Below are 114,242 nucleotides of genomic sequence, written 5' to 3'. Positions count from 1 at the left end.
GATTGATTCTACATCGTATTGACCTCAGTTATAACCTCCCTGAGAAAACACACGACCTACACACCACACTTAAGGTTCCCCTACACAATTCCACCACAAAATCAGGGAACCGTAGTAGTACACCTTTGGTGGTAAAACACTTGAAAACCTCAGTAAATACGGGGAAATCAACCCCCATATCTGCCGCCTATTCTACAGTGATGGGGTTTTCCTGTGGGTCTGAATTTGTAACCCTCTACAACTTTCCCACATCAACCTTCATCCTTTTTATATAAAGTGATAGATTACTTTTATTCCAATCCTTGTTGGTTGGAGTTCTGTAACCATCCTTATTTAGTTGATTACTAATTTGGTTCAAAGTTAAGGATTTTTCAACTCTGAGTTCTGAGATGAGTTTATTGAGTTTATCCCTATCTTCCTTACTCTTCTTGGGTTTATAGGATGTATTTACTTTGATTTTTACCGATGAGGTATTCTTTCCATCTTCTATTTTATAGATTCTTTTTCCTTTATCATCTAACCCTTTCTGAGTTAATTCATCCTCTACGATTGGATACTTGAACTCAAAATCTAACTTATGAGATTTCTCTTTCGAGAGATATTTTACATCAATCTTATGAAGATACTGATTTAAGAATTGTTTCTTTTTCTCCATAGTGTAACCATGAACACTATCGATTTCTAAAAACATCTTGTTCAACCAATCTATCCACTCTGTTGAGTTCTTATACATCCAAAGTTCATCTTCTAACCTTTTGATTTCTTGATTCACCTCCACAATTAGTTTGGAGATTTTTTCAATCATTTTTCTTCCTTTTGGTTTTTCTATACTATTGGTTAGAATCTGAACTTCTAAATCAATAACATTATCCTCATAACCCTTTAAGATTTTCTTTTTCTCCTTAATGTATTTTACTCTCCTATCAGATTCCTTTTTAAGATTCTTTACCTCATCAAACTTTGGATTCAAATTCTTAATCTTAAAATCCTCTCTTACTCTTTTTGATTCCTTAATTACGGAGATTAAATGTTCAACAACTTGTGTATCGGTATCTTCGATAATTAAACTCTTTTTAAGAGAACAATTAAGGTGTTTATTCCCCCACTTAGAAGGGTTTTTCCATTTGTATTCCACACTTCTACAAGTGTATAAATCATTACCATTTCTACTCTTACCATTCTTGATTGATAACTTGATTCCACAACTCTTACAGAATAGTAATCCATCTAAAAGGGAGATGTTTTTCTTTTCTACATTTCTATGTTTCAGATTCTCTAATAATCTTATTTGAACCTTATCCCAAAGTTTGGTTGGAATTATCTGTGGGGTTTTCAACATGATTGTATCAACCACTTTTGGTTTTCCATTAACCATTTCTCTCCACTCCCATTTCTGAACTCCTTTATAGAGTGGGTTACCTAACATCTTCTGAATCGTTCCCGTATTCCAACCATCCTTACTTCTCTTAGGTTGAAAATTAGTTTTAGTGTCCATGTATAGTTTGATATCCATAGTGGATTTCCCTTCACTATACATTTTATAGATGGTATTCAGAACCTTCTTTTCTTCGTTGTTTGGAATTAGTTTTTTATTCTTTACATCATAACCGAATGGTTTAGTTCCACCAATAAATGTGTTACCATTTTTTAATGAGTTTCTCTTACCCATTACACTTCTCATTCTTCGGATTTGATTATCGTATTGGGAAATCAGAGATAAAATATTCATGTTCAGATTATCCAATGGATTATCTAAATCATATGGTTTTGGAGATACACCAACATATATCTTAACTCCATGTTCAATGAGTATTTTATATATACTCATCCAACTTTGAGTATTCCTTCCCAATCTATCTGAATTGAATACCCAAATGTTCTTTATAGTTCCTTTTTGAACCTCATCTAAAAGTTCAACCAACTTAACTCTCTCGTTAATTTCAACCTTAAATGAACTCTGAGAACCTTCATTGAAGATGATAGGTTTCAAACCTAACTTTTTACTCATCTCCAACCCTTGTTTTCTTTGAATATCTAAACCACCACCTTCATTTTGTTGTTGGTCGGTTGATACTCTTAATAAGATTCCAATGTTTTCTTTTTTCATAGGGGTTACATTTTCAGGATTGTTTTACTCAAAGGTAAGTAAATTATTATATCCCCTATGTTTCATCGTGTAACTTAGATACAACTCGGAGGGAGTTTGAGAAATTTTAATTATATCATAAAATGAAAAAAATTACTCCCTCCTTATTGTATCACGACTCAAATTATGAGAAAACTGAAATTATGATTGAGTGAATTCTTTCATATCTAATTCTCTTTTCATCTCCGTATCCTTAATCTTATCGTATTCGATTACTTTCTTTTTCAGAAGGAATCCCATTACTGAAACAGAATCTACTAATCTCTTGTTCTTCCACTTCGTTCCTTTGATTTTTCCATCTCTGAGATATTGGAATATGGTTCTTCTACTCACTCCCAACTCATCGGAACAATCATCCACAGATAACCATCTGTAAGATTCGATACCTTCTAATTTTTCTTCAAATCGGTTCTTCATTACATTATCATCTTTTTAAGGTTCTTCACTTCACCGATTATATAATGTTGATGGTGGGGGTGTAATTTTAGATAGTTGTTCCATGTGATTCCCCACTTGTTCTTATCAATATCACAAACTTTCATCAAATGATTCCCACCACCATCATAAACTGAGATTTGTTTCCCCTCATCAACAAACCCAATCAATCTTTTTCCACTACCACTTCCAACCCATTTAAAAGGAACTACTGAGTTCATTTTCTTATTGATTGAATCTAACTTCTGATTTAATCCTAATGAGTAGGATGGTAGATACCTCTTCCATTCATTGTATCGTTGAAGGAGGTTGGTTATTTCTCCATAACCCATATCCGTATTCTCTTTCAGAGTTTTAATTAACTTATCTCTTTCGTTGATGTTTGGTATCCAACTTCTTTCCATCATGTGGTTTAACACCAATACATCGGTGTATTTCATTATTCCTTTGATACCACTTTCTTTCAGAGTTTGGATTAACCCATCAACTTCGTATTCTTTTACTTCTTCCATAATATTGTTCTTATTGTTTCCGAGTGTGTAATGTTCTTTCACACTTCTACATATAAATATTAGAGAGTTTTATTTTTTTTTTGTAATTTTATAATATGGACAATAAATTATTTGGAGTTTTATTTTTCGGTTTTTTAATGGTTTTAGTTTTTGGAATAAACTATTTTACCCAACGAGTAGATTTAGATAAAGTTTCTCAACATAAGAAAAATAAATACCTCACTTTGTTTTGGTATTTCTATGGTGTTTTTTATCTCTTTTATGGATTAAGTGACATCTTTTTTGAAGGAGATTTTTTGTTTGGTACAATATGGGTAGTCATTTCCATAACAATTCTAATCTTGAACTATAAGGGTAAAGTTTTCTCTAACCCCTCCAAATAAGTACTTTTCATCATTTAACTTTGGAGATTTGGTGTAAGAATCTTACACTTCTTTTAAGTTCCCACTACTTCACACTTATAGTTCAACACCCAATCTCGATATGGAAATATACTCGTTCGAGGATATGAGGGTAAAAAAACTCTATTTACAAGAAACTAAGGGGGTGGGAAGTAGGTGTCCGTTTTCCCAATATAATATACGATTTTTATCTGTAAAAACCTAATAAACACGGGGATTCCCCTCTGATTTGTTACCCTTTAATTCTTAATAAAAAAGATAACCCCAAATACCCCAAAATACTTGTATATATCACAAAATTGTTGTATATTAAGATTGTAATAAAAAGGGAAACACTATGGGATTAAAAATCAAGTATAATAGAACCTCAACGATCCAACAAGAAGGGGAAAGATTCAAGTTAGATAAGGATAATTACGATTTAACTCTCTTTGATAAGGGTGTGAGTGGTAAAATACCATTCTCTGAAAGAGAAAAGGGAAGAGAACTCACTCAATTGGTTCAGAATGGTGAAGTTGATGAGGTTGTTGTGGAGGAACTCTCTCGTTTGGGTAGAAATACCATTGATACACTTACTACTCTTAAATTCTTTGAAGAGAATGGAGTTAATGTGGTTGTAAAGAGTATGGGTAATCTTCAATCAATGGTTAGTGGGAAGAAGAATCCTATTTGGAACTTAATTACATCAGTAATGAGTTCTCTTTATGAATTGGAAAGAGAGAACATCTTAGAGAGAACTGAGATGGGAAGAAAGATGTATGTAATGAATGGTGGGAAACTTGGAAGGAAGATTGGAACTACTGAGAGTAGAAATGATTTCTTAAAGAAAGATAGAACTCAGAAGATTATCTCTCTTTTAGAAAAAGGGAAATCAGTTCGTGATATCAGTAGTAGGTTGGGAGTATCTCCAAAAACAATTGTTAAGGTTAGAAAATATGTTATCAATGAGTAATAAAGTTCAGTTTAGTTTTTTAGGTATGGATTTCAATGTAAGAGGATATACTTCTTCTTATGATGGAGTTGATGAAATCATTGTTGGATGTGTTGGTGGTGGTCAAATGGTGAAACAATACATCAAACAGAAATACCCAAACCATGATTTCAAGGTGTGGGTTAAATCTGAGAAGTATAGTGGAGGTTCTTCACTAAGAATCAATCTTTCAGAGAGAGATGGTAGTGATGTTCCTACTGAGATATACGAGGATGTAAAATCTTTTGGAAATACTCTTCAATTAGGAAACTTCAATGGAATGATTGATAAGTATGAACTCGATAAGGAGGATAGATTCACTAATGATGGAATCAAGGTGAATTTCTACACTTCTTATGTTTTCACTTATAACGAACCACCATTTGGTTCTAAGGAATTCGAAATGATTAACGAGTTAGAATTAGTATGAGTATAAGTAAAAAAAGAAAGAAAGAACTCAGAGAAATCTACGAGAAGAAAATCGGTGGAGAGTGGGTGAAGTGGGTGGAGAACCAACCCACCTACACACCCTTCGAGTGGGTAGAGTATATGAGTGAAAATAAGAATTAACCTATCAAAATTCTCTCTGAGAATTTGGTAGTTTAAGAAGAAAAGATAAACCACCTCAACACTTATTTACAGAGTGTTTGTGAGTGGTTTATTTAGTTTAGGATATCAAACCTTCTTATTGATTCTGATTGTTTCTTATGAGTTCTCTATCCCCATAAATCATTTAATACACCATCTTTAACCATACTCAAATTAAAGATGTAATCATTGTGTAAGAAAGTTTCCTCAAGAGGTTTTAATGTGGTTTTCCAACCTTCTCCATCAGTTATCCAAATAAACTCTACACCATTATTACTACAAAATTCATAAAGAGATTTATATTCTCCACAAGTAGATTTTAATTTAGAACCTCCACCGGAATAAAAATTGGTTTCTATCCAATAAAGTTTATTGTTTTTATGTACAACGAAATCGGGTCTTCTTGAAGATTTATCTACCGGTAAATCCACACCCCACTTTTCTTTTACACTTGTTGGTGAACCTTGTGTTGTATATGTTGATTCATCTAATCCATAAACTTTTTGAAGTAAATCATCAACCAAATCTTCCATGATAGTTCCACCTCTGTTCTTTCTTCCATTTGTATCCAATCCAACCTCAACACCAAAAGTGTAATCTTTAATGTTTGTTAAACCCCCATCTATAATTAGTTTCTTTAATCCACTCTTTTCAAAAAATAATACATAGTTTTCTAAATCATTAGAAAACAAATTAGGATTACCAAAATCAAATTCTCTAAACTTAAAATCAGGTAATACACTACTATCTAAAACGTTAATTTTTTTATCCCTTACACCTAATAAAGTTGGGAATACTTTTATTACTTCTGGATACTTTTGAAGTATAAACCTAAGTTCATTATCGAAATTTTTTGAACCACATAAAGAATTCAAAATATTGAGTTCAATTTTATATTGATTTACATTGTTAAACACTTTATCCCAATTGATAAAGTATTCCCATGTTCTATTATTTAAAAGAATTGTTTCCACTAAATAATTAAACACTTCGTTTGGTGTGTTCAATTGGTGTTTGTTATAAAAGTTTATTTGTTTCATTGGTTTAATATTTCATCTCCAATAACTAAAAATTCGGGTATTTTACCCCTCTTATTGGATTTACTATTTATGTTCCTACTACAATAAACTTCAACTACATTGAATTCATTGTAGATTTCTTTAATAAATGGAGATGATGAGTTGGATAGAATTACATTTACCCCTTTGTCATTCAGTTTCTTAAAATAATCTCTTAACCTAATTTGTTCTTTTCTTCCAAAAGAACCACTATATGATGTAAAAGATGAGGTTTCATTCAGAGGGTGATAAGGTGGGTCAAAATAAACTAAATCACCCTTTTCTATTTCTTCAATATTATCAAATTGAGTGTTTCTTATGTTCTCTATTTTTGGTAGAAGAGAAGATAGTTTGTGGAGATTTTCTTCATCAACTATTCTTGGGTTTTTATAATTTCCTTTAGGAACATTGAACAATCCTTTACTATTAACCCTATATAAACCATTAAAACAAGTTCTGTTGAGAAGTATTAAAGATGAGGAACGTACTACTCCTTCATATCTTTCAACTTGATTTTTATCTCTATCTATTCCATTAAACCTATCTCTAATGTGGTAATAATCATACTTATAATAATCCTTCTCTAATTCTTTACAATATTTGATTATTTCATTCGGTGAGGATTTGATGTTTTTATACATCTCAATCAAATCTGTATTTACATCATTGATAATAGAGGTTTCTTTTAATTCAACACCAAAGGTTTTTAGTATATCAAAATACACAGAACCACCTCCAAAAAAAGGTTCTATGTATTTGTTTGGTTTAAGATTTTTATAATATTCTCGTATATCGGGTATTAGTTCTCTCTTACCTCCAACCCATTTTAGAATAGGTTTAACTTCTATATCACCAAACAAATCAAACATCTAATTTTAATTTATTGGTTTCACTCTCTATCCTCTTTTTAGTTAAATTGAAATACTCCTTTTCCAATTCAATTCCAATGTATTTTCTGTTGTTTCTTAAACTTACCACACCAGTAGTTCCACTTCCATTAAACATATCCAAAACAACATCTTCCTCTTGAGTAGAAGAAAGAATCATTCGTTCAATAATTTCTTCTGGTTTTTGAGTTGGGTGTTTCCCAAACTCTTTTTCAACTTTCTTCGGTCTCCCTATTATCCAAACATCCTTCATTTGTTTTCCACCATTTACTTCTTTCATTAAACCATAATCAAAAAAGTGTTTAGATTTTTTCCCTTTTCTAACCCATAGAATAGTTTCTGTTGAATGAGTAAAGAATCTACAAGATAAATTTGGGGGTGGTGATGTTTTTACCCAAGTTATGTTATTCAGAATTCTGAAATCTTCAATACTATCAATGATTGAACCTATTGTATATATGTTGTGGTATGTTCCACTCACCCATAAAGTTCCACCTTCTTTAAGAACTCTATAACTTTCTTCAATCCATTGTAAATTGAAATTATATACTTCATCGAACCCCTTTCTTTTATCCCACTTACCTTTATTTACAGAAACCATTTTACCACTTTTACAAGTGATACCATCATTTGAAAGAAAGTATGGAGGGTCGGTGATTATACAATCGACAGAGTTATCTTCAATCTTAGGTAATACCTTAAAACAATCGTCATTATATAGTTTGATATTTTCTTTTTCCACTCCGTAAAAATAGTTTTTTAAAAACGGAGTTCACAATAAAAAAACTATAATCTGTTTAATTGATATAGTTTGTTCTGTGAACCCTCTCTATACAGAAATACCCCCACCAATATTTGTGAGGGTAATTCCTAATTTTTTTAATCCATTGGAAAGGAGTTAAGGGATAAACCTTTCTCTTCTCTTTCTAATTGTTTCTTAACCTCTTCATTTTGTTTTTCGAGTTCTATACATTCCAATTCATTTTCCATATCTATTTTCATTTTATCTGAAATAGATTTAAGAACTCTTTTCTGATAATCTAAAACTTGTGGATTTACTTTATATTCACCTTCAAATTTGGTTCTCCATTCATTATTGATGAAAATCTTTGTTTCATCATTCATAGTTTTCAAAACCCAATACTTGGGAATGTATCTTTCATCCAATTCCCCATCTTCATTGGAGTGAGATGATGGAATCATAATGTTATCTCTTTCATCTTTATAAGGGTAATTAAACTCTTCTTGAAAATACTCTAACATATCATCTGATTGTTTCCAATACTTACTACTAATTCCATATAAGAGGGGTTCAATAGTTATTTTAATGTAATCAGTTTTGGAATGATATTTTATTGGAAATGAATCATTCCATTGAGAGTTATCATCTTTTAGTTCATTGGTTTGGTATTCTAACACATTCCAACATAGAAAATCATCTAATTTCAACTCACCGAATTCTGATACATTGTTCATTTGGTTTTTTACAATCGTGTAGAACAAATCCTCATTCATGTATTGTTCGGTTAATTCACTCACCTTTTTAGGTAGTTTGAGGAATTTATCCACCACCTTAATAACAGATTTTTGTTCTCCTTGTTCATATTCACAGATTGTATAAATCTCTCTTTTACCTTCATCCATTTCCCATTTTACTGAGAATCCATTTTTAATTCCATCAACATAATTGTAAGATGTGATTGTTCCATAATGGTTGTGTTTTAACACCCCATTAAACAATCCATTTTTAATTTTTCCTTTCCATTCACGATATTCAAAATCACCATGAAGAGTATTATTTACAAAATTTACTTTTACAACTCCATCTGACCCATCCACATCCAAGGATTCAAAATATCTACGAATAAACCCATCTAATTGGTTGTTTTTAAGATTGTATTTTTTCTGATAGGAAGAATAAATAAGTTTCTTGAATTCTGTTTCCTTAATCAACCATTCACCAACTTTTTTATTATCTAAATACTCACCCTTCACATTGTATTTTGTGTTTGAGTATAAACCATTCTTCTTACCATTTTTATATGTGGTGGTTTCGGTTTCTTTTTTCCAATCATGTTTGTAGTAGGTAATACATTCACCATCTTTAACTCCATTTTTGTAAGAAATAGAACTTATAGTTCTATCACCCCATTTATTCTTTTCTTTAACAACACCATTGTAAGGTTCTAAATCACATTTTTCATAAGGAACATACTTTCCATTTTTTAGTTCCATTCTACTTTTAATTATTCCGTAATCCTTTTGTGAAACAACTCTGTATAGTTTTCCTCCCTTGGAATAAAGAACATAGATTGATGAAATATTTTCTTCATCATCAGTATTAACCTCTAATAGGATTTTGGGGAAGATTTCACTTAACAAATTATAATCATCATACCAACGATTATTTTGTGATTTAATATCCATTATATCATCCATTAAGGATTGTTCTTTTACAATTGGAATAAACCATGTTCTTGAATGGGAGGTTTCATTTTTGAATCCTTTTAGAAAACACTTTTCAAAGTGTTCATTCATAACCACATCAAATGGTTTTTGATTTTGAGGTTGGTTATTATTCTTTACCAATCCTCCGTTTTTAATTTCTGATTTTTTCATAAATAATTTGTGTTTTATACCCACTCGGTTTTAGTTAAAATTTGGTTTCTTTATCAAGGTGAAACCTCAACCTTATTACCTATACAAGAAAGTGAATTAAGTGTGGTGGTATCAGATGTATATTTGGTTTATACCACCACTTTATCTTTGTTCAAATTTTTTTATTTCCTCTTCTTCCAAATAATTGATTAAATCTTTATCGTTCTTGATTATCATCTCATAATATCCAATCTCTTTTTCAAACTCTTCATCTTCTTCATCACCACATAATTGTGAGGTTAGATTATCAATCATTTCTTCATACTCTAAAATTTCTTCTTTTAATTCTTTAATTGTTTTACTCATAATCTTAAATTTTAATTCTGATTCCGTTAATCGAGGTGGAATCTTAACCTCATTATTACATACCCAATATACGATTGTATGTATGGTGGTATTTACCTATATTTGAGTGATACCACCACAAATAAATTTGTAAATGAAGAGAAAGAAAGATTATAAAAGTAGAGGTGAGAAGTTCTTCTTAGAATACCTCCCACAAGAAGTGTTTGATTCACTTAAACCAAAGGAAAGAGAGGATTACAAAAAGTATCGAGATAACCATCGATATATGTTCAATGGTAAGAATCAGATTAAACAATGGGAGGAAGAAATATCCAAACTGAGAAAGAAAATCAAGGATAAAAAATCACAGATAAATGGTGATGGTGAGTATAGTGGATGGAAGGAAAAAATGATGATAGGATATCAAGGTGTAGAAAAGTATTCTAAGGATTTTCAGTTTAATATTTCCATTGGTTTTCAAACTCGAACTCCCAAGATTCTGAAAAATCAAAAGGATTTAGAAGAAGGAAAAAGAGGTAGGAAAAAGGATATGAGAGAACAAACCCATTTCAAGGGGAAACTCATAAAACCATCATCGAGGATGGTAATTAGATTAACAAGAACTAAGGATGTTCATAAGAACTTTCATGGTGGAAGTGAAGAGGATGTAAGAATGATGATTGGAAATCTTTACAAAGAAGATTGGAGTAAAGAACCATTAGATATTCTGAAAGATGAGGTTAGAATCCTTTATTCAACTTATACTCGATATCATGTGTTTCATTCAAATTGGAAAGAGTTCATGTTAGGGAAACATTCTTTATCCAATGTAATTGAATGGAGTAAAAAGATGGGTGATAAAAGATACGATTGGTAATAACCTCAACATCAAAAAAGAAAGGGTTATTCAATTAAGAACAACCCTCAGAGTGATAGTTAAGATAGTTTAATTACAAGAATGATTTCTCCCATTTCACCAAATCATCTTTATATACATATTTGTGTTGGGATGAGATTTCCAACATAGGGAAATCCTTAAATTTTTTCCAATTTTTAAGTGTTCTTTCAGTTACACCATACAAGTTTTTTAATTCATCTACTGAATATCTGATTTCATACATAATAGTTCCTTTTAGGTATTAGTTTATTTATATTCTTCTTGTAACCACTCTTCGAATCCTATCTCTCTTTTACCATCTGTGAAGATTATATCATCACAATTAGTTCCTTCTTTTTGAACCCACTTTGGTGGGGTAGATTTATCTTTTTTGATATAGTAATTTTTCTTCTTCTTGAACATCATATATAAATATATACTTCTAAGATTTTCCTATCATTTCTGAACGATTTAGAACTGATATTCCATTCTTTTCAGATGTTTTCCTATCTCCTATTCATATCAAATGAACGAGAGATTACATCCATAAAATCATCCAATTCCTCATCGTTTAGAGTTCTGAATAATTTTCTACGAAGATTATCTACGAGTTTTCTACCTTCTTCATATCCTCTCGAAACATTTACATTTCGGAGTTCATCTAAATCTTCATCTTCTTCATCGTAGTATCCCATCTCTTCTAAGATTTCATCTAAATCAATCTCATCTTCCATCTCTGAATTCAATTCATCGATGAGTTCTTGTAAATCGATTTCATCATCTTCATCTTCTAAATCCTCAATACTATCATTCTGTTTGTGGAATGTTTGTAATATTCTTGATGTTGGTGATACTCGATTATGGTATTTGGTTGGTTCAACCATTGATACCGATTCAGTAAGAGGTTGAGATAACTTTTTTAATCTATCTCTTAATTGATTTCCTTTTAATTGAGTTGTTCTTATCATAGTTTCTTTTTCCCTTTCTGTTTTCATTTTTTAGAGAGGTTGTTCCTCTTTCATATAAGTATCTGTGATACTCTTCTTCATCTAATTCTACATTCTTGAAGAAGTATCCTTCCCTTTCAATACTTGGGTTATAATCATTCCTATTTGAGTAGAGGAAATTTCCATCTGAATCAAATACCCAACTGGAAGAGTTATCATAGTATGATTCCATAGTTCTTAGTTAAATAGTTTAGTATTATTTCACAGAAGGATACACCACACCCTTAGGTGTGGAGGTTGTATTCTTTCACATCGGAAGAACACCACATGAGTATTCACACTATTCCTCACGAATCCATTCTACCTTCATTCTACCGAATGGATATCACCCCCTCCGTTTCAGTATCCCAACTGAGGTGGATTAGAACCGATTTAAGAGAAGATTTTCACTATGGTAAGGGTGTAGTTCAAAAACCCACAGATACTCATCTAATCCATTCTGAATGAGTTTAACGAAGTGGGGTTATCAATCCCAAATCAACCTCATCTGTATATAAGTATTACAGAAATTGAAAAACGATAAAAAAGATGGAAAAAAGTTGAAATGGATATTAGTTCAGAACCTCGATTATAGGTTGGGAAACCTCAACGATATCCTCTCTGTTGATTCGTTCTTCTCTAATCTTACCTTTCTTGTATATTGAATGAACATGATTGTTTTTAAACACACTCCCACGAGGTGTTTTCAATCCTTCTTCGTTGAAGATTTGAGATATCTTTCTATACCCAATAGGGGTTACACTTTTATCTTTATACTCACAAATCCGATTGTATAAATACTCTTGATATTCAGAGTAATTTGAATCCCATAATTTGGTAGTAGTTATTGATATTGAGAATGTTACAAGTAGTGTTCGAGGGTTACAATTTCCGACCCATAACCTCACTCCACCGTTACTGATTTTGCTAAATTTCTTGGCTGATCTACGTTTTTATCTAGCATTACAGCTATATGATAAGAAAGTAATTGCAATGGTATTGTAGTTAACAGAGGTGTTAACGCTTCTTCTGTATCAGGAATTTCAATAACGTGGTCTGCAATCTCTTTTACTGTAACGTCTCCTTCTGTAACAATTGCGATAATTTTACCACTTCTTGATTTAATTTCTTGAATATTACTCACCACTTTTTCGTAATGCCCTTTATTTGTTGCTATTACAAATATTGGCATGTTTTCATCAATTAAAGCAATAGGACCGTGTTTCATTTCTGCCGCAGGATATCCTTCAGCATGGATATAAGAAATTTCCTTAAGCTTTAACGCTCCTTCTAATGCAACAGGAAAGTTAAATCCCCTTCCTAGGTATAAACAGTTTTTTGCATCCTTATATACTGAAGCAATTTCTTTTACTTTATTATCTATTTGTAAAAGCTTTTCCACTTTTGATGGAATTAACTGCATCTTTTGCAAATACATATGGAAAGCAGAGTTGGAAAGTGTTCCTTTTGCTTTGGCTAATTTTAAAGCAATTAACGATAGTACTGTTATTTGTGTTGTAAATGCTTTAGTAGAAGCAACTCCAATCTCAGGCCCTGCATGAGTATAAGCACCTGCGTGTGTTTCTCTTGCAATAGAAGATCCTACAACATTACATACCCCAAAAACAAAAGCTCCTTTAGATTTTGCTAATTTAATAGCAGCTAAAGTATCAGCTGTTTCACCAGATTGAGAAATAGCAATTACGACATCTTTAGGTGTAATAATAGGGTTTCTATATCTAAACTCAGAAGCATATTCTACTTCAACTGGAACTCTAGCCATGTCTTCAAACAAATATTCTCCAACAAGACCAGCGTGCCAAGAAGTACCACAAGCGACAATAATAATTCTATCGGCGTTCATAAACTTCTCGATATTATCATCTACTCCGGCCATCTTAATAATTCCTTCATCAGCTAACATTCTTCCTCTGTAGGTATCAATAATTGCCTTTGGTTGTTCATGAATTTCTTTTAGCATGAAGTGATCATATCCTCCTTTTTCAATTTGCTCTAAACTTAGTTGAAGTTCTTGAATATTCGCATCAACTAAAGAATCATCCATGATTTTTCTAACTTTTACTTCTTTCCCTAGTTTGATGATTGCCATCTCTTCATCTTCTAAATAAATGGCGTCTTTAGTAAATTCAATAAAAGGGGAGGCATCAGAAGCAACAAAAAATTCGCCAAGGTCTTTGCCAACACCAATAGCAATTGGACTTCCTAATCTTGCAACAATAATTTCGTTGGGTTTAGTTTTATCAAAAACTGCAATTGCATAGGCCCCTATTACTTGAGTAAGTGCTATTTGAACTGCTTTTCCCAACTTACATCCTTCTTGTTTTTTGACTTCTTCAATTAGGTTTACAAGAACTTCAGTGTCGGTATCACTCTGAAAAGTGTAACCTCTTGTGATAAGTTCTTTTTTTATTGTATCATAATTTTCTATGATTCCGTTATGAACTATGACAAGATCTCCTGATTCAGAAAAGTGTGGGTGAGAATTTATATCATTTGGCACTCCATGAGTAGCCCAACGTGTATGACCCATTCCTATATTCCCTTCTTGTCTATACGTTTCTTTATTTGTGATTTCTTCTAAATCTGATACTTTTCCTTTAGTTTTTGACAGATGCATTTGATCTCCATCAAACATCATAACTCCGGCACTATCATATCCTCTATATTCTAGTCTTTTCAGACCGTTTATAACAATAGGATAGGCTTTTCTATGGCCAATATAACCTGTTATTCCACACATAGCTTATTTAAATATTGGTTAGTTATTTTGTTGAGTCTTCTTTGAATATGATATCTTCAAAGTGGCTCTTCTCGTTCCATTAATTGGTTGTTGATCATAAAGCATCACTGCTTTAGGATTCCAATTATATGTTGGAATTATCGTATCTACTGGATTTACCGGTAAATCTGATGGGTTAATTACTTTTAATCCTAACAAAGGTAAGTAATCTATATCTCCTGAAACTAGTTCTGAAATATAATCAGTTATCTTAAATGTATATTTATCTGGTCGTTTATCGCTATCTAAACTTAGATCACCACTTACAGCATCTTCACCTTCTGTAACATAATCTAAAACTTGACTTGGATTAGGCTCATTGTTATTTACTCCGTCTTTGTAGACAAATAATCTAAAAGGAGTAGCGATTGTATCAAATCTAACAATGTTTTGGTTTACATACAATGTTAGTGTAGCATCATTAATCAACCATTCTTTTGTTCTTAAGGCTTCTAATTGGTCTGCAATTCCATTGTTGTCATTATCATCTCCTAAAACTTTAATCTGCGCCATGGTACCAGCGGCTCCTTGTATAGGGAAATTTCCAAATTGAGGAGCATTTCCAGCAGTCATCTTATACTGATTGTTTCTAACACCATCTAAAAGGTAACTGTCGGATTTTTTTATTGTATCTATCACTGTAGTTCCAGACTTTAATACTGTATTTGTGTAAAATATTTGTATTGCTGGCCTAAGGTTTGGATTGTTAAAATTAAAAGAAACCAAGGATCCATCATTTCCTTCTGCTTGAATTTTTATCCCTCTAAAGTAGTTGTTAAAGGCATCTTGAGACGAAAAGTTATCTGTCTCATATTGGTCAAAGAACCATTGCTTAATGAGCTCTTTCTTTAATGGAATGCTTAAGAAAGGAACGTTGTTACTAAGTGTAAACGTTTCTGTTTCGTAAGGAATACCATTGCTTAGCTTTCTAATAACAGTTTGCACTGTATCTGTAGCCATAGGAACAAGTGGTGCATCAGCAAAAACATTCATTTGTGTTGGATCCAAATCATACGTTTCATCTGATTGAAAACTGTTTTGTTGCGATGGATCTTGAGGATCTAATGTATTTAAGAAAGAGTTAAGTCTATAAACATTTAATTGAGACGGTACTCCCACATTTCCAATAATTGAATCAAGTCTATATTCCGTTAATCCGTTTTCTATCCCTATAGCACTTGCTTGATAAGGTAGTGTTAAAAACACGGTGTCTATCGTAGTTACAACAGTAGTATCTGCACCATATTCATTATCAACAAGTGTTAAATCATTTGTGATTTGAAGTTGAGAAATAATAGATGCTTCTATTTTCTCATAATCACTATTGTTATATACTCCTAATAAGTATTGCCCTAAAACGCCCCCGATTTCAATTCCGTCAGCACGAACTCTTTCAATATCTTTACCAGATATTTCAATTTGTATTAGGGTATCTCCAGTGGTAAATTCACTATTGGTTACAATAGAAGTTCCTATATCAGTAAAATCTTCTTCACATGAGATAATAATACTAAGGAAAAATGCCATTACGCTTACGTAAAGAAATGGTCTTGTATATTTTTTTAACATAACTACTCTAAATTATTCTTGAGAAACTACTTCTCTATAAAAGTTTAAGTAAGGTTCAAATGAGTCTTCACTCTGATATGAAAGAACTGGTAATTGATTGTCATTAATTGTTTCTGTTAACTCCTTTGGAAGTGTTTCGCTTCCCAAGACAATTGCATCTGAGTTATCTACAGCACTTTTAATGATGTTAGTGTAGTTGGGTTTTTCTAGTATGTTGATTTTTGAATCTGAGATTTTATCAAATTTTACTTTTTCAGCTAGCTCCTCGTTTAACGTTCCTTCAAAATCTTTATTATAAACAGAAGTCACTATTTTACTTTCAGCAAATAATGGTTCTTCGCTATAATATTCTTTCAAATAAAGCGGCAATAATGATGCCATCCAACCATGAACATGAATGATATCTGGAGCCCAGTTTAATTTTTTAACAGTTTCTACAACTCCTTTGGCAAAAAAGATAGCTCTTTCATCATTATCAGAGAACAATTGGTCATCTTCATCTGTAAAAATTGCTTTTCTTTTAAAGTACTCATCGTTATCAATAAAGTAGACTTGCATTCTTTCTTTTGGAATTGAAGCAACTTTAATAATCAGCGGCATATCCATATCATTGATTATCAAGTTCATTCCAGACAGTCTAATTACCTCATGTAATTGATGTCTTCTTTCATTAATTACTCCAAAACGAGGCATAAAAATCCTAGTTTGAACGCCGTTTCCGTGAGCTTTTTTTGCAACATTAAATGCAGTAGATGCTATTTCTGTTTCTGGTAAGTAAGGAACAACCTCCGAAGAAACATATAATATTCTCTTATCTTTCATTAAACCTAAGGCTTTATATAAGTTTGCAAAACTACGAATTATTATGCAAAATCCATGTTAAAATGCTAAGTTTGCAGTGATTTACAGCAATACATCATGAAGGTTTTTAAAACCAAGAAAGATCTAAAAACATATTTTAGCAATCTTATTCCCAAGAAAAGTAAAATAGGATTTGTTCCTACAATGGGAGCTTTACACAAGGGTCACCTTTCTTTAATTAGAACTTCATTAAAAGAAAACAGCGTTACTGTTGCTAGTATTTTTGTAAACCCCACTCAGTTTGACAAAAAAGAAGATCTTGAAAAATACCCCAGAACAACAGAGCGAGATTTACAATTATTAAAGGACGTAGGTTGCCATGTTGTTTTCCTTCCTTCAGTTGAAGAAATCTACAATCAAAACGTTTCTTCAGAAAGGTTTGACTTTGATGGCTTAGAAAACGAAATGGAAGGAAAATTTAGAGGTGGACATTTTGATGGTGTGGGAACTATTGTAAAAACTCTTTTTGAGATCGTTTCTCCAAATAACGCTTATTTTGGAGAAAAAGATTTTCAACAACTACAGATCATTAAAAAGATGGTTGTTAAAAACCACATGAATGTTCATGTTATTGGATGTCCAATTTACCGTGAAACAAATGGCCTAGCAATGAGTTCAAGAAATGAACGCTTGTCTATTGAGCAAAGAAAAGAAGCTTCAATTATTTACTCTACCTTACTAGAAGTAAAAGAAAAAATAAAGGTGTTTTCTGTAAAAGAAGTTAACAATTGGGTAATTTCTCATTTTAAAAAACATCCATTATTTGAATTAGAATACTTTACAATTGCTGATGAAGAAACACTAAAAAATGTTTCTGAAATTTCTCCAGATAAAAAGTATAGAGCCTTTATTGCTGTTTATGCAGATTCTATTCGATTGATTGACAATCTATCTCTAAATAATTAACATCTTTTTTGAACTCATTATTCTCTTTTAAAATTTAAAAAAGTAGTACTTTTGCCCCATGTTAGTACAAGTAGTGAAATCTAAAATCCACCGAGTTAAAGTAACAGGTGCAGATTTAAATTATATTGGAAGCATTACCATTGATGAAGATTTAATGGATGCTGCAAATATTATTGAAGGAGAACGTGTACAAGTAGTCAATAATGACAATGGGGAAAGACTAGAAACCTATGTAATTCCTGGCCCTAGAGCAAGTGGCGAAATCACATTAAACGGAGCTGCCGCAAGACGTGTTGCTGTTGGGGATGTGCTGATACTAATTACATATGCCTTTATGGATATAGAAAAGGCTAAAACATTTAAACCCGCACTCGTTTTTCCTAACGAAGCTACCAATACCTTAACTTAATTTTGAATCCAATTATAAAAAAAGCATTACAAATTATTATTCCCTTTGGCTTTGGAGGGTTCTTAGTCTGGTATTCACTTTCAGACATTGATTTGAATAAATTATTAGACGATTTTAAAAATGCAAATTACTGGTGGATTGGATTAAGTTTACTATTTGGGATATTAAGTCATATTTCGAGAGCATACAGATGGAGTTTTATGCTTGAGCCTATGGGATACAACCCTAAGCTTACCAATAATGTTTTAGCAGTTTTAGTTGGTTACCTGGTAAACTACACTATTCCTAGAGCAGGTGAAGCTTCTAGAGCTATTGTGTTAACAAATTACGAGAAGATTCCTTTTGAAAAAAGCTTTGGAACTATTGTAGCTGAGAGAATTGCTGATCTTTTAATGCTTTTCGTGATAATTATTATCACTCTGTTTCTTCAGTTTGATTTCATTTGGGAGTTGCTAACTAAAAACTTCGATCCTATAAAAATTGGAGTTATTATAGGCGGATTACTTATTGCTTTTACATTCTTTGTTTTTTATATCAAAAAAGCAAAATCTGGTATCGGATTAAAAATCAAGAACTTTGCTTCTGGACTTATTGAGGGAATGATGAGCATTTTTAAGATGAAGAAAAAATGGTCTTTTATTTTCCATACTGTTTTCATCTGGATAATGTACATTCTTATGTTTTGGGTGGTTACTTTTTCTATTGAAGGATTATCGGTTCCTTTAGGTGCCATTTTAGTTGGATTTATAGCCGGAGCTTTTAGTATTGCTGTCACTCCAGGAGGAATAGGCTCTTATCCCCTTTCTGTTGCTGCTGCCTTTGTTTTGTTTGGTGTTGCAGAAGGACCTAGTGAATCTTTTGGTTGGATTATGTGGAGTTCGCAAACAGCTATGGTAATTTTCTTTGGAGGTCTTTCATTTTTAGCTCTTCCCATTTACAACAAACAAAAGTAATTTTCTTTTCTTTGTGAAAACCTTTTTTTAATGGCTAAGGCTAAAACTACTTTTTTTTGTCAAAATTGTGGTACTCAACATGCAAAATGGATGGGTCAATGCAACACGTGTAATGAATGGAATACAATTGTTGAGGAAGTTATTCAAAAGGAAGTAGCTAGAGAGTGGAAACAGTCTACTACAGCTAAATCTGTTTCTAAGCCTTTAAAAATTGATCAAATTGAACTGAATCCTGAGGAAAGAATCTCAACCAACAACAATGAATTAGATACTGTTTTGGGAGGTGGTTTTGTAAAAGGTTCTGTAAATCTTTTAGGTGGTGAACCAGGTATTGGGAAATCTACTTTATCCTTGCAAATTGCTTTAGCTATAGATCAGAAAGTTCTTTATGTTTCGGGAGAAGAAAGTCAGTCTCAAATAAAAATGAGAGCTGAAAGACTTCATGGAAAATCTTCAGAATGTCTTGTTTTAACAGAAACAAATACTCAAAATATTTTTAAACACATTGAGGAAATAGAACCCGAAATTTTAGTAATAGACTCTATACAAACTCTTCATACAAATTCTATTGAGGCATCACCAGGAAGTATTTCTCAAATAAGAGAAACAGCCGCTGAATTAATCAAATACGCTAAAGAAACCTCAACCCCAGTTTTATTAATTGGGCATATTAATAAAGAAGGGCAAATTGCTGGGCCTAAAATTCTAGAGCATATGGTAGATGTAGTTTTACAGTTTGAAGGAGATAGAAACCATACATATCGAATTTTACGTTCTCAAAAGAACAGGTTTGGATCTACTGCAGAATTGGGAATTTATGAAATGTTATCTGATGGTTTACGTGAGGTTTCTAACCCTTCTGAAATCTTAATTTCTAAAAAAGATGCCGATTTGAGCGGCACTGCAATTGCTTGTACCCTAGAAGGCATTCGTCCTTTGATGATTGAAATTCAAGCTTTAGTTAGTTCTGCAGTTTATGGAACTCCTCAAAGAACTACCACAGGTTACAACTTGAAACGATTGCATATGCTTTTGGCTGTTTTGGAAAAAAGAGCTGGATTTAAATTAGGCGCCAAAGATGTTTTTTTAAATGTCACAGGTGGAATTTCTGTAGATGACCCTGCAATTGACCTAGCTGTAGTGGCATCTATCTTATCTTCAAATAAAGATATTGCCATATCTCCTGATGTTTGTTTCGCTGCCGAAATTGGTTTGGCAGGAGAAATTAGACCTGTTTCAAAAATAGATCAACGAATTACCGAAGCTAAAAAGCTTGGCTATAAAACATTTGTTACTTCAAAATACAATAAGATTACTACTAAAAATGAAGGTATAAAACTTATTTTAGTGGGAAAAATAGATGAAGTCTTTGCAACTTTATTTGCTTAAAGTTCTCCAATTTCAGACCATAAAAAAAGCCGAGCGAATGCTCGGCTTTTTTTATTTTTATAAGACTTCTTATTTCTTATTAGCCTCTTTAATATATTTTTCTAAAGCCATTGTCATAGAAGGTGTCTCTGGTGTTGGTGCGGTAATATTGCACTTCAATCCAGCTTCAGTTGCAGCTCTTACAGTTGAGTTTCCAAAAACTGCTATTCTAGTATTGTTTTGTTTGAAGTCTGGGAAGTTCTTAAACAAAGAATCTATTCCAGATGGACTAAAGAATACTAAAATGTCGTAAAACACATCTTCTAAATCAGACAAATCGCTTACAACAGTCTTGTATAAGATTGCTCTTTTCCAGTTTACACCTAACGCTTCTAATTCAGCAGGGATTAAAGGTTTAAGCTTATCTGAAGATGGTAATAAGAATTTTTCATCTTTGTGCTTCTTTATAAGTTTAGATAACTCAGGAAAAGTTCTATTTCCAACATAAATCTTACGCTTTCTGTATACTACATATTTTTGCAAGTAATAAGCAACTGCTTCAGACTGACAAAAATACTTCATTGTATCAGGTACTTTAAAACGCATTTCTTCCGCAATTCTAAAGAAGTGGTCTACAGCATTTCTACTTGTTAAAATAATTGCTGTGAATTGAGACAAATCTATTTTTTGAACTCTAACTTCTTTAGAGGTCACCCCTTCTACGTGAATAAAAGATCTAAAATCAATCTTCACTTTTTGTTTCTCAGACAGCTCGAAATACGGGGATGTTTCTGTCTTGGGAGCTGGTTGAGAAACCAATATAGTTTTCACTTTCATAATCTACTTCTTCTTTATTTAAAATATCAATTTAAACAAAATCAATAGCGGTGCTATTTCGAAGCTGCAAATGTACAAAATAAAATAAAACAACTCTTTAATTATCAGGTTTTTGTTATTTGCCAAAATTAAAACGAATCTTATGGCAAATAATAAAATGACACCTGATAAAAGGAGATTAATACTCCTAAGTCCATAGAAATAGAATACATTTAAAAAGAATAGCCCTATAGAAATGGAATACAAATAGCTCCTTTTGTATAAAAAGAAATATCCTAAAAGCTCTTTAATCGCCAAAAGTTTCATTAAAACTGACTCTAAAAAAACCCTTCCCAACATATAAATCAGAACATATGATGAGATTTTGGTGTATTCTAAAAAGTTATACTGAACATTTTTTTGATAATGTATTAGCAAAAAATAAAGCGTAAGAGATAAGCTTAAAAATGAAAAAACCACAAATGCAGTTTCGAATAAAGAAAAGGTTGCTTTTTTTTCTTGAGATTTAATTTCAATAAATCCTTTGTTGAAGATAGACAATGCATAGCCTTTTGTTTTTTCTGCATTAAAAAGCTTTAATAAAAACATGAGTATTAAAGAGAACACAAATAATAGGGTTACCCAATTGTTAGATAGTAATTCTCTTTCTACAGCTTGCATTTTCTTATTTCTCTAAAACTCGTCCTTCTAGTTTGTTTGTAAACTTTTCATTGTCAACAATCACTTTTCCATTAATGACACTATAAATTAATCCCTCAGAAAACTGAAACGAATCTATATAGTTTGCCTTGTCTTTAAAGTTTTGCGGGTCAAAAATAATAATATCTGCAAAGAAACCTTCTTTTAATTTTCCACGATTTTTAATCTTAAAAATCTCAGCGGTTTTAGCACTACTATTATTGATAAATGTTACAATGTCAATTTGTTTTTCTTCCTTAACATATTTATGATACTTTCTAGGAAATGATCCATACTTTCTTGGGTGTCCTGTGTTTCCATCGGAACCTGTTACTACCCAAGATTGCTTCATAAAAATGGCGATATCTTTTTGATTCATATTAAAAGAAGCAACTCGTATATAACCTGTTTGCAGCGTTTCAAAAACAGCTTCTTCTGGAGACACTTTAAGCATTTCAGAAACTTCAAGAATATTTTTCCCTACGTATTTAGGTTCTTCTGATTTAACTATCAATAGTTTGTCGGGGCCGCCTCTTCGTTTGATATTCTTCTTTGTCTCTTCTAAAATTCGTTTTTTCAAATTAGGATTCTTGTATCTTATAAAAAGTGAATCTTTTCCGCCGCTTTCTGCCCAGCGAGGTACTACTGCAGATTTCAATCCTGTTGCTGATGCATCATATGGATATTGGTTGGCTGAAACTTGAATACCTTTCTTATGAGATTCTTCAATCATTTTGACAATTTTTTCACTTTCATTCCAAACATCAACGCCAAGGCATTTAATATGTGAAATATGAATGGGTAGCTTGGCTTCTTCTCCAATTTTAATCGCTTCTTCAACAGCTTTAATAAGTCCTACTGTATAAGAACTTTCATCTCGTAAATGTGTGTCGTAAATTCCGTCGTTAGCCGCTATAATTTTTGCCAAAGAGATAACTTCTTCAGTATTTGAATAACTTCCCGGTGAATAGAAAAGACCCGTAGACATTCCAAAAGCACCATCTTCCATTTCTTTTTGCATTAAGTCTTGCATTTTCTTAATCTCTTCATTGGTGGCTTTTCTGTCTACTTTACCAATCACCTCTTCTCGTATAGTACCATGGCCAACCAACTGAACGACATTGGTTCCTATACCATGCTTTTTATAGAGATTAGAGTATTTTGATATGGGATAAAAACTATCACCGTCATTCCCTACAACCACAGTTGTAATTCCTTGAAATACAAAAGGCTTGTTGTGAGATTTTTCTGGATCTTTTAATTCTCTGTCTGCATGAGTATGAGGATCTATAAATCCCGGACTTACAATCAATCCTTGGGCATCTATCATTCTTTTAGCGTCAATCTGAACTTGTTTGTCATTTCCAACAAAAACAATTTTATCGTCTTTAATTGCTATCGAATGTTTTGAGCTAGTTTTATCAAAACCATTATAAACGGTACCGTTTACAATTAAAATATCTGCCTCAATATTTTTTTTAGAACATGAGCTAATTATTATCAGTAGCAGAAGTGATATAAAAGATTTTAGTTTCATTTATTGATGTCTGACTTATTCAATATTTTCATCATTTCTTCTGCAGTAACTTTTCCTACTACTTTTATTTGATCTCTTGGAGTTGCGTCTCCTATTTCATAAGTAATCCCAACCGCTTTTTGACCATATAAAAACCATCCTTTTGATACTGGTTTTGTACTATTTCCTGGAGCTTCGTTTACTTTATAGTTTGGAATTGAAGCTTCTAGCGCAACAAACCAATCATCTATAAAATTTGGAAAAGTTGTAGTTTCTCTTTCTTTGTTTGTGTAAAAAATATCGTACCAAGTAGAATGGAAATCTAGCCCTAAAACAATTTTACTTTTGTTTTCTTTTGCTTCACTTGTTATCAATTTAACAATTTGTCGAATCTCTGGTTGATTGTATTTAGACCAATCTCTATTGGTGTCTACTCCTCCAGCATTATGTCTCCAATGTCCTAAGTCTACTCCATCTGGATTTACTATTGGAAAGGCCAAAACTCTATACTTGTTTAAAAACTCGTTTGTTAACTCATTTTCTTCCAAGATGGTTTTTAAAAACTCTTGAAAAGCAAAAAACCCAGTGACTTCTGGCGGATGCTGCCTTGTTAATAATACAATAATGGGCTTTTCTTTTTTCTCTCCTTTGTAAATATCTAGCACAGGTAAATTTCTTCCTAATGTTGATTTCCCAGCACTTTTTAAATGAACATCATTCTTGTTTTCTATCGCTTTCTTATACCATTTTTCAGTATCCTTGGAGGTAACTACTTCCTGAGCAGCGACCAAAGTAGTATCGTTAGAAATAGGTAACTTAACCGTAACAATCTTGTCTTTCTCATACACGAAATTACTATCGAGTTTTACCCAAGAAGAACCATTTGTTTTCAGTTTTGGTGTATATCTATGGTTAAATTCTTCAGGATAATCAAACTGGATATAAATATCTTTAGGTTCTTTAGACCAAATTTTAAATGCGTAATAAGCACTATTGTTGATGGGCGTGTTCTCAGGTTTTATATAGGCTTTAATTGTACTATCGTTAAGTTGTTCAAAACCATTTAATCTTGCTCCGTCAAATTTGTTTGATGCAAAAACTCCTAAGCTTTCAATGGTATACACCTTCTTAACTTGTTCAACAAGTTTTTTGTTTGTGGTATCAACTGGTGTTTTGAAAGGCACTTCTTTAACCCGATCGCAAGCAGCAACTGATAGTATTAATGCAAAAATGGCTAAACTGGACTTTTTTATTAGACGCTTCATAGTTGGTTAGAAATTTAACTCTAAATATAGAGTTTTATTCATTACTAAATTCATTTACTTGACTTTTGGTCTCTATTTAATAGTATAGAAAAAGCTCTTTTTAACAGATTCTATTAACACAATATTAGTAATAAAATAATGTATATTTGCTGCTATACTTTCGCCTTTTATGTCAGATGTATTAGTTATTATTCCTACTTATAATGAGAAAGAAAATATTGAGCTCATTATCAATGCTGTTTTCGACCAAGAAAAAGATTTTCACGTTTTAGTAGTAGATGATAATTCTCCTGATGGAACTGCTCAGATTGTAAAATCGCTTATGCAACAATACCCTAACAGCCTTTTTATTGAAGAACGATCTGGTAAGAACGGTTTAGGAACTGCTTATATTCACGGATTTAAATGGGCTTTGGCTAAAGGATATAAGTACATCATTGAAATGGATGCTGATTTTTCGCATAATCCTAAAGATTTAATTCGATTATACAACGCGTGTTCTATAGACGGCGCTGATGTTTCTGTTGGATCTAGGTATTCTCAAGGAGTAAATGTGGTTAATTGGCCTATGAAGAGAGTGTTGCTTTCTTATTTTGCGTCAAAATATGTGCGTTTTATTACTGGAATTCCTGTTCATGATACAACTGCTGGATTTGTTTGTTATAAAAAGAAAGTATTAGAAACCATCCAATTGGATAAAATTCGATTTGTTGGATATGCTTTTCAAATTGAAATGAAATTCAAGTCTTGGAAACATAAATTTACTATTAAAGAAGTCTCTGTAGTTTTTACAGACAGAACAAAAGGAGAATCAAAAATGAGTGGAGGAATTGTTTATGAAGCTCTTTTTGGTGTGATAAAAATGCGATTAAAAGGATTGCGATGAATTCGTACTTGATAAAAAATGCCAAAATAGTTAATGAGGGCAATACAATTAATGGTGATGTACTTATTAGCAATGGAATTATACAAAAAATTGGAGCTTCTATTGAAGACCTTTCTGTAAAAAACATAGATGCTAACGGAAGTTATTTAATTCCTGGACTTATTGATGATCAAGTTCATTTTAGAGAACCTGGTTTAACACATAAAGCAAATATTGCCACAGAAAGTAGAGCTGCTGTTGCAGGAGGAATTACTACGTTTATAGAAATGCCTAACACTGTTCCGCAAGCCACAACTCAAAAATTATTACAAGACAAATTTGATGTTGCGGAGAAAACTTCTTACGCTAACTATTCGTTTATGTTTGGAGGAACAAACAACAACTTAGAGGAACTCTTAAAAACAGATCCTAAAACAGTGGCTGGAATTAAGTTATTCTTAGGCTCATCAACAGGGAATATGCTGATTGACGACCCTGAGGTTCTAGAAAAAATCTTTACTTCTACAAAACTTATTATTTCCGTTCATTGTGAAGATGAGGCCACTATTAGAAACAATACCGATCATTATAAATCTATCTACGGAGATGATATTCCTATTGAACTGCATCCTACTATCCGCAGTGAAGAGGCTTGTTATTTATCTTCTTCAAGAGCTATAGAATTGGCTAAAAAAACAGGAGCAAGATTGCATGTTTTTCATTTATCTACAGCAAAAGAAACTGAGCTGTTTAGAAATGATATTCCTTTAGAGGAAAAACAAATAACTGCTGAGGTTTGTGTACATCACCTTTGGTTTTCTGATGAAGATTACAAAGAAAAAGGCACTCATATTAAGTGGAACCCTGCTGTAAAAAAAGCATCAGATCGAGAAGGTTTGTGGAAAGCTCTTTTGGATGATCGATTGGACATTATTGCTACAGATCATGCGCCTCATACAATAGAAGAAAAAGCAAATTCTTATACCAAAGCACCAAGCGGTGGCCCTTTAGTACAACATGCTTTACTCGCTCTGTCTGAAAAGGTAAAAGAAGGTGTTTTATCTATAGAAAAATTGGTGGAAAAAGCTTGTCATAATCCAGCTAAAATCTTTCAAATAGAAAAAAGAGGTTTTATCAAAGAAGGGTATTATGCAGATCTAGTTTTGCTAGATGATAACAGACCTCAAACCGTTTCTAAGGAAAATATTTTATATAAATGTGGATGGTCTCCGTTTGAAGGAACTACTTTTTCTTCTAGCGTTACGCATACATTTGTCAATGGCGTTTTGATGTATAATGAAGGGGTTTTCAACGATGATATAAAAGGAAAACGAATTACTTTTAACAGATAAAATGAAAAAGGTTTTTGGAATCTTAATGACGATGGTTTTTTTCTTGTCTTGCACAAGTAACACTATCTATGAAAAGCCAAAAGACCTGATTCCGAAAGACTCTATGATACTGTTGTTAAAAGACTTATACATTGCTAATGCTGCAAGATCTAATAAAAACAACAATCTGCAACGAAAGGTTAATTACACTCCTTTAGTGTATCAAAAATATGGGATTGACAGTTCCCGTTTTCAGCGTAGTAATTTTTATTATACTTCTAAAATTGATGTGTACGAACCCATGCTAAAAAGTGTGGTTGCTTCTTTAGAAGAAGATCGATCTGTATATGCTGAAATCAAAAAAAGGAGAGATTCTATTAAACAAGATTCTATTAAAAAGTCTCGAAAAAAGTTGTTGAAAATGATTCCTGAAAAAGACGTAATTCAGCAACCAAAAAGTAAAAACTAAATCGCTATTGTCTTAAGAATATTGTTTGCAAATTCTACCAATAGCCATATCTATCTCTTCAAAATTAAAGTTGATTGCTTTTTTAATTTTTTCAGAACTATAATATGTTTTATCGTTAAGCGATCTTGCAGAACTTTTACTCATTCTTGATTTTCTAATTCCTAATTTAGAAATAAGCCATTCTACTCTCCAAAATATTTCTGCTTGCCAAGGTTTTACCAAATAACTAGGGCGTTTTTTTTCAAAACTATCAGCGATACAGAACAGTACTTCTTTAAAACTTTTGTTTTCTGAAACTAGAATAAATCGTTGGTTCTTTACATCGCTTTCCATCAAACCAATCATTGCTTTCACTACATCTTGATTGCTTACAAATCCAGAAACTCCGTTCGAATAAAATTTGAACCCATTAAAAACATTAGAAAACAATTCTCCTGATCCAGCATTCCAAAATCCGCTTCCTAAAATTACTCCTGGGTTTACAATTACAACATCTACACCTTCTTGACTGGCGCGCCAAACTTCCATTTCTGCGCCATACTTTGTAATTGCATAACCATGATTGTTCTCGTTCCCATTCCATTCGTTTTCTTCGTCTGTAATTTCTTTTTTAGGATCATCGCCAATAGCAGCAATAGAGCTTACATAGCATAGTTTTTGAACTCCTGAATCAATAGATAGATTTGCAACAATTGCAGTACCGTGAATGTTAATTTTTCTCATTTCTATATAATCTTCTGGATTAAAAGAAACAAGAGCTGCACAATGATATACATGTGTAATTCCTTCAAACAAAGGAATCATAGAAGGAACATCTGTGATGTCGGCTTTTCGCCAATCAATTTTAGAAAAACATTCATCGACTTGAGAAGTGTAATAGGAGAATACTTTTTTAACAGCTTCAAACTTTTGTTCTGTTCTATAAATAGCTCTAATTGCATCATTTTTTTGACTTAAATGATACAACAAATGAGCGCCAACCATTCCTGTTCCTCCTGTAACTAAAATCATGATACGAAGTTAGTTTATTTACACTAGAAATGTATCTTTGCTTTTTAATAAAAGAAGACGATGATAAATTTTGTTGAAGAACTGAAATGGCGTGGATTATTACATGATATCATGCCTGAGACTGAAGAATATTTATTAGAAAATAAAACGGCAGGTTATATTGGGTTTGATCCTACAGCCGATTCTTTACACATTGGTAGTTTAGTTCAGATTTTAATCTTAAAGCATTTCCAAAGAGCGGGTCATAAACCTATTGCTTTGGTAGGAGGTGCTACAGGAATGGTAGGTGATCCTTCTGGAAAATCTGCTGAAAGAAATTTATTAGATGAAGAAACTCTTTTAAAGAATGTTGAGGGAGTAAAAGGTCAATTAGCTCGTTTTTTAGATTTTGATGATGCTTCTGAAAACCCTGCTGAATTGGTGAACAATTATGATTGGATGAAAGATATTTCATTAATCGATTTTGTTCGTGATACAGGAAAGCATATCACCGTTAATTATATGATGGCTAAAGATTCTGTAAAAAAACGTTTGGGATCAGAATCCAAAGAAGGAATGAGCTTTACAGAATTTACTTATCAATTATTTCAAGGTTATGATTTCTATCATTTGTATAAAGAAATGAATTGTAAGATTCAAATGGGTGGTTCTGATCAGTGGGGAAATATTACTACAGGAACAGAGCTTATTCGTAGAAAAGCTCAAGGAAAAGCTTATGCTATTACAGTTCCTTTGGTAACGAAAGCAGACGGAACGAAATTTGGGAAGACTGAGGGTGGAAATGTTTGGCTGGATGCGAAGAGAACTTCTCCTTATAAATTTTATCAGTACTGGCTGAACTCTTCGGATGAAGATTCTGAGAAATATATCAAGATCTTTACTTTTTTAGATAGAGAAACCATTGATGCATTGATTACAGAGCACAAAGAAGCTCCACATTTACGTTTGTTGCAAAAGAAAATTGGTGAAGAAGTAACAGTCATGACTCATGGACAGGAAGCGTATGAGAATGCAATCAAAGCTTCTAATATTTTGTTTGGAAAATCTACTGCCGACGATTTAAAATCTTTGGATGAGCAAACTTTTTTAGATGTGTTTGATGGAGTTCCTCAAGCAAGTGTTTCGCAAGAAGATATTGATAATGGTTTGGACATGATTGGAGCTTTGGCGGCTAAGACTGGCTTCTTAAAGTCGAATGGTGATGCACGAAGGGCTTTGAAAGAAAACTCCATTTCAGTAAACAAAGAAAAGGTACAAGAAGATTTTAAAATTACTTCTGAAAACCTAATTGCCAACAAATATGTTTTGTTGCAAAGAGGGAAGAAAAATTATTTTTTAATAAAAGTAGAATAAAAAACCAGCTTTAAAGCTGGTTTTTTTATTGATTCAAAATCAACTTTTGTCCTACTCGTAAAACGCTGTTTCTTCTAATAGAATTTGTTTTACATAAGCTGGCAATAGAAACATTGTATTTATAAGAAATCTTAGACAGTGTATCTCCTCTTTTTACCACATAAATTTTGTTTTGAATTTTTTCACTTTCTTTGGCTTCTTGATAGGTTGTACAAATTTCTCCTTTTGTTTTCCTTTTAGAACTATGAAGATATGGAGTTGTCCATTTTTCTGTAACCCAGATTTCTTTTCCTCTAACCGAATTTTCTTTATTGAATTGAAATAAGTATTCTGGATTTATGTAAACTCCTCTGTAACGAGCAACTAAATGTAAATGACTTCCTCTTGCATTTCCTGTTCTCCCGCCTTTTCCTATAACTTGTCCTTTTTTGACTATCTGATTTGGTTTTACCAATTGTTTAGATAAGTGTGAGTATATTGTTTCTAATCCGTTGTCATGTCTTATAACAACTGTTTGACCATGGCCTAAAACGTATTTCACATATCTAACTTTTCCATCAAACATTGCCATTACTTTATCTCCGGTGATTAAATCGATGTCAATTCCTCTGTGAGGTTTTCCTCTTCTCCAACCGTAACGAGAAGTAATTACTTTTTTTCTTTTAATTGGTGAGGCATAAACAGTATCTTCAAAAGTGATTTTAAAAGGGTATTTGTGAATCACTTTTTTAAAAGGATCAAAAGTTTTTGTAGTCCAATGATCAGACATCATTGCCTCTTTTATGCTATCTGCTATTTTAAAGTTTAGTTCTTTTTTTGAAAGTTGAAACTCATCTAAAGTAAAAAGTGAGTCATTTTTTAAATCTATAATTTTTTCAATTTGACTATAGCTTTGATAGCTTACAAAAAGGAATAGGCTTATAAAAAATCGTTTCATGATTGTTAATTGACTTTAATAAATTTATATAAGGGGTAAATAACTTATTATTCTATATGATCTAATGGGTCTATACGTTTCCCTTTCTTTATCAACTCGAAATGTAAATGAGAACCACTAGAAAAACCAGTATTTCCTACATAGCCAATAACATCTCCTTTTTTGACTTGTCGTTTTTCTTGGGTGTTGAATCCTTGTAAATGAGCATACCTAGTTTCGTAACCATTGGTATGTTTTATAACGATTAAATTTCCCCATTGTTTTTTCTTCGCTGCTATAAGAATAAAACCATCTTCCGAAGCTAATACTGGAACTCCTTCTTCTGCTTTTATATCTATTCCACTATGAACTTTTTTAACATTAAGCACTGGATGTTTTCTGCTTTTTCCAAAAAATGATGAGATATCATCTCTAGAACCATTTTTCACAGGAAATAGTAAAGTAATCTTTTCGCTTGTTTCTAAAACTTCTGTTGGAGCTGTTAATTTTATTTCTTTTTGGTCTGCTTTTGAAAAAGCAAAAAATAAGAAGGCAAAAATGGGTGCTAGAAAGAAATACTTTAATCCTGATAACTTATTTGATTGTGTTTTGGTCATCATTTCTACTCTTTTTTTAAGAATTGGATGATTAAAATAGTTACATAAAGGTTCTTGTTTCTTTCCTGTTAAACTCTGCAATAACAATTGCATATATTCTAAAGGTTGCACTTCTTTTTTAAGTAGTTTAGAATCTACTTGGAACTCATGAGTTGACTTTAATGAGTTTTTAAAGTTATACATCAATGGATTGAACCAAAAGAAAGCAGCGTATATTTCTGTGATAATAATATCAAATGAGTGTTTTAATTGAGCATGTATTTTTTCGTGCTTTACTATGATTGGATTGATGTCTTCTAATGTTCCTTTTGGAATAAAAATCCAACCGAAAAAAGAAAACACTTCCGCGGTTTCTACTTCAATAAAATGATATCTTTCTTTACGTTGTTTTTGAGATGTGTTCTTTAAAATCCACAGATTTCTGATTGTAGCAATGCTTCTAAAAAGTAAAAGAAAAACAATAAAAAAATATATAGTGGCTCCTATTTCCCAATAATTGATAGAAGCGCTCTGACTAACTTCTATAATGGCTGGAACTTCAACAATTGAACTTAAAGTAAGTTCTTCCATAAATGGAATTTCTTCTGATATCCTAAATGTATTTGGAAGTAAATAATTGCTAAAAGGTAATAGTAAAGAAAGAGGAAGCAAGGCTATAAGCAACAAGCGATTTATTGCATGAAATGTGAGTTTGCTTAAAACTAATTTGTAGACAACAAAAAGTACTGTAAAAACTATTGTCGCCTTAATTAAATACATGAAAAGCTCAGTCATTTTTTTCTTTTAGTGTGTTTATTTTTTCTTCAATCATCTGTTTTATTTTCTCTAACTCAGTTACATTCATGTCTTCATGATCTGTAAAAAAGGAAGTGAATTTACTTACAGAACCATTAAAAAAACTTCCAATTACCTGTTTCATATGTCTTTGAAAATAAACATCCTTTGAAACCGCTGGAGAATATTGTCTTACCTTTCCATAAGTTTCAAAATTCAAGTATTTTTTTCGTACCAATACTCTAACAACTGTAGAAATGGTGGTGTATGCAGGTTTAGGTTCTGGAAACTGATCTACAATATCTTTGAGAAAAGCTTTCTCTAACTTCCAAACATATTGCATTACTTGTTCTTCTGCTTTTGTTAACTCATTCATGGGGCAAATATACATATTTTTCTTTTACGACTATATTTATAGTCATAAAACTATTTTTATAGTTATGTAAGTGAGGTAAATTAGTTAAAACTAACGGTCTTTGGTACGATACATAAACTTATGTCCGCTCCAATCTTTATCTACAGCAGCAACTTTTACATCAACCAATCCATGGTCTAAGCCATACTTCATAACATCAAACTTGTTGATTTCTGAAACAATTTTTGACGTTTTTTTAGGCCAGCTAATCCATAAACTTCCATTCTTTTTTAGCGTAGGTTTAGCAAGATGAAATGCTTGAGATAGTTCTTCTTCTGTAGTTGCAAAAATGTGAATAAAGTCTATCGTTTTTATCCCTTGATTAGAGTTAGAGAGAACTACTCCTTTAGGAAATTCATGGAAAAAATCAATGTAGTTTTTAGGTGAATTATATACTTGAATTAAGAAGTTCTCTTTAATTCCCAGTTTTTTTGCTAAAGGCGTTCCAGAATATCCAGCGGTACTCATTGGTGTGTTTTATCAATAAATATAGCCATTGTTTTCATTGGTTTATAATTTCTCTTTTTAGGTATTGCCAAAAAAAGCCGAAATACTATTTCGGCTTTTATATAACTCCATCATTTATAAGCTCCCCCGAACTTACTTCCCTCTATTTTTTCTTTGTGATTTTTTTCCAATTTTTATCAGCCTTTGTCTTTAACTCATCTGCACCTTCTTTAGTCCAAAGGTCTAATGTGTTTGTATTTCCTCTATTGTAAAACAAATAAAGTTTGCCTTCTCTAATTTCAAAGGTTTCTGGATTTATTGAGACTTTGCTTCCTTTAACTCCCATTGCATAAGCACAAAAACCTCCGTATTGAGGAAGGTATTGCATTGGGTTTTGTTTAAACTTTTTACGATTTTCCTCTGAAGAAAAATAGAAGTTTACCCCATCGTATTCTGTAGAAATTTCCTTACTGCCTTGTTTTGCTTCATTATTAAAATAAGCCACAACATCATATCCTCTAGCAACTGCTCCTTTTTTAACGAAATAATTCTTTTGAGCAAAAATTGATGTAGAAAAAGTTATAAATAACAGTAAGATGATTTTTTTCATTATTCACGATTTAATTCATGTGAATAGTCGAAAAGAAAAAATTTAATTACAATTTGTTGAAAAATATTTTTAGACAACCATCAAATTACAGCCTCTAATATCAGAATGATCAAAGCGTCCAAGCACTTCAAAAGTATTGTCAATTCTAACTTTTCCTAAATCTTGTGTAGCTATAAAAGAGCAAGAATTATAATTCGCTAAATCAATCACATTAAGTCCTCCTGTGTTCTCATTTTCTAAAATAGTAAGAGCATCTTCAGTATCTCTAGTCAACATTCTCATCCATGGTGGGCATGCAAATATTCCTTCTCCTTTTGAATAAGCCTGACTTAGTAATTCGGTCATACCGTATTCAGAATGAATTGCAGAAACACCATACCCTTTTTTTAAGATTTGATGTAATTCTAAGCGCGTCATTTCTTTGCGCCTTCCTTTCATTCCTCCAGTTTCCATGATTATAGTGTTCTCTAAAGTAAACGATTCTTTCTCAAGTAAATCTAACAATGCAAATGTGACTCCTACCAATAAAACTTTCTCTCCTTTTTTATTCAAGGTTTTTAATTTCTCCGAAAGCTCGGCGGTATTGTCTAAATAGAATCCGCTTGCGGATTTTTCTGATTTTTTGATGAGGTCACTCATCATGTATATTAATGAAGATCCTTCTCTTTCTAAATAGTTAGGCAGCAATGCTAGTACAGTATAATTTTTAATATCTCCATAAAAGTATTCGAATGCTTTTAAGTAACTTTTTTGATACCAAGAAATATCAGTAACCATATGCTTGCTAGTACTACTTCCTGTGGTTCCAGAACTTGTAAAAACCTCTTGTGTTTGCTCTTTAGAAGATATTATCTTGTGGGTTTTAAAAAACTGAATTGGCAAAAAGGGAATTTCTTTTATTTCTTTTACATCACTAGGGTGTATATAAAGAAGATCGCAAAAAGAACGATACACAGAATTGTTTTCAAACTGATGCTTAAAAACTTCCAATGCACATTCTTCAAAAGAAGTGAAATTTGAAATCGAAAAGATTTGTTTTTGCATTGATGCAAAAATATAATTATTTGACGCAACCTTTTTAGTTTTCTTGTATCTAATAATAAAAACAACACATGAAACGACTTTTGTTTTTCTTTGTGATTTGCTCTTCTGTAGTTTTTAATTCTTGCAGTGTGAATAACGATACTTTTTTACAGGTTGCTTGTGGCAATCCAGTTGTTATAGACAACGCTGCTTTTGCTTCAACCGTTGTTGCAAACTATACAATCAAAGGAGTTTCTATTTCAGAAAATTGTTTAACCATTACAATTACTTCAAGTGGTTGTAGTGGTAATACTTGGGAGGCATCTCTTGTAGATTCTGGAGAACAAACTAATGGCTTACCACCTCAACGATTTTTAAAACTTGTGTTAACAAATAATGAATCATGTCTTTCTGTATTTGAACGAAGTTTTACATTCGATATAAGTAGTATAAGGTCTCAACAATCAGAAGTTATTCTACTTAACATAAGAGGTTGGGATAGTCAAATTGTGTTAAATTAATAATAGAAATAAAGATTAAAATTAAATTATAAAGTAACTTGTAACATAAAAATCACGCCTAAACATCAAGTCTTTAGAGGAAATAATAGAACAGTGCTGTAAACAAGAGATTTCGGCACAATCAGAGATTTATAAAAGGTTCTCGAAAAAGCTATTTGCCTTGTGTTTAAAATACTCTAGAGATTATCAAGATGCAGAAGACGTTTTGCAAGATAGCTTCATCATAATTTTTAATAAAATCAATCAGTATAAAAGAAAAGGTTCTTTTGAAGGTTGGATAAAGCGTATTACCATTAATGTGGCTTTGCAAAAATATCGTCAAAAAACACGATTAGAAGTTGTTAGAAGTGATGCTGTTTCAAATGAAGTTTATGTTGATGTTGAAGAAGATATTGAAACGGATTTCTTACTAAACTTAGTTCAACAGTTACCTGATAGATATCGATTGGTGTTTAACTTATATGTGTTAGATCGTTTTTCTCACAAAGAGATTGCTGAAATGTTGGAAATTTCTGAAGGAACGTCTAAATCTAACCTTTCTCGCGCTCGAGCAATTTTGCAAGAGAAAGTAATTGCGTATCAAAAAAAACAAGAAGAAGCGTAAAATGGGAAACAAAAAAAATATAGATCATCTTTTTCAAGAGAAACTAGAACATCTTGAACAATCTCCAAGCGCTGATGTTTGGCTTCAAATTCAGGATAAACTTGAAAAAAAGAAAAAAAGACGATTCCCTATATGGTGGATGTATAGTGGAGCGGCTATTCTTGTTATTGGTTTTCTCGTGTTTCCTTTGTTTAAGAAACAAAAGGAAGATCCTTTTCGTAAAGAACCTGGTATTGTTGTTTCTCCAAAAGAGGATCCTTCAAAAACATCTCCTCTAAAAGAAAAAAAATCTCCAGCAACAGAAAAAGACATTATTTCTGTTCCAAAACAAAAACAAGAAGAACTTGTTATTGCAAAAAAATCAACCCTAGAAATACCTAAGGAAAAAATATATACAAATACCACCGTACAAGAAAGAGAAAAACAGAAAACCGAGGTGAAACTGTCCGCCCTTCTTTCTTTCCCTGCTAAAGAATTTAATGCAATGTCTTTTACAGTACAAGCTCTTAATTCAAATGTAGAAGCAAAAAAAGAACCACCATTAAAAAGTTTGTTTGATGTGGTTCAACAAGAAGATTCTATTGCAGAGGAAAGTTTACCGAGTAAAAGATGGGCGGTTTTACCATCGTATGGATACACAAAAGCAGCATCGTTTTCGAATGCTTCTGCTATTGATAGTCGTTTTCAAAACAATCAAATAAACGGAAAGGCTAATTCTGCTATTGGAATTAGAGTTTCTTATGAAGTTTCAAAAAAATGGTCTGTTAGATCTGGTGTTTATACGCAACAGATGAGTTATAACACAGAAGATGTTGGTATTGTTTCTGGAATTACTTCTAGCAACTTGAGAAATGTGAATCATAGCGGTGTAATTCAAGTTTCAACTTCTGGCGGAAATGGACTTTTTATAGGTTCTTCTTCGGACGCACAAAATATTGCAGGTATTGTGAACTCTTCTACATTGCTCAGTGATGATGCTGTTATACAACAGACTTATGGTTATACTGAAGTTCCTTTAGAACTAACTTATTATTTAAAAAAGAAAAAAGAATTTTCGTTAGGACTTATCTCTGGTTTTAGTACACTTTTCTTGAACACTAATGAAATTCATTTAAGAGCCTCTGAGTTTAGATCTAATCTTGGAGAAGCAAACAACCTGAACTCTATCAATTTTAGTGCAAATTTCGGACTAGACTTTGACTATGCTATTAACAAACAATTGTTTTTGAACCTGAATCCAATGTTTAAAGTTCATTTAAACACATTCTCTAGAAATAGTAATGGTTTTCAACCTTACTTTTTAGGGGTTTACACAGGTGTTAAATATCAATTTTAAAAAATGTTTATTATGAAAAAAATTATTCTTGCATTTGCCTTTTTATCTTTTGTTTCTTGTAACATAGATAACACTGATGACTTCCAAACTCATTTAATTGCAATTGATGAAGCTGTTACTCCATCTAGTTTAACCTTTGGAACGACTGTTCAAATTACGGTAAAGTACACTCTGCCAAATGGTTGTTATCGTTTTTATGAATTGTTTTATAACCCTCAAGGAAATACTCGCACAGTTGCCGTTAGAGCTTTACAAGATTTAAATGCTGTATGTACACAAGCTACTATAGAAGAAGAGTATACGTTTCCTCTAACAGTTACGCAAACACAAGATTATGTTTTTAGATTCTGGAAAGGAACAGATAATGATGGGCAGGATATCTTTGAAGAAGTAATAATTCCAGTAAACTAATTTGTTATACTTTTCCATTAAACGTAGGGAAAATCAATTCGATCCTGTTATATATATACCCCTTAATGCTAAAAAATTATTATGACTATTAAACAAACTACTTATCGGACTTTAATAGGTGTGAAAGAGATTGTTGATTTTCCAAAAAAACAATACGCTCAGTGGATTGTATATTTAGATAATAAGCCTAAATATCATATCAATTGTTTTGATCAAAAGGCAGAATCAAATATCATTTTAAATGGCTTGGTTTTATCTGCTCAAAAAGCTATTGAAGACATACTTAGAGACATCAACAAAAGACAAAGAATCAATTTGTCTATTAAAAGAGCTCCTCTAATACAAATTCCTATTAAAACAGAAATTAAAGATTTAGAGCTGAAGCCCTTACCAATACAATGGCTTAATTAAGTATTTATTCTTTGTAAATTTTTATCTCCATATCGCCTTTCGAATTCATGGAAGCGCGATACATACCTGCTGTGTTAAATTCAAACACCATATTACCGTTTCTATCAACAGCTATAATTCCTCCTGTTCCTCCTAATTTGGTAAGTTTATTCTGAATCACTTCTTGGGCAGCTTCCTTTAAAGACATTCCTTTATAATCCATTAAAGCCGAGATATCATGCGCAACCATCGCTCTAATAAAATATTCTCCCCAACCAGTTGATGACACTCCGCAAGTAGCATTGTTTGCATAAGTTCCCGCTCCAATAATTGGTGCATCTCCAATACGATTCCATCTTTTGTTAGTCATTCCTCCAGTAGAAGTTCCTGCCACTATATTTCCATACTTATCCAATGCAACACAACCCACTGTTCCAAACTTACTGTCTTTAATATCTTCATCATAAAAAGATTGTTTCTCATCATGATCTAGTTCTGTTTTTTCTTTGTCTTTAATCCTTTGTAAGGATTTAAATCTTCTTTTCGTGTAGAAATAACTTGGATCAACAATTTCTAATCCTTGTTCTTTTGCAAACTGTGAAGCTCCAGCTCCAGCCAACATCACATGAGGTGAGTTTGTCATGACTAGTTTCGCCGCCGATATTGGATTTCTCACATCCTTAACTCCAGCAATAGCTCCTGCATTTAAAGTTTTACCATCCATAATAGAGGCATCCATTTCATTGGCTTCGTCATGAGTAAATACTGCTCCTTTACCAGCATTAAACAACGGAGAGTCTTCCATAATATGAATAGCTTCTTCTACAGCCTGCATGCTTGTTCCTCCGTTTTGAAGAATCTCATATCCTTTTTTTATTGATTCTTCTAACTTTGCCTTATAGGCAGCTTCCTTTTCAGGTGTCATGTTCTTTTTAAGAATTGTTCCCGCACCTCCATGTATAACAATCGCAAATTCATTCACTTGTTTTTGCTCTTCTTTTTGAGGGGTTTCTTTGCATGCATAAAATGAAAATAGCACAGCAACAACTATAGAAAATCTTTTCATGGTTAATGGATTTAAATCTCCCCTAAATTACAAAACTTTATTTGTACTTTTGGCACCACAAATCAAATCAAAAAAGAAACGAAAATGACAGATTTCGGAATTCAAGAAGCCTTAGAAAAATTAGGAGTTAAAGAAGTGAACGAAGGTTCATCTACTGGATCTAAATGGTTTTCTAATGGAGATATTATAGAAAGTTATTCGCCAGTTGACGGAAAGCTTGTTGGTAAGGTAAAAACTACAACCAATAAAGATTACGAATCGGTAATGACCGCAGCAACTTCAGCATTTAAAACATGGAGGACGATGCCAGCTCCACAACGTGGAGAAATTGTACGCCAGTTTGGTGAAAAATTACGTGAGTTAAAAGAACCTCTTGGGAAATTAGTCTCTTATGAAATGGGAAAAAGTTACCAAGAAGGTTTAGGAGAGGTGCAAGAAATGATTGATATCTGTGATTTTGCAGTTGGTTTATCTCGTCAATTACATGGATTAACAATGCATTCTGAACGACCAGGTCATAGAATGTATGAACAATATCATCCTTTAGGAGTCGTAGGAATCATTTCAGCTTTTAATTTCCCTGTAGCTGTTTGGGCATGGAATACTGCTCTAGCTTGGATATGTGGAGATGTTTGTGTTTGGAAACCAAGTGAAAAAACACCTATTTGCGGTGTTGCTTGTCAGAATATCATCGCTGAAGTTTTAAAGGAAAATAATTTACCTGAAGGAATCTCTTGTTTAATTCAAGGAGATTATAAAGTAGGTGAAATGATGACTACAGACAAACGTGTTCCGTTGGTATCTGCAACAGGTTCTACTAGAATGGGTAAAATAGTTGCTAAGACTGTAGGTGAACGTTTAGGAAAATCTTTACTAGAATTAGGTGGAAACAATGCCATTATTGTAACTCCGGATGCTGATATTAAAATGACAGTGATTGGAGCTGTATTTGGTGCCGTAGGAACAGCAGGACAACGTTGTACCTCTACCAGAAGGTTGATTATTCACGATTCTATTTACGATAAAGTAAAAGATGCAATTGTAAAAGCTTATGGGCAACTTAAAATAGGAAACCCTTTAGATGAAAGCAATCATGTAGGTCCGTTAATTGATACGGATGCTGTAGACATGTACAAAGCAGCTTTAGAGAAAGTAGTAGCTGAAGGAGGAAACATTGTTGTAGAAGGAGGAGTATTATCTGGTGAAGGTTATGAAAGTGGTTGTTATGTAAAACCTGCCATTGCTGAAGCTGGAAACTTTTACGAGATTGTTCAACACGAAACTTTTGCTCCTGTATTGTATTTATTAAAATACTCTGGAGATGTTGAAAATGCAATCGAAATTCAAAATGGTGTGGCACAAGGATTGTCCTCGGCAATTATGACCAATAACTTACGTGAAGCAGAGCGTTTCTTATCACATGCTGGATCTGATTGTGGAATTGCCAATGTAAATATTGGAACTTCAGGAGCCGAAATTGGCGGAGCCTTTGGTGGAGAAAAAGAAACTGGTGGTGGACGCGAGTCTGGTTCAGATGCTTGGAAAGTATATATGAGGCGTCAAACCAATACGATTAATTATACTACAGATTTACCTTTAGCACAAGGGATTAAGTTTGATTTATAAAAAGTAATTCACTTTTTTAAATATATAGAAACCCACTTCAATGAAGTGGGTTTTTTGTATCTTGGAGTTGTCTGGTGAGACAATCTGAAAAACAAAATAAGCATGAAAAAACACCCATTAATTATCGTTTTTATTTCTGTCCTATTCTCTTGTACGCCCGTCCAAAAAGAGAATGGTAAGTTTAAAAACAAAGAAGGGCGGTTTAAAATTTCTTTTCCCTCTCAACCAATACTTTCTGAAAAGTCTGGCGAAACAGAATATGGTAAATTAACAAATTTCTCATTCAAATCAGTATCTAAAAATGACGACAACCTTTCTTATCAGTTGAGTTATTTAGATTACCCATTAAGTTTTACTGATACTTTAACAGTTGATCATATATACGCTTTATTTAACGGAGCTCAAAACACAAATATAAATTCTAAAACGGCTGAACTGATAGGGGTTTTTAATCATAAAATACTTGGTTATACTGGAAGAGAATTCAGGTGGAAAGACACTGAGACAAAAAATTTGATTCGCATTCGGTTCTATCTGGTTAAAAACAGAATGTATATTCTAACTGTGAGAACAGAAGAAAAAAACAATTTTAATGTTGGTATCAATCAATTTTTTGATTCATTTGAGCTTATAAATACTGAGTCTATAGCTAACGCAGATGCTTCTGATGTATTAAGTGATGAGATATTTACTATTTCTTTTCCTAAAGAACCTGAAAATAGAGAATTAGAAACTCCAACTGATTATGGAACTGCTAAAACTAAGGCTAAATCTTACCAACCTAAATTAAAAAATGATGATAATTTAATTTATGTCAGCGCCATTCAGAACTATTCAAAAGATATTACGAAAACAGAAGGTTTCAATCTAGAAAAGTACTATTCAAATAAAATTCAAGGCACAATTATAGCTAGACAATCAGCCCTTATCAGTAAAAAGAAAATTATAAAAAACGGTATTGAAGGTGTTGAAATGAAAGAGAGTTTCAGAAATGGTCAAATAGTTATAAAAACATGGATGTTTCTAAAAGGAAACTTGCATATCTCTATACAGGTTATGACAATTCCAAAGAACGATGGGAATAAAGCGATGAATGACTTTTTTAATTCATTCTTCTTCATTAAAGATTAAGAGAATAAAACCAAGACTACTTTTCACAATTCAACAAACTTTAGCGATGGTTCAACAGAAAGTTATTTTAAAAACTCTCTAAAAGTTTCATCTTTAACCTTCAATTAAGAAACCTTTGTCTTATTTTAAGGCTTTGAAATATCCGGTTGAATGAATTTTAAACAATATGCTTGTTAATAAAGAGAAACGTATACAATATCTAGGATTTAACGATTTTTGGTTTTCGGTCATCGGTGTACTCATTTTAAGTTTTACGGCAGCCTATGTGCTTAATGATTCTTCAAATCTCTCACTTATTGAGGCTATCTTAACACTAGTAGCATCCTCCTTTTTTTCTGCTTGTAATTGGTTTATCAACAGAGCAGTCTTAATTCGTTTGCGAAAAAAATATCCTGCCTTGAAAGACAGTTTTACACGCATTTTCCTTCTTTTCTTGGTTATTACAGTTACAATTTTGGTAATCGATTTTATCGGTGTTCATTTATTTTCTTTACTATCAGATAGTGTCGAGTATCATTTTCAAGAAAGAATCCGATCATTGGTTATTACCATTCTTCTCACCATTATGATTATGGCCATCTACGAAGCCATTTACTTTTTTGTACAACTCAAAAAATCTATACGAGATGAAGAGCAAGCAAAACAAGCCATTGTTCAAGCACAATTAGACGCACTTAGAAATCAAGCCCAACCACATTTTTTCTTCAACACACTGAACACATTACGAGATATCATTGATCAAAACCCAAAAGAAGATGCAAAGCAGTTTGTAGACAAACTGGCAGATATCTATCGATTTCTATTAGAGTCTGGAAATGCAAACCTAATTGCACTTAAAGACGAATTAAAATTTGCTAAAGCTTATATTCATATACAATCAGAACGTTTCGGAGAGAATCTAAAATTGCACTGGAACCTTCCTAAGGATTCACTAGATGCAATGGTGGTACCGATGAGTTTGCAATTGCTCATAGAAAATGCAATCAAACACAATGTCATTTCAAAGTCGAAACCTTTAGAAGTTACCATATCTATTCAAGATGATTACATCGTGGTTATGAATCCTATTCAGAAAAAATCAACCCAACTTCCCTCCACAAAAGTTGGGCTCCAGAATATCAAAAAACGCTACGCTTTGATGTCAGATAGATCTATTGCAATATCGAATGATGAGAACCTCTTTTCTGTTTCTCTTCCCTTATTAACAATGACCAATTTAAAAGGAAACTCATGAAGATTTTAATTATTGAAGATGAAACTCGTGCGGCAAATCAATTGCAGCTTATGCTAAAAGCTTGCGGTTTTGATTTCGAATTATTAGACGTCATTGATTCAGTTGAAGATTCAGTGTTATGGTTTCAAAAAAATAGTGCTCCAGATTTGGTCTTTATGGACATTCAACTCGCCGATGGATTGAGCTTTGAGATCTTTCAAAAAACTAACGTACAAGCACCAATTATTTTTACAACTGCTTTTGATCAATATGCCATTCAAGCCTTCAAAGTAAACAGTGTTGATTATCTGCTAAAACCCATTCAAAAAGAAGATTTAGAAAAGGCAATCGATAAGTTTATGAAGTCCACCAAACCTGCGATGGATGCTTCTTTGTTGCAACAATTGCTTAGCGACTTGCAAGTAGCACCTAAAAGAGAAGGCTTATTGGTAAAAGAAGGAAACGGCTTTGTGCAAGTTAAAGTTTCCGATTTACTTTACTGCTACTCTGAAGATAGTATCACTTTTGGTGTTACGCTCAATAAACGCTTTATTATCCAAGAGACTTTAGACGAGTTTTTCAGTACGTTGGACCCACTTACATTCTTCAAAATCAATCGCGGTCAGGTTGTTGCAAAAGCCGCCATTCAGAAAATAGACCCTTACTTCAACCACCGAATTAAACTTTCTATTGCCAATCCCAGAGATCAAGAATTTATTGTGAGCCGACCAAAAACAGGTGATTTTAAGAACTGGATGAATAAATAACATCCTTTGTTACAATTCAACCTTCTCAAACGATAGTTCAAAAGAAACAACTGTCTAGACAGGTAGATTAGATTGATATTGCCCCATATTAATTTAATACCTAGAAAAATGAAACTTACTAGACACATAACTTTCGTATCCATTTTATTCCTATTTCTTGTATTTTCAAATGGGCAGTTTTCTATTTCTGTTGCCATTTGGATTGCCACTGTCATGCTTCTTTTTGCCGTTCGAAGACTCAAGCGATGGCAAGGTTTCTTATTTGCTTTTTTAAGTATAGGATTAAGCTATTATATCGGTTTTGATGTTGTTCCTTTTATTCCAGTTTCGGCATCCATTGTGCTTGCTGCTATTTTTGCTTTGTTTGCTGCATTACCCTATCTCATTGATTCCTTTTTTTCAAAAAAGAGAAGTTCTTTTCTTAGTACATTAATCTTTCCTACTGCGGCTGTTCTCATAGAATATACATATCATCAATTGAATGCTTATGGAACTTGGGGACATCTGGCATATACACAACAATCACAAACCATGTTGTTACAATCTATTTCTGTATTTGGATTGGGGTATATTACCTTTCTTATTACTTGGTTTGCTTCTGTAAGCAATTGGGTATACACACAAAGACATAAATGGAAAAGTGTAAAAAAGGGCGTGTTTGTATACAGTATTGTTTTGGGAATAACGCTACTTTATGGAAGTTATCGGGTGCAGTTTAAACCCGATACAGAAACTGTTCGTATAGCTTCTATTTCTGCACTTGATAGTCTTAATGTTGGAGTAGATATTCAGGGACTAAACAATCCCGAAACTGCGAATGAAGTTAAATTGAAAACCAGAAAAAATACCTCAAGATTAAATAACTATTTGTTTGACAAAAGTATTGCAGAGGCACAAGCTGGCGCAAAATTCGTTTTTTGGGCAGAAGGCAATGCTGTCATCCTAAAAGAAGATGAACAAGAGCTTTATAAAAAAGCCAGTCAGATAGCTGTTGATCAAAACATTTATTTAGGTGTAGGTCTTGCCGTAGTAGACCCTACAAATAGCAAATTCCTTGAAAACAAATTTGTTGTATTTGGTCCGAAAGGCAGAAAAGTGATTGATTATTGGAAAGGGATTTCTGTTCCTGGTGCCGAAGCTCCTATCAGCAATAATAAACCCGTTGGTATACAAAAAGTAGTAACTCCTTATGGAACGGTTGCTGCGGTTATCTGTTTTGATCTAGATTTCCCTAACTATATAAAAGGTGTTAAAGGAGCTGACATCCTTTTAGCGCCAAGTAATGATTGGCAAGATATTGACCCTATTCATACAGATATGAGTCGATTTAGAGCGATAGAACAAGGAGTTAATTTTATTAGACAAACTAGTCATGGTTTATCAGTAGGAACAGACTATACTGGAAGAGTAATCAGTGAAATGGATCATTTTACCGATCAAAATAAAGTACTGATTACACACTTGCCAACCAAAGGAACAAAAACCATTTATTCGATTATCGGAGATTTATTTATTATACTATGCTTGCTCATGTTTTTAACGATTGTCATAATCCTAAAAAGGAAAAAATCAGTTAATCAATAGAAATATTGAATAACGAAAAAAGTAAAACTACTTCACCTTGTACTTTAAGATGAAGTGGTTTTTTCGTATCTTAGTTTACACTATGTAATCCTAAGAAAACCTCAGAAAAATGGGACGAATACATCTATTTGAATTTGAAGATCAAAAATGGTTTCCAAGTTTTTTGCGAAACTATGGTACCGATTTTCTACAGTTTTTATCTAACAAAACTAAAATGTATAAACCCATTGTTCCTGTGTTAAAAAAAGCGCTAGAAAAAAGCAATACGACCCAAGTTATTGACCTAGGTTCTGGAGGTGGCGGCGGACTAATTTGGTTGAACTCTGAATTGATTAAAGATATTCCAGATTTAAGAATAACTCTCACAGATTTTTACCCCAATCTTTCTGCTTTCAAATACACAAAAAAACAAGCAAAAAACTTTGAGTTTGTAGAAACATCTGTTGATGCTAGAAATGTGCCGCCAGAATTAAAAGGTTTGAGAACTCAGTTTTTATCCTTACATCATTTTAAACCCAACGATGCAAAACTAATATTGCAAAACGCAATTGATACAGGAAATTCAATAGCCGTTTTTGAAGCTCAGGAAAGAAGTATTCATAGCATCATAGCTATGCTATTTTCTCCCATTAGCGTATTGCTAACCACTCCTTTTATTAGACCCTTTAAATTTGGTCGTATTCTTTTTACATATTTAATTCCTATAGTCCCTTTATTTGTTTTGTGGGACGGAATTGTTTCTTCGCTACGAACTTATTCAGTTAAAGAAATGAATACTTTGGTTGAAAGCTTAAACGAAACAGAAAAATATGATTGGAAAATTAATAAAGTAAAATCTGGACCTAGCGTTGTTCTATATTTATTAGGAACCAAAAAAGAATAATGTTTATTAAAGAAAAAAATTTATTGTTATTTTTTGCAAATATGACGAACGGTCATTATATTTGCGTTTATGAAACGAAAAATCTTTAGAGAAGATATCTTAAACGCAGGACAAGAACTTATGTTTTTGAATGGCTATAATGCAACGGGTATCAAACAGATTACAGATCATGTTCAGATTCCTAAAGGTTCTTTTTATAATCATTTTGAAAACAAAGAATCCTTCGCTCTTGAAGTTCTAAAAATTTATTGTGAGCGTGGAATTTCTAATCATAGACGTGCTTTATTAACCGATACTTCTATCTCTCCTGTAAAGAGAATTAAAGATATGTACACTAGGTTAATAGGATTTTATGTAGAAAAAGGAGATTTTGATAGAGGTTGTATGATGAGTAATTTTTCTGCTGAGATGGCAGATATTAGTAAACCTTTTAGAGATCTTTTAGAAGAAGAATTTTTAGAAATTCAATCTATTATTACTAGTGTTTTGGAAGAAGCTAAGCAAAAGGGGGAGCTTTCAAAAGATACTGATACGGATAGTACAGCTTCTTTTATCTTAAATAGTTGGCATGGTGCTTTGGTTAGAATGAAAGCCGCCGCCACTAATAAACCTCTTAAAGATTTTCAAAATTTAATTTTTAACAAGATTCTTATCTAATATTTTTTTAATCAAAATATGACGAACGGTCATTATATTTTTAATTTAAATTTTTTAACATGAACACTAAAAAAGAAACACTCATGAAAAAACCTACTCCTCTAAGAATACTTTTCATCTTAAACTTATTGCTCGTTATTATTTGCTTTGTTTTTTATGGTTTTGCACAATCTAAAGGTAATGTTGCAGGAGTTCCTGCTAGCAGTATTTTATATACAGCAATAGCTTATACTCTTCTATTTATTGGTTTAATAACTTCTATAAAAAGTTTCAGTTTACTAGGCGTTAGAATTGTTGTTCTTTTAGTTTTTGCCGTTTCTACACCAACATTAGCTTTTATAGGAATGGTCATTTCAATAATATCCTTTATTCTAACTTTCAATAGAAAGGTTCAAGCTTATTTAAATCAATAATCATGACCAAAAGAGATTTTACAACAAAAAACTTTCTTCTTGTAGCAGCAAATGGAGGTCTAGGAAGAGAAACAGCAAAGCATTTAATTAATGATGGTGCAACTAAGATTACTCTGGCTGGTAGAACTCTTTCAAAAATTGAGGAAGCAAAAAGATATCTCAAAAAAACTACAACTCAAAACCCATTACTAGAGCTTAAAACTGCTGGAGGGTTTGATATGTTAGATCCAAAAAAAATTGAAACCGCTATAAATAATTTAGAGACTAAAAACCCTTTCGACATTGTTTTTCTATGCGCTGGAGGTGTATTCTTTACCAATGATTATCAAACAAAAAAATGGAATCAAAAAGAGATTGAAAAAACCGTATTTCAAAATGTTTTTGGCGCTCATTTAACAATAAAAGCTTTAAAGCAACAAAATTTATTATCTCCTAATGCTCTGGTCGTTTTTGCGGGAGGTGAAGGTGCTAGAGGAATTCCTGGAATGATAGCGTCGCCTGAGTTTCGTTCAAAAAGTGAACTTAGAGAGTATATTTTCAAAACAAAAGAAACGCAAGCCAAATACAATCCAATGAATGCAATTGGTGTTTCTAAATTATTTGGTGCTCTTTGGGTATCAAAAATTGCCTCTTTAGACAATTCTATTGATGCGATTTGGTTTACCCCTGGTTTAACTTCGGGAACAAATGGACTTTCAGGAATGACTCCATTAAAAAGATGGTTTATGAAACATCTCGTTTTTGGTTTTATGAACCTAATCGGAAAAGCACAAAGCCCATCAAAAGGGGGGAGAAAATTTGCCGATTGTTTAGAAGGTAAAATAGGTGCTAATGGAGATTTGCTTGGAGCTCCTAAAGGACAAACTTTAGGGAGACTTGTAGATCAAAAACCTATGAATCCAGCATTTACAAATAATGATCTCATTGATGAGTTTTGGCTCATTACTGAAGAACTTTTCGGTAAATTTTAATTTTAAACCCCGCTAAATAGTGGGGTTTTGTATTTTTTTGTTTAAGAGTCTTCTTCAATTTACTCTCTTTTTTGTAACAAATCTACTATCTTGTACACATATAAGTTGAAATTGCATTAAAACATACTTACATGGGACTTTTTGACAAAATTCGCGGAGAATTTATTGATATTATCGAATGGACAGATCAATCCAGCGATACGCTTGTTCATCGTTTTGAGCGTTATCAGAATGAAATAAAAAATGGAGCAAAACTAACAGTGCGCGAAGGACAAGTTGCTGTATTTATCAACGAAGGACAAATCGCAGATGTGTTTACACCTGGAATGTATACTTTAACCACGCAAAACTTACCTATTCTTTCTACTTTAAAAGGTTGGAAATATGGTTTTGATAGTCCGTTTAAAGCTGAAGTTTATTTTGTAAGTACACGGAATATTACAGATCAAAAATGGGGAACTCGAAACCCTGTAATTTTAAATGATCTACGCTTTGGAATGCTAGAAGTTCGAGCTTTTGGTACTTATGTAATCAAAATAAAAGACGCTCCTGTTTTTATTAAAGAAATTGTAGGAACTGATGGTCATTTTACAACTGATAAGATTTCTGAGCAGCTAAAGAGTATGATTGTTACCCGATTTACCGATGCTATTGGGGAGGCTAAACTGCCTATCGAAAACTACGCGTCAAACGCCAATGAAATTTCGGAATATGTGCATGGTGTTATTGGGCCAGAATTTGAAGGCTATGGTATTGAACTTACTAAATTCTTAATCGAAAATGTTTCGATGCCAGAAGAAATTAAGAAAGAAGTCTTCGAATTAAGTAGACTAAATGCTATTGATCTTAAAAAATTAGCTCAATTAAAAGCAGCAAAAGCTTTAGAAAAAGCTGCTGAAAATGATAGCGGAACTGCCGGTGCAGGAATGGGAATGGGAATGGGATTTGCCATGGCTAATCAAATGGGACAAGCTTTTACAGGCCAGCAAAGTGGTGGAGCGACTCCTCCTCCAATTCCTTCTTCAGGAACCACCTTTTTTGTTGCTATTGAAGGAAAGCAAGCGGGTCCATTTGATTTAAACGTGTTAAAGCAGATGGCTCAAAAAAATGAAATTACTCGTGAGTCACTGGTATGGAAGGAAGGAATGTCTAACTGGTTAGCTGCTGGTGAAGTATCTGAATTGAATTCGCTATTTGGAAGTGTTCCGCCTCCAATTCCTAAATAAGAATGGAAGAAAATCTAGAAAAAGAAATAGAGGTTGGTAAGTTTGCTTGTACCAACTGTGGGAGCGACCTTAAATATAAGCCAGGAACACATTCTTTAGCTTGTGAACATTGTGGAACTACTAACGAAATTCCTGAAATAGACAGTGATTTTGAGGAGCTAGACTTCCATCAATATTTAGCGGATAAATCTAACTCTGAAGAGACATTTACCGAGCGTTTTGTAAAGTGTCATAGTTGCGGAGCAACTTCGTCGCTGGAATCACATATTACCTCTGCAAGTTGTCCTTATTGTTCTACCGCTTTGGTTATTGATGAGTCTAAGCAAGAAACCATTATAAAACCGAAAGCATTGTTGCCTTTTCATATAGACAAAGTCACAGCCAAAGGTCTCTTTAAAAAATGGGTGTCTAAACTTTGGTTTGCCCCAAACGATCTTAAAAAAGCTTCTTTAAGTTTTGATCACTTTAAAGGAATTTACATTCCTTATTGGACTTATGATACAGATACATTTACAAAGTATGTTGGACAACGTGGAATTCATTATTATGTAACTGAAAGCTATACCACTACTGAAAATGGAAAGTCTGTAACAAGAACCAGACAGGTACAACGCACACGTTGGTATCCAGCTTCAGGAAGTGTAAACAAGTTTTTTGATGATGTCTTGGTTACTGCCAACCAATCATTGTCTCGTAAATATATTTACAAGCTTGAGCCATGGGATTTAGAAAATTTAATTCCCTTTGAGAAAAGTTATTTAAGCGGTTTTATTACTGAGAAATATCAGATAGATCTTGAGCAAGGTTTTGATGTTGCTAAAGATATCATGGATCCAAGAATTCGTTCTTTAATTAGAAGAGATATAGGGGGAGATGTGCAACGTATTATCTCTATGAAAACCAATTATGATGAAATTACTTTTAAACATTTACTACTTCCTGTATATGTAAGTGCTTATCGATATAAAGACAAACTTTATCAGTTTCTGGTGAATGGAAGAACTGGAGAGATTCAAGGGCAACGTCCGTATAGTTGGGTAAAAATTACCTTAGCTGTACTTTTAGGATTAGGAATTGTTGCTTTGGTTATTTTCTTAGCGAAAGGTTCGTAAACTTCACTAACTTTATCAAAAAACTCTCATGAACCAGATTGACTTTGCTTCTAGAATTCACATAACTGATAACTATGTGTTTATGGATGGTGGGTCTTTATCATTAACTTGTAAGGATAAGAATGGACTAAAGTTTAATATTGACTTTATTCAACGTGTTTTTTGGGAAATATATTCTTGGGATAAGATTCCTGGTAGAATTTATCTTAATAATGTCATTGTAGAACAGAGATCTGAAGAAGAAAAAAAGATTTTACATTCGTTAGAAAACCCTATTTATTTGTGTGGTACTGATTTCGAAGAATGTCTTAAAGAGAGTATCAAGTATGTGAAATCTGATAAATATCTTTCAGATGTTCAAAAAATAGTTATAAAAACTAATAGGGAATAATGTAAAGCTTGAGGGTTTTTATTCTAATCAGTATGAATCCAAAAATCAATAAAACTTTTCATTCTCTTGTAAGTTATATTGAATGTCTTTAAGAGCTATACTTCACTTTTCGTAACACACGCATTGCTTCTTTATACTTTACATATGTAGTTTTGTCTTCGATATTCTTGATGTAATCCTTTGCTTTACGCAATTGGTCTCCCGCATCTAAAAATCCATGTAAAAAACAAATCAGATAATTGGTTGGCAACCGAAGAACGTCTTCATGTTCTAAAACAGATAGTGGTGTATTCTTTTCTATTTTACTAATAATTGCATTGTTGTTTTCATAAATATGTTGAATTCTAACATCGTCAAACTTCGGAGCTTTAAAAAGAAATTCTGAGACAATATCATGTTTCCCATTATCCTTAAAGTTGATGATGGTTTTTTCTAAAGGATAACGTTTTTCTTGTTTGTCTATACCTAATAAAATGTACTCGGTAATGATAAATGAGTTTTTATTATAGCTAATTTGCACATCATCTAGCGAAGAAAAAAAGAGACGTACTTGCTCATTGATTAGTTCTATATCTACTCTGCTGTAAAACTCTTCGCCATTAACTTCTTTTTTCTCTCCAGCCCAACACAAAACAAATTGTTCATTAAAAACCTTGTATTGAGGATTGTATTCAGGTTTGTGGCTACTAAAAAAATCGAAAACTCCATCTAAAGTTAGCTCGATATTATTTCTTGCATTTTTTTCAATGGCTTCAACAATCGATTTATTGGTATTTCGAAGTTCGAAATTTTTTGAGGCTGGCATCGAATTGCTTCCTCTTCTATAGAAGATGCTTTCCTTACGGTATTTCCAAGCACTTTTTAACAAAGAGGTTACTTTGTTATTTGCATGAATGGTAACCAACCCTATTACTTTATGACGAGGTAATCTTGGAAAGGGAACGTTTTCATATTCAATTTTTGGAGGGTTCTTTAAGTAAGCATTGATTAGGTTTTGGATTTTACTATCGTCATAGAAATCAACACCCATGATTTTATTTTCTTCATCTTCTATTCCAATAACGATGTAGGAATTGTTTTCTGGATTAGAGTTTGAGAGTGCGCAAACATGCTTTAAAAATTTGGCTTTTCCTTCTTTACTTCCTAAAGAAAGCTTCAACTTTTTATCATAAAAACTGTTCTCGCCTGTATGGCTCAGAAGGTTTTTAATTAAAAGTCGTTTGTTAATCATCTTTGGGTTAAATTTCTTTTCCTGTGCAAGTGATAAAAGCTATTATATTTATTTTAAGCATTATTTTTATTCACCATGGTGGCAGTAGCTTGAGCTGTTGGAAAAACTACTAAGTCTTCTATGTTTACATGGTAAGGCCTTGTAATTACAAATTGAATAATGTCTGCAATATCTTCAGCTTGTAAAGCTTTGTATCCTTGATATACTTTTTTAGCTCTGGCTGTATCTCCTTTAAAACGAACGTCTGAGAATTCGGTTTCAACCAATCCTGGGTGTATGGCGCTTACTCGAATATTGTATTGGTTTAAGTCGATTCTCATCCCCTTATTAATCGCATTTACGGCATATTTAGAAGCACAATACACGTTTCCTCCTGGGTAGACTTCTTTTCCTGCGGTAGAACCAATGTTTACTATAAAACCGCTATTTCTCTCAATCATCTGAGGAATAATCGCTTTAGAAACATACAATAGACCTTTTACATTAATATCCATCATTGCGTCCCAATCCTCTGTGTTTCCTTCTTGAATGGAATCTAAACCGTGTGCGTTTCCGGCATTATTGATAAGTACATCTATTTGTTGGAACTCTTTGGATAAACTTTTAATCGACTCATCAACCGAACTCTTATCTCTTACATCAAATTGTAAGGTGGTTACATCTGTAACACTTTCTAATAGTTTTTGCAGTCGCTCTAATCGATTCTTTCTTCTTCCGCAGAGAATTAATCGAAATTGATGTTGAGCAAGCAATTTGGCTGTTGCCATACCTATTCCAGAAGTAGCTCCAGTAATAAATACAGTTTGTTTCATGGATGATGTTTTGCTTTTAAAGATAGCTGATTTTACTCACATTTATGTGATGATTACTTGAATTTAAGGCATGAAAAAACCGCTCTACTTCTAGAGCGGTTCCCTTTTAATTGGTTATTGAGAATAACCAACCAAAAATCAACTAACCAAACTTTATTTTTAGATGAACATCTTTTTATTTGACGTTCTTTCTTTCTTTTGTTTTTCTTATAATCTTAGTACGTTTTCTACCGTTGTTCCTTACAGTTGATTTCGCTTTTTCTCCGTTCTTCAAGAATTGAATAAATCCTCTTCCGGTGAAATCATATGTTGTTTCAGAGCTTAGGTGATATAGTCGTACTAATTGATCATTTATAACGCTTAATTCGAACTCATCTATATCTCCGCCGTCATAATTAAGTGTTAAAATTTTCAGGTTCTCATGACCTTGAACATCAAAGACTTCATAACTACCTGTGAAATCCCATAAAATATTACCAATATTCGTGCCAAATTGGTCGTGAGAAGAGTAAAACGTTGTGTTGTTTTCAGGCGTAAATTGTAAATAATGTTCGTCATCAAATGCATTTGCGGCTCCTGTTGCGCTAATGTTTGTTCTTTCCCAAGCATCGTACTCTTGTAAGAAATATTCTATGTTCTCGTAAAACAACCTATCATAGTCGAAATTACCTCTTTGATATCCAACTAAAATGTAAGCTACATTGTGAAATGAATCATAAATTTCTATTTCATTTGTAGATAATTGCGTTACTGTAAAATCGTGTCTTCCATCTACATCATGAAATGTTTCTAAAGTTGTTCCGAATGTACTGTAATCTCCTACAACAATTCCCAATCCGTTTCCAGTAAAACCAATTCCTGCAATATTGTTATTTGCGTACATGTTTCCATTAAAAAACGATAAGGTGAATGCTCGAGTAACAAAAGGAACTTCTCCAGTTCCAGTAGTTCTATGAATATCTACATACCATAGGTCGTAACTAGACATTAACTCATTTAATGTAATTGAATCGTCAACTACATCTTCAAAAATAACAGAGCATGAACTAAAAAGTGCTCCGGTAAAAATGGTAACTAATAGTAATTTTATGGCTCTCATAAGCATTTGGTTTTGGTTATACTAGTAAGTTTCCAAATTGCGTGCCAAAAAATAAAAGCACTTCTTAGAGAAGTGCTTTTTATATGATTATCAGATAGTTACCTATGGATAAAAATCTGTTTTTGTTTGTTTGATGTTTTTTACTTTATAGAACTTTACCTTTCCTTTATGAGTATAAGAAATAATAGCTTCATCATCTTTCAATTCATAAGGAAATGTCGTTTCCTCTGGTAATTTGTTGTTTACTTCCTTCTTGGGATCTTCTTCTAAAACCAAATCATTCCCTCTAGGTTTTGATGTGTTGATATGACCTACCAAATAAACTTTTCCTTCTTTTTTATACGCATCTATTTTGCCTTCTTTTTTATGGAAATATATTTTGTCGAATGTAACATCTTCGTTTGTGTCGTAAGCTATAATTACTCTTATTCCACTCGCGCCAGGTTGTCCTCCAACCCAATTGTTATAGGTAGCTCCAGTAATTTTAAATGGCGGTTTTTTATCCAATTTTGCCGATTTACAGGTCATTAAGCCTATAAACATAAAAAGATAGATTGCTGATTTCATAATTCTTTGTTTAGTTTGATTAAGTCCAAGAGTTGTGCCAAGATAAAAAATAATTCTTTTTAACTCTTGTAATTCTCTTAGTCTTTTGACACGTTTTTCCTGCTTTAGTCACTTTAAATTACACTCATAAAAAAAGCGAACCGTTTGGTTCGCTTTTTTATTAAAATAATATGTTTCTTAATTATTCAATGCTTCTGCCTTTTTAATAATCTGACTTCGCTTTGCTTTGTCTAATTATTAAGAGCTTCAGCTCCACCAACAATTTCTAAGATCTCGTTGGTAATTGCAGCTTGACGTGCTTTGTTGTATGTTAATAACAAATCGTCTCTTAGTTCTTTTGCATTATCTGTTGCTTTGTGCATTGCAGTCATACGTGCTCCGTGTTCTGCTGCAAAACTATCTCTAACAGCTTTGAACAACTGAGTTTTTAATGACTTAGGAATCAACTCTAATACAATCTCTTCCTTAGAAGGCTCAAAGATGTAATCCAAATTAGTGTTTACTTCTCCTTCTACTGGTTTGATTGGTAAAAATTGTTCTACTTGTGGAATTTGAGTTGCTGCATTTTTGAATCTATTGTAAATAATATCGATCTTGTCATAAGATCCGTCTACATATAAATCCATTGCTTTTTGAGCAATTCCAGCTACATTGTCAAAGGTTAGATCATCAAAAACGTCATTTCTGTTTTCTAACACATTGTATGTTTTTGATAAAATATCGTTTCCTTTTTTACCAATGGTTAACAAATCTACGTCAACTCCTTGGTAATTGTCTTCAATATTTTTGATGGTTTCTTTAATTACAGATGAATTAAATCCTCCACACAAACCTCTATTTGACGTTACAACAATAACCAATGCTTTAGAAACTTCTCTTTGCTTAGAGAAAGCTCCTCCTACATCACTATCAAGTGTTGCGCTTAAGCTTTGTAACAGTTCAGTCAATTTAGATGAATAAGGTCTCATTGCAGTAATTGCATCTTGAGCCTTTTTCAACTTTGCAGCAGATACCATTTTCATGGCACTGGTAATCTGCATGGTAGAACCAATTGAAGTAATTCTGTTACGTATTTCTTTTAAATTCGCCATTGAAATGGGTCTTTAATGATTAAGCAAATTTTGCAGAGATCTCTTTTGCAGCACTTTCTAATGTAGAAATTGCTTCATCAGTTAATTTTCCTGATTTTAAAGTGTCTAAAATATCTCTATGTTTTGCGTTTAAGTAATCGATATAATCTCTTTCGAATTCTTTTACTTTGTTTACAGGAACGTTTCTTAATAAGTTCTTAGATCCTGCATAGATAATTGCTACTTGGTCTTCTACTGTAAACGGATCGTTTTGAGCTTGCTTTAAGATCTCTACGTTACGTTTTCCTTTTTCAATTACATTCATTGTAGCAGCATCTAAATCAGATCCAAACTTAGCGAAAGCCTCAAGCTCACGATATTGCGCTTGATCTAATTTTAATGTTCCTGATACTTTTTTCATTGATTTAATCTGTGCAGATCCTCCTACACGAGATACAGAAATACCTACGTTAATTGCTGGACGAACTCCTGAGTTGAATAAGTCAGACTCTAAGAAGATTTGCCCATCAGTAATAGAAATTACGTTTGTAGGAATATATGCAGATACGTCTCCTGCTTGTGTTTCAATAATTGGTAATGCTGTTAGAGACCCTCCTCCTTTTACTTTACCTTTTAATGAATCTGGTACGTCATTCATTTGAGCAGCAATAGCATCATCATTAATTACTTTTGCAGCACGCTCTAATAATCTTGAGTGTAAGTAGAATACATCTCCTGGATAAGCCTCACGTCCTGGAGGTCTTCTTAATAATAAAGATACCTCACGGTATGCTACCGCTTGTTTTGATAAATCATCATAAATAATTAATGCTGGTCTACCTGTGTCTCTAAAGTATTCTCCAATAGCAGCTCCTGCAAATGGTGCATATACTTGCATTGGTGCAGGGTCAGATGCGTTTGCAGCTACGATTGTTGTATATGCTAATGCTCCTCTTTCTTCTAACATGTTTGCAATAGCTGCAACTGTAGAAGCTTTTTGACCAATAGCAACATAGATACAGTATACTGGTTCTCCTGCATCATAAAATTCTTTTTGGTTTAAGATGGTATCTAAAGCAACTGTAGATTTTCCTGTTTGACGGTCTCCAATGATTAACTCACGTTGACCTCTTCCTACTGGAATCATCGCATCAATAGATTTGATTCCTGTTTGTAATGGTTCAGTTACAGGCTCACGATAGATAACTCCTGGTGCTTTACGCTCTAAAGGCATTTCGAAAGTTTCTCCTTCAATAGGCCCTTTCCCATCGATTGGGCTTCCTAGTGTATCTACTACACGTCCAACGATTCCTTCTCCAGCTCTTAATGAAGCAATTCTTTCAGTACGTTTTACTGTTGATCCTTCTTTTACAGAAGTTGACGCTCCTAATAATACAACTCCGGCATTATCTTCTTCTAAGTTTAATACGATTCCTTCTAATCCGTTATCGAATTCAACTAATTCACCGTATTGTACATTAGATAAACCATACACACGAGCAATACCGTCTCCTACTTGTAAAACAGTACCTACTTCATTTAACGTAGCTTTCGCTTCGAAATTTGTTAATTGTTGCTTTAAAATTGCTGATACTTCAGCGGGTTTAATTGCTGCCATCTTTTCTAATTTGATGTATAATTAAATTTTTGGAATGTAATCGCTGTGATCAAATTCCTTCCTTAATTCATTTAAATAATTTGAGATACTTGCATCGTACTGCACGTCTCCCACACGTAAAACAAATCCACCTAAAATGTCTGGATTTACAATATTTTCTAAACTTGCCTTGTTTCCTGTAATTTCTACAATCTTAGCCATTACTTGCTTTTCTATAGCTGCAGTTAATGGTACAGCAGTAGTAACTTTGGCAATATCGATGCTTTTTAGATGGTCGTAAATAATGGTGTATTGTTTAGCAACCGTTTCTAAAATGCTTAAACGCTTATTTTCTTCTAACAAAAGAAACAATCCAGTTGTAATGTTTGTTACTTTGCCTTCAAAAACAGCTTTTAAAACGTTCTTTTTATCTTCAGCTTTTATTACTGGACTTTTAAGCATTACATCTAACTCATCGTTCTCTGCAATCGTAGCGGCAACTAATGCCATATCCTTGTTTACATCAGACTCTTTGTTAGATTCTTTTGCAAGGTTTAAAATTGCTTTTGCGTAACGTAATGCAGCTTTTGTTCCTTTCATACTAAGATTACTTTAACGTAACATCTTGTAATAAACCTTCAACTAATTTTAGTTGATCGTCTTTAGATGCTAATTCTTTTTTCACTACAGTTTCTGCAATTCCAATAGACAATTCAGCAACCTGATTTTTTAATTCAGACAATGCAGCTTGCTTTTCTTGCTCTATAGATGCTTGTGCATTTTCAATTAACTTAGCTGCTACTTCTTTCGCTTCATCTTTTGCATCAGAGATCATTTTGTCTTTAATCTCACGAGCTTCTTTCATTAACGCATCTCTTTCTGCTCTTGCCTCTTTCAACAATTGCTCATTGTTTGCCTGTAAGTTTTCCATTTCTTTCTTTGCTTCTTCAGCAGAATCTAGAGCACTTTTAATACCTTCTTCTCTTTCATTTAGAGCTTTAGTAATTGGCTTCCATGCATACTTTACCATTAAAAATATAAGTATGAGAAATAATATTGTTTGCTTAACAAACAAGTCTAATGAGAAATTTTCTAGTAATTGTTCCATATCTTTTATTATAAACCTTTAAATAATAATCATTTCCCACAACCAACCGTTGCAGGAAATGATTTTTCAGAAATTACTTTCCTAAGAAAATCGCTGCAAATGCAAGACCTTCTAATAATGCTGCGATAATAATCATCGCGGTTTGGATTTTTCCATAAGAATCTGGTTGACGTGCAATACCTTCCATTGCTCCTTTACCAATTTGTCCTAGTCCAATTCCAGCTCCGATAACGATTAATCCGGCTCCAATTAAATTATACATAGTTTTTGATTTATAATTAAACTTTTCTTTTAATGATGTTCTGCTTCTTCAACAGCCATACCTATAAACAATGCAGACAACATTGTAAATATATATGCCTGAAGAAATGCTACTAGCACTTCAATTAATGTTATAAAAAGTGATAGTATTAATGATAATATGGTAGAACCATAAATTGTCAACTCTTTTTGCATTGTCATTCCAATAGCTATTAAACTCATAACTACAATATGACCGGCTGTAATATTAGCAAACAAACGAACCATTAGTGAAAATGGTTTGATAAGTAGTGTACCTGCTAATTCTATTATTGCTAAAATTGGTCTTAACAAGTAAGGAACCCCAGGCATCCAAAGTTGATGAGACCAAAAGTGTTTGTTACTTGAGGCCATATAAACCACAAAGGTTAAAATTGCTAAAACAGCTGTAATAGCCAACTGCCCAGTTACATTAAAACCAAATGGTGTAAGTCCCATTAGATTAGACAACCAAATAAAGAAAAACACTGTCATTAAGTACCCTGTAAATTTATTATACTTTGGGCCAATATTTGGTTTAGCAATTTCATCTCTAACATACAACACCAATGGTTCTAAAACCCTCCCGAACCCTGTAGGTATTTGCTTCGTTTTATATTGCTTTGCAAGACCTCTAAACATAATGAACATTAACAGGCCGAAGACTAAAATTCCAAAAACGCTTTTTGTGATAGACAAGTCTATTGGTTTAGATGCATTTATTGGATGGTGTTCTTCATCAAAAACAACTGAAGTAGCCCCCTCATTAAGTTCATAAATTTTTCCATGAAATTTAACAAAACTGCTTTCTCCTTTTTTAACTACAACTTTTCCTTGATCATCGTGATGAAATTCGGAAGACATAAAAGCTGTAAAACCATTCTTTCCCCATAACATAACTGGTAGAGGAAAACCTACATGGTGTTCCTTGTCATCAGAGAAATATGAAAATAAATGAAAATCATGCGAGTCTTTTACGTGATGTTTAATGTAATCACTAATCTCTTCAGGTGTATTTACCGGATTTACCTTTTGTTCGTCATGAGATTGTTTCTTATCCCCTGAAGCAAAAGTCACTTGAGAAGTGAAAAAAATAAGACTTAGAGTGATAGTTAATTTAAATACTAGTTTAATTTTTTTGTGATTCATTTTAATCCTAGTTGAGGTGTCTTAATTTCGGCGCAAATATAGTTAATATTTTCTGTGTAAAAACACCTTATTCTACATTTTTTGCAGCATTAGAATTATTTAAAAGTCTACTAACAAAAAGTGTTTCGAAAAACAAAGTTAAAAATATGACAATCAGCACATTAAGTAGTTCTTTTGTTGAATTAAAATTTTGGCCAAAAAATTGTCTTTTGAAAAAAACAATAAAGAAAATTATTTTAAGAGGAACGCTAAACAGATATAAAAAGCCTAATCGGTGTTTAAACTTAGTGTTTCCATGCAAAAAAACGAGAGAAAAACACACAATTACAGTAAAGCTTGCTAAATAGATATAATTTAATTTTAAAAACTTTGCGAATGGAATAGAAAAAGTGAAAAGCTTAATATGAATTTGGTATATCAAAAACATACCTGCAGCAAATGATAATATATAAATCAAGAATTTTTTATTCATTTCTTATTAAATCGATTAACTCGATAAATAATTAAGGACATTGCTAAAAAAACACCAATTAATGTTACTAAATTTTCAAGGTACGACTTTTGAAATTTGGTGTCTAAATATTGTCCTAGAAGGTTGCTTAAAAAAATAATAACCCCCATCTCAACACCAATTCCAAAAAATGACGCAAAGTTTTTAAGCTGTTTTTTCTGAGAGGGTTCTTTCTTGTTGCTCATGTTGATTCAGTTCTTTTACAGTTCCTTTCATCGCACATGTAGCATTAAATGTAGCTCCAGGTTCTACAGATAACTTTCCGATGATTACTTCTCCAGAAATGTTTGCCGAAGCTTTGATAGTTAACACTTCTTGAACCAGCAACTCTCCAGAAAATTTTCCTTCAATATCTGCATTGGTAGATTCTACTTTTCCTTTGATGAATCCTTCTGCTCCAATAATAACCCTTCCGTTGGTCTTTAAGTTTCCTTCTAAGGTTCCATCAATTCTGAAATCTCCTTCTGAGCTAATATCTCCTACAATCGAAGTGTTTTTTGCGACAACATTTCTTTCCATCACTTTCGGTTTTTTGGTTTTTTCTTTACTACTAAACATGGGGGATTATTGTTTTAGTCTTTTTATTAATTCTAATGCTTTCTTTCCTTGTTCTGTTTGCGGATAGTCTACCGCAACTTTTTCAAGGGCTGCAATATAAGATTCTTTTTTTTGATATTTTCCTATGGCATAGGCTTTTAGAAGATAAAACCTAGGAATTAAAGTAGATTCTTCTATGGTTGGCAACATCTCTGTGATAAAACAAACCGTTTCTTCAAAAGATTCGTCTTTGTAAAGATTATAGGCAATTGAGTATAAATCTGAGATTTCATCAACCTCTTCTTCTTTTGCTAATTCTTTTTCTGGATTTAAAATAATCTTAGCAAAAGGTGTGTCTGCATAATCGTTTAAAACTACATTTTTATAAGTTTCAGCCTTAGAATCTCCTTCTTTTAAATAGATTTGATATAGATGGTAATTTGCAGGTAAAATGAGTTCTTTATCTGGCTTTGATTGTAGTAGTCGCTCAAGGTTTGATATTGCTTTAGGAGTGTTTTTGAACTGTTCTTTATATATCAACCCTAACTCGAAAAGAGCTTTGTTTCTATCGTAAACCAAGGAGTCTATTTCTTTTTGTTCTGAAGGAATTGACTTAAGGTAGGTAGAAATCTCATATCTCGCTATTTTTTGACTGATAACTACATCGTCTTTTTCATTTTCTTTTTTACTGATTTTTTCAGACCATCTCCAATTATCTTCTAACGCTCTTGTTCCCCAAACTCTTTCAAATTCTCCTTTTCCAAATCCTAGTGATTGAACATTATAGAAATACCATTTTCCTTTGCTCTTTTGAGCTTGAGTTCCTCCAAAAGCATTTCCGAAAGAAATAGCATTTAATTTTTTTTGAGCCTCTTCTTCATCTTTCTTTTTAATCTTATCGATATAACTCTGGAAATATTTTTTTCTTTCTTCTTCAGGCATAGCTACAAATGATAAAATACTATCATTGATTTTCAGTACTTCTTCATACTTTCTTAGCGAAGCTAAGTTTTTAGCTTTCCTCTCTATCTTTTTTATTCGAAGCGTTTGTTTGTCTTTGGCAGTTATAAGAACACTATCATAATAAGAACTTGCAGTTACATAGTCTAACTCAGAGAAATAAAGATCTGCTAATTTCTCATAACTAAACGTCTTTTGCTTTGCGGTTCCATTTTTAGCTCTTAAGGAGTAGTTGTAATTTTGTTTTGCTCTTACAATACTATCTCTTCCTTCTTCAAGAGCAGCGACTTGATAGTACAAAGCATCTAAATAAGGGCGATTGTCTCTATTTCTTATTAGTTTTTTAAATCTTTCTAATAACGCAACCGTTGAAGAATCTGACGTTGAGTTTTTTGCCAGTTCAATATTGGCGTGTATTCTATATTTATACGGTGCTTTTTTAAAGTTGACTAGGTTTTCAAAAACCAATGTTGCAGAATCTTTGTTCTTTTCTATAGTATACAGCTGACCTAAAACATACATGTTTCTTGCTCGCTGTACCTTGTTTTTAGAAGTGTTTGTAGCCAACCAAAGATGTTCTTTTACTCTATGAATGCTATCCATCTTCATATAAGCCATTGCTAACGCTGTATGTGCTTCCTCTTGAATTAGTTCTGGAAGTTCTTGCTGTCTTAAAAGAATCTTTAACGTTTCAATAGCTAGCTCCACATTATCAATTCTAATATTGGCCTTGGCCCTCCAAATCTTCGTCTCATTAATCAGGCTAGCTTTTGGATAATTAGCAATGATATAGTTGAATGCCTCTATCGCAGGAATGAATCGTTCTGTATAATATCTAGATTTTCCAAGTAATAAATACGCATCATCAATTTGTTTATTTTTCTCTCTTCCTCGAATATTCATCGAGTGTTTTTGAATGGCTTTTACCGCTTTTTCTTCTGCTTTCTCAAAAGGTGATGCTGAGCTGTTGTTATTGTTTTTTATCGGTGCTCCTGGAGCACCAGGTCCGCTAAAACCAGAATTGAACTTTGGAGCTGCAACAACATTTCCTTTAAACTTGATAGGTTCTATAGGAAGTAATTGCCAATAGTCATCCTCATAGCTAGAGTTGATGCCATCTATTCCTTGCTGAAAAGCAACTTTCCCATTATAGAGAACATTGTATTTGGTAGTTACAGAATGGAAACTTCTGTTTAAAAAAGCATCCTTTCTTGTACTACAGGAAACTACTAAAAACACAAGTCCTAAAAATCCTATTTTTTGAATATTCTTCATTAAAAGCAAAAAACTCTTATTTACAACAGTTTCAGCATGAAAATATTGCAAATAAGAGCGTAAAAATAGGAATAAAACTTAGATTTATTTCTCTATACAGAAAAATAGCTCTCTAACTCTTTGAGTGTTTCTTCCGAAGTTTGAATATCTTTTACAACAATTCCTTTGTCTAACACCACAATTCTTTCACAAACTTCCGTTACATGACTCAAATCGTGACTAGATACTAAAACTGTTATTTCTCGGTCTTCAGTTAAGGTTTTTAATATTTTTTTCAATCGGATTTGCGTAGTTGGATCTAGATTTGCAAAAGGCTCATCTAAAATCACAACTTGAGGGTTTCCCATCATAGCAGCAACAATTCCTGCTTTCTTCTGGTTTCCTTTACTGAGGTCTCTTAAGTACTTTTTCTTTCCAATAATTTCTCCGTTAAAGAATTCGTCGAATTGAGAAAGAAAGGAGTTCACATCTGCCTTATTCATTCCTCTTAGGTCTCCAATAAAATCAAAATATTCTTCAGGTGTTAAATAACCAATTAAAAAAGTTTCGTCTATAAATGACCCTGTAAAATTCTTCCATTCTTCACTTTCATTTACTACAACATTGTTGTTTGTAATTTTTCCTGTTGTGGGTCTAATTAAATCCAACAGCAAATTAAAGTACGTTGTTTTTCCCGCCCCATTATTTCCAACCAATCCAAAACTTTGCCCTTTAGGAATATCTAAAGAGTCGATGTTAAGCACTTCGGCTTGTCCGTATTTTTTTGATATCTGTTTTGTTTCTATCATGATGTTTTCTTTAAAGTCTGTATTGTTTATGATTTTTTTCCAAAAGCGTGAATGGCAGCATACTTATCTTGAATATATTTCGCCTCAATCAAGCCCATGAAGTAGTTTTTGAAGATAATTGTAATTATACCTACAGCAGCTATTGCAATTATTCCAGCGTTAAAACTGATTAAAGAGCTAAATACCCAGAACAATAACATTGGTAATCCTAGAATAGGAAGAATGATGATAAATTGTGTAGCACTGGTTCCTTGATAGTTGGCGAAAGCACTTTTCTCTAAATCAATTCGCTTTCTGTTAAACGACCCTGCATACAATAAGAACAATGAATTAAAACCAATATTAAAAATTGCTCCTGCGGTAATCATTAAAAACTTATCGATACCAAAGTAGATATATGGAACGCTTAAAATATATAGTACGGCAGTCATGACCACCATTAAATACCATTTAGATTCTAAAAACAATCTGTATTTAATATTCTGGCTCATTAACATTTTATAATAAGAACTATCCCAAGCCGGAATAAACTGCCCAAAGTTCAAAGCAAACCCTCCTGTTGTAAAAACTGAAGCAAAGACTAGAAATGCTGGCATTTTCTCTTCATAAACTTCTTGTGTAAAAAATATCAATGCATAAGCCACAAAGAAAAAAGACATTAAGAATACTGTTTTAGGTCTTTTATTTCTCCAAATTAAGCGAATGTCGTTCTTAAGAAAAGGAGCTACATTTCCAAAACGGTTTGCCCAAGACAAGTCTTTAGAATTCGCTTCTTTAGTTTTTGCAGAAACAACATCGTCTAAGTATACACGATTAACCAATTGCTTGAAGTTCAAATAATAGAAAACTATTAGCAAGGGGATTCCTATGAGAGATAATATTGGTTGATCATATATCGTTTGAAATATCTGCTTACTATAAATTGTTACATCAAAAATTTCAAATCTCTGTAATAAAGCTAAGCCCCCCACAACGAGAACCGCCGACCAAAAAGCAAGGTTGTTCTTATTAATTAAGAAATTAATAAAGTTTATTGATTGAACAATTAAAAACATTGCTAAGAACCACCCCAATGCTCCATTTGTATCATATCCTTTTCGTATTAATTGTACCGTAAATGGAATGTAAAAAAACAATGGCATGATATTGTAAAATGTCATCGCTGATTTACTCAATACAAAATGGACTAGTTTCGATTTCTTAATTGGTAAAACTAACATCGGTTTGATGTTCATAATTGGAAGCTTTTGCATCAGGTACCTAAAAATCAGGTCCATTGCAATAGCATATAAAAGATACGAATTCACTAATTGAAAAGGGTCTTCTTTTGGAAATAACTCTTCAATAATTTTGAATGAAAACGTTCCTAACAACAGAAGATAAGTTAACATCATAAGAGCAAAAAAGCCCATGATTATCTTTAAGGCAATTCCCGTTTGCCAATATGATGAACGGAAATATTGTTTCCATTCTAGGCGAATAAAATGTGCAATCATTGAGTGGTTAAATTAGTTTGAATAACAATTAGTTACCAATTTACCATTTTTGTTACAACAAATCTTCTTTTTTTAACAAACAAAAAAAGCCGAGTAAAACTCGGCTTCTCTTATTCTTCAACTTTAAGTACTTGTTGTATAATTTCTTTGAGGTTTTGTTTTGGTAAAGCTCCTGTTGCCATCTGAGGCTGCTCATCCATAGGAATAAACAACATCGATGGAATACTACGGATTGCAAATGCAGCAGCCAACTCTTGTTCTTTTTCTGTGTCTACTTTATAAATATTAATCTTGTCACCATATTCTTCACTTAACTCTTCTAAAATAGGCGCAATCATTTTGCATGGTCCACACCAATCTGCATAAAAATCTATAATCGCAGGAACTTTCCCTTCGAAAGTCCATTCTTTGTTTTTTTCATAATTGAAGACCTTTTCTAAAAAGGTTTGCTTCGTTAATAACTCTGTCATACTTTCTTTCCTTGTATTGTGCGAAGTTAGACGTTTTTTACTCAGGAAAATTACATCCTGAAATGAATGTGAATTTCAACCAATTTTATTTTTTGTAAATTGAAGTCCTAACTAATTATTAACTAACACTTTACACTATGAATTCAATCGCAATGATTGCTCGTTACCTTTTAGGTTTAGCGATGTTAGTCTTTGGAGCTAACAAATTTTTTCATTTTATGCCTAACCCTGATCTTCCTGAAGCCGCTGGGGCTTTTATGGGAGCTTTAGGAGGAAGTGGCTACATATTTCCAACATTGGGAGTTGTTTACATTTTAGCTGGATTACTTTTAGTTATCAATCGAGCTGTGCCTTTTGCTCTAATTATTTTAGTTCCAGTTTCTTTCAATATTGTGGCTTTTCATTTAAAGTATGCACCTGAAGGAATTTTATTTGCCGCAATAGTAGCGGTGCTGAACTTATTCTTAATTTACACCAATTGGGATCGATTTAAATCGCTCTTTGAGTAAAAAATAAACGTTAAATTCTGTTAAAACCTCCTGTTTATGTAACATAGGAGGTTTTTTTTATACTAATTTAGAAGCCAATTAATTACGTACACAATGAAAAGATTAATCGTTCCTGTTCTTTGCGCTGTTACTATATTTACTGCGTGTAAAGAAGAATCTAATAAAAGAGAGATTGCTGTGAGCTATCCAGAAACTACTAAAAAACCAGTTGTTGACACGTATTTTGGCACCGAAGTAGTAGATAACTATCGTTGGCTAGAAGACGACCAAAGTAAAGAAACAGAAGCTTGGGTAAAAACAGAAAATGAAGTGACTTTTGATTACTTGAGTCAAATCCCTTATCGCGAACAACTAAAAGATCGCTTATCGGAACTATGGAATTATGAAAAAATCACCTCTCCTTTTGTTGAAGGCGATTATACGTATTACTATAAAAATGATGGGTTACAAAATCAATATGTAGTTTATAGAAAAAAAGGAGACAATGGAAAAGAAGAGGTCTTTTTAGACCCAAATACTTTTTCTGAAGACGGCACAACCTCTTTAAGCGGATTGTCTTTTTCTAAAAATGGTAAAACCGCTGCTTATTCTATCTCTGAAGGAGGTAGCGATTGGAGAAAAATCATCGTTATTGATGTTGAAAGTAAAAAGATTAAAGAAGATACTTTAGTAGATGTAAAATTCTCTGGAATCAGTTGGAAAGAAAATGATGGCTTCTATTATTCTAGTTACGATAAGCCAAAAGGAAGTGAGCTTTCTGCGAAAACAGATCAACATAAACTGTATTATCATAAACTTGGCACTTCTCAAAAAGATGACAAAGTTATTTTTGGAGGAACAGCCGCTCAAAAGCACCGATATGTTTTTGCTTACTTAACAGAAGACAATCGATATCTGGTTATTCAAGCACAAACTTCCACGTCAGGAAATAAGCTATTTATTAAAGACCTAACAAAGAAAAACAGTAAATTAATTACAGTTGTAGGTAACTTTGATAGCGATACATACGTCATAGATAATAAAGGTAGTTTATTGTATTTAGTAACCAACTTAAATGCTCCTAATCAGAAAATTGTGACAGTAGACGCAAACAACCCTACTCCAGAAAACTGGAAAGATTTTATTGCTGAAACCGAACATGTATTAAGTCCTTCTACAGGAGGAGGTTATTTCTTTGCTGAATATATGGTAGATGCTGTTTCTAAAGTTTTACAATACGATTTTGATGGTAAACTTATAAGAGAAATCAAACTTCCAGGGGTTGGAAATGCTGGAGGATTTGGCGGAAAAAAAGACGCAACTGTAGATTACTTCTCTTTTACCAATTACAATACGCCCTCAAGCATTTATAAATTTAATATTAAAACTGGCGAATCTGAATTGTACTGGAAACCTTCTATTGATTTTAATCCAAATGATTATGAGAGTAAACAAGTGTTTTACACTTCTAAAGATGGAACCAAGGTTCCGATGATTATCACTCATAAAAAAGGTGTTGAACTTAATGGGAAAAACCCAACTATTTTATATGGTTATGGTGGTTTTAATATTAGCTTGAATCCTAGCTTTAGTATTACAAATGCTGTTTGGATGGAACAAGGAGGAATATACGCTGTGCCTAATTTACGTGGTGGAGGTGAATACGGAAAGAAATGGCATGTAGCTGGGACTCAAATGCAAAAACAAAATGTGTTTGACGATTTTATTGCCGCTGCTGAGTATTTAATTGAAAAAAAATACACTTCTTCAGATTATTTGGCTATTCGAGGAGGTTCTAATGGCGGCTTGTTAGTTGGGGCTACAATGACTCAGAGACCAGATTTGATGCGTGTTGCATTACCAGCAGTGGGAGTGTTAGACATGCTTCGTTATCACACGTTTACAGCTGGAGCTGGATGGGCTTATGATTATGGAACGGCAGAGCAAAGCAAAGAAATGTTTGAATACTTAAAAGGATATTCGCCTGTACATAATGTAAAAGAAGGTGTAGAGTATCCTGCCACAATGGTAACTACAGGAGATCATGATGATCGTGTAGTGCCTGCTCATAGCTTTAAATTTGCAGCTGAATTACAAGACAAACAAACAGGAAATAATCCTGTATTGATTCGAATAGAAACCAATGCTGGACATGGCGCGGGAACTCCCGTAGCAAAAACAATTGAACAATATTCCGATATTTTCGGATTCACCCTTTTTAATATGGGCTTTGATAAATTACCAAACCCACCTAAATCAAAAATCAAATCATAAATAAAAACCAACAGAAATGAATTCAATTAGAAAAACCCTACTTTTTTCTGCCTTAACAGCTCTTGTTTTTGTAGCGTGCGAGCCAGAAAAAAAAGAAAGTGTAGGAATTGTCTTAGAAAACATGGACACAAGTGTTCGCCCTAATGACGATTTCTTCCGATACGTAAACGGTCGTTGGCTAGACAGCACAAAAATTCCTGATGATCAAACTTCATGGGGAGGTTTCAACAAACTTAGAAAAGAAACAAACGCTGATGTTTTAAATATCCTTGCTGATGCAATAGAAAAAGATGATTTTCCTAAATTAAAAGATGCTGATGGAAACTTAAAGCCGTCAGATCAACAAAAAGCGGTATACTATTACCAGTCTATTATGGATACCGTTGCAAGAAATGAACAAGGAATTGATCCTGTAAAACCTTTCTTAGAAAAAATTGATGAGGTAAAAAACCTAAAAGACTTAGAAGAGTTTTTAATCAACCTTACTCCTTATGGAGGTGCTGGTTTCTTCGGTTTTCAAGTTTTTAACGACTTAAAAAATAGTAATATAAATGCTGGTTATATTTTCCCTGGAGGATTAGGATTAACAAGAGATTACTATGTTGATCAGGATGAAGACACTAAGGAGAAAAGAAGAAAATACGAAGCTCATATTGCAAGAATGTTGCAAGAATTTGGTAGCGATGAAGCATCTGCAAAGAAAGATGCAGCTAAAATTTTAGCGTTCGAAACTAGCTTAGCTACTCCTCAGTTAACTAAAGAAGAGCAAAGGGATGTTCGTAAGTTATACAACCCTATGAATCTTGATGAGTTATCAAAATTAGTTCCAACTATTGACTGGAAGAAATATTTTAACAGCATTGGTGTTAGTGATATAGATAAGGTAATTGTTACGCAGCCTAAATACTTGAAGGCGATGAATGATATCATGAACAGCAGCTCAATTAACGACATTAAGTTATACTTACGTTGGACTTTAATTAATACTGCTGCTGGAATCTTGACAACAGATCTTGAAAAAGCAAATTGGGAATTCTATGCCAGAGACCTTAGAGGAGCTAAAAAACAACGCCCAAGAGATGAAAGAGCCTTAGGAAATGTAAATGGAGCAATTGGTGAAGCTTTAGGTAAATTATATGTTGACGCAAAATTCCCTCCAGAAGCTAAGAAAAAAGCTGAGGAAATGATTGATAATGTATTGTTAGGTTTCGAAAAAAGAATCAATGCCTTACCATGGATGAGTGAAGAAACTAAGAAAAAGGCTTTAGAAAAGCTAAGCAAAATTACAGTGAAAATTGCATATCCTGACAAATGGAAAGATTATTCTGCTTTAGACATTAAAGGTGTTAAAGAAGGAGGTACTTACTTTGAAAACTCTATCAATGTTGCCAAGTGGGGATTCCAAGAAAACATTGCTAAAATGGGTAAAGAAGTAGACAGAACTGAATGGGGAATGTCTCCTCAAACTGTAAACGCTTACTTTAATCCTGTAAATAATGAGATTGTTTTCCCTGCCGCTATTTTACAACCTCCGTTCTACGATTATAGAGCTGATGAAGCTGTAAATTATGGTGGAATTGGAGCGGTAATTGGTCATGAAATCTCTCATAGCTTTGATGATTCTGGATCTCGTTTTGATGGTGACGGAAACTTAAACAATTGGTGGACTGAAGATGATTTAAAGAAATTTACTGCTTTAGGTGAAAAATTATCAAATCAATACAGTGAATACACAGTGATTGATGATGTGAAAATCAATGGAAAATTTACCTTAGGTGAAAACATTGGTGATTTAGGGGGAATTAAAGCTGCTTATGAAGGGCTGCAAATCTTTTACGAGAAAAATGGAAGACCAGAGCCTATTGACGGGTTCACTGCAGAGCAACGTTTCTTTATGTCTTGGGGAACAATTTGGAGAACCAAGTCACGTCCTGAGGCGTTAAAGAATCAAGTAAAAACAGACCCTCATTCACCAGGAATGTTTAGAGCTTTCGTTCCTTTATTAAATGTTGACGCTTTTTATGAAGCTTTCAATATTGTAGAAGGAGATAAAATGTATATCAAACCAGAAGAAAGAGTTGCCATTTGGTAATCTTTTAATCTGTAAATTTACACCGCGAATTATTTTAAATAGTTCGCGGTTTTTTTATGCTACAAGTCAATAATATATCCTTTCGTTATCATAGTGATAGTGGTAAAGAGGTTTTAAAAAATCTTTCTTTCAAGCTAGCTTCTGGAGAACATTTATGTGTAATGGGAGAAAGTGGAAGTGGAAAATCTACTCTGTTAAAAGCTATTTATGGATTGTTAGACTTAGATAAGGGCACTCTTTTTTGGAAAGAGAAACAAATTTTAGGACCTGCTTTTCACTTGGTTCCTGGAATGGATTTTTTTAAATATGTAGCTCAAGATTTTGACCTCATGCCTTTTACATCAGTAGAAGAAAACATTGCAAAATTCTTACCTCGTTCTCACCCAGAAGGTTCCAAGAAAAGAACTTTAGAATTGTTAGAAGTGATAGAAATGAAGTCTTTTGCCAAACAAAAAGTAAAAGATTTGAGTGGAGGTCAACAACAACGAGTAGCTATTGCTAGGGCTTTGGCTAAAGAACCTGAATTAATTTTGTTGGACGAGCCTTTTAGTCAAATCGATAATTTTAAGAAGAATTCCTTAAGAAGAAAACTATTTTCATACTTAAAGGAGAAGAACATTTCCTGTATTGTAGCTACGCATGATGGAAATGATGCTTTGTCCTTTGCCGACAAAATGATTGTAATTAAAGATCACCGGATTCTAGCGCTTGGATCGCCTAAAGAATTATATCAGAAACCTAAAGAGCATTATATTGCTGCTTTATTTGATGATGTAAATGAGATTGTAATTGATGGTAAAAAACAACTTTTTTATCCTCATCAGATTAAGATTGTAGAGGTTTCTGATGACAAAGCTGTGGTAAAGAATTCTTATTACAAAGGTTTTTATTGGTTGATTGAGGTTGACTATAAGGGTCAAATAATTTTTGTTCAGAATCAAGAGACATTAGTGTCAGGAAATTTGGTGAATCTCGATTTTTTTTCCGTTCCAAATTAGCGCCTCTCCTTCTTTCTTTCCTAACAAGAGTTTTCCGATTGGTGAGGAAGGCGAAATAGTAAAAAACACGCCTTGATTCACTTTTAATTGCCCTGCGCTTATGCTTAAAAAGTAGCTTCCTAAATTGGTTGTAACAATTGTTCCTAAACTTGCAATAGAAGATTTTTTGGATGGGTCTATTTTAGCTAGAATCTCTTTCATTTGTTGAACCGAAGCTAATTGTTGCCCTGCTTTTTCCATTTCCAATTGCAACATAGCTCTACCGGTTTCATGTTTGTCTCCTGCAGAACTTTTGGTTTCTGAACTCAACGCCTTCTGATGCGATTGTATTGTTTTTTCAATTGTAGCCAAACGTTGCTGAACATAATCAATACATTGTTGGTAAAGCTGTTGTTTAAGGTTCATTTTTAGTCTATTAAATCTGCTAGTTCTTTTCCTACCAAAGAGCCTATAGCAACTCCCATTCCTCCTAATCGGATTCCGCAAAAAGTGTTGTTAGTTATCTGTTTTACAATTGCTTTCTTTTGATTTCCAACACCCATAATTCCACTCCATCTATGTTCTATTTCAAACTTGTTGTTTGGGAGAATTACCTCTCTTAATAATTGTTCTAGCTTTTCTTGAATCAATTGAGTTTGACCAAATGTTGTTGTTTCTTCTGTTATAAAATCTAGATTTCTACCACCTCCAAATAAAATTCTGTTATTAATATTTCTGAAATAATAATATCCTTCTTCTAAGTGAAATGTTCCTTTTATGTGCAATTTATCAATAGGTTTTGTTACCAATACTTGAGCCCTAGCTGGTTTGATGTCTTCCTGAATAAGTTGCTTTGAAAAACCATTGGTAGCTAGCAATAATTTCTTAGTTATAACTTCTCCTTTATTCGTTTTAAGAGCAACTTTTTTGTTGATGTCTGTATAAGTTTCAACCGCTACATTATTTAGAATCTTAATTCCTAAGTTTCGCGCTTTTTTGAGGAGTTCAATCATCATTTTTCCGGTATCAATCTGACCTTCAAACTCATTTACTATATAGTTCGGAACTATATTTCGAAACCTAAATTTGTTTTCTGTTGATGTGTAAACTTCTTCTTGGAAGATCGGAAAGAGAAGTTTGTTTAGTCTAGGGATTTCATCTTTGCACGTTTCAAAAAAAGTCTTGTCTTGAAAAAGTTCATATCCTTTGTGATGCTGGTAATCAATCTTTTCATCACCCAACATTTTTCGAAGTAATTCTAATCCCTTCCACCGCTTTTGAACCAATTGAACAACTTCTTCTTCAGAATGGGTTTTTAAATCACTCAGCAGCTCTGATACACTACCAAAGCAGGCGAAGCCTGCATTTTTTGTGCTGGCTCCTTGAGGTAACAAACCTTTCTCTAAAATTAAAACCTTCGATGTAGGAAACTTCTCTTTTAATTGAATAGCACAGTTCAAACCTACAATGCCGCTTCCTACGATAACAAAATCATTGTCTGCAAACCATTCTTTATATTCCCAATAACTATAATTCATGAAAGATATTTTTCAAAACAATTGCTGTTTTCTACCCCTATATATTGCCCGTAATTCGCAGTTTTTTGATATCCAGATTTATAATAAAAACGCACCGCTTCTACTTGGCGACTTCCTGTTTCTAATATGCAGCATTTAAAACCTAATTCTCTTGCCCAATCTTCAAGTCCTGTTAAAATCTGTGTTGCTGCTCCAGTGCCTCTTTGATCCGGTTGAACATACATTCGTTTTACCTCAGCCGAATCTGCGTCAAACTTTTTAATTGCTCCACAACCAATGGCTTTGCTTCCTGAGTATAAAACAATTGCATGATGAATGTTTTCTAATCCATTAAATTGATTGTAAAACCCATGATCTTCTCCATCTGTAACTTTTAAATAAGCATCCAGCTCTGCTACTAAATTGACAAAGTCACTGTCTGTTTTATCTGTTCTTTTGATTGTATACATTAAAAGTCAAATTTTAATTGCACCCAAACAGGTTCTTTTTTTTCTGTGTCTAAATTACCAAAAGAAATTCCTAACAAACGAACAGAATCTTTTAATTTCTCTTGATATAGCAGCTCTTTAACAATGGGCATAAATTCTTCTTTTAGCTGAATAAATTCTTGAATGGTTTTACTTCGAGTTTGCTGTGTAAAATCGCTATACTTTATTTTCAAAGTGATCGTTTTTCCTTTGGTGTTAGATTTCACCATTCTGCGTTCGAGTTCTTCTCCTATTTTGGTCAGTTTCTCAAGCATAAAAACTTCAGAAGAAATGTTTTCAAAAAAAGTTCTCTCAGCAGCAATGGACTTACGAATCCTATTAGGCTTTACTTTGCTATGATGAATTCCTCTTACAATGTTGTAATAGAAGCTTCCTGATTTCCCAAAGAGTTGTGTTAATTCTTCTTGAGATTTCTTTTTCAGGTCCATTCCAGTAAAGATTCCTAGATTGTGCATTTTAGCGGCTGTTACTTTACCAACTCCATAAAATTTATTAACGGGCAGTTCTTCTAAAAAAGGAATCATTTCCTCGGGTGAAATTGTTTTTTGTCCATTGGGTTTGTTGATGTCTGATGCAACTTTTGCAATAAATTTATTAACTGATATCCCTGCTGAAGCCCTTAACTCTAACTCTTCCCATATTCGCTGTCGTATTTCTTGAGCGATCATACTTGCAGAAGGATTTCCTTTCTTGTTTTCAGTAACATCTAAATACGCTTCATCAAGAGATAATGGTTCAACCAAATCTGTGTAATCGTAGAAAATTTCTCGAACTTTGGTAGATATTTCTTTGTATCGTTCATATCGAGGTCTTACAAAGATTATATGTGGACATTTTTGTTTTGCCAGCAAACCGCTCATCGCAGATTTTACACCAAATTTCCTTGCTTCATAGCTTGCTGCAGAGACCACTCCTCTTTTTTCGCTTCCTCCAACTGCCACTGGCTTTCCTCTTAGATCTGGATTGTCTAATTGCTCTACGGAAGCATAAAAAGCATCCATATCTACATGAATAATCTTACGATATTGAGGATTTTCTGACACTCAATAAAACTACAAAACTTTCTTCTTATGAAAGAATATCTATAAAGCTGAAAATAGCGATGAGAGCGAGTACACATCCAAGGATAAAATCCATTTGATTTGCTAATTTTAGCATCTTTGTTTCTAATTTTTTAGCCAAGCTTGCATAGATTAATAATAACACTAATACTCCTAGAGAAGATCCTATTACAAAACAAAAATTATTAATTGGATTAAATTCATACCATCCTGCCATAGCTAATGAACTTGTGCTTCCAAAGTAGAATGGAATGGCAAACATGTTTAAAAAGGAGAGTAATAACCCTAAAGAGAATCCTTTTATTTTCCTTTCTTTTGGTTGACTCTTTTTCGATTGCGCAGCTTTATAAAAGAAGTAAATAGACAAACCTAAAAACACAAAGGATCCTATTTGTTGTAGCGTGAACAAATAAGCAGGGTTGCTCATTAACTTTTTAGAAAAAGCAATAGCTAAATACGATTGTCCTAGAATAATAAAAGACGCTCCAAAAGCAAAAGAAACCGCTGTTTTTCTGTTCTCTTTTAAGCTTATTTTGATAATTGTCATGCTCAACATACTTGGGAATAGAAATCCCAAAAGGGATATAACGAACCCTAAAACAAAATGAAAAACAATTTCCATATAACGCTTTTGTTTGCTTGATAAAAACCAATTACAAAAATGCTCATTTTTCACAAATAAAAAAGGCGTCTTTAAAAGACGCCTTTTATTTATGATTAAAATGCTGTTTTATACAACTCCTTGAGCTAGCATAGCATCAGCAACTTTTACAAATCCAGCAATGTTTGCTCCTCTAACATAGTCGATAGACCCGTCTTCATTAGAACCATACTTAGCACATGCAGTATGTATGTCTGCCATAATTTGCTTTAGTTTAGCATCTACTTCTTCTCTTGTCCAGTTGTAACGTAATGAGTTTTGACTCATTTCTAAACCAGATACAGCAACTCCTCCTGCATTTGATGCTTTTCCTGGAGCAAATAAAACTCCTCCTTTATGAAATGCTTCAATTGCTTCTGGTGTAGATGGCATATTTGCTCCTTCACTAACACACTTACATCCGTTAGCTATTAATGCTTTTGCAGCTTCTCCATCCAATTCGTTTTGAGTAGCACATGGTAATGCAATATCACATTTTACATTCCATGGTTTTTCTCCTTTTACGAATTTAGCATTTGGATATTTCTCAACATATTCATGTATACGACCTCTTCTTACATTTTTAAGATCCATTATGAATTCTAATTTTTCAGTATTAATACCTTCTTCATCATAGATATGTCCTGATGAATCTGACATTGTTACTACTTTAGCTCCTAACTCGATTGCTTTTTCAGCGGCAAACTGAGCTACGTTTCCAGAACCAGAGATGGTTACTATTTTTCCATCAAAAGAGTCGTTTTGTGTTGCCAACATATTTTGAGCGAAATATACATTTCCGTATCCTGTTGCTTCTGGTCTAATTAAAGAACCTCCCCAAGAAGCTCCTTTACCAGTTAACACTCCTGTAAACTCATTTCTTAACTTCTTGTACATTCCAAACATGAATCCAATTTCTCTTCCTCCAACTCCAATATCTCCTGCAGGAACGTCTGTGTTTGGTCCAATATGTCTAAATAATTCGCTCATGAAAGCATGGCAAAAACGCATGATTTCATTGTCTGACTTTCCTTTAGGATCAAAATCAGAACCTCCTTTTCCTCCACCCATTGGCAATGTGGTAAGAGAGTTTTTAAACACTTGTTCGAAGGCTAAAAACTTAAGGATGCTTAAGTTTACACTTGGATGAAAACGCAATCCTCCTTTGTAAGGTCCAATTGCCGAATTCATCTCAATTCTATATCCTCTATTTACTTGAATCTCTCCAGAATCATCTACCCAGTTTACTCTAAATGAAATTACTCTTTCTGGTTCTACCATTCTTAAAAGAATGTTTTTCCCGTAGTAAATTTCTTTAGAAGCGATATAAGGAATTACTGTTTCTGCAACCTCTTGTACAGCTTGTAAAAATTCTGGCTCGTGGTGATTTCTCTGTTTCACCAACTCCATAAAAGCATTGATTTTTGCTTCCATTGATTTATTATAATTTAAAGGTTTGTTTGTTTTTAAGTGGCAAAGATATAGAAATTCATATATCTAGTTGCTATTTTTTTTCTTTTGTTATCGCTCTTAATGCCTCATTTCAAACGTTTTCGCTTTCATTGTAGGATTCTTCTTTTTTCAGTGACCATATGTTTTGAAAAAATGTAACTTTGCCCTTTGATTATTGAAGTACAATCATGCTGGATAAAGTAAAAGAACTTTTAGGGGAAGTAAGCGCTTTTCAATCGGCTTCAAAAGAAGAGGTTGAAGCGTTCAGAATTAAGTATTTAGGAAGTAAAGGTTTGTTGAAAAACCTTTTTGCTGAATTCAAAAATGTTGATGCCGAACTACGAAAAGATTTTGGTCAGGCGTTAAACAATTTGAAAAAGGCCGCTGAACAAAAAGTAGCTTCCTTGAATGAAGCATTAGAGAATGCTCAAGAAGAAACAGGGGTTTACGGTGACTTAACTCGTCCTGCTGAACCAATTCAACTAGGTTCTCGTCATCCTATTTCTTTGGTAAAAAATCAAATTATTGATGTTTTTAACAGAATTGGCTTTACGGTATCTGAAGGTCCTGAGGTTGAAGACGACTGGCATAATTTTACTGCTTTAAATCTCCCTGAATATCATCCCGCTAGAGATATGCAGGATACTTTTTTTATTGAAAAATCTCAAGATGTTGCTAAAGACACTTTGTTAAGAACTCACACTTCTTCAGTACAGGTTCGTTATATGGAAAACAACAAGCCTCCTATTAGAACTATTTCTCCAGGTAGAGTTTTTAGAAATGAGGATATTTCTGCTCGTTCGCATTGTATCTTTCATCAGGTTGAAGGTTTGTATATAGATACTGATGTTTCTTTTGCCGATTTAAAACAAACGCTTCTTTATTTTACTAAAGAAATGTTTGGAAAATCAAAGATTCGCCTTCGTCCTTCTTATTTCCCGTTTACTGAGCCAAGTGCAGAGGTAGATATTTATTGGGGATTAGAAACGGAAACCGACTATAGAATTACCAAAGGAACAGGTTGGTTAGAGATCATGGGTTGTGGTATGGTAGATCCTAATGTCTTGGAAAATTGCAATATAGATTCTTCTACTTATAGTGGTTATGCTTTTGGAATGGGAATAGAACGGATTGCTATGTTATTATATCAAATTCCTGACATTCGCATGTTCTACGAAAATGATGTGCGTTTCTTAGAGCAATTCAAATCTGTTTTATAAGTTTTGAAAAAAGACATTCAAATTCCCTCAGTTTCTGGGGTTCAAGTAGCTGCCGTTTTAGAATACAACGACATTTATAAAACTGATGATTGGAATATCTATATCATCAATGAAAAAAATGTTGATTTAGAAATGGTTGTAATCGTTTCCAAAGGTTTTGATGAGAAAGATCAAACTTCTATAATGCGAAAAAAAGTTGATGTTTTGCCCGCCAACTCTTTTGCTAAAATAGAGATGATTCAACCTGAACTTTTTAAACTAAATAATCAATTTCAAGTTTCTTTCTTCTCAGAAAACACCTTATTTGACAAGACTTTTTTGTTTCCTAAAAACAGTATCAAAGAAGGTAGTATTAGAATGATTTCTTCTCTAAACAAAAGAGGGGTTTTAGCTCGTTAATTATTTGTTTCCTGGTTTTGTCGAGAAAAATACCGTGTTCAACGATTTTTTTTCTTTTCCTTCGAGTTGTTCTTTGCTTTGACCCAGAATAATTAAATTTAAAGCATTATGAAAAATCGAAGTTTTATCCTTTTATTAAGCGTTGTATTGTTTAGCTCTTGTTTTGTAAAATCGTTGCATCCTTTTTACACTAAAGAAACCGTTTCTTACAATGAGAATTTGATAGGAACATGGGAAGATAATCAAGGAGCTGTTTGGGAGATTATTCCTTTTAAAAACGAGTTTTTTAAAGAGCATTCTAAGAGTGAGCAAGTTAACGATATGAAAATTGAGACTACTGTAAAAATAAATAAGCCTGAAAAAGAAGAAGATATTGAAGACTACGAACTCTACAATGAGTATAAAAACGGGTACTATATTAAAAGAACCAAAAAAGGAAAAGAGGCTGCTTTCTTTGCAAATCCGTTTAAAATAAAGGGTCAGTACTTTTTAGATTTTACTCCCTTAATGGTAGACATAAATGCAGAATCCCTTATAGAAAATCATTTAGTTAGTACACATTCTTTGGTAAAGTTTGATGTTGCAGAAGACAAAAGTGTGCAATTAAGCTGGCTAGATGAAAGTCGTTTAAAAGAGCTTTTTAAAGAAAAGAAAATCAAAATTGAACATGAAAAAACAGGGGTTGATAAAAGCGGTATTTTATTAACTGCAAAACCTGAAGAGTTACAAAAATTTATCAAGAAGTATATGGCTTCTAAAAATCAAGATAAGTGGAAATCTGATACTAAATTCACATTAACAAAAACAAATGCAAAACCTTAGTTTTCATTTCAATCAAAAGAACAGCCGCAACGCATTGGTTTTTAACCTTGCTTTGTGGCTAGTTTCTTATTTTGTGTTGTTATTCTTTTTTGCGGAAAGTTTTTCTCCTCAAAAGATCGATTATATCTATACAGGAGCTTTTGTGTTTACTATTATTATTCCTGTTATTATAAATCTTTATGTGTTAATTCCGTTCCTGTTAAGCAAGGAACGATACCTGCTTTTTTTCTTACTCTTTTTAGCTAACCTGCTTCTTTTTACAGAGACAAACAAGTGGTTTTTTAACTCTTATATTGATGTTATTTTTCCAGATTATTATTTTGTTTCCTATCATTCCAACACAACGTTATTTATTATTTTTTCTGTGTTCTTGGTAGGAACCACTCTAGTAAAACTTGCAAGCGATTGGTTTCAATTAAATAAGGTGAAAAACGAGTTGTTACGAAATGAAAATATTGAAATTCAAAACAGGCTTACTTCTTTAAAGTCTCAGATCAATCCTCATTTTTTGTTCAATTCTTTAAATGTGTTGTACTCGCTTTCTTTGGAAGAAAAAGAAGAAACCTCTTCTGCAATTCTACAACTATCACATATTCTTAGATATGTTCTTTATGAAACTGCCGACAGAAAAATATCATTAAAAAAAGAGGTTGAATTGATTCAAAAATACCTCGAATTTCAAAAATATCGTTATCACGATTCTGCAAATGTTTCATTTGAAACGGATATTCAAGATCTCGAATTTCTTCTGTATCCGATGTTGTTATTGCCTTTGATAGAGAATAGTTTTAAACATGGAATAAAAGGTGAGGTAAAAAACACATTCATCAACATAAAGCTTACTCAAAATAGAGGTGATTTTTATTTTTATATAGAAAATAATATCTCTGACGGCACTGCCGTTTCTGATGATCAATATTCTGGATTAGGGCTTCAAAATATTCAACAAAATTTAGCTTTGGTATATCCTAATTCTCATTCATTTGAAATTACTGAGTCAGAAAAATCTTTTGCTGTTTCTTTAAAAATTAGTACCCATGAAGATTAACTGTTTGATTATTGATGATGAGCCTTCATCTCAAATCGTTCTGAAAAATCACTTAAAAAAAGTTGATTTTCTAAACCTATCTGGAATATGTAACAATGCCGTTGAAGCACTTTCTTTTTTATCTCAAGAAAGTGTAGATCTCATTTTTCTAGATATCAACATGCCAAAAATTTCTGGTCTTTCATTTTATAAATCTTTACGGAACCCTCCAGCTGTAATCTTTACAACTGCTTATTCTGAATATGCTGTTGAAGCTTTTGATGTAAGTGCTGTAGACTATTTGTTGAAGCCCTTTTCTTTTGAACGTTTTTTAAGTGCCGTGAATAAGGTTGTGACTTTGATTCAGTCTAAAGAACCTGAAAAACAAGCATCAGAAACTATTTTAATTAAAGCCGATAAGAAGCTTCATAAAATTGACGTGAATTCTATCTTCTGTATTGAAGCTTTTGGCGATTATGTGAAAATTCATCTTGAGGATCGATTTCTTCTCACCAACAACACGTTTAAGAAGATTCTCTCGCTTCTTCCTTCACGTTTTATTCAGGTTCACAAGTCGTTTGCTGTGCAATTGAGCAAAGCAACAACAATAGAAGGTAATCAGGTTGTAGTAAATGGTCAAAAAATCCCTCTCGGAGAGAAATATCGTTCCGGTTTTTTACAGAAGTTTAAAAACGAATAACTATTATTTTGATTTCATGTCCATTAAAATGGCAAATGTTTGATTGATGTCTTCTTCTTTAACAACAATCGTCATTTCATTTGTTGTAGAAATAACCTCTTGTAATGGAATATCTGCCCAAGCCAATTGTTTTAGAATGAAATAGTAAATTCCAGATTGTTCTAAGTTTTCTTTCGGAAGCTTGATGGTAATAGATGCTAAATTCTGCACGCTATTAATCATTCTTTCTTCTTTGAAAAACTCTTCTACATAGGATTGTAAACTTTCGCTGATTACAATGTTTGTTTCAAAAATACCTTGAGATACGGTAATAAAATAATCGTTGCTTTCAGCTGCCTTGTTTAAAATTCTAGCAATTTGTTTCAGAAGTGAGTTCGTGTTTTTAAACGTGTAGTCACTTAGATCAGAGCGAACAATAAAGTCACCAAGTGCTAGTGTAAATTTTCGAATGTTTTTACGAATTCTAAGTTCACTAGCTGGTGATAATCTATTAATTGCCATCATTACAGCACCAACTTTTACTTCTTTCTGAAGCAGTTTGGAAACATCAGGTAAAATGATTCTTGCTAAAGAAGAAACATTGATTAATTTTTCATTTAACGCCTCTTCTATAAATGGCGTTTTTCTTATGGTTCTTTCTACCGCTTCTTGAATAGTTTTCATGTTGTTTAATTTATAACACTGTGTTATATTTTGTAAAAATATATAATAAAATTGTACTTCTTTAGCCCTTGTTTTTCTTTTGTCTAAAATTTAACATTTATGGTGGTCATGAAGTTTGGAGGAACTTCTGTAGGAAGTTCAGAAAGTATTCAGCAAGTAGTTGAGATAATCAATCAAGAGCAAGGGCAAAAAATTGTTGTTTTGTCTGCGTTTTCTGGGGTTACAAATTTATTGGTTCAATTAAACAATCAGTATCAAGAGGGTAATCAAGACGTCTTACAAACTCTACAACAATTAGAGTCTCGCTGTTTTGAAGTTGTCAACCCATTGTTTCAAACAGCTACCTTTCTTCAGGTGGCCCAAAATTTTGTTCGCCTTAAAATAGAAGAAATCAAAACTCTAGTTCAACAAGCTTATCAAGAATCACATACTAAAACAATAATCGCTCAAGGAGAAATTATTTCTACTCATATTTTTCAATTCTTTTTGCAAGAAAAAAAGATTGAAAGCTCCTTGATTTCTGCTTTAGATTTTATGGTTTTGGATAAAAACCAAGAACCAGATACGCTGCTTATTTCAAAAAACATTCAGTCTATTCTTAAAAAAGAAGAAAAATCGATTTTTATCACTCAAGGTTTTATTTGTAGAGATTTTTTTGGAAACATTTCAAATTTAGATCGTGGAGGAAGCGATTATTCGGCCTCTTTAATTGGAGCTGCTGTAAGCGCAGAACAAATTCAAATTTGGACAGATATCGACGGTATGCACAACAATGATCCTCGTTATGTAGAAAACACATTTTCTATAAAGGAAGTTTCTTTTGATGAAGCTGCTGAGCTAGCTTATTTTGGTGCTAAAATATTGCATCCTCAAAGTTTGATTCCTGCAAAAAACAACAACATTCCTGTTTTACTTAAAAACACATTCAGTCCAGCACAAAAAGGAACCCTTATTAAGAATTCAACTGTTAATGATGGGGTTACTTCTGTGGCAGCTAAGGATGGAATTACTGCCATTAAAATAAAATCGTATCGAATGTTATTGGCTTATGGGTTTTTGAAAAAGGTTTTTGAGGTTTTTGAAACTTACCAAACCCCAATTGACATGATTACCACTTCTGAGGTTGCGGTTTCTTTAACTATTGACAACAATGAGTATTTGTCTGAAATTGTAGAAAACCTACAAGAATTTGGAACTGTTGAGGTTGATAAAAACTTAAGCATTGTTTGTGTTGCTGGAGATTTTTCTCAAAACAAAGAAGGTATTAGTGCTCAAGTTTTTAACGCTTTAAAAACCATTCCTATACGAATGATTTCTTATGGTGGTAGTAATTACAATGTTTCATTATTGGTAAAAACAGCTCATAAAGTAGAGGCGCTAAATGCATTAAATGCACAGCTTTTTAAACATCAACTTGCTGCTCTTGAAGCTTAATTAAGTTTTGTAGTTAGTTTTTCGAACACTTTTTTAGCTTCTTTTCCTCCATACAAAACACTATAAACGGCATCAATAATTGGTGTTCTTGCTCCTTTTTCTTGGTTAAGTAGATAAGCACTTTTTGTGGCGTAATATCCTTCTGCAACCATGCTCATTTCAAACATGGCAGATTTTACGGTGTATCCTTTTCCTATCATGTTTCCAAACATTCTGTTTCTACTAAAGGTAGAATATCCGGTTACTAAAAGATCTCCTAAATAAGCAGAGTTGTTGATGTTTCGTTTCATTTTATGAACCTTTTTGATAAAGCGTTTCATCTCGCGAATAGAATTGCTCATCAACACCGATTGAAAATTATCGCCATATCCTAACCCATGACAAATTCCTGCGGCTATTGCATAAATATTCTTCAACATTGCGGCATACTCGGTTCCAATAATATCGTCAGAAATTTTCGTTCTAATGTATCTTCCTTTTAAGCAGTTGCTAAGAATTGTTGCTTTCTCTTGGTCTTTACATGCAATGGTTAAATAAGACAATCGTTCCATAGCAACCTCTTCGGCATGACAAGGTCCAGTAATTACTCCAATATTTTCAAATGGAATGTTGTAGATTTCAAAAAAATGTTCTCCAACAATGTATCCTGATTCGGGCACGATTCCTTTGATGGCAGAAAAAATAACCTTTCCTTCTAAAGATTCTGAAAGCTTGTCTAATTCAGATTTTAAAAAAGCCGATGGGATTGCAAAAATTAAGTAGTCGTATTTTTTTACTGTTTCGTTTATGTCAGAAGAAAGGTCTAACTGTTCTGGGTGTAGTTCTGCTGAGCTTAAGTAATTTGGGTTGTGTTTGTTTCTTTTAATGTGTTCAACTGCGTATACACTTCTCATGTACCATCCAATAGATTCTAGGTTTTCAGACAACATTTTTACAATGGCTGTTGCCCAACTTCCGCCGCCTAAAACAGCTATTTTAGGATGTGTACTCATACTTGATTTTTGTTAGTTTAATCAAATGTAATAATTCTAATTTCTTTGACCCAAACTAGGCTGAATTATTATATTTGTTTATCGATGTCTTTCATCGTTTATTTCGATTTTCACATCTTAAAATGAACTATCACAATAAGACTTTTAAACCTATACAAAACTCTGAAAACGGAGAGGTTTCGGAGGGTGTCCTTTTCACATATCAACAAGAGGGAAATATTCTTAGTTGTGAATATTCTGGCGGAACAATTCTAAAAGGGCATTTGATTGGAGTGGTAAATGAAGAAGGAGTGATTGACATGCGATATCATCAAATTAACAAAAACGGAGAGCTAAAAACAGGAACATGTGTGTCTACTCCAGAGGTTCTTTCTAATGGAAAGATTCGTCTTTATGAGTCATGGCAATGGTCTTCTGGAGATCGGTCTAAAGGTAGCTCTGTTTTGGAGGAAATCTAAAAATTTATTTCATGAACGTACAAATTATCAACAAGTCTAAACATCAAATTCCGGCTTACGAAACGGAACAATCTGCAGGAATGGATCTTCGCGCAAATATTGAGGAATCTATTGTTTTAAAACCTTTAGAAAGAGTAATTGTAAAAACAGGTTTGTACATTGCGTTGCCGGCGGGTTTTGAAGCACAGGTTAGACCGCGAAGCGGTCTCGCGGCAAAAAAAGGAATCACTGTTTTAAACAGTCCTGGAACTGTAGACGCTGACTATCGTGGTGAAATAGGTGTAATATTGGTGAATCTGTCAAACGAAGACTTCATTATACAAGATGGTGAACGAGTGGCTCAATTGGTGATTGCCAAACACGAACGTGTAAGCTGGCAAGAGGTAGAGGTTTTAGGTGAAACGGAACGTGGCGCTGGTGGTTTTGGAAGTACGGGAGTCTAACACTCTGTTAAAAGGGAGTTATTTATTTTTTTTAAAACACACTAGAAGTCAAGATAAGGCAAAAAACACTATTAAAAACCTGAAGAACTGGGTATCAAACAACGGAATACTTTGCGAAGATAAATCTGATGAAGGTTGGGGTTTATATGGAAAACCACATCGTTTAAACTATGCAACATCCTCAGAAAGTATTCTATATTCTTCTTTCACAAAAGAAGCTATCGAATCTGACATTGCAGAGTTAATTAAACGTCAAAAAGATGATGGTCGTTGGGATACTTGGTATGGTATCAGTGAAGGAACAAAATTAGAGTGGGCTGGTATACAGACTTTGTGGGTTTTGAAAGTATTGAAAAACTATGGTAAAATTGAAAAGTGAAAGATAGATATTTAGAAACACATAAAACATGGGATAATATAGCTCAGCTTTATGAAGAAAAGTTTATGGAGCTTGATCTTTATAACGACACATACAAGAGTTTTTGTGATTTACTAACAAAACCTGATGCTTCTATTCTTGAAATAGGTTGCGGGCCAGGTAATATCACTCGTCGTATATTGAATTTAAAACCTAAACTAAAGGTTTTAGCAACTGATGTTTCGAAAAATATGATTGATTTGACTAAAAGAAATAACCCAGAGGTTGAGGTTCAAGTTTTGGATTGTAGAAACCTCAATACTATCAAGTCAAAGTTTGATGGTATTGTTTGTGGTTTTACCATTCCATACTTATCAAAACATGACTGTTCAAATCTGATTTCTGATTGTAGTAAATTGCTGTCTGATAAAGGCATTTTATATATAAGTTTTGTCCCTGGAAACTATGATAGGTCAGGTTTTGTGTCTGGTAGTTCGGGGGATAAAACATACTTTTATTACCATGAAATCAATAGAATTAAAAAAGAGTTAGAACTAAATAAAATGACTGTTGTTGGCTTTTTTGAAAAGGAATACAAAAGATCTGACACCATTTCAGAAACGCACATTATAGTAAACGCACAAAAGAACTGTATATAAAAACTATATTTTTTGTAACTTAGAGCATATTCGTTTAGCTAACAATCGTTGGTTAGATTAAAAATAAATTTTTATGAAAAATATACGTGAACAGCTCAAACATAAAGCTTACCTAGAAGGCTTGAAATTTAAAAATTCCGGACTTGAAGAGGATGTGATTTATGCGAAACTCGAAAAAAAGGGGTTTCCTATACAACTAGCAAAAGAAGTTGCTAAAAATATAGTTTTAGAAAGAAAAAAAGTAAACAAAGAACAGCTTACTGATTATAAAAATATTGGATTCGTTTTATTTTTTATTTGGCTTATAGTGTCTACTGTAGCATACTACTACACCGGAAACATTTATTTTGCTTTTGAGCTGCTTGTTGTTATTGTTCCTTCCGTTTTTTTAGTTCATTCAATGACTACAGATAAATAATTATACACAAGAATGACGTTCTACGAGAAAAAACTAAATACAGTTCGGGCTGTAGTTTATTCAAATCAGGCGCAAATAGAAACTGTTATAGGAATTCGTAACTATATTAACAACAACTATGATCGTGATATAAATCTAGATGTTTTATCTCGTAATCGTTTTGTGTCTAAATACCATCTTTTAAGGTTGTTTAAAAAATACTACGGTCTTACACCTAGACAATATTTAATAGATAAACGAATTGCGAAGTCAAAAGAAAACCTAAAAAAAGGAATGTCGGTTACCCAAACTTGTTTTGCTGTTGGTTTTGAAAGTTTAGGGTCTTTTAGTTCTTTGTTTAAAACAAAAACAGGAAAATCTCCTAGTGAATTTCAAAAAGAGCAACTTTCAAGAAGTAAATTAAACCCTAAGTTTTAACCTTAGCTCTTTATAATAAAAAGATATTAAAAATGAAGGTTACATTAATTAGTATTCCGGTTAGAGATCAAGAAAAAGCGTTGAAGTTTTACACAGAAAAGTTAGGTTTTCTTAAAAAGAAAGACACCCCTTTAGGAGGCGGAAATAGATGGTTAACTCTAGTTTCTCCTGAATGGCAAGACGGTCCAGAATTATTGCTAGAACCAGCACCCAATCATTTTGAACCTTGCAAGGTTTTTCAAGATGCGTTAATGGAAGCAGGGTTTCCTTACACTCAATTTGATGTTGATGATGTTGACGCCGAATATGAAAGATTAATAAAACTAGATGTTGAGTTTAGTGTAAAACCCTCAAAAATGGGTACTGTAAAGTTTGCGGTATTTAATGACACCTGCGGAAATAATATTCAACTTGTTGAAGAGTTGTAAAAAACTTCTATAAAAAAGACGTGATAATAACTAATAAGATATTTAAAAACTTAGACCTTGCTAGTGAAGACGATAGGATTAAAAACTTTTCAATTGATTTTTTTATTTCTTCATCCCTAGGGTTTTCTTGTTCTTATTTGTTTTTTGACAACCTCTTCTTTGATATATTAATTTATTACTTCGTAAGAACATTATATTATTTCTTTTTTGAGTACTTTTTTGGAAAAACACCTGCTAAATTTGAAACAGGTTCAAAAGTGGTAAATAAAGAAAATAAGAAGCCTAGTATATCGCAAATTATAAAAAGAACTCTGTCTAGATTTTTTAGTTTAGTTTCTGCAATAAGTGACGATGAAACTGCTATTCATGATAATATCTCTAACACATTTGTTGTAAAAGACAATAAAAAACAAGAAGTTAACTATACTAAGGTTTGTTTTTTTGTTTTTTACTTTTTCTTTTTTAGCGAAATAACAATTGGTTTTCTTGAAAAAAAGTATGAGATTGATTTTTTTCGAATATTTATTTCTTTTGGTATAATTATAATATTCTCATCAAAAATTATTTATGAACTAAAAAAAGTAAATAAGAAAAAAACAGAATAACTATGTACAACTTCTCTTACTTTAAAGAAAAAGACCAGAACAAAATACTAGCTTTTCTCAAACAACATCCTTTTGCGTTTTTAACAGGTAGTAGCCTCTCTGGAAATCAGGTAGCTACACAGGTTCCTGTTTTAATTGAAGAACGAGATGGAGAGCTTTTTTTACAAGGTCATATCATGAGAAAAACAGATCACCACAAAGCTTTTATAGAGAATCCAAAAGCTTTACTTGTTTTTACGGGCCCTCACAGTTATGTGAGTGCTTCTTGGTACTCTAATCCCAAAATTGGTTCAACATGGAACTATATGAGTGTACATATTAGCGGAGAAATAACATTTATGTCCGATGATGATCTTGTAAAGTTTATGAAAAAACTTACTTTAAAATTTGAAGAGGGGAATGATCAGTCGCCAACTTTTTATGATAATCTTCCTGATAGTTTTTTAAATAAGATGATGCCTGCTATTGTTGGTTTCGAAATAAAAGCTGAGAACATTCAAAACGTCTTTAAACTAAGTCAAAATAGAGATAAAGAAAGTTACCTAAATATTATTTCTAAACTTGAGGAAAAGGGTGGAAATAGTGCTTTGGTAGCACAAGAGATGAAAAAAAGAACAGATGAATTATTTCCTTTAGGTGTTGTTTGGGATCCTAATCAATTTGATTCATAAATTTTTGTACGCAACCTTTTTGTGTTTTAAGTATCTATTAAATAGAACTCTAGCTTATAGATAATGAAAACCTTGACCTCTTTTTTCTTTCTTGGAATGTTGTTTCTAACTACTTGTCTTGATACAAATGTTTCCTATGATGAAACAATTAATGGTACGTGGAATTTAAGAAATGTAAGTGGCGGGCTGCAGGGAATTAATATTGATTACAACCATGGGTTGGTAAAGTGGACTTTTGATTTGCAAAACAACCTCCTGACTGTTGAAAACAATATCACTACTACAGGTCCACAAGATATATATGCGGGCTTAGATAGTGGTACTTATAATTTTGAAATAGAAGAAAATAATCAATTACAAACTCTTTATGTTAATGGTGTTAAACAAGGAGATGTTTATATAGATGGTTTTATATTAAAACTAGATGATGGTATTGCTGCAGATGGTTTTTTGAAGGAATTTGAAAGATAATATTCTTCTAAGTTAATATTTTAACCATTTTATACATCCCTCTATATTCATTATAAACTAAAGGAAAATCAATAAAAACTTTATCAACTTCTTTAAATCCTAGTTTTTGGTAAAAATATAGTGCTTGAGATTGTTTTTCCATCACTTCTAACCATAATTTTTTATATCCTTCTTGTTTTGCTTTGTTGATTAACCAACTCATTAGTTGATAGCCAATTCCTTTATTTTGTATGGTTTGATCTAAATACAATCGGTGAAGTTTTACATAATTTTTGTCGTTTAGGTAATGAGTATCTAAATTCCACACAATACGCATAATACCTATACATTGGTTGTTTAATAAAACAAAAAAATAATCTGTGTTTTCTTCTTTAAGTTCTTTCTTAAGGTTGTTTATATTATACAAATCATTCACATACCAATCTCCATTATCTTGCCAATAATTGATATATGCTGGCGGATAAATACGTTTCATTAAAGCATACAAATTTTCATGATCTTTTTCTAAGATTCTTTGTAATTGAAGTTCTTTAGAAATAGTCTGTTTATCTTTTGTGAGTTTTTTATCCATAAAGTCTTAAAAATAAAAAAGGCTAAAAGAGTTTACTTTTAGCCTTTAATTTATGAATTTTTATGTTTTAATCTTGCTCGTTAATAGCGTCTTTGATTTTTCCTTCCAATTCTTCCATTAACTCTGGATTGTCTTTAATTAAGGATTTTACAGCGTCTCTTCCTTGTCCGAGTTTTGTTTCACCATAACTAAACCAAGATCCGCTTTTTTTAATAATTCCTAAATCTACACCAATATCTAACACCTCTCCTACTTTAGAAATTCCCGCTCCGTACATAATATCAAATTCTGCAGTTTGAAATGGTGGCGCAACTTTGTTTTTTACAACTTTTACTTTGGTGGAATTTCCAATTACACGATCACCATCTTTAATCTGCGTTCTTCTTCTAATATCTAATCGAACAGAAGCATAAAACTTTAAAGCATTTCCTCCAGTTGTTGTTTCTGGGTTTCCAAACATCACTCCTATTTTTTCACGCAACTGATTTATAAAAATTACAGTACAGTTTGTTTTGCTAATAGTTCCTGTTAATTTACGTAATGCTTGAGACATCAAACGGGCATGTAATCCCATTTTAGAATCTCCCATTTCTCCTTCAATTTCAGATTTTGGAGTTAAAGCAGCCACAGAATCAATAACAACAATATCAATAGCACCAGATCGTATTAAGTTATCAGCAATCTCTAATGCTTGTTCTCCATGATCGGGTTGTGAAATTATAAGGTTGTCTATATCTACACCTAAACTTTCTGCATAAAAACGATCAAAAGCATGTTCAGCATCTACAAAAGCAGCAATACCTCCAGCTTTTTGAGCTTCAGCAATAGCATGTAATGTTAGTGTTGTTTTTCCAGAAGATTCTGGTCCGTAAATTTCTATAACTCTTCCCCTAGGATATCCTCCTACTCCTAATGCTAAATCTAAACCTAATGAACCAGATGAAATGGCTTCTACATCTTCTACAACGCTATCTCCCATTTTCATTACAGCACCTTTTCCATAAGTCTTGTCTAACTTATCTAAAGTGAGTTGCAATGCTTTAAGTTTGGCTTGTTTTTCTTTATCTGTTGACATGTTTTATGCTATTTTTCTTGATTAAAATACGAGAAAGCAAGGTACAAAAAACAAGTAATATTTTTATGCGATGTTTATGAAGTTCTCAACATTTTCATATGAGGAATACCATCTTCTAGATACTCTTCTCCTTGTTGAATAAATCCTAGAGAATTGTAAAATTTGAGTAAATATGTTTGCGCAGAAATAAGTATCGATTTTTCTCTAAAATTGTTTTGAATAAATTGGATTGAATGAGCTACTAATTCATATCCATACTTAAATTTTCGTTCTTCTTCTTGAACAAGAATTCTTCCAATACTTGGAAGTTGAAAGTAATCTCCAGAATCAAAAATTCTGGCATAAGCTATTAATATATTGTTTTTATAACCAAGAACATGATATGCTTTTTGGTCTTTACTATCTATATCTTGGTACACACAATTTTGTTCCACCACAAAAACTTCAGATCTTAATCGAAGCATTTGATAGATTTCAACAGCAGTTAATTCTGTAAATTCTTTAACTACAAAATCTATCATTAACAAGCAGGTATTTTATTTACTCTGTTTTGATGACGGCCTCCTTCGAATTCAGTAGATAAAAATGTTTCTACCATTTGAAGCGCTTGAGGAATAGCAGTATATCTTGCTGGAATACATAAAATATTAGCATTGTTATGTTGTCTAATTAATTCTACTATCTCTTTTGTCCAACATAAACCAGCTCTTATTTCTTGATATTTATTAGCTGTCATAGCAACACCGTTAGCGCTTCCACATATTAGAATTCCAAAATCAGATTTTTTTGCAACTACATCTTTAGCTACAGGATGTACAAAATCTGGATAATCAACACTACTATGCGAATCGGTTCCGTAATTTTCTACTTCTATTCCTTTTGATTGTAACAATTCTACAATAGCAAATTTATAATCCGTTCCAGCGTGGTCATTTCCAATGGAAATTTTCATAATATGTTGGTTTTAATTGTGTTATTCTACACAAAAATACAAATACATACGGTTATCAACAGTTTTTATATTTCTATTTTTTTCATTTCTTAATAACCTATTCATAAAGAAGCTTTTATCTTGTTTTACTTAATTGTTAAGAACTATCAGAAAGTTTTAAAAAATAAATTTGATTATTAAGGAATTTATTACAATACAGAAGTTTTATTTAAAAAACCTACAAGAGTTTTTATTTTTTAATGAACATTTATCAACATAAAATTTACATGTTGTTTACATATAAAATCAGAAAAAAACTCAATAAAAATATGTGTATTAATGTTTATAAGTTTTGTTAATAAACCACAAACCTATTTGATTTATAAGTAGTTATTATTCTAATAAAGTGTGAATGTTTTTTAATAAGTGATAAATCAAAAAAATTAACTTCTTTTTTATTGTTGATATTCACATCCTATTATAATAAACATCTTTTTAAATTTTAAAAAAGAAGAATAAATGATAATTAATACAATTGTTAATAACAGTTTTTTTTAGATGTATTAATTTGTAAGATGTTTAATTAAATAAAGGAAAAGGAAGAAGTTAAACTGTTTTCTTTTCTTTTGATAAAGATTGAGTAGAGTCTTTAGATATCTCTACAGTTTCTTTTGTTGAATTTTTATCTAATTTATTGTTTATAGAAGCAATAGTTATTGCTGTTCCTACAACAAAAATGAAGATAAATAAAGCTATTATTTTACGTAAGTCTTTCACTTAAAAGAGATTGTTTCTTACTGTAAAGACGTCTTATTTTAACAAACGTTACATTTTTCTTAAGATTTTTTTAACTTTTACAAACTTTTTATCCTGTTAACTTTAGATAAAATACTACTCTATGAAAAAAATAATACTCTTTTGTTTCCTTTTTATAACACATTATATTTTTAGTCAAACTCAATTAGGTAATGATATTCAAGGAGTTTCAGCTGGTGATGAATTTGGAACATCTGTAAGTTTATCTGCTGATGGTTCTGTGTTGGCTATAGGTGCGCCATTAAATGATTTAACTGGATCTAATGGAGGTCTAGTTCGTGTATATAGATTTAATAACGGTACATCAACCTGGGAACAGGAAGGGAATGACATTTTAGGAGAATCATCAAATGATCAATTTGGGCATTCAGTGAGTCTTTCAGATGATGGTTCTATTTTAGCAATCGGAGCACGCTTTAATGGTGCAAATAATGAAGGTCATGTTCGTGTGTTTACATATAATACAAATACGACTTCTTGGGAGCAACTAGGAAATGATATAGATGGTACTTCAAATGGAGATCAGTCAGGACATTCGGTGAGTTTATCTTCTAATGGTTCCATTCTTGCTATTGGTTCACCTTTTCATAGCATAGATAATGGTAGAGTAAAAGTTTATTCTTACAATACAAACACCACAGCTTGGGAACAATTAGGTTCAGAAATAATCACTTCTTCTGTTGTTGGAGGAAGATTTGGATATTCTGTAAATCTATCTACTAATGGACATACTCTTGCTGTTGGAGCTATATCTGGTGGAGTTGGTGGAATGGTTGAAATATATACATACAATACAAACACGCAAGTATGGGAAAAAAAAGGTTCATCTATTTTTGGAGAGTCCTCTGGAGATGATTCAGGGTATTCTGTAAGCTTGTCTTCTAATGGTTCTACTGTAGCAATTGGAGCACCTTTTAATAATGGAAGTGGACCAAGTTCAGGTCACGTTCGTATTTATCAATATAACTCTGGTTTAGGAGATTGGGAACAATTAGGGAGTGATTTAGATGGTGAATACTCTGCAGATGATTCAGGTGTTTCTGTGAGCTTATCTTCTGATGGTTCTATTGTAGCTGTAGGTGCAAGAGCAAACGGAGATGGTACTCCTTCTTTTGCGGGTCATGTTCGAATTTATCAATATAACAATACCTTGCAAGTTTGGGAACAAGCAGGTATAGACATTGATGGAGCATCAAGTTCTTTTTCAGGAAGTTCAGTAAGTTTATCATCAAATGGATCTATAGTAGCTATTGGTGGACCTTTTATTGGTGGTAGTTTAAGTAGTGCAGGTCATGTTCAAGTTTATGGTTTAGCAAATGTTTTATCAATAAATAATCCATTATTTCAAAAAGTAAACCTCTATCCTAACCCGTCAAAAAATGAGATTCATATCCAATTAAATGATAATATTCTGTTGAAAAAAATATCTATATACAATCAATTAGGTCAGTTAGTAAAAGTATCAAGAACTAATATTACGAATATTCATGAATTATCTTCTGGTTTGTATTTTGTAGAAATAAATACAAATCAAGGAAAGTCTACTCAAAAATTAATTATTAAGTAATAATTTGAATAGCATTTTTTAAAATAGATACCTTTAAATTTCCTGTACCAATTAATTCTCCATCTGCTTCTATGTATGATTTTTTAGAGTCTAACTCTTGAATTTCAATACATTGTGCTTTGTAAGTTTCTACTTTTTTATGATAAACAATTTGTCCGTTGTAAAGTTTTGGAAGATTCAATACCAAATTCCAAAAAGAAAAATTCTTAGCTATAGTTATATCAAATAAACCGTCTTTAGGGTCAACTCCCTTTGTCATTTGCATACCACCTCCAGAGTATTGACAAATACCAAATAAAATCATTAAACATTTTCCTTCTATTGTTTTATTATTTACAATGATTTTATAATTAGATTTTTTGTAGAATAACAAACCTTGTAATCCACTAAGTAGATATGCAATAGAACCTAATCGTTTTAAAGAATTTAATTTATAAACCACATATCCATCATAACCAATTCCTGCTATATTATTAAAATATTCCTTTTTTCCATCTTCTGTTTCAATCAATCCAACATCTTGAAGTGTAGTTTTATTTTTTAAAAGAATAGTAATAGATTCTTCTACTGAATTAGGAATATTATAAGTTTTTATCCAATCATTTCCTGTTCCTAAAGGAATAACTCCTAACTTAATATCAAAACTTTTTACATATCTTTGCTGCATAATTCCGTTTACAACATGATGTAGGGTTCCATCTCCGCCTACAGAAATGATTTTCCGAAAACCTTGTTTTAAAGCTTCCTCTACAAGAAGGATTTCATGTTTTGAATGTGTTGTGAATGAAAAAGAATAATCTATTCTTTGGTCCTTTAAAAATTGCTGAATTTTTCCCCACGACTTCGTAAAATCACGTGTCCCAGAATTAGGATTTACAATTAAAAACCAAGGTGTAGACATAGAAAAATAATAATTAATAAAAGCAAAGTACAAAATACAATGATAACTGTTTCTTAATAAAGAAAGACAAATATTAATTTGTACTTTGGACAAAACATAAAGAAGAAAGATTTTATGAGTAGAAAGAAAAAAATGTATAAGAAAAAAGGAAGGGTTATTAAAGACCTGACAAGAAATATCTTTAAAATCCTAAATGAAGACAGTACCAAGTATTATAATTACAAACAAATTGCTGCGAAAATGGGAATTACCGATACAGATGGTAAAACTCAAATTCTAAAGAAATTAGTAGAACTTACCGCTAATAAAAAAGTAAAAGAAATAGATAGAGGAAAATTTCAAATAAACGAAGATCGTAAGTACTTTATTGGTACTCTTGATGTTACAAGAAGCGGAAATGCATATTTTATTAGTGATGATTTTGAAAACGACATTTTTGTTCCGTCTGTAAACTTAGGAAAAGCATTACATGAAGATACCGTTAGAGTTTATATATATAAAAGAAAACGAAGTGATAAATTAGAAGCAGATGTAGTTGAAATTATTGAAAGAGCAAAACAAGAATTTGTAGGGACACTACAAATGAGTAAAAATTTTGGGTTTGTTTTACCAGATAATGATCGTATTCCAGTAGATATCTTTATTGCTAAGAGTAAAATAAATGGAGCTGAACATGGCGATAAAGTAGTTGCAAAACTAACTGATTGGCCAGATAATTCTAAAAATCCTTTTGGAAAAATTACTCAAGTTTTAGGAAAACCAGGAGATCACGATACAGAGATACATTCTATACTTTTAGAATATGGATTACCTTATGAATTTCCTAAAAATGTAGAAGAAGAAGCTTCTACATTAGAACTAGAAATTACAAAAGAGGAAATAAAAAAACGTAGAGATATGAGAAATGATCTTACGTTTACCATAGATCCAAAAGACGCAAAAGATTTTGATGATGCATTATCCTTTACAAAACTAGAAAACGGAAATTATGAAATAGGAATTCATATAGCGGATGTATCTCATTACGTTCAACCAAAAACTATTTTAGATGAAGAAGCTTATAACAGAGCAACATCTGTTTATTTAGTAGATAGAGTAGTACCTATGTTGCCCGAAATGTTATCAAATGGAGTTTGTTCTTTACGACCTAATGAAGAAAAGTTAACATTTTCTGCAGTATTTGAAATTACTGAAAAAGCAGAAATTGTAAACCAATGGTTTGGAAGAACAGTTACGTATTCTGATAAACGATTTGCTTATGAAGAAGCGCAAGCTATTATAGAAAGTAAAAGGAATATAGTTCCAGAAAATGTTTCATTAACAGGAGAAACATATGAAGTAGATGAATCTATTGTTGAAGCTATTCTAAAAATGGATGAATTAGCTAAGGTTATCAGAGAAAAAAGAATGAAATCTGGCGCTATTTCTTTCGATAGAGTAGAAGTAAGGTTTCATTTAAATGAAGATTTAAATCCAACAGGTGTTTACTTTAAAGAAGCAAAAGATGCTAATAAACTAATTGAAGAATTTATGTTATTAGCCAATAAAAAAGTAGCTGAGTTTATTGGAAAAAGTAGGAGAGGACCCACAAATAAAACGTTTATCTATAGAATTCATGATGAACCAGATATAGAAAAATTAGCTGCATTACAAAATATGGTGTTTAAATTTGGATACAAACTCAATACAAATACCAGAGAAAGTACCACAGAAAGTTTAAATCAGTTACTAAAAGATGTACATGGTAAAGCAGAAGCTAATATGGTGGAAACATTAGCAATTCGTTCTATGAGTAAAGCTGCTTATACAACAATGAATATTGGACATTACGGATTAGCTTTTGATTATTATTCTCACTTCACCTCACCTATTCGACGTTATCCAGATGTAATGACACATCGTTTATTACAACATTATTTAGATGGAGGTAGTTCTCCAAAATCTGATGATTATGAAGTAAAATGTAAACATTCTTCTAAAATGGAAGAATTAGCTGCAAAAGCTGAGCGAGATTCTATTAAATACATGCAGGTAAAATATATGGAAGATCACAAAGATGAAGAATTTCCAGGAGTGATATCTGGGGTTACTGAATGGGGAATCTACGTTGAAATTATTTCTAACAAATGTGAAGGAATGGTAAGAATACGAGATATTAAAAGTGATTATTATATTTTTGATGAAGAACAATTTGCAATTGTTGGACAGTCTACAAAACACATGTACCAATTAGGAGATGAAGTAAGAGTAAAAGTAAAACATACAGATCTAGAAAGAAAACATTTAGATTTCGAATTGATAGAAGATTAAATATAATTTAACCCTGTTTGCCACAATAAATCACCAACTTTGTCTTTATATTGGTATAATTATTGAAAGTTTCCCTAACCAAAACCATATCTCATGAAAAAATTACTGTTTTTAGTTGCTTTCATCACAAGTAATGTGATGATTTCTCAAACTACAATCACGAAACAATTAGGAGATTTTGAGAAAATTAAAATCTATAATGGAATCAATGTAGAATTGATTAAATCAGATGAACAAAAAATAGAAATTACTGGAGAGAAAGCAGAAAAAGTAAAAGTAAAGAACTCAAATAATACGCTAAAAGTAACTCTTAAGTTTCCTGATTTATCTGCAGACGGTAAGGTAAATGTGAAACTCTATTACAATAAAGATATTAAAGTTATTGATGGTAATGAAGGAGCTACTATTACAGGAAAAGATATAGATCAATTACAATTAGAGGTAAAATCACAAGAAAGAGCTTTTATAAACCTTGTAATTAAAACAAAACACTTAAAAGTAAAATCTTCATCAGGAGGAATTATAAAACTAACAGGAAGTTCTAAAAACCAAGACATAGATGTAGATCTTTATGGTATTTATCATGGATACGGTTTGTCTGTTTCAGACAATACTTCTATTAGAGCGGGATCAGGTGCGAAAGCAGAAGTTTCTGCAGGAGAAACTTTAAACGCGAAAGTAAGTTTTGGAGGATCTATTTTTTACAAAGGAAACCCAGAAGTAATAAAAGATAAAAAGGTAGCGGGAGGAATTATAAAGCAAGTAGATTAATTAATTGCTTTTTGTATCTTTGCTGCATAAAACAAGATTGAAATGACAGCTTTAAACATATTTCTTTTAGGAATGCCAAGTGGAGGATCATGGTTAATAATTGCTTTAGCAATCCTATTATTATTTGGAGGAAGAAAAATTCCTGAACTAATGAAAGGATTAGGCGGAGGAATTAAAGAATTTAAAAAAGCCTCTAAAGAAGATAAAGAAGATGAAAAACTAGAAGAAAAGAAATAATAAAAAAACCGAAGAGCAATCTTCGGTTTTTTGTTATTATAATCTTACAGCAGTACCAGAGGCGGTTACCATGAGCATTCCGCCATGAGCACCAACGGTTTCATAATCTAGATCAATACCAATTATAGCATCAGCCCCTAAACGCAATGCTTCATCAGTCATTTCTTTAATAGCAGTGTCTTTAGCTTCTCTTAAAACACGCTCATAAGAACCAGATCTACCACCTACAACATCACGAATGCTTGCAAAAATATCTTTAAAGATATTAGCCCCTATAATGGTTTCACCAGTGACCAAACCTAAGTACTCTCTTGCAGGTTTTCCCTCTATACTATTTGTTGTTGTTAAAATAATTCTATTCATCTTCTTTCTTTTTGTTTTTAGCTTTTTTCATAGCCTCACCTATTTGATTACTAGCTGTAAAACTAGCTACCATGTTGTTTAACATATCACTTCCAGCTTGAGGCGAATTAGGAAGTAAAATTAAATTACTATTTGTTTCTTCTCCGATAGATTGTAAAGTATCATAATGTTGAGTTACTACAATTAATGCAGAAGCTTCTTGAGAGTTTATTCCCACTTTGTTTAGTACCTCAACAGACTCTTCTAAACCACGAGCAATTTCTCTTCTTTGATCAGCAATACCTTGACCCTGTAAACGTTTACTTTCAGCCTCAGCCTTTGCTTTTTCAACAATTAAAATACGTTGAGCATCTCCTTCAAACTGAGCAGCAATTTTCTCTCTTTCAGCAGCATTAATTCTATTCATTGCAGCTTTTACTTGAGAATCAGGATCAATATCTGTTACTAACGTTTTAATGATATCATATCCGTATTCCATCATAGCATCATTTAATTCTGTCTTTACTGCGATAGCTATATCATCTTTCTTTACAAACACATCATCTAATTTCATTTTTGGAACCTCAGCTCTTACCACATCAAACACATAAGAAGTTATTTGATCATGAGGATAATCTAATTTGTAAAAAGCATCATATACTTTATCCTTAATTACTTTAAACTGAACAGAAACTTTTAGTTTTACAAATACATCATCTAAAGTTTTGGTTTCTACAATTACATCTAACTGTTGTATTTTTAAACTTAATCGCCCAGCAATTCTCTGAACTAAAGGAATTTTAAAATGAAGGCCTGATTGTCGAATACTACTAAACTTACCGAAAGTTTCAATAACCACAGCAGTTTGTTGCTTTACAATAAAAAAAGCTGAAATAATAACTAAGATACCTAAGCCTAGACCAGCATACATAAATGGATTCATAACGTTGTTTTTTTAAAAGTTAATAGATAGTTGTTAAAGATACTAGAATAAGTATCTAATTACAAGACGCAAAAAAAAGAAAACGTTACAAAAAGAAGAAATTACCCTTTTTTCTTAACTCTAGATTTATATTTCAACCACTTTCTAAATTGTTTTTCTGAAAGCAAAGGTTTTAAAGAAGCATCTAATTCTTCTTCTTTCTTTAAAATAGCATCAACAATAGGTTTAAAAGCTTCTGCCATTTGTTTTTGTACGGCTTGCATACCAGAAAAATCCTTAGTTTTTATCGCTTCTCTACGAGTGGCTTCAAAAGTAGTTTTCATTTCTTTCAGAGTAAAAGAATTAATTCTTTTAATATCATTTAAAGACCTGTTGAATTTTGTAAAAATGCTTTTTATTTTTTTAGCATTGTCGCTTTTTTTCTTAACCCCAATCTTTTTAACAACCCTTTCATAATTATAGATAACTAAACCAATCGTTCTTTCAGGGTTAAACTCAGGTAACTTATCATTTTGAGGTCTGCTTTGTCCCCTTAAACGAGGATCAGAACCTCGATTAACAAATTGAGCGCTGGCAGATATACCAACAAATAAGAACAAAGAGAAAACTAAAATTTTTTTCATGATAATTCTTTTATGATTTTTCTGATTCGATACACAGCTTCTTGTTTACCAATCATTTCTATAATGTCAAATAAATGCGGACCCTTTAAAGCGCCCACCAAACTCAATCGTAAAGGCTGCATTACTTTACCAAAACCAATTTCTTTTTTGGTAATCCATTCTTTTACAATTGTCTCAATATTGTTTGATGAAAAGTCCTCAACAGAATCAATAACACTAGCAACTTCATCTAATAACGTGCCAGTTCCTTCTTTCCATTGTTTTTTTACAGCTTTTACATCATAATCTGCAGGTGTTTCAAAGAAAAAAGATCCTAAATCCCAAAAATCATGAACAAATGTTGCACGTTCTTTAATCAAAGAAACCACTTTTTCTACAAAAGAAAGTTCAGATTGAATTCCTTTAGCTTCTAACAAAGAAATAAAATTTTCTGCAAGCAAGCTATTTTCTTTTTGTTGCAGATATTGTTGATTGAACCACTTCGCTTTATCAGGATTGAATTTTGCTCCCGACTTACTCACTCGTTTCAAATCAAAAGCAGCTACCAATTCTTCTAGAGAGAAAATTTCTTGTTCTGTACCAGGATTCCATCCCAAGAAAGAAAGCATGTTTACAAATGAATCAGCAAAATAACCATCTTCCTTATATCCGCGCGAAACCTCATTGTTTTTTTCATTAGTATACTCTAAAGGAAACACAGGAAAACCAAGTTTATCTCCATCACGTTTACTTAATTTTCCTTTCCCAACAGGTTTTAAGATTAATGGTAAATGGGCAAATTTAGGAGCAGGCCAATCAAAAGCTTTGTACAACAAAACATGAAGTGGGAGAGAAGGCAACCATTCTTCACCTCTAATAACGTGGCTTATTTCCATCAAATGATCATCTACAATGTTTGCCAAATGATAGGTGGGCATTCCATCCGATTTAAACAACACTTTATCATCTAGTGTGTTTGTGTCTATTTTAATTGTTCCACGAATATCATCTTCTAAAAACAAAGTTTCATTTTCAGGAGATTTAAATCGGATGACATAATTTTCTCCAGAATTTATAAGAGTTTCAACCTCTTCATCAGATAAAACTAATGAGTTTACTAGACGACCTTTTTCCCTGTTGTGCCAGTTATAGATAAAGGTTTTTCCTTCTTGTTCGTGTTGCTTTCTATGAGCATCCAATTCTTCAGATGTATCAAAAGCATAATAAGCCTTTCCTTTTGCAATCAATTCATCAGCATATTGCTTGTATAAATGCTTTCTTTCAGACTGACGATAAGGACCAAATTCACCTTCTTTACCCGGTCCTTCATCAAAAGGAATTTCACACCAATTCAAAGAATCTATAATGTATTGCTCAGCATTAGACACATATCGTGTTTGATCAGTATCTTCTATTCTTAAAATAAAAGTACCTCCATGCTTTTTTGCAAAAAGATAATTATACAAAGCGGTTCTTACTCCACCAATATGCAAAGGACCTGTAGGGCTAGGAGCAAAACGTACACGTACACTAGAGTTCATTCATCTTCAATTTATGCGGCAAAGATACTTTTATCATATTAGAAATAAAAGGAAAGCAGCTTTAACATAAATTTTCAAAAAAGACTTTTGAAAAAGTACTATTTTTATAAGTTCATGAAGGAATTTGGTAACATAGAAAGAAAACTAAGAGACTTTTATAAAAAGTATTATACCAATGAGTTAATTAAAGGGTCTATACTTTTCTGCTCTCTAGGATTACTTTATTTCTTATTTACTTTATATCTCGAGTATTTTTTATGGTTAGAACCTCTTTCTAGGACAATCTTGTTTTGGGTGTTTATAACCGTAGAGGTTTTTTTGGTTTATAAGTTTATTGTAAACCCAATTACTCATCTTGTAAAAATAAGAAAAGGACTTACCGAAACAGAATCTTCTAAGATTATTGGAAGCTATTTTCCCGAGGTTCAAGACAAACTCTTAAACATTCTTCAACTAAAAAGAGAGAGTAAGGAAACCGAACTCATTCTTGCAGGAATAGAACAAAAAGCAAAAGAACTACAACCTATTCCTTTTACAAAAGCGGTAAACTTTAAAAAGAACGTAAAATATGTAAAGTATTTGTGTATTCCTCTTTTCATTTGGTTAATTAGCCTATTAAGCGGCACAAGCAGCGAATTATCAAATAGCTTATCTAGAGTTGTTAACTACCAAAAAGAATATATTCCACCAGCGCCTTTTTCGTTTGCTTTAGAAACCAATAACCTTGAAGTTGTTGAAGGAAAATCATTCACTTTAGGAGTTACAACAATTGGCTCTTTGGTTCCTGAAGAAGCAAAAGTGTTTTTTAAAAATCAAGAATACTATATGCAAGAGAAATCAAATGGTGTTTTTGTTTTTACGTTTACTAATGTTAGAGAACCTATAGAATTTTATATACAAGCAAACGAAGTACGCTCTAAGACACACCTTTTAAAGGTTATAAAAACACCGACTATTCAAAACATTTCTTTGAATTTAGATTACCCTTCTTATCTAGGTAAGAAAAACGAAACAATCAACAATACTAGTAATATATTAATTCCCGAAGGAACCCATGTAAAATGGGAAGCAAATACACTTCAAACAGATTCAGTTGTTTTTATTGAAAAAGAAAAAAGAAGCGCTTTTTTAATGGAAGGAAAAGATAAGTTTGTTTTCAATAAAAAAATTAAAAAAAATGTTTCTTATCAAATAAGTTCTTCTAATAAAGATTTAAGAGACTATGAAAAATTGTCATACAATATAACCGTTGTAAAAGACGAGTTTCCTACAATATTAGTTCAATCAAATATAGATAGTATTGTTAGAGGAGAAGCGCAATTTGCAGGACAAATTTCAGATGATTACGGAATTAGCAAACTAGAACTTGTTTATTACAATCAAGAGAATCCAAATACAAAGGAGCGTAAAAATTTATCTCTAAGTAAAGAAAACATTCAAACATTTTTCTATCAATTTCCAGGAGATCTAAAACTGAAAGAAGGAATAGATTATGAATTATATTTTCAAGTTTCTGACAACGATGCTGTTAATGGGAGAAAAAAAGCAATAAGCAAAAAGTTTAGTTATAGACAAAAAACAGAAGAAGAGATTAATGAAGAAATCCTTGAAGACCAAAGGAACACAATTAATGATTTAGAAAAAACAATACAAAAACAAAAAGATCAGAAAAAAGAACTAGATCAACTTCAAAAAGAAATACAGAACAAGAAAAACATTAACTGGAACGATAAAAAGAAGGTAGACGAATTCATCAAAAGACAACAGCAGTATAAACAAATGATGGAACGCCAAACAGAAAACCTTCAGGAAACACTTGATGAAAAGAAAGAAGAAAACCAAACCCTACAAGAGAAAAAAGAACAGTTAAAAAAACGAATTGAAGAACTTAAAAAAATAAGCAAACAGCAAAAACTCTTAGAGGAATTGCAAAAAATGGCTGATAAACTAAACAAAGAAGAATTGGTTAGAAAAGCCAAACAACTAGCGCAAGAAAACAAGCAACAAGAAAGAAGCCTAGAAAGAATATTAGAATTAACCAAACGATATTATGTTGAAGAAAAAGCCATGCAGTTGGCAAATAAACTTGAACAACTAGCCAAGAAACAAGACAGCATAAACAACAACCAACAAAACGCGCTAGACAAGCAAAAAGAAATAAACAAAGAGTTTGACAATATATCAAAGGAGTTAAACGAACTTCAAAAAGACAATGAGAAGCTGAAAGAACCGATGGAAATTCCAGAAATGGAAGAGGAACAAGAAGAAACAAAAGAAGATTTAAACAAATCGGAGCAAAAACTTCAAGAACAACAAAAAGAATCTGCGAAAAAGAATCAAAAGAAAGCTTCAAAAAAAATGAAGCAAATGAGCCAGCAAATGCAACAAGCCATGGCTGATATGCAAGCAAACACCATAGATGAAAACATTGACGACCTTAGAAAGATCTTAGAAAACCTAGTTACTTTCTCATTCAAACAAGAAGACTTGATGAATAAATTTGATGAGATTTCTGTTCAGCATCCAGATTTTGGAAAAAACATAAAAAAACAAAACGAAATCAAACGATACTTTGAACACATAGATGATAGTTTGTATGTACTCTCTATGAGAGTTCCTCAATTATCTACTAAAATTCAAACAGACTTATCAAGTGCTCACTATAATTTAGATCAATCCTTAGAAAATTTTACTGAGAACAGATTTAGTAGTGGGCTTTCCAATCAGCAATACGTAATGACAGCCGCGAATAACCTATCTGATTTTTTAAGCGACATGTTAGACAATATGCAAAACAGTATGAATTCATCTGGAAAAGGTAATGGAAAAGGAAAATCATTTAGCTTACCAGATTTAATTCAGAAACAAAAAGGTCTTTCAGAACAAATGCAAAAAGGGATGCAGAAAAAAGGAAAGGGTCAAGAAAAAGAAGGTAAAGACGGTAAAAAAGGCCAAAAAGGAGAAAATGGAAACAAACAGAATAACGGTCAAGGAGAACAACAAGGAGAAGAAGAATTAAACGGAGACCTGTTTAGAATATATCAACAACAACAAGCTTTACGACAAGAGTTAGAAGATGCAATTAAGAAAGGCGGGGAAGGAGCTGGTGATGCTAAAAAAGCTTTGAAAACCATGGAGCAACTTGAGAATGAAATCTTAGAAAAAGGATTTAGTCAAGGAACATTACAAAGAATGCAACAACTAGAATATCAATTATTGAAACTAGATAAAGCCGCATTTGAACAAGGAAAAGACAAAAAAAGAAAATCTAACACCAACACCGCAAGCTATCAAAAGAAAAAAGCAAAAACCCTACAGTTTAAAAAACGCTTTTATAACCAGATAGAAATTTTAAACAGACAATCACTACCTTTGCAGCAAATTTTTGAAAAAAAGGTACAAGAGTACTTCTCTAAAAAAGGGATTAAGTGATAACGTTTAATTACGAAACCAATTTTACAATAGGAAAAGAAGAAAGAACTTCTTCATGGATAGAGAAAATACTTCATAAAGAAGGATATTCTTTAGGCGACATCAATTACATTTTTTGTAATGACGAATACCTTCATAAAATGAATGTTGAGTTTCTACAACACGATACATTAACAGATATTATTAGCTTCGATTACACGCTTGGTAAAACAGTAAGTGGAGATATATTTATATCTGTTGAAAGGGTAAAAGAGAACGCTCAAAAATTTAATGTTACCTTTGACAACGAATTACATAGAGTAATTATACATGGTGTATTACACTTTTTAGGAATTAAAGATAAAACAGAAGAAGAGAAAAAAGAGATGAGAAACAAAGAAAATGACAGCTTGTCAGAATTAAATCCCTGATAATCAACGTTTTAAGACCTTTGTTTCACGTGGAACGATTATGAGTTTGTTTGATACAACATATGATGTGATAGTTGTTGGTGGTGGACACGCAGGAAGTGAGGCTGCTGCAGCAAGCGCAAACATGGGGGCGAAAACATTGTTGATTACAATGAACCTGCAAAACATTGCGCAAATGAGTTGTAATCCTGCTATGGGTGGAATTGCAAAAGGTCAAATTGTCCGAGAGATTGATGCGTTAGGCGGTTATAGTGCGGTTGTTACTGATAAGACCGCAATTCAATTTAAAATGCTCAACAAGTCTAAAGGGCCTGCTATGTGGAGCCCAAGAGCGCAATCAGATAGAATGATGTTTGCAGAAACATGGAGAAACATGTTAGAGCAAACAGATAATCTAGACTTCTATCAAGACTCTGTCAACGGACTTCTTTTTGAAGAAAATAAAATTGTTGGAGTCAAGACATCTTTAGGCCTCCGTATAAAATCCCAAACAGTTATTGTTACCGCTGGAACCTTTTTAAACGGTTTAATTCATATTGGTGAAAAAACATTTGGAGGAGGAAGAGCAGGAGAAGGATCTTCAACAGGAATTACCGAAGACCTTGTCGCTAAAGGATTCGAATCTGGAAGAATGAAAACAGGAACACCGCCTCGTGTAGATGGTAGATCTTTGGATTATTCTAAAATGGAAGAACAACCAGGAGACGTTAACCCAGAAACCTTCTCTTTTTTAGATACAAAACCATTAGCAAAACAACGGTCTTGTTATTTAACTTATACAAACAAGGAAGTGCATGAGCTGCTTCGTGACGGTTTCGATCGCTCACCAATGTTTAATGGTAGAATCCAATCTACAGGACCAAGATATTGTCCTTCAATCGAAGATAAGATAGATCGTTTTGCAACCAAAGAAAGACACCAAATTTTTGTTGAGCCGGAAGGATGGAATACAGTTGAAATTTATGTAAATGGATTCTCTACTTCATTACCAGAAGATATTCAAGACAAGGCAATTCGTTTAATCCCTGGATTTGAAAACGTTAAGTTTTTTAGATATGGTTACGCAATTGAATATGACTATTTTCCACCTACACAATTAAAACACTCCTTAGAAACAAAGTTGATAGAGAATTTGTTTTTCGCTGGACAGATTAATGGTACTACAGGTTATGAAGAAGCTGCAGCACAAGGCTTGATGGCGGGAGTGAATGCGGCATTAAAAGTTCAAGGAAAAGAACCTTTTGTCTTAAAAAGAAGTGAAGCGTATATAGGTGTTTTAATTGATGACCTTATTACAAAAGGAACGGAAGAACCCTATAGAATGTTTACATCTAGAGCTGAATATAGAACGCTTCTTAGACAAGATAATGCAGATCTTAGACTTACGCCAATATCTTATAATTTAGGATTAGCTTCTGAAGAAAGAATAAAAAGAGTTGAAGAAAAAAAGAAAAAAACACAACGTCTTATTCAGTTTTTAAAAGAGACAAGTGTTTCAAAAGAACAAATAAACCCAATATTAGAAGCAAAAGGATTAGCGCCAATTAAGCAATCAATGAAGTTGTATAAAATTGCCGCAAGACCTCAACTGTCTTTGATAGATTTTGAGAAAATAGAAGCCTTAAAAGCTTTTATCATATTAGAAGAAATAGATCATAAAATAATAGAGCAAGTAGAAATACATTTAAAATACTCTGGCTACATAGAAAAAGAAAAAGCTAACGCAGACAAACTAAATCGCTTAGAAAATGTAATTATCCCCCAGACATTTAATTATAATAAAGTGAAATCTTTGTCCTATGAAGCTAGAGAAAAACTAACTAAAATTCAACCAACAACCATTTCACAAGCAAGTAGAATCAGTGGGGTTTCACCTAGTGACATCTCCGTTTTATTAGTTCATATGGGAAGGTAGAGGTTGAGAATTTTATCAATGTTCCACATGGAACATCATAAAATCATCAAATGAAAGAAAAAGAACTTCATAGGGGGGTAGTTCCTTTTTTAAACTGTAAAGATCACTTAGTCTCCAAAGAGACATATGAGATCATGTTAAATGAACAAAAAGAGATGTTGGTAACATCTCCTATTCCATCAGACTTACATAAATATTACGATTCTGAAGAATATCAATCGCACCACAATAGCAAAAAAACTTTTCTGAATTTCATCTATAATACAGTGAAAAAACAATCCTTTAAAAGAAAAAGAAGATTGTTTCAGAACGGAAAACCGAATAAAACATTATTAGATATTGGGGCCGGAACAGGAGATTTTTTACTGTATTGTAAAGAAAATAAATTTGATGTCACCGGAGTAGAACCGAGTAAAAGCGCAAGAAATATTGCGAAGGAAAAAGGAATCGAATTATATGAAGAATTAAAAGAAGTTCTAGACCGAAAGTTTGATGTAATTACAATGTGGCATGTTTTAGAACATGTTCCAAATCTATATGAATATTTAGAACAACTAAAAACACTTTTAAATGAAAACGGAAAGTTAATTATAGCTGTTCCTAACTTTAAGAGTTACGACGCCGAATACTACAAAGAGTTTTGGGCGGCTTATGACGTCCCAAGACACTTATGGCACTTTTCAAAAAAATCAATTCACACACTTTTTGAATCTGTTCAAATGAAAGTAACTAAAGTTCACCCATTAAAATTTGATTCTTTTTATGTTTCCTTGTTAAGTGAAAAAAACAAAACAGGTAAGACAAATTATTTAAAAGCTTTTTGGGTAGGATTAAAGTCAAATATGAAAGCAAGTCAAACAAAAGAGTATTCTTCACTTATTTATGAACTGAAACACTCCTAAAAGAGCTTTTAAGGAGCTCAGAAAGACCTTCACAGGCCAACATGTTAAATCACACCAAGAAAAACAAAAAAAGCCTTAAAAAGGCTTTAAAAACGACAGTGTAATAAATAATACTTATTGTTTTAATAAGCCGTTATAATATTTTCTTATACAGCCTAAACAAGTAGTGTGATTCCAAAAATTGCCACAATAAAATATACAGCCAAACTCATCGCACCAGCATAATCTTTTGCAAGCCGTTGACCAATTAATAAAAAGATTAAGGTCAAGGCAGATAATTCAACACCGTATAAAGCAATTAATTTTTCTCCAGAAGAAACAATGTCGTAAACTCCATAAATCATCAAAAAGCTAGCTATTATTTCTATAACTAGAATTATTCCCAAAAGCAAAGGAACCGAATTTTTTAAAGGAGAACTTTTAAAATGATCCTTAATAAAATTAAGATTTCCGTTCCAATCTGTAAGTTTATCAATTCCAGATTGAAGGAAGGTGATAATCAAAAAAAGTAAGATTAAAATTTCTGCTGGGTGTTTTGTTAAAATATCCATTGTTAAGATTTAAAACCAGGAACGTTTGTTTGTCTGATATAGGTGAACAAATTCTTTGTCTGTTTTTGTTAAGTATATAATCCCTTCTATAAAACCGATTAGCCCCATAAACCAGCCTCCAATTCCACAAGTAATTAGTGTTAAAACAAGCATTATTAACCCTTCACCCATATATCCTAAGACAAACTTATGTATGCCTAGCGCCCCAAAGATGATTGCTAAAACACCAGCAACAACCCTTTTGCTTTGCTCTTCACGTATAGGGTTGCCATTGTCATCAACAACTTGCATATAAATTTCGATTGATTAGTTAGGTAAATTTATAAAAAAGCATCGTCTTTTGGTTCCCACAACTCTATTTTGTTTCCATCGCCATCCAAGATCCAACCAAATTTACCATAATCATATTCCTCCATTTTTCCGACAATTGTAACACCTTCCTTTTCCAACTCTTTTAGTAATTCAACTAAGTTTTCTACACGATAATTGAACATAAAATCTTTTTTAGAAGGCTCAAAATACTTGGTATCACTAGAAAAAGGGCTCCATTGTGTAGAAGCTTTATTACCCTCGTTATCTTTCCACCAAAAAGTACAACCCCAATCATCGGTATTAAAACCTAAATGTTTTTTATACCATTCTTTTGTTTGATTTGGATTGTCTGTTTTAAAGAATAATCCACCAATTCCGGTTACTCGTTTTTTCATAGTACTTATTTTTTGATGGCGCTTTCATAAATTGTTATCCATTCATCAACAGACATTTTTCCTAACAATTCTTTGATTAAATCATAAGGAATGTCATCTACTTTTTTAAAACGAACACAGCTCTTACCCATGTCTAACTTGTATTTTGCGTGTTTCGGATACTCTCCCACAAACCAATCATATAGCTCCTTTTTTGCATACAAACCAGAATGGTATAAAGCGATAAAGTTTTTTTGTGATGCAATATTAATAAAAGGAAGAGGAGGAAATGGCTTACAATGATACCCTGATGGATAAATTGATTTTGGAACAAAATATGCGGGCATACCGTAGCCCATTCCAGACTCTAAACCTTCTGGCATATTGTCTTTGATAAGGTTGTGAAGTTTGGTCATTGGACCTTTTCTTTCTTCAGGCAATTGACTGATATAATCTTCAGGTGATGATGCTTCGTATCTCATAATATTTTATTTACGTTGTAAAAATAATGCTGAAAGTAATGAAATTATAAAACCTAAGACAAAAACAGTCATAGACATAATTAGAAAACTCATAAAAGTGCTAGAAAACAATTCTTTTTGTTCTTCAAGTTGTTTTAATTTTTCTTGAAACTCTACTTCAGTAAGAGAACTTTTGTATTGTTCAACCATATGGTTATAGTATTCTGCTGTAAAATCAGGGTTAATAAACTCTATGTAAACCACATCAATAATCCCAAAAACAAGAGCAACAATAATGCTTATAAGCACGCCTATTTTTAAAGAATTTGTAAAAGAAATAACACCTCCATTTTCTTTATCTCTATAGTGTTTTACACCAAAAAAGATAAAAGAAAGAGAAATCACCATGGTTGCATAACCAATAACTTCTCTCGTAGAGTATTCTAAAAATTGGCCAATATAAAGACCAAGAGAAAACAAAACAGCTAAGGTTATAGAACCATAAAGCCCATAACGAACGATCGTTTTTTTCATAATTGTAAAAGATTTAAATTGATAAACCAAAAGTAGGCTCACAAAAGAAAAAACCACTCATACTAAAGTACCAAAAGCCTCCTCCTTTCGTATAAAATTAAAGAATAATGTTCAATTCTTTAGCTTTTTGTACGGCTTGTGTTCTTCGTTTGGCATGAAGTTTTATCAAGAGATTAGAAACATGAGTCTTAATAGTGCTCTCTGATAAAAAGAGCTGTTCGCCGATTTCTTTGTTGGATAAACCTTCAGAAATATGAGTTAAAACCTCAAGTTCTCGATTGGTAATTTCAAGTTCTTTAATTTTTTTGTAATCAACGGACTTAGTTTCTGAAGCATTGTTTTTTTTAGGTTTTCGGTTGAAATAAATTCCAACAAAAAAAGACAATATTGCTACAAAAGCAATCATAATCTCAATATCTAAATCTCCAGAAATAATAGAATACGTGCTTATTTTAAAAAGCACCAAGAGAGCAATAATAAGAGCACTAAAAACAAAAATTGTCTTCTTCACCCTAGCAAGTTAACAAAATTTAGCTTTGATTTTATTTACAATTGTTTGAGCTAGTTTTTCTTTACTTTCAATAGTCCAACCTGCTACATGAGGTGAAAGAATTACATTGTCTGCCTGAGTTAAATAAAGAAACTCTTCAGGCAAAGAATTCGTAAATAAATTTTCGAAAGAAGCTTTTTCATATTCCAAAACATCCAATCCTGCACCAAGTATTTTTCTAGACTTAAGAGCATTAACAAGATCTTTTGTAACCAAACTCTTTCCTCGAGCAGTATTAATTAGCCAAAAAGGTTTTTCAAACGCATTGATAAAACGTTGATTAACCATTTCAATTGTTAACGGTGTTTGGGGTGTGTGCAAACTCAGAACATCAGCTCTTTTCTGCAGCTCTTTTAACGAAACTTGTTGTGCGTTTTCATCTTGAATTCCCTCCAAAAGATCGTAAAAAATAACGTCAACCTCAAAACCTCTAAGCTTCTTCGCAAATGCTTTTCCCATGTTTCCATAACCGATAATTCCAATGGTTTTACCATCAAGCTCAACACCTCTGTTTTCTTCACGAAGCCAGATGCCTTTTCGCACTTCTTTATTGGCTTTATTGAGTTTATTAAAAAGAGACAACAACATTCCTAAAGCATGTTCCCCAACTGCATTTCTGTTTCCTTCAGGAGCAGCAATAAGAGCAACGCCTTTCTTCTTTGCGTACTCACAATCAATATTCTCTAAACCAGCACCTACTCTACCAATAAACTTAAGTTGAGAAGCCTTATCAAGAAAAGAGGAATCAACAGAAAACCGACTTCTGATAACAATCCCGCTATATTCATGGATTTTTTCTTCAATGAGCTCTTTAGGTGATGTATAATCTTCATGGTTTTCAAAACCTAACTCAGAAAGTTGGCGAATTAATAAAGGATGATTGGTATCAAGATGTAGAACCTTCATTGTTTGATTTGCTCATTAATCAATTGAACAATTGATTAATATTGTTCTTTTTCGTTCGGGAAATCTCTACTTTTCACATCAGAGATATAGCCTTTAAAAGCGTTGGTCATTTCAGTGTGAAGATCTAAATACCTACGCAAAAAACGAGGATTAAATTCATGAGTCATCCCTAGCATATCGTGAGTAACCAAAACCTGACCGTCTACACCACCACCAGCACCGATTCCAATAACTGGAATTTGAATTGCTTTGGCTACTTTTTCTGCTAAATCTGCCGGAACTTTTTCTAACACCAAAGCAAAACAACCTAATTGTTCTAAGTGCTTTGCGTCTTCGATTAATTTATTTGCTTCCTCTTCTTCTTTTGCCCTTACAGTATAGGTCCCGAACTTATAGATAGATTGAGGAGTTAAACCAAGATGCCCCATTACAGGAATTCCTGCGGTTAAAATTCTAGAGATAGATTCAGAAATTTCACTTCCCCCTTCTAGTTTTACGGCATGACCTCCAGATTCTTTCATAATTCTAATAGCAGAATCTAAAGCGTTTTTCGAGTTTCCTTGGTAAGTTCCGAATGGAAGATCTACAACAACCAAACAACGTTCTACAGCTCTAATAACAGAACTAGCGTGGTAAATCATCTCGTTTAATGTAATGGGCAAAGTTGTTTCATGACCCGCCATTACATTAGAGGCAGAATCTCCAACAAGAATTACATCAATTCCAGCACCATCAACAATTTTTGCCATCGTATAATCATACGCTGTTAGCATTGAGATTTTTTCACCATTAGCCTTCATTTCTACCAAAGACCTAGTTGTAATTCTTTTGTATTCCTTTTTAGCTACAGACATGTTATCGGTTTTATATTTTGTAAAAGTAGTAAATATCAACAGAATAAAATGGAGTTAATCTTACGTTAATGTTCTAAAAAGACAAGACACAAACAATGAAAAAATGATAGTTTTACTCTCACAAAATCAACAAACTATGTCTAGAATAATTGTATTACTGCTCTTATTAATCAGCACAAACATTGCATCAGCACAGCAAGAAACAGAAGAAAAAGCAATCAAAAACGTAATTGAAACTTTTTTTGATGGATTACACAAAGGAGACTCAACAATTATGAAGAGAACACTTCATAAAGAGATTAAAATTCAAACAACTCACACAAATCGTAAAGGAGAAAAAATACTAAAAGGACAAACACGCGAGAATCTTTTAATAGGGGTTTCTAGAAAACCAGCTAACGTTACGTATGAAGAAAAACTATTGTCGTATGACATTAAAGTTGATGGCAATCTAGCGTCTGTATGGACGCCTTATGAGTTTTATGTCAATGGTAATTTTAGTCATTGTGGAGCCAATTCATTTCAGCTTTTTAACAACAACGGAACATGGGAAATTATCTTCCTTGTAGACATGAGAAGGAAAGGAAATTGCGACGCATTAAAAGATAAAAAATAATGTATATTTGATTTTTAAATCCTAATGAGCCAACCAACCTCAGTAACACATACATTGGATCCTAATAAATGGATAGATAATTATTCTGATTATTTATTCAACTATGCTATTGTGAGAGTCAACAATCATGATCTTGCAAAAGATCTTGTGCAAGAAACTTTTTTTGCTGGGTTAAAATCGGCTAAAAACTTTGAAGGAAAATCTACAGAAAGAACCTGGTTGATTTCTATTCTAAAAAGAAAAATCATAGACTATTACAGAAAGATCAATTCTAAAAAAGGTCAAGCTGAAGTTCGAGTAAACTTTTATACCGATGGCGAAAACGAAGGAAGTTGGTTGGAAGAAAGAGTGCCACAATCTTGGGATAATGAAGCAGAAAAGAAAATAGAATCTGTAGAGTTACACAATCAAATAGATGAATGTATAGATCATCTGCCAGAAAAATACGCGATGGTTTTTAGAATGAAAACCATTCAAGAGTTTGATACAGAAGACATTTGTAAGGAACTAGATATTACACCGTCCAACCTTTGGGTTATTATCCACAGAGCGAGAACACAGTTAAGAAAATGTTTA

Annotated in this window: 129 protein-coding genes (1 of these 129 running past the window's edge); 58 read left to right on the top strand and 71 right to left on the bottom strand. The window is 32.6% G+C overall.

Annotated elements, in window-relative coordinates:
• Nucleotides 1-235: 235 nt before the first annotated feature.
• The 3 genes from AAON49_RS10140 to AAON49_RS10130 form a co-directional block, all read right to left on the bottom strand.
• Nucleotides 236-2,107 (bottom strand): recombinase family protein, encoded by a 1,872-nt coding sequence (locus tag AAON49_RS10140; RefSeq protein ID WP_349554412.1) that lies wholly within the window; start codon nt 2,105-2,107, stop codon nt 236-238.
• 180 nt (nt 2,108-2,287) lie between these two features.
• On the bottom strand, nt 2,288-2,563 hold the full coding sequence (locus tag AAON49_RS10135) for a helix-turn-helix domain-containing protein (RefSeq protein WP_349554411.1): 276 nt from the start codon (nt 2,561-2,563) through the stop codon (nt 2,288-2,290).
• Nucleotides 2,563-3,093, bottom strand: coding sequence for a hypothetical protein (locus AAON49_RS10130; protein ID WP_349554410.1), 531 nt, complete (start codon nt 3,091-3,093; stop codon nt 2,563-2,565). Before AAON49_RS10130 ends, AAON49_RS10135 begins: the two co-directional genes overlap by 1 nt.
• 738 nt (nt 3,094-3,831) lie before the next feature.
• On the opposite strand from AAON49_RS10130, the gene AAON49_RS10125 reads away from it, so the two are divergent.
• Nucleotides 3,832-4,446 carry a recombinase family protein gene (locus AAON49_RS10125; protein WP_349554409.1) on the top strand — a complete coding sequence of 205 codons (615 nt, stop codon included), beginning with the start codon at nt 3,832-3,834 and terminating at the stop codon, nt 4,444-4,446.
• Complete coding sequence (locus AAON49_RS10120) at nt 4,439-4,894, top strand: LPD29 domain-containing protein (protein WP_349554408.1); 456 nt, start codon at nt 4,439-4,441, stop codon at nt 4,892-4,894. Before AAON49_RS10125 ends, AAON49_RS10120 begins: the two co-directional genes overlap by 8 nt.
• A 286-nt stretch (nt 4,895-5,180) precedes the next feature.
• Here AAON49_RS10120 and AAON49_RS10115 read toward each other — a convergent pair whose 3' ends face one another.
• From AAON49_RS10115 to AAON49_RS10095, 5 genes are all read right to left on the bottom strand, one after another.
• Nucleotides 5,181-6,092 (bottom strand): type II restriction endonuclease, encoded by a 912-nt coding sequence (locus AAON49_RS10115; RefSeq protein ID WP_349554407.1) that lies wholly within the window; start codon nt 6,090-6,092, stop codon nt 5,181-5,183.
• A complete protein-coding gene (locus tag AAON49_RS10110; RefSeq protein WP_349554406.1) occupies nt 6,089-6,979 on the bottom strand; it encodes a DNA adenine methylase in 891 nt (296 codons plus the stop codon). The genes AAON49_RS10115 and AAON49_RS10110 overlap by 4 nt, the downstream gene beginning before the upstream one ends.
• A complete protein-coding gene (locus AAON49_RS10105) occupies nt 6,972-7,739 on the bottom strand; it encodes a DNA-methyltransferase (protein WP_349554405.1) in 768 nt (255 codons plus the stop codon). Before AAON49_RS10105 ends, AAON49_RS10110 begins: the two co-directional genes overlap by 8 nt.
• 137 nt (nt 7,740-7,876) lie before the next feature.
• Nucleotides 7,877-9,616 (bottom strand): toxin-antitoxin system YwqK family antitoxin, encoded by a 1,740-nt coding sequence (locus AAON49_RS10100; protein ID WP_349554404.1) that lies wholly within the window; start codon nt 9,614-9,616, stop codon nt 7,877-7,879.
• 141 nt (nt 9,617-9,757) lie between these two features.
• Nucleotides 9,758-9,961 carry a hypothetical protein gene (locus AAON49_RS10095; RefSeq protein ID WP_349554403.1) on the bottom strand — a complete coding sequence of 68 codons (204 nt, stop codon included), beginning with the start codon at nt 9,959-9,961 and terminating at the stop codon, nt 9,758-9,760.
• A 133-nt stretch (nt 9,962-10,094) separates the two neighbouring features.
• On the opposite strand from AAON49_RS10095, the gene AAON49_RS10090 reads away from it, so the two are divergent.
• On the top strand, nt 10,095-10,817 hold the full coding sequence (locus AAON49_RS10090) for a hypothetical protein (RefSeq protein WP_349554402.1): 723 nt from the start codon (nt 10,095-10,097) through the stop codon (nt 10,815-10,817).
• A gap of 73 nt (nt 10,818-10,890) precedes the next feature.
• Here AAON49_RS10090 and AAON49_RS10085 read toward each other — a convergent pair whose 3' ends face one another.
• From AAON49_RS10085 to AAON49_RS10050, 8 genes are all read right to left on the bottom strand, one after another.
• On the bottom strand, nt 10,891-11,061 hold the full coding sequence (locus AAON49_RS10085; protein ID WP_349554401.1) for a hypothetical protein: 171 nt from the start codon (nt 11,059-11,061) through the stop codon (nt 10,891-10,893).
• 23 nt (nt 11,062-11,084) lie between these two features.
• On the bottom strand, nt 11,085-11,243 hold the full coding sequence (locus AAON49_RS10080) for a hypothetical protein (RefSeq protein ID WP_349554400.1): 159 nt from the start codon (nt 11,241-11,243) through the stop codon (nt 11,085-11,087).
• Between the two features lie 80 nt (nt 11,244-11,323).
• The gene (locus AAON49_RS10075; RefSeq protein ID WP_349554399.1) at nt 11,324-11,812 is read right to left on the bottom strand and encodes a hypothetical protein; all 489 of its coding nucleotides are present in this window, start codon (nt 11,810-11,812) and stop codon (nt 11,324-11,326) included.
• The gene (locus AAON49_RS10070; RefSeq protein ID WP_349554398.1) at nt 11,742-11,996 is read right to left on the bottom strand and encodes a hypothetical protein; all 255 of its coding nucleotides are present in this window, start codon (nt 11,994-11,996) and stop codon (nt 11,742-11,744) included. The genes AAON49_RS10075 and AAON49_RS10070 overlap by 71 nt, the downstream gene beginning before the upstream one ends.
• Before the next feature lie 379 nt (nt 11,997-12,375).
• A complete protein-coding gene (locus AAON49_RS10065; RefSeq protein ID WP_349554396.1) occupies nt 12,376-12,711 on the bottom strand; it encodes a hypothetical protein in 336 nt (111 codons plus the stop codon).
• Nucleotides 12,708-14,564 carry a glutamine--fructose-6-phosphate transaminase (isomerizing) gene (glmS, locus tag AAON49_RS10060; RefSeq protein ID WP_349554395.1) on the bottom strand — a complete coding sequence of 619 codons (1,857 nt, stop codon included), beginning with the start codon at nt 14,562-14,564 and terminating at the stop codon, nt 12,708-12,710. The genes AAON49_RS10065 and glmS overlap by 4 nt, the downstream gene beginning before the upstream one ends.
• Nucleotides 14,565-14,582: 18 nt before the next feature.
• Complete coding sequence (locus AAON49_RS10055; RefSeq protein ID WP_349554394.1) at nt 14,583-16,130, bottom strand: DUF4270 family protein; 1,548 nt, start codon at nt 16,128-16,130, stop codon at nt 14,583-14,585.
• A gap of 54 nt (nt 16,131-16,184) precedes the next feature.
• Nucleotides 16,185-16,994, bottom strand: coding sequence for a glycogen/starch synthase (locus AAON49_RS10050; RefSeq protein ID WP_349554393.1), 810 nt, complete (start codon nt 16,992-16,994; stop codon nt 16,185-16,187).
• Nucleotides 16,995-17,090: 96 nt separating this feature from the next.
• Between AAON49_RS10050 and panC the strand changes: the two genes are divergently transcribed.
• The 4 genes from panC to radA are packed head-to-tail and all read left to right on the top strand — an operon-like array spanning nt 17,091 to nt 20,690.
• Entirely contained in the window at nt 17,091-17,939 is an 849-nt protein-coding gene (gene panC / locus AAON49_RS10045) for a pantoate--beta-alanine ligase (protein ID WP_349554392.1), read from the top strand.
• A 58-nt stretch (nt 17,940-17,997) separates the two neighbouring features.
• Nucleotides 17,998-18,348, top strand: a complete 351-nt coding sequence (panD, locus tag AAON49_RS10040) for an aspartate 1-decarboxylase (protein WP_349554391.1) — start codon at nt 17,998-18,000, stop codon at nt 18,346-18,348.
• 2 nt (nt 18,349-18,350) lie between these two features.
• Nucleotides 18,351-19,301 carry a lysylphosphatidylglycerol synthase transmembrane domain-containing protein gene (locus AAON49_RS10035; RefSeq protein ID WP_349554390.1) on the top strand — a complete coding sequence of 317 codons (951 nt, stop codon included), beginning with the start codon at nt 18,351-18,353 and terminating at the stop codon, nt 19,299-19,301.
• A gap of 30 nt (nt 19,302-19,331) precedes the next feature.
• Nucleotides 19,332-20,690 (top strand): DNA repair protein RadA, encoded by a 1,359-nt coding sequence (gene radA, locus AAON49_RS10030; protein ID WP_349554389.1) that lies wholly within the window; start codon nt 19,332-19,334, stop codon nt 20,688-20,690.
• Nucleotides 20,691-20,759: 69 nt separating this feature from the next.
• Here radA and AAON49_RS10025 read toward each other — a convergent pair whose 3' ends face one another.
• The 4 genes from AAON49_RS10025 to AAON49_RS10015 are packed head-to-tail and all read right to left on the bottom strand — an operon-like array spanning nt 20,760 to nt 24,965.
• Nucleotides 20,760-21,506: a uroporphyrinogen-III synthase gene (locus AAON49_RS10025; RefSeq protein ID WP_349554388.1), complete on the bottom strand. Its 747-nt coding sequence runs from the start codon at nt 21,504-21,506 to the stop codon at nt 20,760-20,762.
• 18 nt (nt 21,507-21,524) lie between these two features.
• Nucleotides 21,525-22,166, bottom strand: a complete 642-nt coding sequence (locus tag AAON49_RS14425) for a DUF4271 domain-containing protein (protein ID WP_502942950.1) — start codon at nt 22,164-22,166, stop codon at nt 21,525-21,527.
• A 4-nt stretch (nt 22,167-22,170) separates the two neighbouring features.
• On the bottom strand, nt 22,171-23,721 hold the full coding sequence (locus AAON49_RS10020; RefSeq protein WP_349554387.1) for an N-acyl-D-amino-acid deacylase family protein: 1,551 nt from the start codon (nt 23,719-23,721) through the stop codon (nt 22,171-22,173).
• Nucleotides 23,718-24,965, bottom strand: coding sequence for a M14 family metallopeptidase (locus tag AAON49_RS10015; protein WP_349554386.1), 1,248 nt, complete (start codon nt 24,963-24,965; stop codon nt 23,718-23,720). Before AAON49_RS10015 ends, AAON49_RS10020 begins: the two co-directional genes overlap by 4 nt.
• A 169-nt stretch (nt 24,966-25,134) precedes the next feature.
• Between AAON49_RS10015 and AAON49_RS10010 the strand changes: the two genes are divergently transcribed.
• From AAON49_RS10010 to AAON49_RS10000, 3 genes are read left to right on the top strand one after another with little or no spacing between them, the layout of a single operon-like run.
• Complete coding sequence (locus tag AAON49_RS10010) at nt 25,135-25,851, top strand: polyprenol monophosphomannose synthase (protein WP_349554385.1); 717 nt, start codon at nt 25,135-25,137, stop codon at nt 25,849-25,851.
• Nucleotides 25,848-27,182, top strand: coding sequence for a dihydroorotase (locus tag AAON49_RS10005; RefSeq protein WP_349554384.1), 1,335 nt, complete (start codon nt 25,848-25,850; stop codon nt 27,180-27,182). Before AAON49_RS10010 ends, AAON49_RS10005 begins: the two co-directional genes overlap by 4 nt.
• Nucleotide 27,183: 1 nt before the next feature.
• On the top strand, nt 27,184-27,630 hold the full coding sequence (locus AAON49_RS10000) for a DUF4296 domain-containing protein (RefSeq protein WP_349554383.1): 447 nt from the start codon (nt 27,184-27,186) through the stop codon (nt 27,628-27,630).
• A 12-nt stretch (nt 27,631-27,642) separates the two neighbouring features.
• On the opposite strand, the gene AAON49_RS09995 is transcribed toward AAON49_RS10000, so the two are convergent.
• Nucleotides 27,643-28,641 (bottom strand): NAD-dependent epimerase/dehydratase family protein, encoded by a 999-nt coding sequence (locus AAON49_RS09995; RefSeq protein WP_349554382.1) that lies wholly within the window; start codon nt 28,639-28,641, stop codon nt 27,643-27,645.
• A gap of 60 nt (nt 28,642-28,701) precedes the next feature.
• On the opposite strand from AAON49_RS09995, the gene tyrS reads away from it, so the two are divergent.
• Complete coding sequence (gene tyrS, locus AAON49_RS09990) at nt 28,702-29,994, top strand: tyrosine--tRNA ligase (RefSeq protein ID WP_349554381.1); 1,293 nt, start codon at nt 28,702-28,704, stop codon at nt 29,992-29,994.
• Between the two features lie 25 nt (nt 29,995-30,019).
• Here the strand turns inward: tyrS and AAON49_RS09985 are convergent, their stop codons facing one another.
• The 6 genes from AAON49_RS09985 to AAON49_RS09960 form a co-directional block, all read right to left on the bottom strand.
• Entirely contained in the window at nt 30,020-30,931 is a 912-nt protein-coding gene (locus tag AAON49_RS09985; RefSeq protein ID WP_349554380.1) for a peptidoglycan DD-metalloendopeptidase family protein, read from the bottom strand.
• Between the two features lie 47 nt (nt 30,932-30,978).
• Nucleotides 30,979-32,301: a peptidoglycan DD-metalloendopeptidase family protein gene (locus AAON49_RS09980; protein WP_349554379.1), complete on the bottom strand. Its 1,323-nt coding sequence runs from the start codon at nt 32,299-32,301 to the stop codon at nt 30,979-30,981.
• The gene (locus AAON49_RS09975) at nt 32,294-32,677 is read right to left on the bottom strand and encodes a BlaI/MecI/CopY family transcriptional regulator (RefSeq protein ID WP_349554378.1); all 384 of its coding nucleotides are present in this window, start codon (nt 32,675-32,677) and stop codon (nt 32,294-32,296) included. Before AAON49_RS09975 ends, AAON49_RS09980 begins: the two co-directional genes overlap by 8 nt.
• A gap of 90 nt (nt 32,678-32,767) precedes the next feature.
• Nucleotides 32,768-33,184 (bottom strand): DUF3052 domain-containing protein, encoded by a 417-nt coding sequence (locus tag AAON49_RS09970; protein WP_349554377.1) that lies wholly within the window; start codon nt 33,182-33,184, stop codon nt 32,768-32,770.
• A gap of 142 nt (nt 33,185-33,326) precedes the next feature.
• Nucleotides 33,327-33,773 (bottom strand): YHS domain-containing (seleno)protein, encoded by a 447-nt coding sequence (locus AAON49_RS09965; protein WP_349554376.1) that lies wholly within the window; start codon nt 33,771-33,773, stop codon nt 33,327-33,329.
• A 69-nt stretch (nt 33,774-33,842) separates the two neighbouring features.
• The gene (locus AAON49_RS09960; RefSeq protein WP_349554375.1) at nt 33,843-34,817 is read right to left on the bottom strand and encodes a LuxE/PaaK family acyltransferase; all 975 of its coding nucleotides are present in this window, start codon (nt 34,815-34,817) and stop codon (nt 33,843-33,845) included.
• 68 nt (nt 34,818-34,885) lie between these two features.
• On the opposite strand from AAON49_RS09960, the gene AAON49_RS09955 reads away from it, so the two are divergent.
• From AAON49_RS09955 to AAON49_RS09935, 5 genes are all read left to right on the top strand, one after another.
• Entirely contained in the window at nt 34,886-35,317 is a 432-nt protein-coding gene (locus tag AAON49_RS09955; protein WP_349554374.1) for a hypothetical protein, read from the top strand.
• A 64-nt stretch (nt 35,318-35,381) separates the two neighbouring features.
• On the top strand, nt 35,382-35,921 hold the full coding sequence (locus AAON49_RS09950) for an RNA polymerase sigma factor (RefSeq protein WP_349554417.1): 540 nt from the start codon (nt 35,382-35,384) through the stop codon (nt 35,919-35,921).
• Nucleotide 35,922: 1 nt separating this feature from the next.
• Nucleotides 35,923-37,257: a hypothetical protein gene (locus tag AAON49_RS09945; protein ID WP_349554373.1), complete on the top strand. Its 1,335-nt coding sequence runs from the start codon at nt 35,923-35,925 to the stop codon at nt 37,255-37,257.
• Nucleotides 37,258-37,269: 12 nt separating this feature from the next.
• Nucleotides 37,270-37,668 (top strand): hypothetical protein, encoded by a 399-nt coding sequence (locus AAON49_RS09940; RefSeq protein WP_349554372.1) that lies wholly within the window; start codon nt 37,270-37,272, stop codon nt 37,666-37,668.
• Nucleotides 37,669-37,749: 81 nt separating this feature from the next.
• Complete coding sequence (locus tag AAON49_RS09935; RefSeq protein ID WP_349554371.1) at nt 37,750-38,079, top strand: hypothetical protein; 330 nt, start codon at nt 37,750-37,752, stop codon at nt 38,077-38,079.
• 4 nt (nt 38,080-38,083) lie between these two features.
• Here the strand turns inward: AAON49_RS09935 and AAON49_RS09930 are convergent, their stop codons facing one another.
• Entirely contained in the window at nt 38,084-39,124 is a 1,041-nt protein-coding gene (locus AAON49_RS09930; RefSeq protein WP_349554370.1) for an isoaspartyl peptidase/L-asparaginase family protein, read from the bottom strand.
• Nucleotides 39,125-39,208: 84 nt separating this feature from the next.
• Between AAON49_RS09930 and amaB the strand changes: the two genes are divergently transcribed.
• The 12 genes from amaB (at nt 39,209) to AAON49_RS09870 (ending at nt 51,098) form a co-directional block, all read left to right on the top strand.
• On the top strand, nt 39,209-40,750 hold the full coding sequence (gene amaB, locus AAON49_RS09925; protein ID WP_349554369.1) for an L-piperidine-6-carboxylate dehydrogenase: 1,542 nt from the start codon (nt 39,209-39,211) through the stop codon (nt 40,748-40,750).
• A gap of 102 nt (nt 40,751-40,852) precedes the next feature.
• Nucleotides 40,853-41,881 carry a hypothetical protein gene (locus AAON49_RS09920; protein WP_349554368.1) on the top strand — a complete coding sequence of 343 codons (1,029 nt, stop codon included), beginning with the start codon at nt 40,853-40,855 and terminating at the stop codon, nt 41,879-41,881.
• A 166-nt stretch (nt 41,882-42,047) separates the two neighbouring features.
• Nucleotides 42,048-43,115 (top strand): sensor histidine kinase, encoded by a 1,068-nt coding sequence (locus tag AAON49_RS09915; RefSeq protein WP_349554367.1) that lies wholly within the window; start codon nt 42,048-42,050, stop codon nt 43,113-43,115.
• Nucleotides 43,112-43,861 (top strand): LytR/AlgR family response regulator transcription factor, encoded by a 750-nt coding sequence (locus AAON49_RS09910; RefSeq protein WP_349554366.1) that lies wholly within the window; start codon nt 43,112-43,114, stop codon nt 43,859-43,861. The genes AAON49_RS09915 and AAON49_RS09910 overlap by 4 nt, the downstream gene beginning before the upstream one ends.
• A gap of 108 nt (nt 43,862-43,969) precedes the next feature.
• Entirely contained in the window at nt 43,970-45,445 is a 1,476-nt protein-coding gene (locus tag AAON49_RS09905; protein WP_349554365.1) for a nitrilase-related carbon-nitrogen hydrolase, read from the top strand.
• Nucleotides 45,446-45,554: 109 nt separating this feature from the next.
• Nucleotides 45,555-46,328, top strand: coding sequence for a hypothetical protein (locus tag AAON49_RS09900; protein WP_349554364.1), 774 nt, complete (start codon nt 45,555-45,557; stop codon nt 46,326-46,328).
• Nucleotides 46,329-46,397: 69 nt separating this feature from the next.
• A complete protein-coding gene (locus tag AAON49_RS09895; RefSeq protein ID WP_349554363.1) occupies nt 46,398-46,985 on the top strand; it encodes a TetR/AcrR family transcriptional regulator in 588 nt (195 codons plus the stop codon).
• A 59-nt stretch (nt 46,986-47,044) separates the two neighbouring features.
• Nucleotides 47,045-47,398 carry a hypothetical protein gene (locus tag AAON49_RS09890; RefSeq protein ID WP_349554362.1) on the top strand — a complete coding sequence of 118 codons (354 nt, stop codon included), beginning with the start codon at nt 47,045-47,047 and terminating at the stop codon, nt 47,396-47,398.
• 2 nt (nt 47,399-47,400) lie between these two features.
• Nucleotides 47,401-48,369 carry an SDR family NAD(P)-dependent oxidoreductase gene (locus tag AAON49_RS09885; RefSeq protein WP_349554361.1) on the top strand — a complete coding sequence of 323 codons (969 nt, stop codon included), beginning with the start codon at nt 47,401-47,403 and terminating at the stop codon, nt 48,367-48,369.
• 131 nt (nt 48,370-48,500) lie between these two features.
• On the top strand, nt 48,501-49,595 hold the full coding sequence (locus AAON49_RS09880) for an SPFH domain-containing protein (protein WP_349554360.1): 1,095 nt from the start codon (nt 48,501-48,503) through the stop codon (nt 49,593-49,595).
• 2 nt (nt 49,596-49,597) lie between these two features.
• Nucleotides 49,598-50,707: a TFIIB-type zinc ribbon-containing protein gene (locus tag AAON49_RS09875; RefSeq protein WP_349554359.1), complete on the top strand. Its 1,110-nt coding sequence runs from the start codon at nt 49,598-49,600 to the stop codon at nt 50,705-50,707.
• A 28-nt stretch (nt 50,708-50,735) separates the two neighbouring features.
• The gene (locus tag AAON49_RS09870) at nt 50,736-51,098 is read left to right on the top strand and encodes a hypothetical protein (protein ID WP_349554358.1); all 363 of its coding nucleotides are present in this window, start codon (nt 50,736-50,738) and stop codon (nt 51,096-51,098) included.
• 88 nt (nt 51,099-51,186) lie between these two features.
• On the opposite strand, the gene AAON49_RS09865 is transcribed toward AAON49_RS09870, so the two are convergent.
• From AAON49_RS09865 to trxA, 17 genes are all read right to left on the bottom strand, one after another.
• Nucleotides 51,187-52,329, bottom strand: a complete 1,143-nt coding sequence (locus AAON49_RS09865) for an ATP-binding protein (protein ID WP_349554357.1) — start codon at nt 52,327-52,329, stop codon at nt 51,187-51,189.
• Between the two features lie 53 nt (nt 52,330-52,382).
• Nucleotides 52,383-53,141: an SDR family NAD(P)-dependent oxidoreductase gene (locus AAON49_RS09860; RefSeq protein WP_349554356.1), complete on the bottom strand. Its 759-nt coding sequence runs from the start codon at nt 53,139-53,141 to the stop codon at nt 52,383-52,385.
• Between the two features lie 175 nt (nt 53,142-53,316).
• Nucleotides 53,317-54,240, bottom strand: coding sequence for a hypothetical protein (locus AAON49_RS09855; protein ID WP_349554355.1), 924 nt, complete (start codon nt 54,238-54,240; stop codon nt 53,317-53,319).
• 102 nt (nt 54,241-54,342) lie between these two features.
• Entirely contained in the window at nt 54,343-54,807 is a 465-nt protein-coding gene (locus AAON49_RS09850; RefSeq protein ID WP_349554354.1) for a hypothetical protein, read from the bottom strand.
• A gap of 230 nt (nt 54,808-55,037) precedes the next feature.
• The gene (gene atpG, locus AAON49_RS09845; RefSeq protein ID WP_349554353.1) at nt 55,038-55,898 is read right to left on the bottom strand and encodes an ATP synthase F1 subunit gamma; all 861 of its coding nucleotides are present in this window, start codon (nt 55,896-55,898) and stop codon (nt 55,038-55,040) included.
• A gap of 19 nt (nt 55,899-55,917) precedes the next feature.
• Nucleotides 55,918-57,495 (bottom strand): F0F1 ATP synthase subunit alpha, encoded by a 1,578-nt coding sequence (gene atpA / locus AAON49_RS09840; RefSeq protein WP_349554352.1) that lies wholly within the window; start codon nt 57,493-57,495, stop codon nt 55,918-55,920.
• 21 nt (nt 57,496-57,516) lie between these two features.
• Entirely contained in the window at nt 57,517-58,074 is a 558-nt protein-coding gene (atpH, locus tag AAON49_RS09835) for an ATP synthase F1 subunit delta (RefSeq protein ID WP_349554351.1), read from the bottom strand.
• A 7-nt stretch (nt 58,075-58,081) separates the two neighbouring features.
• The gene (locus AAON49_RS09830; protein WP_349554350.1) at nt 58,082-58,582 is read right to left on the bottom strand and encodes a F0F1 ATP synthase subunit B; all 501 of its coding nucleotides are present in this window, start codon (nt 58,580-58,582) and stop codon (nt 58,082-58,084) included.
• A 73-nt stretch (nt 58,583-58,655) separates the two neighbouring features.
• On the bottom strand, nt 58,656-58,844 hold the full coding sequence (gene atpE / locus AAON49_RS09825; protein ID WP_349554349.1) for an ATP synthase F0 subunit C: 189 nt from the start codon (nt 58,842-58,844) through the stop codon (nt 58,656-58,658).
• Nucleotides 58,845-58,873: 29 nt separating this feature from the next.
• Nucleotides 58,874-60,010 carry a F0F1 ATP synthase subunit A gene (atpB, locus tag AAON49_RS09820; protein ID WP_349554348.1) on the bottom strand — a complete coding sequence of 379 codons (1,137 nt, stop codon included), beginning with the start codon at nt 60,008-60,010 and terminating at the stop codon, nt 58,874-58,876.
• A gap of 67 nt (nt 60,011-60,077) precedes the next feature.
• Nucleotides 60,078-60,482, bottom strand: coding sequence for a DUF6168 family protein (locus AAON49_RS14420; protein ID WP_502942948.1), 405 nt, complete (start codon nt 60,480-60,482; stop codon nt 60,078-60,080).
• On the bottom strand, nt 60,479-60,631 hold the full coding sequence (locus AAON49_RS09815; RefSeq protein ID WP_502942947.1) for an AtpZ/AtpI family protein: 153 nt from the start codon (nt 60,629-60,631) through the stop codon (nt 60,479-60,481). Before AAON49_RS09815 ends, AAON49_RS14420 begins: the two co-directional genes overlap by 4 nt.
• A 34-nt stretch (nt 60,632-60,665) precedes the next feature.
• The gene (locus AAON49_RS09810) at nt 60,666-61,079 is read right to left on the bottom strand and encodes a bactofilin family protein (RefSeq protein WP_349554346.1); all 414 of its coding nucleotides are present in this window, start codon (nt 61,077-61,079) and stop codon (nt 60,666-60,668) included.
• Nucleotides 61,080-61,085: 6 nt separating this feature from the next.
• Nucleotides 61,086-63,293: a type IX secretion system periplasmic lipoprotein PorW/SprE gene (gene porW / locus AAON49_RS09805; RefSeq protein WP_349554345.1), complete on the bottom strand. Its 2,208-nt coding sequence runs from the start codon at nt 63,291-63,293 to the stop codon at nt 61,086-61,088.
• Nucleotides 63,294-63,385: 92 nt separating this feature from the next.
• The gene (locus AAON49_RS09800; RefSeq protein ID WP_349554344.1) at nt 63,386-64,081 is read right to left on the bottom strand and encodes an ABC transporter ATP-binding protein; all 696 of its coding nucleotides are present in this window, start codon (nt 64,079-64,081) and stop codon (nt 63,386-63,388) included.
• A 26-nt stretch (nt 64,082-64,107) separates the two neighbouring features.
• Nucleotides 64,108-65,577 (bottom strand): DUF5687 family protein, encoded by a 1,470-nt coding sequence (locus AAON49_RS09795; protein WP_349554343.1) that lies wholly within the window; start codon nt 65,575-65,577, stop codon nt 64,108-64,110.
• Between the two features lie 110 nt (nt 65,578-65,687).
• Nucleotides 65,688-66,047 (bottom strand): thioredoxin, encoded by a 360-nt coding sequence (gene trxA / locus AAON49_RS09790; protein ID WP_349554342.1) that lies wholly within the window; start codon nt 66,045-66,047, stop codon nt 65,688-65,690.
• Between the two features lie 137 nt (nt 66,048-66,184).
• Between trxA and AAON49_RS09785 the strand changes: the two genes are divergently transcribed.
• The 4 genes from AAON49_RS09785 to AAON49_RS09770 all read left to right on the top strand — a co-directional run bounded on the left by AAON49_RS09785 (nt 66,185) and on the right by AAON49_RS09770 (nt 71,899).
• Nucleotides 66,185-66,556, top strand: coding sequence for a DoxX protein (locus tag AAON49_RS09785; RefSeq protein WP_349554341.1), 372 nt, complete (start codon nt 66,185-66,187; stop codon nt 66,554-66,556).
• Nucleotides 66,557-66,649: 93 nt separating this feature from the next.
• Nucleotides 66,650-68,809 (top strand): prolyl oligopeptidase family serine peptidase, encoded by a 2,160-nt coding sequence (locus AAON49_RS09780; RefSeq protein WP_349554340.1) that lies wholly within the window; start codon nt 66,650-66,652, stop codon nt 68,807-68,809.
• Nucleotides 68,810-68,825: 16 nt separating this feature from the next.
• Complete coding sequence (locus tag AAON49_RS09775) at nt 68,826-70,901, top strand: M13 family metallopeptidase (RefSeq protein WP_349554339.1); 2,076 nt, start codon at nt 68,826-68,828, stop codon at nt 70,899-70,901.
• A gap of 56 nt (nt 70,902-70,957) precedes the next feature.
• The gene (locus tag AAON49_RS09770) at nt 70,958-71,899 is read left to right on the top strand and encodes an ABC transporter ATP-binding protein (protein WP_349554338.1); all 942 of its coding nucleotides are present in this window, start codon (nt 70,958-70,960) and stop codon (nt 71,897-71,899) included.
• On the opposite strand, the gene AAON49_RS09765 is transcribed toward AAON49_RS09770, so the two are convergent.
• The 6 genes from AAON49_RS09765 to gdhA form a co-directional block, all read right to left on the bottom strand.
• Entirely contained in the window at nt 71,855-72,304 is a 450-nt protein-coding gene (locus AAON49_RS09765) for a GreA/GreB family elongation factor (protein ID WP_349554337.1), read from the bottom strand. The genes AAON49_RS09770 and AAON49_RS09765 overlap by 45 nt on opposite strands.
• Nucleotides 72,305-72,306: 2 nt before the next feature.
• Nucleotides 72,307-73,416, bottom strand: a complete 1,110-nt coding sequence (locus AAON49_RS09760) for an NAD(P)/FAD-dependent oxidoreductase (protein ID WP_349554336.1) — start codon at nt 73,414-73,416, stop codon at nt 72,307-72,309.
• Nucleotides 73,413-73,865 carry a GNAT family N-acetyltransferase gene (locus tag AAON49_RS09755; RefSeq protein WP_349554335.1) on the bottom strand — a complete coding sequence of 151 codons (453 nt, stop codon included), beginning with the start codon at nt 73,863-73,865 and terminating at the stop codon, nt 73,413-73,415. The genes AAON49_RS09760 and AAON49_RS09755 overlap by 4 nt, the downstream gene beginning before the upstream one ends.
• Nucleotides 73,865-74,947 carry a DNA polymerase IV gene (gene dinB, locus AAON49_RS09750; RefSeq protein WP_349554334.1) on the bottom strand — a complete coding sequence of 361 codons (1,083 nt, stop codon included), beginning with the start codon at nt 74,945-74,947 and terminating at the stop codon, nt 73,865-73,867. The genes AAON49_RS09755 and dinB overlap by 1 nt, the downstream gene beginning before the upstream one ends.
• Nucleotides 74,948-74,972: 25 nt before the next feature.
• Nucleotides 74,973-75,587, bottom strand: coding sequence for a LysE family transporter (locus tag AAON49_RS09745; protein WP_349554333.1), 615 nt, complete (start codon nt 75,585-75,587; stop codon nt 74,973-74,975).
• A gap of 108 nt (nt 75,588-75,695) precedes the next feature.
• On the bottom strand, nt 75,696-77,039 hold the full coding sequence (gene gdhA / locus AAON49_RS09740; protein ID WP_349554332.1) for an NADP-specific glutamate dehydrogenase: 1,344 nt from the start codon (nt 77,037-77,039) through the stop codon (nt 75,696-75,698).
• Between the two features lie 206 nt (nt 77,040-77,245).
• Here gdhA and pheS point away from each other — a divergent pair, with 206 nt between their 5' ends.
• The 5 genes from pheS to AAON49_RS09715 all read left to right on the top strand — a co-directional run bounded on the left by pheS (nt 77,246) and on the right by AAON49_RS09715 (nt 81,225).
• Nucleotides 77,246-78,277 (top strand): phenylalanine--tRNA ligase subunit alpha, encoded by a 1,032-nt coding sequence (pheS, locus tag AAON49_RS09735; protein ID WP_349554331.1) that lies wholly within the window; start codon nt 77,246-77,248, stop codon nt 78,275-78,277.
• A gap of 3 nt (nt 78,278-78,280) precedes the next feature.
• The gene (locus tag AAON49_RS09730; RefSeq protein ID WP_349554330.1) at nt 78,281-78,676 is read left to right on the top strand and encodes a hypothetical protein; all 396 of its coding nucleotides are present in this window, start codon (nt 78,281-78,283) and stop codon (nt 78,674-78,676) included.
• A 108-nt stretch (nt 78,677-78,784) separates the two neighbouring features.
• Nucleotides 78,785-79,498 (top strand): hypothetical protein, encoded by a 714-nt coding sequence (locus AAON49_RS09725; protein WP_349554329.1) that lies wholly within the window; start codon nt 78,785-78,787, stop codon nt 79,496-79,498.
• Entirely contained in the window at nt 79,485-80,546 is a 1,062-nt protein-coding gene (locus tag AAON49_RS09720; RefSeq protein ID WP_349554328.1) for a sensor histidine kinase, read from the top strand. Before AAON49_RS09725 ends, AAON49_RS09720 begins: the two co-directional genes overlap by 14 nt.
• On the top strand, nt 80,536-81,225 hold the full coding sequence (locus AAON49_RS09715; RefSeq protein ID WP_349554327.1) for a LytR/AlgR family response regulator transcription factor: 690 nt from the start codon (nt 80,536-80,538) through the stop codon (nt 81,223-81,225). The genes AAON49_RS09720 and AAON49_RS09715 overlap by 11 nt, the downstream gene beginning before the upstream one ends.
• A 3-nt stretch (nt 81,226-81,228) precedes the next feature.
• Here the strand turns inward: AAON49_RS09715 and AAON49_RS09710 are convergent, their stop codons facing one another.
• On the bottom strand, nt 81,229-81,888 hold the full coding sequence (locus AAON49_RS09710; protein ID WP_349554326.1) for a hypothetical protein: 660 nt from the start codon (nt 81,886-81,888) through the stop codon (nt 81,229-81,231).
• Nucleotides 81,889-81,996: 108 nt separating this feature from the next.
• On the opposite strand from AAON49_RS09710, the gene AAON49_RS09705 reads away from it, so the two are divergent.
• Nucleotides 81,997-83,322 (top strand): aspartate kinase, encoded by a 1,326-nt coding sequence (locus AAON49_RS09705; protein ID WP_349554325.1) that lies wholly within the window; start codon nt 81,997-81,999, stop codon nt 83,320-83,322.
• Here AAON49_RS09705 and AAON49_RS09700 read toward each other — a convergent pair.
• Nucleotides 83,319-84,314, bottom strand: a complete 996-nt coding sequence (locus AAON49_RS09700; protein WP_349554324.1) for an NAD(P)H-dependent glycerol-3-phosphate dehydrogenase — start codon at nt 84,312-84,314, stop codon at nt 83,319-83,321. The genes AAON49_RS09705 and AAON49_RS09700 overlap by 4 nt on opposite strands.
• 122 nt (nt 84,315-84,436) lie before the next feature.
• On the opposite strand from AAON49_RS09700, the gene AAON49_RS09695 reads away from it, so the two are divergent.
• The 10 genes from AAON49_RS09695 (at nt 84,437) to AAON49_RS09655 (ending at nt 89,242) form a co-directional block, all read left to right on the top strand.
• Nucleotides 84,437-84,772 (top strand): avidin-fold protein, encoded by a 336-nt coding sequence (locus AAON49_RS09695; RefSeq protein WP_349554323.1) that lies wholly within the window; start codon nt 84,437-84,439, stop codon nt 84,770-84,772.
• Between the two features lie 11 nt (nt 84,773-84,783).
• Nucleotides 84,784-85,215, top strand: a complete 432-nt coding sequence (dut, locus tag AAON49_RS09690; RefSeq protein ID WP_349554322.1) for a dUTP diphosphatase — start codon at nt 84,784-84,786, stop codon at nt 85,213-85,215.
• Nucleotides 85,190-85,594 (top strand): hypothetical protein, encoded by a 405-nt coding sequence (locus AAON49_RS09685; RefSeq protein ID WP_349554321.1) that lies wholly within the window; start codon nt 85,190-85,192, stop codon nt 85,592-85,594. Before dut ends, AAON49_RS09685 begins: the two co-directional genes overlap by 26 nt.
• Nucleotides 85,591-86,232, top strand: coding sequence for a class I SAM-dependent DNA methyltransferase (locus AAON49_RS09680; RefSeq protein WP_349554320.1), 642 nt, complete (start codon nt 85,591-85,593; stop codon nt 86,230-86,232). The genes AAON49_RS09685 and AAON49_RS09680 overlap by 4 nt, the downstream gene beginning before the upstream one ends.
• Nucleotides 86,233-86,305: 73 nt before the next feature.
• Nucleotides 86,306-86,650, top strand: a complete 345-nt coding sequence (locus AAON49_RS09675; RefSeq protein ID WP_349554319.1) for a hypothetical protein — start codon at nt 86,306-86,308, stop codon at nt 86,648-86,650.
• Between the two features lie 12 nt (nt 86,651-86,662).
• A complete protein-coding gene (locus AAON49_RS09670) occupies nt 86,663-87,067 on the top strand; it encodes a helix-turn-helix domain-containing protein (protein ID WP_349554318.1) in 405 nt (134 codons plus the stop codon).
• Nucleotides 87,068-87,099: 32 nt separating this feature from the next.
• Nucleotides 87,100-87,495 carry a VOC family protein gene (locus AAON49_RS09665; RefSeq protein ID WP_349554317.1) on the top strand — a complete coding sequence of 132 codons (396 nt, stop codon included), beginning with the start codon at nt 87,100-87,102 and terminating at the stop codon, nt 87,493-87,495.
• Between the two features lie 20 nt (nt 87,496-87,515).
• Entirely contained in the window at nt 87,516-88,100 is a 585-nt protein-coding gene (locus AAON49_RS14415) for an RDD family protein (protein ID WP_502942943.1), read from the top strand.
• 2 nt (nt 88,101-88,102) lie between these two features.
• Nucleotides 88,103-88,771: an FMN-binding negative transcriptional regulator gene (locus tag AAON49_RS09660; protein WP_349554316.1), complete on the top strand. Its 669-nt coding sequence runs from the start codon at nt 88,103-88,105 to the stop codon at nt 88,769-88,771.
• A gap of 63 nt (nt 88,772-88,834) precedes the next feature.
• Entirely contained in the window at nt 88,835-89,242 is a 408-nt protein-coding gene (locus AAON49_RS09655) for a hypothetical protein (protein ID WP_349554315.1), read from the top strand.
• A 7-nt stretch (nt 89,243-89,249) separates the two neighbouring features.
• Here the strand turns inward: AAON49_RS09655 and AAON49_RS09650 are convergent, their stop codons facing one another.
• The 5 genes from AAON49_RS09650 to AAON49_RS09630 all read right to left on the bottom strand — a co-directional run bounded on the left by AAON49_RS09650 (nt 89,250) and on the right by AAON49_RS09630 (nt 92,596).
• Nucleotides 89,250-89,813, bottom strand: coding sequence for a GNAT family N-acetyltransferase (locus tag AAON49_RS09650; protein WP_349554314.1), 564 nt, complete (start codon nt 89,811-89,813; stop codon nt 89,250-89,252).
• 67 nt (nt 89,814-89,880) lie between these two features.
• Nucleotides 89,881-90,888 carry a recombinase RecA gene (recA, locus tag AAON49_RS09645; RefSeq protein ID WP_349554313.1) on the bottom strand — a complete coding sequence of 336 codons (1,008 nt, stop codon included), beginning with the start codon at nt 90,886-90,888 and terminating at the stop codon, nt 89,881-89,883.
• A 74-nt stretch (nt 90,889-90,962) separates the two neighbouring features.
• Nucleotides 90,963-91,409 carry a GNAT family N-acetyltransferase gene (locus AAON49_RS09640; protein ID WP_349554312.1) on the bottom strand — a complete coding sequence of 149 codons (447 nt, stop codon included), beginning with the start codon at nt 91,407-91,409 and terminating at the stop codon, nt 90,963-90,965.
• Nucleotides 91,409-91,840, bottom strand: a complete 432-nt coding sequence (rpiB, locus tag AAON49_RS09635) for a ribose 5-phosphate isomerase B (protein ID WP_349554311.1) — start codon at nt 91,838-91,840, stop codon at nt 91,409-91,411. The genes AAON49_RS09640 and rpiB overlap by 1 nt, the downstream gene beginning before the upstream one ends.
• 585 nt (nt 91,841-92,425) lie before the next feature.
• Nucleotides 92,426-92,596, bottom strand: a complete 171-nt coding sequence (locus tag AAON49_RS09630; RefSeq protein ID WP_349554310.1) for a hypothetical protein — start codon at nt 92,594-92,596, stop codon at nt 92,426-92,428.
• Nucleotides 92,597-92,717: 121 nt separating this feature from the next.
• On the opposite strand from AAON49_RS09630, the gene AAON49_RS09625 reads away from it, so the two are divergent.
• Entirely contained in the window at nt 92,718-94,202 is a 1,485-nt protein-coding gene (locus tag AAON49_RS09625; protein ID WP_349554309.1) for a T9SS type A sorting domain-containing protein, read from the top strand.
• On the opposite strand, the gene AAON49_RS09620 is transcribed toward AAON49_RS09625, so the two are convergent.
• Nucleotides 94,195-95,103, bottom strand: a complete 909-nt coding sequence (locus AAON49_RS09620; RefSeq protein WP_349554308.1) for a diacylglycerol/lipid kinase family protein — start codon at nt 95,101-95,103, stop codon at nt 94,195-94,197. The two genes, AAON49_RS09625 and AAON49_RS09620, sit on opposite strands and share 8 nt — an antisense overlap.
• A 114-nt stretch (nt 95,104-95,217) precedes the next feature.
• On the opposite strand from AAON49_RS09620, the gene rnr reads away from it, so the two are divergent.
• The 3 genes from rnr (at nt 95,218) to AAON49_RS09605 (ending at nt 98,421) form a co-directional block, all read left to right on the top strand.
• On the top strand, nt 95,218-97,413 hold the full coding sequence (gene rnr / locus AAON49_RS09615; RefSeq protein WP_349554307.1) for a ribonuclease R: 2,196 nt from the start codon (nt 95,218-95,220) through the stop codon (nt 97,411-97,413).
• A gap of 93 nt (nt 97,414-97,506) precedes the next feature.
• Nucleotides 97,507-98,184 carry a head GIN domain-containing protein gene (locus AAON49_RS09610; protein ID WP_349554306.1) on the top strand — a complete coding sequence of 226 codons (678 nt, stop codon included), beginning with the start codon at nt 97,507-97,509 and terminating at the stop codon, nt 98,182-98,184.
• Nucleotides 98,185-98,226: 42 nt separating this feature from the next.
• Complete coding sequence (locus AAON49_RS09605) at nt 98,227-98,421, top strand: Sec-independent protein translocase subunit TatA/TatB (RefSeq protein WP_349554305.1); 195 nt, start codon at nt 98,227-98,229, stop codon at nt 98,419-98,421.
• A gap of 36 nt (nt 98,422-98,457) precedes the next feature.
• On the opposite strand, the gene AAON49_RS09600 is transcribed toward AAON49_RS09605, so the two are convergent.
• From AAON49_RS09600 to gltX, 4 genes are all read right to left on the bottom strand, one after another.
• Entirely contained in the window at nt 98,458-98,775 is a 318-nt protein-coding gene (locus AAON49_RS09600; RefSeq protein ID WP_349554416.1) for a YbjQ family protein, read from the bottom strand.
• A 1-nt stretch (nt 98,776) separates the two neighbouring features.
• Nucleotides 98,777-99,706 carry an SPFH domain-containing protein gene (locus tag AAON49_RS09595; protein WP_349554304.1) on the bottom strand — a complete coding sequence of 310 codons (930 nt, stop codon included), beginning with the start codon at nt 99,704-99,706 and terminating at the stop codon, nt 98,777-98,779.
• Nucleotides 99,707-99,807: 101 nt separating this feature from the next.
• The gene (locus AAON49_RS09590) at nt 99,808-100,329 is read right to left on the bottom strand and encodes a hypothetical protein (RefSeq protein ID WP_349554303.1); all 522 of its coding nucleotides are present in this window, start codon (nt 100,327-100,329) and stop codon (nt 99,808-99,810) included.
• Nucleotides 100,326-101,849, bottom strand: a complete 1,524-nt coding sequence (gene gltX / locus AAON49_RS09585) for a glutamate--tRNA ligase (RefSeq protein ID WP_349554302.1) — start codon at nt 101,847-101,849, stop codon at nt 100,326-100,328. Before gltX ends, AAON49_RS09590 begins: the two co-directional genes overlap by 4 nt.
• An 87-nt stretch (nt 101,850-101,936) precedes the next feature.
• Here gltX and AAON49_RS09580 point away from each other — a divergent pair, with 87 nt between their 5' ends.
• From AAON49_RS09580 to AAON49_RS09565, 4 genes are read left to right on the top strand one after another with little or no spacing between them, the layout of a single operon-like run.
• Nucleotides 101,937-105,281 carry a coiled-coil domain-containing protein gene (locus AAON49_RS09580; protein ID WP_349554301.1) on the top strand — a complete coding sequence of 1,115 codons (3,345 nt, stop codon included), beginning with the start codon at nt 101,937-101,939 and terminating at the stop codon, nt 105,279-105,281.
• Complete coding sequence (gene ybeY / locus AAON49_RS09575) at nt 105,278-105,691, top strand: rRNA maturation RNase YbeY (protein WP_349554300.1); 414 nt, start codon at nt 105,278-105,280, stop codon at nt 105,689-105,691. The genes AAON49_RS09580 and ybeY overlap by 4 nt, the downstream gene beginning before the upstream one ends.
• Before the next feature lie 40 nt (nt 105,692-105,731).
• A complete protein-coding gene (gene mnmG / locus AAON49_RS09570; RefSeq protein ID WP_349554299.1) occupies nt 105,732-107,606 on the top strand; it encodes a tRNA uridine-5-carboxymethylaminomethyl(34) synthesis enzyme MnmG in 1,875 nt (624 codons plus the stop codon).
• Between the two features lie 50 nt (nt 107,607-107,656).
• The gene (locus AAON49_RS09565; RefSeq protein WP_349554298.1) at nt 107,657-108,508 is read left to right on the top strand and encodes a class I SAM-dependent methyltransferase; all 852 of its coding nucleotides are present in this window, start codon (nt 107,657-107,659) and stop codon (nt 108,506-108,508) included.
• A 155-nt stretch (nt 108,509-108,663) separates the two neighbouring features.
• Here the strand turns inward: AAON49_RS09565 and AAON49_RS09560 are convergent, their stop codons facing one another.
• The 8 genes from AAON49_RS09560 to panB form a co-directional block, all read right to left on the bottom strand.
• A complete protein-coding gene (locus AAON49_RS09560; RefSeq protein WP_349554297.1) occupies nt 108,664-109,059 on the bottom strand; it encodes a DoxX family protein in 396 nt (131 codons plus the stop codon).
• Nucleotides 109,060-109,068: 9 nt separating this feature from the next.
• Nucleotides 109,069-109,350 carry a TM2 domain-containing protein gene (locus tag AAON49_RS09555; RefSeq protein ID WP_349554296.1) on the bottom strand — a complete coding sequence of 94 codons (282 nt, stop codon included), beginning with the start codon at nt 109,348-109,350 and terminating at the stop codon, nt 109,069-109,071.
• A 29-nt stretch (nt 109,351-109,379) separates the two neighbouring features.
• Nucleotides 109,380-109,766: a VOC family protein gene (locus AAON49_RS09550; RefSeq protein WP_349554295.1), complete on the bottom strand. Its 387-nt coding sequence runs from the start codon at nt 109,764-109,766 to the stop codon at nt 109,380-109,382.
• 5 nt (nt 109,767-109,771) lie between these two features.
• A complete protein-coding gene (locus AAON49_RS09545; protein ID WP_349554294.1) occupies nt 109,772-110,227 on the bottom strand; it encodes a DUF1801 domain-containing protein in 456 nt (151 codons plus the stop codon).
• Nucleotides 110,228-110,233: 6 nt separating this feature from the next.
• Complete coding sequence (locus AAON49_RS09540) at nt 110,234-110,740, bottom strand: DUF4199 domain-containing protein (protein WP_349554293.1); 507 nt, start codon at nt 110,738-110,740, stop codon at nt 110,234-110,236.
• Nucleotides 110,741-110,837: 97 nt separating this feature from the next.
• Nucleotides 110,838-111,251 (bottom strand): response regulator transcription factor, encoded by a 414-nt coding sequence (locus tag AAON49_RS09535; protein ID WP_349554292.1) that lies wholly within the window; start codon nt 111,249-111,251, stop codon nt 110,838-110,840.
• 9 nt (nt 111,252-111,260) lie between these two features.
• The gene (locus AAON49_RS09530; protein WP_349554291.1) at nt 111,261-112,196 is read right to left on the bottom strand and encodes a 2-hydroxyacid dehydrogenase; all 936 of its coding nucleotides are present in this window, start codon (nt 112,194-112,196) and stop codon (nt 111,261-111,263) included.
• 35 nt (nt 112,197-112,231) lie between these two features.
• Nucleotides 112,232-113,050: a 3-methyl-2-oxobutanoate hydroxymethyltransferase gene (panB, locus tag AAON49_RS09525; protein ID WP_349554290.1), complete on the bottom strand. Its 819-nt coding sequence runs from the start codon at nt 113,048-113,050 to the stop codon at nt 112,232-112,234.
• A gap of 136 nt (nt 113,051-113,186) precedes the next feature.
• On the opposite strand from panB, the gene AAON49_RS09520 reads away from it, so the two are divergent.
• Both AAON49_RS09520 and AAON49_RS09515 read left to right on the top strand, forming a co-directional pair.
• A complete protein-coding gene (locus tag AAON49_RS09520) occupies nt 113,187-113,666 on the top strand; it encodes a nuclear transport factor 2 family protein (protein ID WP_349554289.1) in 480 nt (159 codons plus the stop codon).
• Nucleotides 113,667-113,690: 24 nt separating this feature from the next.
• A protein-coding gene (locus AAON49_RS09515; protein ID WP_349554288.1) for a sigma-70 family RNA polymerase sigma factor crosses the window boundary here: on the top strand, nt 113,691-114,242 show its 5' portion. Its footprint extends 24 nt past the window's final position; only the first 552 of its 576 coding nucleotides appear in the window; its start codon is at nt 113,691-113,693; the stop codon falls past the right edge of the window.

The organism is Pseudotenacibaculum sp. MALMAid0570, assembly GCF_040151415.1.
In the GTDB taxonomy this organism is placed as follows: Bacteria; Bacteroidota; Bacteroidia; order Flavobacteriales; family Flavobacteriaceae; genus Polaribacter.
This window is presented reverse-complemented; position numbering and strand designations above follow the sequence as displayed.

Bases quoted from the DNA above. Each gene is read 5' to 3' on its own strand.
- AAON49_RS10140 (WP_349554412.1), bottom strand. From the start codon at position 2,107: ATGAAAAAAGAAAACATTGGAATCTTATTAAGAGTATCAACCGACCAA.
- AAON49_RS10135 (WP_349554411.1), bottom strand. From the start codon at position 2,563: ATGAAGAACCGATTTGAAGAAAAATTAGAAGGTATCGAATCTTACAGA.
- AAON49_RS10130 (WP_349554410.1), bottom strand. From the start codon at position 3,093: ATGGAAGAAGTAAAAGAATACGAAGTTGATGGGTTAATCCAAACTCTG.
- AAON49_RS10125 (WP_349554409.1), top strand. From the start codon at position 3,832: ATGGGATTAAAAATCAAGTATAATAGAACCTCAACGATCCAACAAGAA.
- AAON49_RS10120 (WP_349554408.1), top strand. From the start codon at position 4,439: ATGAGTAATAAAGTTCAGTTTAGTTTTTTAGGTATGGATTTCAATGTA.
- AAON49_RS10115 (WP_349554407.1), bottom strand. From the start codon at position 6,092: ATGAAACAAATAAACTTTTATAACAAACACCAATTGAACACACCAAAC.
- AAON49_RS10110 (WP_349554406.1), bottom strand. From the start codon at position 6,979: ATGTTTGATTTGTTTGGTGATATAGAAGTTAAACCTATTCTAAAATGG.
- AAON49_RS10100 (WP_349554404.1), bottom strand. From the start codon at position 9,616: ATGAAAAAATCAGAAATTAAAAACGGAGGATTGGTAAAGAATAATAAC.
- AAON49_RS10095 (WP_349554403.1), bottom strand. From the start codon at position 9,961: ATGAGTAAAACAATTAAAGAATTAAAAGAAGAAATTTTAGAGTATGAA.
- AAON49_RS10090 (WP_349554402.1), top strand. From the start codon at position 10,095: ATGAAGAGAAAGAAAGATTATAAAAGTAGAGGTGAGAAGTTCTTCTTA.
- AAON49_RS10085 (WP_349554401.1), bottom strand. From the start codon at position 11,061: ATGTATGAAATCAGATATTCAGTAGATGAATTAAAAAACTTGTATGGT.
- AAON49_RS10080 (WP_349554400.1), bottom strand. From the start codon at position 11,243: ATGATGTTCAAGAAGAAGAAAAATTACTATATCAAAAAAGATAAATCT.
- AAON49_RS10075 (WP_349554399.1), bottom strand. From the start codon at position 11,812: ATGAAAACAGAAAGGGAAAAAGAAACTATGATAAGAACAACTCAATTA.
- AAON49_RS10070 (WP_349554398.1), bottom strand. From the start codon at position 11,996: ATGGAATCATACTATGATAACTCTTCCAGTTGGGTATTTGATTCAGAT.
- glmS (WP_349554395.1), bottom strand. From the start codon at position 14,564: ATGTGTGGAATAACAGGTTATATTGGCCATAGAAAAGCCTATCCTATT.
- AAON49_RS10055 (WP_349554394.1), bottom strand. From the start codon at position 16,130: ATGGCATTTTTCCTTAGTATTATTATCTCATGTGAAGAAGATTTTACT.
- AAON49_RS10050 (WP_349554393.1), bottom strand. From the start codon at position 16,994: ATGAAAGATAAGAGAATATTATATGTTTCTTCGGAGGTTGTTCCTTAC.
- panC (WP_349554392.1), top strand. From the start codon at position 17,091: ATGAAGGTTTTTAAAACCAAGAAAGATCTAAAAACATATTTTAGCAAT.
- panD (WP_349554391.1), top strand. From the start codon at position 17,998: ATGTTAGTACAAGTAGTGAAATCTAAAATCCACCGAGTTAAAGTAACA.
- radA (WP_349554389.1), top strand. From the start codon at position 19,332: ATGGCTAAGGCTAAAACTACTTTTTTTTGTCAAAATTGTGGTACTCAA.
- AAON49_RS10025 (WP_349554388.1), bottom strand. From the start codon at position 21,506: ATGAAAGTGAAAACTATATTGGTTTCTCAACCAGCTCCCAAGACAGAA.
- AAON49_RS14425 (WP_502942950.1), bottom strand. From the start codon at position 22,166: ATGCAAGCTGTAGAAAGAGAATTACTATCTAACAATTGGGTAACCCTA.
- AAON49_RS10020 (WP_349554387.1), bottom strand. From the start codon at position 23,721: ATGAAACTAAAATCTTTTATATCACTTCTGCTACTGATAATAATTAGC.
- AAON49_RS10015 (WP_349554386.1), bottom strand. From the start codon at position 24,965: ATGAAGCGTCTAATAAAAAAGTCCAGTTTAGCCATTTTTGCATTAATA.
- AAON49_RS10010 (WP_349554385.1), top strand. From the start codon at position 25,135: ATGTCAGATGTATTAGTTATTATTCCTACTTATAATGAGAAAGAAAAT.
- AAON49_RS10005 (WP_349554384.1), top strand. From the start codon at position 25,848: ATGAATTCGTACTTGATAAAAAATGCCAAAATAGTTAATGAGGGCAAT.
- AAON49_RS10000 (WP_349554383.1), top strand. From the start codon at position 27,184: ATGAAAAAGGTTTTTGGAATCTTAATGACGATGGTTTTTTTCTTGTCT.
- AAON49_RS09995 (WP_349554382.1), bottom strand. From the start codon at position 28,641: ATGATTTTAGTTACAGGAGGAACAGGAATGGTTGGCGCTCATTTGTTG.
- tyrS (WP_349554381.1), top strand. From the start codon at position 28,702: ATGATAAATTTTGTTGAAGAACTGAAATGGCGTGGATTATTACATGAT.
- AAON49_RS09985 (WP_349554380.1), bottom strand. From the start codon at position 30,931: ATGAAACGATTTTTTATAAGCCTATTCCTTTTTGTAAGCTATCAAAGC.
- AAON49_RS09980 (WP_349554379.1), bottom strand. From the start codon at position 32,301: ATGACTGAGCTTTTCATGTATTTAATTAAGGCGACAATAGTTTTTACA.
- AAON49_RS09975 (WP_349554378.1), bottom strand. From the start codon at position 32,677: ATGAATGAGTTAACAAAAGCAGAAGAACAAGTAATGCAATATGTTTGG.
- AAON49_RS09970 (WP_349554377.1), bottom strand. From the start codon at position 33,184: ATGAGTACCGCTGGATATTCTGGAACGCCTTTAGCAAAAAAACTGGGA.
- AAON49_RS09965 (WP_349554376.1), bottom strand. From the start codon at position 33,773: ATGAAAAAAATCATCTTACTGTTATTTATAACTTTTTCTACATCAATT.
- AAON49_RS09960 (WP_349554375.1), bottom strand. From the start codon at position 34,817: ATGCAAAAACAAATCTTTTCGATTTCAAATTTCACTTCTTTTGAAGAA.
- AAON49_RS09955 (WP_349554374.1), top strand. From the start codon at position 34,886: ATGAAACGACTTTTGTTTTTCTTTGTGATTTGCTCTTCTGTAGTTTTT.
- AAON49_RS09945 (WP_349554373.1), top strand. From the start codon at position 35,923: ATGGGAAACAAAAAAAATATAGATCATCTTTTTCAAGAGAAACTAGAA.
- AAON49_RS09940 (WP_349554372.1), top strand. From the start codon at position 37,270: ATGAAAAAAATTATTCTTGCATTTGCCTTTTTATCTTTTGTTTCTTGT.
- AAON49_RS09935 (WP_349554371.1), top strand. From the start codon at position 37,750: ATGACTATTAAACAAACTACTTATCGGACTTTAATAGGTGTGAAAGAG.
- AAON49_RS09930 (WP_349554370.1), bottom strand. From the start codon at position 39,124: ATGAAAAGATTTTCTATAGTTGTTGCTGTGCTATTTTCATTTTATGCA.
- amaB (WP_349554369.1), top strand. From the start codon at position 39,209: ATGACAGATTTCGGAATTCAAGAAGCCTTAGAAAAATTAGGAGTTAAA.
- AAON49_RS09920 (WP_349554368.1), top strand. From the start codon at position 40,853: ATGAAAAAACACCCATTAATTATCGTTTTTATTTCTGTCCTATTCTCT.
- AAON49_RS09915 (WP_349554367.1), top strand. From the start codon at position 42,048: ATGCTTGTTAATAAAGAGAAACGTATACAATATCTAGGATTTAACGAT.
- AAON49_RS09910 (WP_349554366.1), top strand. From the start codon at position 43,112: ATGAAGATTTTAATTATTGAAGATGAAACTCGTGCGGCAAATCAATTG.
- AAON49_RS09905 (WP_349554365.1), top strand. From the start codon at position 43,970: ATGAAACTTACTAGACACATAACTTTCGTATCCATTTTATTCCTATTT.
- AAON49_RS09900 (WP_349554364.1), top strand. From the start codon at position 45,555: ATGGGACGAATACATCTATTTGAATTTGAAGATCAAAAATGGTTTCCA.
- AAON49_RS09895 (WP_349554363.1), top strand. From the start codon at position 46,398: ATGAAACGAAAAATCTTTAGAGAAGATATCTTAAACGCAGGACAAGAA.
- AAON49_RS09890 (WP_349554362.1), top strand. From the start codon at position 47,045: ATGAACACTAAAAAAGAAACACTCATGAAAAAACCTACTCCTCTAAGA.
- AAON49_RS09885 (WP_349554361.1), top strand. From the start codon at position 47,401: ATGACCAAAAGAGATTTTACAACAAAAAACTTTCTTCTTGTAGCAGCA.
- AAON49_RS09880 (WP_349554360.1), top strand. From the start codon at position 48,501: ATGGGACTTTTTGACAAAATTCGCGGAGAATTTATTGATATTATCGAA.
- AAON49_RS09875 (WP_349554359.1), top strand. From the start codon at position 49,598: ATGGAAGAAAATCTAGAAAAAGAAATAGAGGTTGGTAAGTTTGCTTGT.
- AAON49_RS09870 (WP_349554358.1), top strand. From the start codon at position 50,736: ATGAACCAGATTGACTTTGCTTCTAGAATTCACATAACTGATAACTAT.
- AAON49_RS09865 (WP_349554357.1), bottom strand. From the start codon at position 52,329: ATGATTAACAAACGACTTTTAATTAAAAACCTTCTGAGCCATACAGGC.
- AAON49_RS09860 (WP_349554356.1), bottom strand. From the start codon at position 53,141: ATGAAACAAACTGTATTTATTACTGGAGCTACTTCTGGAATAGGTATG.
- AAON49_RS09855 (WP_349554355.1), bottom strand. From the start codon at position 54,240: ATGAGAGCCATAAAATTACTATTAGTTACCATTTTTACCGGAGCACTT.
- AAON49_RS09850 (WP_349554354.1), bottom strand. From the start codon at position 54,807: ATGAAATCAGCAATCTATCTTTTTATGTTTATAGGCTTAATGACCTGT.
- atpG (WP_349554353.1), bottom strand. From the start codon at position 55,898: ATGGCGAATTTAAAAGAAATACGTAACAGAATTACTTCAATTGGTTCT.
- atpA (WP_349554352.1), bottom strand. From the start codon at position 57,495: ATGGCAGCAATTAAACCCGCTGAAGTATCAGCAATTTTAAAGCAACAA.
- atpH (WP_349554351.1), bottom strand. From the start codon at position 58,074: ATGAAAGGAACAAAAGCTGCATTACGTTACGCAAAAGCAATTTTAAAC.
- AAON49_RS09830 (WP_349554350.1), bottom strand. From the start codon at position 58,582: ATGGAACAATTACTAGAAAATTTCTCATTAGACTTGTTTGTTAAGCAA.
- atpE (WP_349554349.1), bottom strand. From the start codon at position 58,844: ATGTATAATTTAATTGGAGCCGGATTAATCGTTATCGGAGCTGGAATT.
- atpB (WP_349554348.1), bottom strand. From the start codon at position 60,010: ATGAATCACAAAAAAATTAAACTAGTATTTAAATTAACTATCACTCTA.
- AAON49_RS14420 (WP_502942948.1), bottom strand. From the start codon at position 60,482: ATGAATAAAAAATTCTTGATTTATATATTATCATTTGCTGCAGGTATG.
- AAON49_RS09815 (WP_502942947.1), bottom strand. From the start codon at position 60,631: ATGGGGGTTATTATTTTTTTAAGCAACCTTCTAGGACAATATTTAGAC.
- AAON49_RS09810 (WP_349554346.1), bottom strand. From the start codon at position 61,079: ATGTTTAGTAGTAAAGAAAAAACCAAAAAACCGAAAGTGATGGAAAGA.
- porW (WP_349554345.1), bottom strand. From the start codon at position 63,293: ATGAAGAATATTCAAAAAATAGGATTTTTAGGACTTGTGTTTTTAGTA.
- AAON49_RS09800 (WP_349554344.1), bottom strand. From the start codon at position 64,081: ATGATAGAAACAAAACAGATATCAAAAAAATACGGACAAGCCGAAGTG.
- AAON49_RS09795 (WP_349554343.1), bottom strand. From the start codon at position 65,577: ATGATTGCACATTTTATTCGCCTAGAATGGAAACAATATTTCCGTTCA.
- trxA (WP_349554342.1), bottom strand. From the start codon at position 66,047: ATGACAGAGTTATTAACGAAGCAAACCTTTTTAGAAAAGGTCTTCAAT.
- AAON49_RS09785 (WP_349554341.1), top strand. From the start codon at position 66,185: ATGAATTCAATCGCAATGATTGCTCGTTACCTTTTAGGTTTAGCGATG.
- AAON49_RS09780 (WP_349554340.1), top strand. From the start codon at position 66,650: ATGAAAAGATTAATCGTTCCTGTTCTTTGCGCTGTTACTATATTTACT.
- AAON49_RS09775 (WP_349554339.1), top strand. From the start codon at position 68,826: ATGAATTCAATTAGAAAAACCCTACTTTTTTCTGCCTTAACAGCTCTT.
- AAON49_RS09770 (WP_349554338.1), top strand. From the start codon at position 70,958: ATGCTACAAGTCAATAATATATCCTTTCGTTATCATAGTGATAGTGGT.
- AAON49_RS09765 (WP_349554337.1), bottom strand. From the start codon at position 72,304: ATGAACCTTAAACAACAGCTTTACCAACAATGTATTGATTATGTTCAG.
- AAON49_RS09760 (WP_349554336.1), bottom strand. From the start codon at position 73,416: ATGAATTATAGTTATTGGGAATATAAAGAATGGTTTGCAGACAATGAT.
- AAON49_RS09755 (WP_349554335.1), bottom strand. From the start codon at position 73,865: ATGTATACAATCAAAAGAACAGATAAAACAGACAGTGACTTTGTCAAT.
- AAON49_RS09745 (WP_349554333.1), bottom strand. From the start codon at position 75,587: ATGGAAATTGTTTTTCATTTTGTTTTAGGGTTCGTTATATCCCTTTTG.
- gdhA (WP_349554332.1), bottom strand. From the start codon at position 77,039: ATGGAAGCAAAAATCAATGCTTTTATGGAGTTGGTGAAACAGAGAAAT.
- pheS (WP_349554331.1), top strand. From the start codon at position 77,246: ATGCTGGATAAAGTAAAAGAACTTTTAGGGGAAGTAAGCGCTTTTCAA.
- AAON49_RS09725 (WP_349554329.1), top strand. From the start codon at position 78,785: ATGAAAAATCGAAGTTTTATCCTTTTATTAAGCGTTGTATTGTTTAGC.
- AAON49_RS09720 (WP_349554328.1), top strand. From the start codon at position 79,485: ATGCAAAACCTTAGTTTTCATTTCAATCAAAAGAACAGCCGCAACGCA.
- AAON49_RS09715 (WP_349554327.1), top strand. From the start codon at position 80,536: ATGAAGATTAACTGTTTGATTATTGATGATGAGCCTTCATCTCAAATC.
- AAON49_RS09710 (WP_349554326.1), bottom strand. From the start codon at position 81,888: ATGAAAACTATTCAAGAAGCGGTAGAAAGAACCATAAGAAAAACGCCA.
- AAON49_RS09705 (WP_349554325.1), top strand. From the start codon at position 81,997: ATGAAGTTTGGAGGAACTTCTGTAGGAAGTTCAGAAAGTATTCAGCAA.
- AAON49_RS09700 (WP_349554324.1), bottom strand. From the start codon at position 84,314: ATGAGTACACATCCTAAAATAGCTGTTTTAGGCGGCGGAAGTTGGGCA.
- AAON49_RS09695 (WP_349554323.1), top strand. From the start codon at position 84,437: ATGAACTATCACAATAAGACTTTTAAACCTATACAAAACTCTGAAAAC.
- dut (WP_349554322.1), top strand. From the start codon at position 84,784: ATGAACGTACAAATTATCAACAAGTCTAAACATCAAATTCCGGCTTAC.
- AAON49_RS09675 (WP_349554319.1), top strand. From the start codon at position 86,306: ATGAAAAATATACGTGAACAGCTCAAACATAAAGCTTACCTAGAAGGC.
- AAON49_RS09670 (WP_349554318.1), top strand. From the start codon at position 86,663: ATGACGTTCTACGAGAAAAAACTAAATACAGTTCGGGCTGTAGTTTAT.
- AAON49_RS09665 (WP_349554317.1), top strand. From the start codon at position 87,100: ATGAAGGTTACATTAATTAGTATTCCGGTTAGAGATCAAGAAAAAGCG.
- AAON49_RS09660 (WP_349554316.1), top strand. From the start codon at position 88,103: ATGTACAACTTCTCTTACTTTAAAGAAAAAGACCAGAACAAAATACTA.
- AAON49_RS09655 (WP_349554315.1), top strand. From the start codon at position 88,835: ATGAAAACCTTGACCTCTTTTTTCTTTCTTGGAATGTTGTTTCTAACT.
- AAON49_RS09650 (WP_349554314.1), bottom strand. From the start codon at position 89,813: ATGGATAAAAAACTCACAAAAGATAAACAGACTATTTCTAAAGAACTT.
- recA (WP_349554313.1), bottom strand. From the start codon at position 90,888: ATGTCAACAGATAAAGAAAAACAAGCCAAACTTAAAGCATTGCAACTC.
- AAON49_RS09640 (WP_349554312.1), bottom strand. From the start codon at position 91,409: ATGATAGATTTTGTAGTTAAAGAATTTACAGAATTAACTGCTGTTGAA.
- rpiB (WP_349554311.1), bottom strand. From the start codon at position 91,840: ATGAAAATTTCCATTGGAAATGACCACGCTGGAACGGATTATAAATTT.
- AAON49_RS09625 (WP_349554309.1), top strand. From the start codon at position 92,718: ATGAAAAAAATAATACTCTTTTGTTTCCTTTTTATAACACATTATATT.
- AAON49_RS09620 (WP_349554308.1), bottom strand. From the start codon at position 95,103: ATGTCTACACCTTGGTTTTTAATTGTAAATCCTAATTCTGGGACACGT.
- rnr (WP_349554307.1), top strand. From the start codon at position 95,218: ATGAGTAGAAAGAAAAAAATGTATAAGAAAAAAGGAAGGGTTATTAAA.
- AAON49_RS09610 (WP_349554306.1), top strand. From the start codon at position 97,507: ATGAAAAAATTACTGTTTTTAGTTGCTTTCATCACAAGTAATGTGATG.
- AAON49_RS09605 (WP_349554305.1), top strand. From the start codon at position 98,227: ATGACAGCTTTAAACATATTTCTTTTAGGAATGCCAAGTGGAGGATCA.
- AAON49_RS09595 (WP_349554304.1), bottom strand. From the start codon at position 99,706: ATGAATCCATTTATGTATGCTGGTCTAGGCTTAGGTATCTTAGTTATT.
- AAON49_RS09590 (WP_349554303.1), bottom strand. From the start codon at position 100,329: ATGAAAAAAATTTTAGTTTTCTCTTTGTTCTTATTTGTTGGTATATCT.
- gltX (WP_349554302.1), bottom strand. From the start codon at position 101,849: ATGAACTCTAGTGTACGTGTACGTTTTGCTCCTAGCCCTACAGGTCCT.
- mnmG (WP_349554299.1), top strand. From the start codon at position 105,732: ATGAGTTTGTTTGATACAACATATGATGTGATAGTTGTTGGTGGTGGA.
- AAON49_RS09565 (WP_349554298.1), top strand. From the start codon at position 107,657: ATGAAAGAAAAAGAACTTCATAGGGGGGTAGTTCCTTTTTTAAACTGT.
- AAON49_RS09560 (WP_349554297.1), bottom strand. From the start codon at position 109,059: ATGGATATTTTAACAAAACACCCAGCAGAAATTTTAATCTTACTTTTT.
- AAON49_RS09555 (WP_349554296.1), bottom strand. From the start codon at position 109,350: ATGCAAGTTGTTGATGACAATGGCAACCCTATACGTGAAGAGCAAAGC.
- AAON49_RS09550 (WP_349554295.1), bottom strand. From the start codon at position 109,766: ATGAAAAAACGAGTAACCGGAATTGGTGGATTATTCTTTAAAACAGAC.
- AAON49_RS09545 (WP_349554294.1), bottom strand. From the start codon at position 110,227: ATGAGATACGAAGCATCATCACCTGAAGATTATATCAGTCAATTGCCT.
- AAON49_RS09540 (WP_349554293.1), bottom strand. From the start codon at position 110,740: ATGAAAAAAACGATCGTTCGTTATGGGCTTTATGGTTCTATAACCTTA.
- AAON49_RS09530 (WP_349554291.1), bottom strand. From the start codon at position 112,196: ATGAAGGTTCTACATCTTGATACCAATCATCCTTTATTAATTCGCCAA.
- panB (WP_349554290.1), bottom strand. From the start codon at position 113,050: ATGTCTGTAGCTAAAAAGGAATACAAAAGAATTACAACTAGGTCTTTG.
- AAON49_RS09520 (WP_349554289.1), top strand. From the start codon at position 113,187: ATGTCTAGAATAATTGTATTACTGCTCTTATTAATCAGCACAAACATT.